Raw genomic sequence first — 115343 nt, 5'->3', positions numbered from 1 at the left:
TTCGACCCCGGCCACCGGTACTTAAAGTATAGACAAGTTCTCGAACCTGTCTATGCGGGTGTAGTTTAATGGTAAAACCTCAGCCTTCCAAGCTGATGTCGTGGGTTCGATTCCCATCACCCGCTCCATACATAAATATTACGCAGTGTCTCGTTTATTGAAAACGATACATTGCGTTTTTTGTTTATCCTTTTCATACAATAACGACCTCTTCATTATGTATGAAGAGGCCTTCCACATCTAAGTTATTTTGTTAGGAGTCTGTCCCGATAATGACAACCCTACCAGTGCCTCCATGCACCTGTGTGAACATCTTTAGGATGGCATCCAGCATTTCTTTGCATTCCTCTTCATTCATGGAGGGCTTGAAATATATGATATGCACGGCTGAAGTGGTGGATTCCGAGATGGCGGTTCTTTTGCTGTCTACAAAGGGACTGCCGAAGGAGCCACTGGTGTCTTTGGTATGTATCATATTTTTAAGGTTGATTTCCCTGCCGTTCAGTCCTTCGTAGCTGCTTTCTTCCTTTCCGATTGTGAAATAAATATCCCCGTCAATTTTTGTGGAATCATAGATACCCAGTGGAATTTCATATTTAAGGGAGAAGAAATTATTTAAATCTACAGCAGAGTTAAATGGATCCAGGAATTGTCCTTTTTTAATGCGGCGATATAGTGCTTCCACTGAAGGGCGATACCTTGATGGGTCCGTGCCGGTTTGTTTAAAGACCGAACGCCATTCCGTTATTCCTGGGATATCATTCATTTCCTTTTCGTCAAGATCTATGTTCAGTGATTCCTGGAAAAGGCGGATTCTACCTTTCAGCATTTGAGGGGAGTTGCCTATTGTGATATCTTCATAGAATATGATACCGAATTTTGCGTTCGGGATAAGATTTTTGACTGTAGAATCAAGGGTTATGTTCATGTTTTCATCCCTTCCAATGATTTCAATATGGTAAGTGTACCATATTTCGTTTAGGATATAGAAATGATGAAAAATTGAAAGGCTATTTGCCGGTATATAAAGGAGGTGTTTACTTTGAATATAGCGAACCATAAACTGAAGGAAGAAATCATTGCATTCAGTAAAGAGATTGGTATCGACAAAATCGGATTTGCAAGTGCCGGGGTATTCACTGGGTTAAAAGAGAGGTTACGGGTACAGCAGGAAAACGGGTATCAGTCGGGCTTTGAAGAGTCCGATATTGAGCTAAGGACAAATCCTGATTTGCTGCTCCCAAGAGCTAAGTCCATCATCGCCATCGCTTTGGCCTATCCTTCTAAGCTGAAGGATGCACCAAGAAGCACAAGGGAGGACCGTAGAGGGATTTTCTGCCGTGCCTCTTGGGGAGTCGATTATCACCATATCCTTAGGGATAAGCTTCGGCAGCTTGAGGCCTTTATAAAAGAAAGACAACCGGATGCATTGATGAAGTCCATGGTAGATACAGGTGAACTTAGTGATCGTGCTGTAGCGGAGCGTGCAGGGATTGGCTGGAGTGGAAAGAACTGCGCAATTATTACTCCTGAGTTTGGATCTTATGTATATCTTGGGGAAATGATTACGAACATTGCATTCGAGCCTGATCAGCCTTTGGAGGATAATTGCGGTACATGCAACAAATGTGTGGAAGTATGTCCCACAGGTGCGCTTGTTCAAGGTGGACAGCTTGATTCGAATAAATGCATTGCCTTTTTGACACAGACGAAAGGATTCCTCGCAGAAGAGTATCGGACGAAAATCGGTAATCGTTTGTACGGCTGTGATACCTGCCAGACGGTATGTCCTGAGAACAAGGGAGTGGATTTTCATTTGCATCCTGAAATGGAGCCGGATCCAGAAATCGTAAAGCCCAAGCTGAAGCCGCTTCTTACGATTTCAAATAGGGAATTTAAAGATAGGTTTGGAATGATTTCTGGATCATGGAGGGGGAAGAAGCCCATTCAGCGCAATGCCATTTTGGCGATTGCCCATTACAAGGACAAGACGGCCATCCCAGATCTGTTGGAATTGATGAAGAATGATTCAAGGCCTGTCATTCGTGGAACTTCAGCGTGGGCACTAGGTAAGATTGGCGAGATGTCCACATTGGAAGCTTTGGAGAATTTTAAAGAGATAGAGCAGGATGAGGATGTCCTTTTGGAAATCGATAGGGGTATTTCAATGCTGCTAGGCGAGAGTTGAGGCTCTCGTCTTTTTTATGTTTTTAACTTTTTCTAATGTTTATCATCTCTCCTTCATATTATGAATATATGGATAATATAATGGAGGGTTGTACATGAAGGAGAAACTGAAGCTACATATTCAGAGCAGGATAGATCAGTATGTAAATAAGAGCAGGCAATCAGGTAGGGCGCTTATTAATGAAGATACGATTTCACGTAAGCAGGAGATGCATCGAAGGAGAGGAGCTGAAATCGTGAAGTGCGTTGCAACGGGGAGAATCCTCTCCATGCACAAGGATGAAGATGAGGAGACAGCTGTATATGAGGTGCATGTGAGGTACCTTATAAAGCTAAATGGAGAGCTTTACATGGAGGAAGAAGCGGATCACCGTTACGCAGTGTGGTATGGGGACGATATTGTACAGGATGTACCCCTGCATGAAGAAGGGAATAATACGGAAGAAGTTCCCCACGCTCCGTTGGTGGAGGATGAGTGGGATAGGAATGTGAGATTTACTTATAATAGGTTGGAAGCGGTCCGCTACGCTGAGCAATGGTGGAACACATTTAATCCGAAGTACAAGAAATTTGACGTGGATTGTACAAATTACATTTCTCAATGCTTGCATGAAGGCGGAGCCCCAATGGTTGGGTATCCGAAAAAAAGCGGGGCATGGTGGATGAGGAACAAAGACTGGAGCTACACGTGGACTGTCGCAAATGCACTTCGCTGGTACCTCCCTGTTGCCAAATCAGGAATGAAGTCCAGGGAAGTGGCACGTGCCGATCTGTTAATGCCGGGGGATGTTATCTGTTATGATTTTCAAGGTGATGGGCGTTTTGACCATATTACGATTGTAGTGGCCAAGGATCCTAATAATGAGCCACTGGTAAATGCACACACTTATAATAGTAGAATGAGGTATTGGAAGTATGAGGATTCGACCGCTTATACGCCAAATATAAAATATAAGTTTTTTCATATCCTCGACAGGAATTAAAGGTTGATTCTCGTCCAATAAAAAGGTATTGTTGTATAGGAAATATTTGAGGCATTAATTGAGGTGACGATTGTGGGATTACATGTAGTATTGTATCAACCAGAGATTCCGGCCAATACAGGAAATATTGCACGTACTTGTGCAGCGACCAACACTACTTTGCACCTGATTCGACCTTTGGGCTTTTCAACAGATGATAAAATGCTGAAAAGAGCCGGGCTGGATTATTGGGAATTTGTAAACGTGTTGTATTACGATTCATTGGATGAGTTGTTTGAAAAGAACAAGGAAGCGGAATTTTTCTATATTACGAAGTTTGGAAGAAAACCGCATAGCTCATTTGATTACAGCAGTCAGGAAAAGGACTACTTCTTTGTATTCGGAAAAGAGACGACCGGTTTGCCAAAGGACTTGATCCAGAGCAATTTGGAGCAGTGCCTGCGATTACCGATGACGACAAATGTGCGTTCGTTGAACCTCTCGAACACAGCTGCGATATTAATATATGAAGCTTTGCGTCAGCAGGGCTATCCGGAACTTTTGATTGAGTTTCCGGATATGTAAATAGAAAAGGCCCCACATGTGTGGAGGCCTTTTTTTATGTGCTCAAATTACTTTTTACGAGTACCTGGTTTTCCTTCATAGCCAGCAGTGAAAATTGCCGTTAGGAATGCAAGGCATACACCAAGAATCAAGAAACCGCTTGTTCCCATGGTTAATTCCTCCTTATGTAAGGTAGTTTCAAGTATACATACTATCTATATTATATCCCAAAGGACAAGTTATGTGAATGGAATGTGTGGATAATTTATGACAGGCTTATTTTGTCGGGGCTGAGCAAGCCGGCTCCGCTTTTCTTATTGTCTAGCTCCGGGCGCTTGCGGCTATCAAACTTCACCCACCTCCCTACGATAAGTCAACATCGGATCGCTGGCGCTCTCCGTGTTTCCTATATCTCAGTCGGTGTGCTCCAGTTTGTACGCCGCAGGTCGAGCGCCCTCCGCTTTTCTTAGCATGTTTCAAACAGGATGAGCATAGAGTATATTAATCACGCTATCACGCTCTTGAAGATGTTATAAAGGGGAGGTCCTTATGGATATTTTAAGAAAAATTGAAAAGTATCGGGAAGAAGAACAGCGACTGAAGTGGGAAGGAACCTTCGGAGAGTACTTGGAGATTATCAAAAGAGAACCATGGGTAGCGCAGTCCGCTCATTCAAGGGTTTACAATATGATCAAAGATGCTGGTGTGGAAGAGGTAAATGGCCAGCGGAAGTATAATTTCTTCAGCAGTGCTTTGTTTGGCTTGGAGGAAGCATTGGAGCGCTTGGTAGAGGAGTATTTCCATCCTGCAGCAAAGCGGTTGGATGTCCGGAAGAGGATTCTTCTTCTGATGGGACCTGTAAGTGGGGGGAAATCGACGCTTGTCACCATTTTAAAAAGAGGGCTGGAGCAGTATTCCCATACAGATCGTGGAGCAATCTTTGCGATTAAGGGGTGCCCGATGCATGAAGATCCCCTGCACTTGATTCCGCATCATCTCAGGGATGACTTTTATCAGGAGTATGGTATCCGAATTGAGGGCAATCTGTCGCCATTGAATATGATGAGGCTTGAGAAGGAATATGGAGGACGCATTGAGGATGTATTGGTAGAGCGGATTTTCCTGTCGGAGAATCAGCGTGTGGGTATTGGTACCTTCAGTCCATCCGATCCCAAGTCACAGGATATTGCAGATCTGACTGGTAGTATCGACTTTTCGACCATCGCCGAGTTTGGTTCTGAATCCGATCCACGTGCCTACCGTTTTGACGGGGAGCTCAATAAGGCTAACCGTGGGATGATGGAATTCCAGGAGATGCTCAAGTGCGATGAGAAGTTTCTATGGCACTTATTGTCCTTGACCCAGGAAGGTAATTTCAAGGCAGGACGATTTGCGCTCATCAGTGCGGATGAATTGATTGTTGCCCATACGAATGAAACAGAGTATCGTTCGTTCATTTCCAATAAGAAAAATGAGGCATTGCATTCTCGTATTATCGTCATGCCTGTTCCATATAATTTGAGGCTTTCTGAAGAAGAAAGAATTTATGAGAAGATGATCAATGAGAGCGATGTTGCGAATGTTCATATTGCCCCTCATACTTTAAGGGTGGCAGCGATGTTTACGATTCTGACGCGCTTGAAGGAAGCCAAACGCGGTGATATCGATTTGGTGAAGAAGATGCGCCTGTATGATGGGGAATCGGTGGAGGGCTTCAATTCGGTCGATATCCAGGAGCTGAAAAAGGAGTATGCGGATGAAGGAATGAGCGGGATCGATCCTCGTTATGTCATCAACCGCATTTCGTCCACGATTATTCGTAAAGAAGTGCCATCCATCAATGCGCTTGATGTGCTGCGTTCCTTGAAGGAAGGATTGGATCAGCATGCATCCATCTCAAATGAGGATCGTGAACGGTTCCTGAACTTCATTTCGGTTGCCAGAAAAGAATATGATAATATCGCGAAAAAGGAAGTACAAAAAGCGTTTGTGTATTCCTATGAAGAGTCTGCCAAGACCTTGATGGATAATTACCTTGATAATGTTGAGGCGTATTGCAATAAAGCGAAGCTGCGCGATCCTTTAACAGGGGAGGAAATGAGCGCGGACGAAAAGCTGATGCGTTCCATCGAGGAGCAGATCGGCATTTCCGAGAATGCGAAGAAGGCATTCCGTGAAGAGATCCTGATCCGCATCTCGGCTTATGCGAGAAAAGGGAAGCGATTCGACTATAATTCCCATGAGCGTTTGAGAGAAGCGATCCAGAAGAAGCTATTTGCGGATCTGAAGGATGTAGTGAAGATCACGACTTCATCTAAAACACCGGATGAGACGCAACTGAAGAAGATCAATGAGGTAGTGGCACGACTGGTGGATGAGCATGGCTATAATTCCACGTCTGCCAATGACCTGCTGCGCTATGTTGGAAGTTTGTTGAATAGATAAGCAGATTTGAGCTTAGGCCTTCATCGCTTTGATGAAGGCCTTTTTGCCTGAAGATGGCCGTAGAAACGTCCATCATCCGGTTTATGAAGACCTTTTTGTGTGGAAAGGATAGGGGAAACGTCCATCATCCGGCTTATGAAGACCTTTTTGCATGGAGGCGACGGTATAAACGTCCATCATCTAGCTTATGAAGGCCTTTTTGCATGGAAAGGACGGGGAAAACGTCCATCATCAAGCTTATGAAGACCTTTTTGTATGGAAAGGACGGGGAAAACGTCCATCATCTAGCTTATGAAAGCCTTTTTATATGGAAAGGGTGACCAAAACGTCCATCATCAAGCTTATGAAGACCTTTTTTCCTGAAGATGGCAACAGAAACGTCCATCATCCGCCTTATGATATACTTTTTACTTGAAGAAGGCCAACCCTCCAAAAGCTCTTCTCAATCTCACGGGCGACCTTTTCCCTTATCACCATCCGACCAACTCCAGCAAACCTCCTCCTTCTCCCACCATAGGTAAGAAGACATATTCATCCACATGATGGTTTCATATCCTCGCAATATGGGAAAATTAAGAATAAGAGGTGATAACAATGAGTAAAGAAAAATCTACTGAAATTGAGAATACAATGGCACCAAACGAAAAGGAAATGGAAAAGCTGGCAAAGGAAATGGAGCAGCTTAAGGAGAATAAAACCAATCAGGAACGAGATCCCAAACAATATGAAGCAAATGAAGAGAATGAAAAGGAGTAAAACCTTCCGGAAGCCCGGAAGGTTTTTTATTTTTCTATATCAGTATAAAACGAGCTGACCCTTGCATAAATCTATTAATACTAAGAAAGCAATGACGCTTGTCTGAATTTGACGTTTTATGAGCCTAATTATCTAAAAAATCTGTCAATTATTTCGAATGCTTGCATAGGATAGAGTAACCAACCTTTCTTTCGATAGAAGGTTGGTCTCTTTAAAATTTCACCAAGATATAGTATGTGACTTATGACAAAAATGTTCCGGTAAGTTGAAAAGTTTTTTTACCCAAATAAAAGGAGGGATATCGAATGACGATGTCAGATGAGACGAATTTTGTAGTATCCAAAGAGGATTGGTCCCTCCATCGAAAAGGCCACGACGACCAAAAGCGCCATCAGGAAAAGGTCCAGGAGGCTATCAAGAATAATTTGCCTGATCTTATTACAGAAGAGAATATTGTAATGTCAAATGGCAAAGAGGTCGTTAAGATTCCTATCAGGTCTCTAGATGAATACAGAATTCGTTATAATTATGACAAAAACAAGCATGTTGGCCAAGGCGATGGAGAAAGTCAGGTAGGGGATGTGGTTGCCAGGGACGGGTCGGGTCAGCAAAAGGGTCCAGGAAAAGGGCAGGGAGCAGGAGATCAGGCTGGTGAGGACTATTATGAGGCGGAAGTATCCCTGATGGATCTCGAAGCTGCATTATTCAACCAGTTGGAGCTTCCTAACCTGCAGCAAAAGGAACGAGATGAAAATATAATTGAGCACTATGAATTCAATGATATAAGACGAACAGGGTTAATGGGAAATATCGATAAGAAGCGTACGATGATGTCTGCATACAAACGGAACGCCATGACAGGGACAGCGAGCTTCCACCCTATTTTTCAGGAGGACCTGAAATTCAAGACCTGGAATGAAGTGGTGAAACCGGATTCGAAGGCAGTGGTGCTGATGATGATGGATACGAGCGGATCGATGGGGATGTGGGAAAAGTACATGGCCAGAAGTTTCTTTTTCTGGATGACCCGCTTCCTTCGCACGAAGTATGAAACAGTGGAAATTGAATTCATTGCCCATCATACGGAAGCGAAGGTCGTAAGTGAAGAGGACTTCTTCTCCAAGGGGGAGAGCGGTGGTACCATCTGCTCATCCGCGTATCGCAAAGCATTGGAACTGATCGATACAAAATACAATCCAACGCGTTTCAATATTTATCCTTTCCACTTTTCAGATGGAGATAACCTGACCTCTGATAATCAACGCTGTGTGAAGCTGGTAGGGGAGCTGATGAAGGTATCCAATATGTTTGGCTATGGAGAGGTAAATCAGTATAATAGGCACTCGACTCTCATGTCCGCCTATAAAAATGTCAATGATGAAAAGTTCCGACACTATATCCTGAAGCAGAAGCCTGACGTTTTTCATGCGATGAAGGAGTTCTTTAAGAAAGAACAGGAAAAGAAATATGCTTAAAGAAAAACCAGCCAATTGAGCTGGTTTTTCTTTTGTTTGCCAGAAGGAGATAATGATGAGAAAGTCGAAGTACATAGAAGTAATAATAATTACGTCTATTAATGTCGAGACTTGGCCTGTAGGAGAGTTGGTATGTTTGAAAATATCGGGCATGTTTTGTATCATGTCTTAATCATTTTATTTCCTATTCTTTTTTATCATCAATTTTTAAGCAAAGGCATAACGGATTTCACGAAAAGGATCAATTATGAATTTCTCATGGTATTGCTGATTATGCTCATCTTTACGATGTCATTTCCGATTGAAGTGAGCAATGGAGACAGCTACGACCAGAAAATCATTCCTATCATTCTTGCATTTATTTACGGAGGATGGATTCTGGGCATTACTTTGATGTTGGCGATGCTTGGATACCTGTTCATTCTGGAAGAACCGGGTTTTCTGATCATGGTAGTGAACTATGCTATTCTCGCCGTGTTATTATCCATCTTTTCCATGTGGTTTCAAGGAATGAAGAAAACGTATAAGATTATGGTCGTTTCCATTCTATTCCTCTTCGTTACACTGACAAGGACGGTACGTTTGATCCTGTTGAATGAACATGGGGAGATCTTCGTTACAATCCTTGTTTCGATGGTTACTTTGGTGACTTTGATAACAGTTATGCTGATCATTGAAAACTTGAATATGCAGATGAATCTGCAACGAGAACTGCAACGGTCAGAAAAATTGAAGGTCGTCAGTGAACTTGCAGCCTCCGTTGCGCATGAAGTGAGAAATCCTATGACCTCGACCCGCGGTTTCCTTCAACTGATGAGCACGGATGAAAATTTGAATGAATCCCAAAAGAAATATATTGAAATATCGATAGGGGAACTCGATCGGGCTCAAGCCATCATCCAGGACTATCTATCTCTTGCAAAACCGAACAAGATGGAATTCAATGTGATGGATCTGACAAAGGAGATTGAAAATGTGGTGCAGCTGATGTCCACATATACGAATATTCAGAACATCACTTTTTTGCACTCTATAGAAGATGAATTATACATAAAAGCCAATAAGGATGAAGTGAAACAAGTTCTGATCAACATCATCAAGAATGGGATAGAAGCCATAGGAGAGGGTGGAACAATAAAGGTTCATGCTTTCCGGAAAAATGATGATGCAGTGATAGAAGTATCAGATGATGGGATCGGGATGAGTCCCTCGCAGTTAAGCAGGATTGGCACCCCTTTCTATTCGACGAAAGATATGGGTACGGGAATCGGTTTGACCATTTCCTTTCAGATTATTCAACTGCTTAAAGGAAGGATAGATGTTTCGAGTGAGTATGGCAAAGGAACGACTTTCTGGATAAGGATACCGTTAGCGGACTGAAGGATTCAAATTCAATAATATACTTAAATTACGGGAAAGGATTATCAGCAAATGCTAAGCATTCGTTTTTTGGACTGGAGGAAAAATCGTCAACGTAAACTTTATGATAAATTACATGAAATGAGAGCCTTTGAATTGATTTTCTCAACTAAGTTAGCTGAATTAGGTGTTCAATTAGGCCAGTTTGAAAGTATTGTTGTATATTGTTTTGCAGATTCCAATAAAGAACTTACTTTTGATGAGAGCCATGCCGCGGGAGAGATTAAAATATTGGTTGCCTATGATTTTATGAACTTCTTGGAATTAGATTCAGATCAAGTAAGATTTGATGCATTTTCTGATTTGGTCAAAGCTTATATTGTGCCTGCATTAGGGGTATACTCAAAGTTTTCTGCTGCAGAGATATTATCTTGTGTTGAAGAAGCACTTTCTGAAATTGTAAGACGAAATTATGAAATTGTGTTTTTAGTTGACAAAACTCCAAGGAAAAGTCCAAATCGAAAAAAAATGGCTATTTTGAGAGGGATACATCGTTCGGAAGGATTTCAGCTAAGATGCGAGATATATAATGATAAAGGGCTGAAAATTATTGACCAATTACTTGTTGAAGAAGTAGGGAATGAAATTGTTTATGCAAGATTTCTGGGTAATCTTAAATGGGTTAATGATAATTTAATTGTTGTTAGTTCAAAGACAAGTAGTTGGAAAGAGGAGATTGAAGTTAGATAAAAACGCTTGGATTAATGACCCAGCGTTTTTTTTTCGACTATTGCTTGCAATATTAGCTTTTTGCCACTATTATATAATTAAATAAGTAATTACTTAAATGCTTAAAAGGAGGATCCTGTGTGTCAATCAATGAATTGTTCAAAGCCTTGTCTGATGAAAACCGGAGAAAGATTCTGGATTTGCTACGTGATGGGGATCTTACTGTTGGGGAAATTGCTGATCACTTTGAGATGAGCAAGCCGGGAATTTCACAGCATCTATCGGTATTGAAAAATGCAAATCTGGTTTATGCAGAAAAAAAAGGACAGTATGTGTATTATTCTTTAAATTCCAGTGTGTTTCAGGATGTTATGAAGTGGATAATTCAGTTTAACCAAAGATAAGGGGATGACCAAACACATGATAAAAAAGAGTTTGATTGTAATGCTTTTACTTATTGCTTTTGGAGCAAGTTTCTATTTTATAGGTTCGGATATGCAGGTGGTGGATGAAAGATACGGAAAGGAGGAGGTAATTGTGTGGGTGCTTCCTTTAACACTGGTTCTCATGAATGGTAACTTGCTGTTGTTTTCGAGACAAAAGGCACTGCAAAACTACTATGCAAGATATAAAGACGGACTTGAAAGTATATTCCTTTCCTTTACATTTCTGTTTTTCCTGTTTCATATCGCGCTTCTTTATACCGTTTCGGGAAACAGCTTCAACCTGTTGACGCTGGTGCCCCTGATTGTCGGTTTTTCCTTGGTTGCTACTGCCAATACCCTTCCTAGATTTAAGCTTCCAGAACAATCTTCCCGGAATGAGAAAGTCCATTCCATCAATCAGGCATGGAATAAGATCATCCGCCCTGCTTCCTATCCTATGATCATCGGAGGGATTTTGATGGTTGCAAGCATTCTATTGCCAGAAGCCATGACATTGCCAGTCTTTTTCATTTTACTTGCACTGACTCTCATCAGTATCCTCATTGTCTCTTATAAAAAAGTACAGTCCATATAGAAGAAACAAAGAAAGATCCTCCACTTCGAGAAGCGGAGGATCTTTTTATGAAACGATTATTTTAGTCTAACATCCTTGAAGAATGGAGTACCACTGAAGTTTACGAATAAACCAGAAGCCACACCATTTGTTCCGTAGATGAAGTCCGGGTGCTGCAAGTAAACCATTGGAGCTTCTTCTACAAGGATTTCAGAGATTTCTTTGTATGCTTCGTCACGCTTAGCTTGGTCTGTTTCAGAACGTCCAAGGTCAAGAAGTTCATCAACTCTTTCGTTCTTGTAGAATGAACGGTTACCAGGCGCACCGAAAGCGGAAGAATGGAACAATGCATATAGACCGTAGTCTGCGTCAGCTGTTACAGTAGTCCATCCAAGGATGAATAGCTCGTGCTCACCTGCAGCAGTCTTCTCAAGGAATGCACCCCACTCGATTGTTTCGATGTTTACAGTGATTCCGATATCAGCTAATTGATCTTGTACTAGAAGTGCAATGTCAGCACGCTCTTTGTTTCCTTCGTTAACGAATAGAGTAGTTTCAAATCCGTCAGCAAATCCAGCTTCTGCCATTAATTTCTTTGCAGCTTCTACGTCATATTCTAAAGGCTTCAAGTCTTGGTAGTTTCCTACAACTGTTGGTGCAAGTGGTCCAACGGCAGCTACACCTTGGCCATCAAGGATTCCGTCAACAACGTCGGATTTGTTGATTGCCATGGAGATTGCTTGACGTACTTTCAGGTTGTCGTAAGGAGCTTTTTGCATGTTGAATCCTAAGTAGTCCATACGAGTACTCTTTTCGGAAGTGATTGTAACATCAGCCATTCCTTTAGCACGCTCAACATCAGATGCACCAACTTGTGCTACATGAGCATCACCAGTTTCAAGCATTGCCATACGAGTAGCTTGCTCAGGTACAACTACGAATTTCAAAGTATCTACAGCAGCTTTCTTTTCTCCCCAATAGTCAGCGTTCTTTTCAAAGATCATTTCAGACCCGGTAGCCCAGGAAACGAATTTGAAAGGACCAGTTCCAACTGGGTTTTCAGAAACTTTTTTACCGCCGCTGTTTTCTTCTTCAATTGCAGAAGGAGCGATGATGGAACCAGCATTATGTGCCAAGTGAGCTGGTAGTGGAGCGAATGGTTTTTCTGTCTTGAATTGAACAGTGTAGTCATCCACTACTACTACTTCTTTGATCATGTTCAAAACTACAGCACGTGGAGAAGCGAATTCAGGATCGATGATGCGTTCGATCGTCATTTTAACGGCATCTGCATTGAAGTCAGTGCCATCATGGAATTTAACGCCTTCTTTTAATTTGAATTCCCAAGTAGTGTCATCCACCGCTTCGAAAGACTCGGCAAGTGCAGGTACTACGCTGCCGTCAGCATCATATTCCGTTAGACGGTCAAATAATTGAGTAGTTGCGTTTGTTGTCGCAGTGTCATTCATTCCGTGAGGATCAAGTGTCGGCGCATCTTGAGAGATGACAAATACTAACTCTCCGCCTTCTTTACCGGCATCTTCACCAGGAGTATCCCCATCTGTTTTGTTGCTGCTGTTTCCGCCGCTACATGCCGATAGAACAAGCATGAGTGACAGAAGAAGCATAAGAAATACATTCTTTTTTGACTTCATGTACCTTTTCCCCCTTGATATTATGTTTTGTACACAGCTAATCGATGGATAAGCCACGATTGAATTTTATAATAATCTAAAAATTAAAAATTCACAAGAGTCTAATTTGTTGAAATTTTAATATTTTTGTAATAATAATTTCGATATTCGAATTGAATTATTACAGTTATGTAAAATACGAGATATTTAGATAGTAGAAATATTAATTTTAGTTCACAAATCAAAATAATTATTGTGCAGTTTGCTCGATTGAAAACTATTGTAATATTGCGACTTTATAGCTATCATAGATTCTAGTTATTAAAATTATTAGAATAGTTTTAATGTTACAAACCTATGAAGGGGAGAAGAGGATATGGATCAACCACAACTTCAATCATCACCACCGGGAGTTCCTGTGAGTGGCCAGAGTACGAAAGCTGTGCGCTGGAAAGCTCTCTATAAGAAGCTTGCCAAAAATAAGGCCGCGATGGCCGGGGCATTTATCGTTTTGTTTTTTGTATTGATGGCAATACTGGCCCCTCTTTTGGCCACACATGACCCAAATGAAATGGTCGTCACCGACAAACTGCAAAGTCCATCGTCTGAACATTGGCTAGGTACGGATGATGTTGGAAGGGATATTTTCAGCCGCTTGCTTTTCGGGGCCAGGGTCTCCTTGACCGTCGGGTTTCTATCAACTCTATTGGGTGCTGTTGCCGGGGTTATTTTAGGAATCATTGCCGGCTATTATGGAAGATGGATAGATTCCTTGATTATGAGAATCTGTGACGTTCTACTAGCATTTCCGGGTATTCTTTTGGCGCTTGCGATTGTAAGTGTCCTTGGGGCAAGCACGATCAATGTTATCTATGCTGTTGCATTCTTCGCTGTCCCGACATTCGCACGGATTGTAAGGGGATCAACCCTGAGCATCAAGAAGCTTGAGTTCATTGATGCAATCAGAGCGATGGGATCGAGTGATTTCCGAATCATCTTTAAGCATATTTTACCTAACATCCTCTCGCCGATTATTGTTCAGGCCACGCTGTACATTGCATCTGCAATCATTACTGCCAGTGCCCTGTCGTTTTTGGGATTAGGTACGAAACCGCCTACAGCAGAGTGGGGAGCCATGTTAAGTGCAGGCCGTCATTATATTTCGCAAGCCCCGCACATCACATTGTTTCCTGGTATCGCCATTTTACTGGTGGTTATCGGGTTCAACTTGTTTGGCGATGGTTTGCGTGATGCGTTAGATCCGAAAACGAAAAATAATTAGTGAGAAGGTGAATCAGCATGTTTATCTATATCATTCGTAGACTTTTTCAAACGATACCAGTAATGATCGGTGTAACCTTGGCGGTATTCCTCATGATGCATCTCATACCAGGTGATCCTGCACAAATCATGTCAGGTGAGCAGGCAAGCCCGGAACAGGTAGAAGCGATGCGTGATAAGTTAGGCCTGAATGATCCATATCATGAGCAGTACTTCCGATATGTTGTGAATGCAGTTCAAGGTGATTTAGGAAACTCCATTCGGACAAACCGTTCTGTAACAAGCGAGATTTTCGATATGAGATTTTGGATTACGTTGGAGCTTGCATTGTGGGGGACAATATTGGCGGTCATCCTCGGACTTATCGCTGGTATCATTTCCGCGACGAGAAAATATTCCTTTGCGGACACTTCCATTATGATTGTCGCTTTATTCGGACTTTCCATGCCAAACTTCTGGCTCGGGATCATGTTAATCTATTTCTTCTCTGTGAATCTGGGAATCCTGCCGGTTGCAGGATGGGGCAGCAGCTGGAAGCAAATGGTGTTGCCGGTCATTACACTTGGAACTGGTGGTGCGGCGATCATTGCCCGTATGACCCGCTCGAGCATGCTCGAGGTAATCAATCAGGATTACATCCGTACAGCCTATGCGAAAGGTGTAAGTGATAGATTGGTCATCTATAAGCATGCGCTTCGTAATGCCTTGATCCCGGTTGTAACTGTAGTAGGTTTGCAGTTTGGTGGATTGCTTGGAGGAGCGGTCATCACAGAAACTGTTTTTGCGGTAAATGGATTAGGGCGTCTGATCATCGAATCCATCAGCAGACGCGATTTCCCTATGGTGCAGGGAACCATACTTGTATGTGCAGTGCTATTCGTGGCAGTAAACTTTTTGGTGGATATCACATACCGTTTAATTAACAAACGTATTGACTTGAACTAAGGACGGTGAAAAAAGATGGCGTTAGCAAAGAAGGATAAGATATTAGAAGTGAAAGACCTGCGTACTTCCTTTTTTACGGACGATGGGGAAGTGAAGGCGGTTGATGGTGTAGATTTTTCCATTGAAAAAGGGAAGACGCTCGGAATTGTCGGGGAATCAGGTTCAGGTAAAAGTATCACCTCCCTATCCATTTTGCGTTTATTACAGGAGCCTGCCGGTAGAGTGGTGGGTGGCGAAATCAATTTCAAAGGTGAAAACCTATTAAATAAGACGAAAAAAGAAATGATGCAGATCCGTGGGAATAATGTGTCGATGATCTTCCAGGAGCCGATGACGTCCCTGAATCCAACGTTGACCTGCGGGGAGCAGATTGCGGAATCCATTCGCATACATCAAAAGCTCGGACGAAAAGAAGCGTGGATGAAGGCTGTCGATATGCTGCGTCTCGTTGGTATTCCGTCTCCGGAAAAGCGTGCAAAACAGTATCCGTTTGAATTATCTGGGGGGATGCGTCAGCGCGTCATGATTGCGATTGCCCTTGCCTGTAACCCCGAACTATTGATTGCAGACGAGCCGACAACTGCCCTCGATGTGACGATACAGGCACAGATTCTTGATTTAATGAAGAAGCTGCAGGGCGAGCTTGGAACTTCCCTTATGCTTATCACACATGATTTGGGTGTTGTTGCGGAAATGTGTGACAAGGTGGCTGTCATGTATTGTGGCAAAGTGGTGGAATATGCGGATGTACAGACAATTTTCACAAGCCCGAAACACCCTTATACAGTAGGGCTTCTAAATTCCGTGCCAAAGCATGATGAGGATGTGGAAGGGGATCTTTCGGTGATTCAGGGTTCTGTACCTAGCCCGTTCGACTTGCCAAAGGGCTGTCGTTTTGCCCCGCGCTGCCCGCATGCAAAAGCGATCTGTCTCACTGAATTGCCGGATCTTCAAGCCGCCGAGGACGGAGATCAGGTGAGATGCTGGATCTATACGGATAAATGGGAGAACCAAGAGGAGGTTGCCGCTGGCCATGAGTAATCAGACATTATTAGAAGTGAAAAATCTGAAACAGTATTTTCCCATCAAAGGCGGCATCTTCGGCCGTACGGTCAACCATGTAAAAGCCGTCGATGATATCAGCTTTACGGTGAAGGAAGGGGAAACGGTCAGTATAGTCGGGGAATCCGGGTGTGGAAAATCCACAACAGGACGTGCCATTCTTCGCCTTGACACTCCTTATGCAGGAGAAGTCAATTTCCAGGGGGAAGATCTACTAGCGTTGAATAAGTCCCAAATGCGAAAGAAGAGGAAGGATCTGCAGATCATCTTCCAAGATCCTTATGCATCTCTGAATCCCCGTCAAACGGTGAGTCAAATATTGGAGGAAGCGTTGGAAATCCAGAATGTAGTCCCGAAAAGGGATCGTCGCAAAAAGATTATCGAGTTGCTTGAGACGGTCGGCATCGGGGCGCATCAGGTGGATCGCCATCCCCATGAATTCAGTGGAGGGCAGCGTCAGCGTGTGGGAATTGCCCGTGCGTTATCGGTCAATCCAAAATTGATCATTTGTGACGAAGCAGTCTCTGCACTCGATGTTTCCATTCAGGCGCAGGTATTGAACCTGTTGAAGGAGCTTCAGAGGGAATTCAAGCTTACCTATCTTTTCATCTCACACGACCTTGGGGTGGTCCGTCATATCTCGGACCGTATCATCGTCATGTACCTAGGTAAAATTGTAGAGATCGCCGATAAGAAATCTCTTTTTGAAAATCCACAGCATCCATATACGAAGGCATTGCTATCTGCGATACCAAGTACAAACCTGGCGCAGAAGAGAGAACGGATCATCCTGAAAGGGGATGTCCCTTCCCCGATTGATCCACCAACAGGATGCCGTTTCCACACGCGTTGTCCTTATGCATATGATCGATGCAGAACCGAAGAGCCTATCCTCCATTCGGTTACAGGAAGGGAGCAGCAGTCTGCTTGCCATCTTGTGGAGGGAGGAGCGGTAGATTTTTCTCAACTGAAGACGAACTATTAACTGACTGAATTAAAAAAAGGAGCGGACCAGGTTGGTTGGTCCGCTCGAACTGGCGCATCTGAATTTATGGATGCGCTTATTTTATTTTATCCACTAATATGCACCGATATTTTCTTTTGCGTCAGAGCGCATCCTTACAATAGCAAATACTGTACTGTAAATAAAAGCAACCAGGAACATCGATGCAACCATGTCGAGCACAACATGCTGCTTGATGAATATCGTGGAAAGAATAATAAGGCTCCCCATAATGTGGATGAAGTATTTATTTAATTTGTGCATTTTTTTAATGTGGAAGCTTGCCAGCATAATGGCGTAAGTCGTCAGTACATGGATGCTTGGGAAACAGTTAACCGGGCGGTCATGGGCATAGATGTACTTCACCAGCATGACAAATGCACCACTTCCTTCGACTGTCGGCCTTGGAACAGTTGTCTGAAAGAAGAAATAAATGATAAAGCATATCAATTCTCCTATAACGATGGTGATAAGCGTGCGTACATATACATCTGTATCTTTGAAGCAAAAGTATACAAGATAACCGAATATAAACACATACCAAAAAATATACGGCACGACAAATGCTACGATGAAAGGGATATCGTGGTCGATCGGTAATGGGATTTGTTCAGCTTTTCTTGGACTCTCATTTAATATCGTATAGAACAAGCCTAATATCGGCATGACTAGCAGTAATAATAAATATGGCAATTTCCTTTTTACACTCATATGCTTCACTCTCCGCAATGTATGGGGACAATCTGACAATCTTCTATAAGACATACCCCAATATGAATTAAATATTCTACTTAAATAGAACACTCACAATGTATAAGACGATACTACCATAAAAATGGTTCCACTTGAGCCTAAAAAAATTCCAAAAAATACAGGTCCAACCAAATGGTAGTATACAAACCAAATCATGACAATAAAAAAAGCATACGAAGATTCGTATGCAGCAGGTAATTCTCCCGCTCAAAACGGGAGGATTCTTTGATGAGAAGATCGGTTCGATCATATGTCTCCCGAATTAGACGCCCATCTTTCTTCTTGTATTGCTTGGCTTCTTAGTTTGTTGACTTTTCATTTTTTGCTGGGATTTAGGCCCGTTCAGGTTTCCTTTTCCGCCAGCAGCCTGGTTTTTCTTTTGCTCAAGTTGCTTCTTGATAGCATCCTGCAGGCTGATTTTCTTTTTTGGTTCTGTTGTTTGGTTCTGTTGATTTGATTCAGTCATAAATACTGCCTCCTAAGCAGATGTGATAGTACATACAGTATATACTATTTTCATCAGGAAAGATAACAGGTGGATAAGAATTTTTCTTGGAAATTATTTTTATCAGAAAATAAAGAATATATTTAATTCAGGAATAATTATTGAATCTATTTTAGTATAATGATAAAGTTATAGTGGTATTATATAACACATAGTCTTTATAGGCATATTGTGCTATAAAACGGTTTGTGAAAGTTTTTAACAAGTATAAAAGTATTTAATAGGCAAACTTCAAAGCTTTTCTATTAAATATTTTTATCAGTCTTAACGCTTGGTATCGTTGCCAAGATCGTTATACTTACAAACATCTTGAGGTGAACAGCATGATGAATACTATTTTAGATTGGACAAATGATTTTCTTTGGTCCTACGTACTGATTGCATTATTAGTCGGTTTAGGGGTTTTATATACCTTTAAATCAAGGTTTGTACAGTTTAATCAGATTGGTGAAATGTTCAGGCTTCTGAAAGAAAGTCCTTCCACTGAAGAAGCAAAGAAAAAAGTCTCATCTTTTGGTGCATTCTGTATCAGTGCAGCAACAAGGATCGGGACGGGGAACCTCGCAGGTGTTGCCATCGCGATTTCACTTGGGGGCCCTGGTGCCGTCTTCTGGATGTGGGTTGTGGCTTTGTTTGGGGCAAGCTTAAGTTTTATAGAGAGTACACTTGCACAAGTCTACAAAGTGAAAGATGCAAATGGGTATAAGGGCGGTCCGGCATATTACATGCAAAAAGCTCTAGGCGCGAGATGGATGGGAGTTTTATTTGCGATCCTCATCACGTTCTGTTTCGGGCTTGCTTTTACATCCGTTCAGGCAAATACCATCACAGTCGCTTTTCATGAAGCATTCGGTACAAATCGACTTGTACTGGGGTTAGTGCTGACAGCGATTGTAGCTGTAATCATTTTTGGCGGTGTAAAGAGGATCGCCAAGGTTTCGCAGGTGGTTGTGCCGATTATGGCTGTCTCCTATCTTTTATTGGCTGGTTATGTAATTGCCATTAACATCTCAGAGATCCCTGGCTTGATTGGCGTGATCGTATCAAGTGCATTCGGCTTAAATGAGGCTGTGGCAGGTGGAATAGGTGCTGCAATCATGAATGGTGTCAAACGTGGATTATTCTCCAATGAAGCGGGAATGGGTAGTGCACCTGTGGCGGCTGCTACTGCCGAGGTCAGTCACCCTGCTAAACAAGGGTTCATCCAGACGCTTGGCGTTTTCGTCGATACCATTCTTATCTGTAGTGCAACAGCTTTCATCATCCTGCTTGCCGGAATTCCGACAGGGGAAGAGATGGAAGGGATCCAACTGACACAAATTGCATTGGCAGAGCATGTAGGCCCATGGGCAAGCATCTTTATCGCCATTGCGATCCTTTTGTTCTGTTTCAGTTCAATAATCGGGAATTATTATTACGGTGAATCGAATATCGAGTTCATCAAGGAAAGTAAAACGGCGATCTTTATTTTCCGCCTGGCTGTACTTGGGATGACTGTTTTCGGATCTGTCGCGAGCCTAAGCATGGTGTGGGACATTGCCGATCTGTTCATGGCATTGATGGCCATCACAAACCTGATTGCCCTTTTCTTCCTTGGGAAAATTGCAATAGCTGTCCTGAAGGATTATTTGAAGCAAAGAAAAGAAGGAAAAGATCCGGTTTTCTATGCGAGTAATATTGAAGGATTAAAGAATGTCGAGTGCTGGCAGGATGAAAGTGAACGAGATAGTAAAGTAAAGTTAAGAAAAGAGGCATAATTAGATGGGGCTATCAGTGGAAACTGATGGCTCCATTTTTTTATATTGGTGTAGTGCAACTGGTTCTAATAAAATTTATACTAAGATTAAAAGAAAAAATGTTAAACGGAGCGATTCGGATGATCTATCAGATAAAACGGCCAGACAAGAGACTTCAACCCTGGGTGGAATGCTATTGGCATGTTCAATTACATACAGGGAAGGAAGGGAAGCGGGAAACGATTCTGCCAAACGGGAAAGTCGAGATGATTTTTGCGCTTGAGGGAGATTACAGGGTAGGTAACCGCAGGACCTACAGGATGAAGCATGCATGGCTTTCCGGGTTGCAGGAGGAGCCTTTGCATATTGAATATAATGGTGCTTCCAACCTTATCGGCATTCGATTTCACCCTAGCGGCCTTTTTCCATTTCTGCATATCCCTATCAGTGAAACGGTTAATGAGGTAGAGCCTCTCGAGATGATATGGGGGAGTTTTGCTGCAGAAATTTTTGAAAATCTTAGTGAGACCGGAACAATAGGGGATATTTTCTGTAAATTGGATAATTACCTACAGCGTAAAATAAACGGTGAAAAGGAGAATCAGCATTCATTGATAAAAAAACTCATCAATGAAATCAGCATCATGCCAACCCTTTCATTTTCATTGTTAGCAGAGGAGATGGGGTATTCAGAACGTCATCTAAACCGGATTTTCAAGGATATGACGGGTATATCCCCAAAGCTATTGGCTCAGATATTTCGGTTCGAGAAGGCAAGTATGGAGCTTTTCAAAAGTCCTGCTGGCAGCGTTGGATCTGCGGCCATGGATTTGGGCTATTACGACCAGTCGCATTTTATCAGGGAATTCAAGAGGTTCTCCGGAATGACGCCAGGAGAGTATAAAAAGAAAGCAATTGCATCAAATAATTTCTTATAGGTTTGTCCGATTTTTACAATACTGTATCCACTGCAAGTTATATAATATTAGTGTCATGAAAATATTGGAAGGGGGATTCGATATGGGATTTCAGGAAGCATTTGAAAATTTAAACTTCATTGCAATACTCGTGGCAGCCTTATCCGCTTTTTTTATCGGTGGCATCTGGTATTCGCTGTTGTTTGGAAAGCTGTGGATGAAGCTGCATGGCTTCACTGATGAACAACTAAAGAAAACGGCTGGCAAAGTTTTTGGCGGGTCATTTGTGTTAGCACTCATTATTTCATTCTTTTTAGCTATGTTTATTGGTCCGGATAGCAGTGGAGCATTCGGACTGATTGCCGGTTTTATGGCGGGTGCCTTTTTTGTGGCTGCAGCTTTAGGGATTACCTATCTGTTTGAGCGCCGTCCGCTTGTGCTGTTTTTACTCGATGGAGGTTACCACATTGTGACGTTTTCAGTGATGGGCTTCATACTTGGGGTTTGGTCCTAATGGGATGTTAAAAAGAGGGGAATGGGATTTATATGACTAATGAACAGCTTTTATTTAAACAAATGGGTTTTGTCCGAAGTCGTACTTTGAAGATGCTGGATGCCACTACCGATGAGCTGGCAGATCAAATGCCATCAGGCTTCCGCAATAGCATCCGATGGAATGCAGGACACATATTTCTGACCCAGGATACACTGATGTATTCTTTCGGGGGCGGGGACCATCAAGTTCCCGAACACTATTTCTCATTATTTGAGATGCACACAAGTCCACTTGATTGGAAATTGGATCCCCCAAGCCTCACCGAATTGGAAGAAAGGCTCTCTACCCAGGCTGATCGGATTAGAAGGGATTTTTCCGGAAAGCTTGATGAGAAAATAATCAGGCCATTCCAGATAGGGGATTACCGTCTGGAGACTTTGGCTGAAGTGCTGGCTTTTGCTAATTGGCATGAAGGCTTGCATCAGGGTGTCATCAATGGTTTGAAACGGGCATGTGGCGTAGAAAATCTTTGGGAAAAGTAAAAAACATTCATACAGTAAAAGCAGCATTCCGAATATGGGATGCTGCTTTTTCCTTACTCAACTTCTTGCTTCAAGCCATGTTTGTGCCCATTTTTCCGTTTCTCTTAATACAGGCTCCAGGGCATGCCCTTTTTCGGACAGGGAATACTCTATCCGGACAGGGGTCTCCGGGAATACTTCTCGTTTCACAATTCCTCGCCCTTCTAGATCCTTTAACCGTTCAGAAAGAACTCTCCCGCTTATTCCTTTTATGCCGGCTTCCAAGGTGCAGAAGCGTTGAGGTCCTGATAATAGTCTGTATATGATTAAACCGGTCCAGCGTTGACTTAAAAGACTTATTGCTTGTTCGAATCTAGGGCAAATTTGCGATTGGTCCATCTTTATCACTCCTATAAGGGTTAGTATATCATAAATGTAAAAAAAATAAGCAGATATTGTTTAGTAAAATAGTTACTTGACATTAATAGGTTATAAAAATATAATAAGTTACATAAAGTAAGTGACTTGTTGAACTGTGATTTTATATAGATTAATCATTCAGGGAGGAAAATGATATGACAGGTTTTCATGAGGCACCAAATACTTTTGTCGGGGAAGTAGTTATTACCGTGGCAGACATAGATCGTTCATTGGCATTCTATCAAGAATTCATTGGATTCAAAGTGCTCAAAAAGTCGGAGAAAAAGGCAACTTTAACGGCAGATGGCATGACGGCTCTTTTATCGATTGAGCAGCCTGAAGATGTTTCACCTAAAGGGCGACGCACAACAGGACTTTACCATTTTGCAATTTTGTTGCCTGATAGACGGAATCTGGGAAGTTTCATCCAGCATTTGATTCAAAATAAACACTCCATCCAAGGCGCATCCGACCATCTGGTCAGTGAAGCATTGTACATGGCAGACCCGGACGGAAATGGGATAGAAGTATATACAGACCGGCCATCATCATCATGGAATTGGCAGGGACAGGAAGTCGAGATGACTTCCGAAGCGCTGGATATCCAAAGCATCCTTTCTGAATCGGAAGGTACCGAGTGGAATGGACTTCCAAGCGGAACAAGGATGGGGCATATCCATTTGCATGTTGCAGAACTCGCGGAAAGTGCAAACTTTTATACAAAAGGACTTGGATTTGATATCGTGAACCGCTATGGCGGCCAGGCGCTGTTCCTTTCAAGCGGGAAGTATCACCACCATATCGGCTTAAATACTTGGAATGGGGTGGGAGCCCCGAAGCCAGAAAACAATAGCGTAGGGCTCAAGCATTTTACTCTTGTGATCCCAAGTGAAGAGATGTTCGAGAAGATTATTTCGCAGTTAAAAGATGTCAGTGCGGAAATCTTAAAAAATGATGAGGGAATTTTTACAATAGATCCTTCCGGTAACAGAATAAAGCTTTTGGTCGGCTAGATTATAACAGATTCCTGAGGGAGTCTGTTTTTTATATGAATAAAGGGCACGGAAATATCAAAAGATAGGCACAAACTATTTTCTACAGGTTAGGAGAAGGACATGAAAGAACATAATATTCAGCTGACTACTCCAGAAATTGCTGCATTATGGACTTCTTACATACAGCATAGTGCGACAATGTGTTTTTATAAGCACTTCTTGCAACAACTTGAGGATTCTGAAATTGCCGAAATTGTAAAAAGTGCCTTGTATTTGGAGGAAGTTTATAACAGGGAAATAGAAAATATTTTTCTGAATGAAGGATTTCCTATCCCTGATGGATTCACCGATAAGGATATTAACTTATCCGCACCTCCCTTATATACGGATCTATTCGCGCTGAGTTATGTATATCGTGTCGGACAGATGGTGTTGCCATTCTATTCGACTACCCTCACCAAAGTTGCCCGGAAGGATATTGTCGAGTTCTACGACACATGCCTCAAAAACTCCACCAAGCAATATAAAAAGTCCTTGAATTTGATGCTAAGCAAAGGGATCTATGATCGGCCACCAAAAATCCCTTATCCAAAAGAAGTGGAGTATATGAAAGTGGAGCCGAAACTCTTCTCTTCTTTGTTGGGGGATAAGAGACCGTTGAATGTGATGGAGCTGGGGGAAATTTTCTACGCGATTGAAAGGAACTACATTGGCTTGGTCATGTTGATGGGACTCATACAAGTCACGAAGGATAAAGAGATTAAAGACTATTTGATTAAAGGGAAAAAGTTGGCCGAAAAACAGGTCGAGATATTTAATAAGGTGTTAAAGAAAGATGAACATATCGGTAATATACCTGTAAGCATGGAAGTGACAGATTCCATGATCTCTCCTTTTTCGGATAGGCTCGTATTATTCCTGATTACAGCTACGACCTCAGCTGGCATCCAATTGCTGTCCTATGCATTATCTACCTCTATCAGAAGGGATTTGTCGATGCATTATGCGCTTTTGATTGCGGAGATAGCCAAGTACGGAGGAGAGGGACTCGACCTGATGATCAAGAGGGGATGGATGGAGCAGATGCCCCAATCCCTTGATCGGAGTAATCTATACCAATAGTCATAAGTCTCAACCAATTATCTTGTTTAATTGATTGAGTGTCCATGCTATAATGAGGAACCAAAGTAATTATTATGGAACGGATGCGAAACAAGCCTCCGCTTAGCGAAAATATGGAGGTGTAAGAGAATGAATAAACGATGGACAATCAGCAAGATCAATGAATTTGTCGAGAAAAATTCCGAAAGTAAGTTACTGACGACGGAATATCACGGGTTCTCACAAAAATTACTATTTAAATGTTCCTGCGGCAGCAATTTTGAGAAGACTTTCACGAAATTCAAAAATAATCATCAACGTAAATGTGACGTATGCCAACCGCCGAAAGAAGCAAGATGACTATAGAGTGATATACAGAATGCCGATTTCTTTTAACAAGAAATCGGCATTTTTTTACCATGAAAAAGGATTTACGATTTCTACCTAGTATACATAGATAAAGCAAAATATTGATGAGGTGTAAAATATGATTCTACAGGAATTGATGATTGAGCTTGAAGCTCTTGGGTCGGAACAGACGAAAAATATCTATTATAATCACGGGGCTCAGGGTGAAGTGTTTGGAGTGAAAGTGGGAGATCTGAAAAAGCTTGTGAAGTATGTCAAAAAGAATCAGGCATTAGCTTTGGAACTCTTTGAAACTGGTAATCATGATGCCATGTATTTGGCTGGCTTAGCTGTAAACCCAAAAGAGATGACAAAGGAGCAGCTGCAGGTTTGGGTGGAAAAGGCATCCTGGTATATGCAGTCTGAATATACAGTGGCAAGTGTTACGGCAGAAAGTCCATACGCAATGGAGCTGGCAAGGGAATGGATACATTCGAGTGATGAACAGATAGCTACAGCCGGATGGAGTGTATATGCCAATTATCTATCGATAACGGATGACAGCTTACTTGATAAAGAGGAACTTCGCAGGTTGCTTCATCATGTCAAAGAAACGATCCATGAAGAAAAGAACAGGGTAAGATATGTAATGAACGGTTTTGTCATATCTGTCGGATGTTATGTGAAGGAACTTCATGAGGAGGCAATGGAGGTGGCCGGGCATATCGGAAAAGTGTATGTGGATGTTGGGCAGACAGCGTGTAAAGTGCCCTTGGCAACAGAGTATATCCAAAAGGTCGAGACAAGGGGAAAGTTGGGTGTGAAAAGGAAAACGTGTATTTGTTGATAACAAAACGGGTGGCTAATTGCCACCCGTTCATTTTTTAATGCTTTGTCACATAATGATTCATGTCATGCTGTACTTCCCTATTAATATACCGAGAAATACCAAAATGTTATTTGTTTATTAAAGATCGCACTCCGTAAAAAATCAAAACAATGGAGAATACCAGGATTGAAATGACGCCGATAACTGCAGCGATTGGATCCAATGCTGCTAAAGTACCTGTAAGCGGAACCCTGATCAGTGCAAAACCAGCTAGAATACAAGCCAGGAATAAAATCGTTCTATCCATGAAAACACCCTCCTTTCCCTGATATTATATGCAGGAGAAAAAAAAGGGTAGCGGATACATGGTGGGTGTTTGACTCAATTGCTTAGAATAAACGAGCAAGGACCATGGATATACCAGTGGTCCTTGTTTTCCTTCTGTCAATTTATCTCAAGCGGACGGAGGCTTGCCTCAATCTCCTTTCTCTTTGGTTCGAGAAAAGGTGGCAATGCCAGTCTTTCTCCCATGGTCTCGAGAGGTTCATCTGCAGTGAAGCCAGGAGTGTCTGTTGATAATTCGAACAGGATGCCGTTTGGTTCTCTGAAATAGAGGGCCTTGAAATAGTAGCGCTCCACTTCCCCGGAGTTCGGCAAACGGATTTCACGTATGCGTTGTACCCATAGGTTGAACTCTTCCTGGTTAGGTATCCGGAAGGCTACGTGGTGGACGCCGCCCCGGCCAAGCTTCTCTTGTGGGAGGTCGGGGCGGGTTTCAATATGAACTTCTGCTCCAGGCCCGCCCTCACCGGTTGCATATACCTCCACATCAGGAAAATCCCCTTTCAGAGAAGGATAGGAACCTGCGTATCTGAAGCCCATGATATTTTTCAGGATACTGGTAGTTGGGGGGGCGGACTTTACAGTTAAGGTTACAGGACCTAATCCGATGATGGCATGCTCCTTCGGAATATCGGACTTTTCCCATGGGACGCCAGCTGCAACACCGTTCTCTCCGTTATCGGCAACCAGTATCAGTTTGGTTCCTTCATGGTCTTCAAAATGGAGCGTATCCCGCCCCGCTCTTTTTTCTATTTCTCCATGCTTCACTTGGAGTGTCTGGAACCTTTCCTTCCAGAATCGAAGGGATTCCGTAGTGGCCACCCTTAGCGAAGTGGAGGAGATGCTTGACACTCCTTCGTATGTGCGTCCCAGGTTTGGAATATCAAAAAAGGTGATTTCCGTGCCGGGATTCCCTTTTGCATCTCCGTAAAATAAATGGTATGAGGATGTATTATCCTGATTGACAGTCTTTTTTACCAATCGCATACCTAATATATCAGTGAAAAATTGATAGTTTTTTTCAGCTTTTCCTGTAAGGATAGAGACATGGTGGAGTCCTAAAAGATTCATCTTCATTCTCCTTCATCATTTTATCTTGAATTCGAGATAATTATAACATATGAATGATGTGGTTGGAAATATCTTAGAAACAAGGATGAATTATCAGGAAAATTAAAAAAATTTAAAATAAATTTCGCATATTTATTGCTAAAAGTGGTATTTGTAAATATATTTATAGTATCAATATGTAGGAGAGTGATGGAAACTTGGACAGTATACCCTATGACTCGATAATTATATTAGGGGCATTGTTATTATTATCAGGATATTTTTCAGCTTCAGAAACAGCAATTACGAGCGTCAACAAAGTGAGGCTTCGTAATCAGGCTGAAAGCAACAATGCGAAAGCAAAACGCTCATTGAAGATGGCGGATAATTTTGACCAGAGCATTTCAACCATCTTGATCGGGAACAATATCGTGAACATTGCACTTGCTGCGATTGCTACGAATATTGCCACCCAGGTCTATGGTAGTGAAGGAAGTACCCTGCTCATATCCACCACGGTAATCACCATCCTGGTCCTGATATTCGGTGAGATCTTGCCTAAATCTTTAGCGAAGCAATTTGCGGAAAAGTATCTACTATTAATATCAGCTTCTTTAATGACAGTCATGAAACTCTTTTTCCCGATCACATGGTTGTTTGTCCAACTGAAGGTAGGTGTCAACAGGCTTATCGGGGCTGGTAAGGATGAACCTACTGTTACAGAGGAAGATGTAAAGGCAATGGTGGAAATCGGTGAAGAAGAAGGGATTTTTCTCACTCAGGAACGAGAATTGCTGCATAACGCCATTGCGTTCGATGATATCATCGTAAAGGATATCCTGACGCCAAGACCGGACGTAGTAGCAATTTCCATTGAGACATCCATTGAAGAGATCAAGGAAATATTCATACATGAAAAGTATTCCCGTTTACCTCTATATGATGGATCGATCGACAATATCATCGGTGTCATCTCACACCGGGATTTCTTTGCCCAATATGTCCAAAATCCTAATTTTACCTTGATGGATATCAGTCGTGCCCCTTTCTTCGTGATTGGTTCTGCGAAAATATCCAACCTCTTAAAAGAGCTGCAAAGCTCACAAAACCATCTGGCCATTGTACTGGATGAGTATGGAGGAACGGCAGGTATCATTTCGATTGAAGATATCATTGAAGAAATTGTCGGGGAAATTTGGGATGAGCATGATGAGAACGAAGATTATATCGAAGTCATCGATGAACGGATGTTCCGTATGGACGGCCGACTTCCGGTTGAGGAGTTTTCCGAACTGCTGCAATTGGAAGTGGAAGAGTCTTCTGCAAATACTTTAAGCGGCTGGATTTCCGACACCCTCGGCTACTTGCCCAAGAAGGGTGAAAAAGTGGAGTGCGAAAGCTTTACCATCCACATAGAGGAAGTAAAAAAACACCGCATCCAAAAGGTAGTCGTGGAACGGAACCTCGAAATCGTCTTTTCGGCATAAAAATGCTCACCGCCCTAAGCGGTGTGTTTTTTTATGGGGACAGGTTCAGTGTAGCGTTGTACAGACCTTATCCATTCTTATATAATACGATTCATACAGTATAGGAGTGAAGATGATGAACATGAAAAAACAAATAGGATTTATCGGATGCGGAAAAATGGCACAGGCTATCATTGGCGGACTGCTGAAGTCTAAACTTTATGAGCCGGACCAGATAGTTGCCAGTGCGAGAACGGAAAAAACAGTGACGCAGGTTTCACAGAGGTTTCAAATCAAGGCAGGCTTACATAATGGAGAAGTGGCAAAGCATGCTGACATCCTGATACTGGCGGTGAAGCCTGATTTGCATGGTGCTGTAATTGAGGAAATCAAGGGGGCTGTAAAAGAAGATGCGGTGATCATTACCATTGCTGCCGGGATTACATTGAACTTTTTGGAGGGAGCCTTCCAAAAAAGAATCAAGGCGGTACGTGTGATGCCGAATACCCCATCACTGGTAGGTGAAGGCATGAGCGCTATTTGTGCAAACGAGCAGGTTTTAAGGGAAGAACTGCAGGAGGTAATCAGGCTATTTGAAAGCTTTGGTCAGGCGGAAGTAGTGACAGAACAGCTGATGGATGCGATACCTGCTGTCAGCGGATCTTCGCCTGCTTATGTCTATATGTTCATCGAAGCATTGGCCGATGGAGCGGTGCAGCAAGGAATCCCGCGCGAACAGGCCTACAAGCTGGCAGCCCAGGCTGTACTTGGAGCCGCCAAAATGGTATTGGAGACAGGCAAGCATCCAGGCGAGCTGAAGGATAATGTCTGTACACCGGGCGGGGCAACCATTGAAGCCGTAACTACTTTGGAAAAACAGGGCTTCCGTGCCGCAGTCGTATCTGCCATGGAGGCATGCACAAAAAAGTCCAAGGCGCTCGCGGGCGAAAGGTAGGACAAATCAAAAAGCACTTTTCCGATTGATAAGGGAAAAGTGCTTTTAATTTGCTCTGCCTAATCAAAAATTCCCACAAATTCTCCGTATCCTTCTTCTGTTAAATCTTCTTTTGCGATAAATCGAAGTGCAGCCGAGTTCATGCAGTAGCGGAGGCCTGTCGGTTCAGGACCATCATCAAAGACATGACCGAGGTGTGAATTCCCAAGTTTGCTGCGGACCTCTGTACGGACGGTGAACAGGGCGCGGTCCTCAAGCTCCACTATATTTTCCTCGACCAAAGGCTTAGTAAAGCTAGGCCAGCCGGTACCGGAATCGTATTTGTCCAAGGAGCTGAATAGGGCTTCGCCGGAAACGATATCCACATAGATGCCTTCCCCTTCGAAATCCCAATATTCATTGTTGAATGGCTCCTCGGTTCCTTCCTCCTGTGTGACAAAATACTGCTCCTCGGTCAGAACGGATTTCAGTTCCTCCTTGGAAAGATGAAGCAGGGAGTTGTCTACAGCCTTTACAACAGGTGTAATGAAACGTTCGTCTCCCCAAGCTTTTTCAAGAAAGTCGTCTCGACCGGAATTGTTGCGATAGTAATCATAACGGACCGGATTTTTCAGATAGTAGTCCTGATGATAATCTTCTGCGATATAAAAGTTCTCAGCCTCAAGGATTTCCGTCACAATAGGCTTTTCAAACCGCCCGGATGTTGTCAGTTCTTCCTTTGATTTCTCAGCTTCCGTCATTTGTTCGGCATTGTGGACAAAAATGGCTGATCGATAGGGAGAGCCTCTATCGACAAATTGCCCTTCTGCATCGGTGGGATCGACCTGTCTCCAAAATACATCCAGAAGGGTGGAATACTCGATGATATTGGGGTTATAGGTGACGACCACCGCCTCCACATGGCCTGTCGTACCAGTAGTCACTTCATTATAGGAGGGATTTTCGACTTGCCCTCCAGTATAGCCGGAAACCACCTCATAAACTCCGGGTAGTTTCTCAAAAGGAGGTTCCATGCACCAAAAGCATCCACCTGCAAATGTGGCATAGGCGATATTTGCATCTTCCCTATATTCAAAAGGGACACTGCCAAGCGACTTTTCTGTTACGGAAGCGAAAATCTTGGGTATAAAAAAATAGGCTGCCAATCCAATAGCCATCAGAAAAATGATTCCCCAAAATTTTTTCATCACAGACTCCCTTCAAGACACCTTTTTTGTTTCATTATACCCGATAGGGCAGATCATCTGCCAACATTGATAGGCTCGTTGAAATCTTCAATATTTTCCAAGTTTTGATTTAACAAGGATTCTATATTAAGATTGTAGTAGTGTTGATTGAAAATCATGCTTCAACAATGGAGGAACTTCTATGAATATATTTTTAACGGGTGCTACTGGATTTCTTGGGGGCAGGCTTATCCGCAACCTATTGGAAGAAGGTCACACTGTTCATATACTGGCACGAAATATAGAAAAAGCCAATGCTTTGAAGGGGAATCTTCCTCTATCCTTACAGGGGAGGGTCCATATCCTTCAAGGTGATATTGTTCTGCCGAATTTTGGAATATCAAAGGCTGTGCTAGATTCCCTGTCAAATAACGTTGACATCTTCTATCATCTGGCGGCCCTTGTGAAATTCGACCATGACCTGCATGATACGTTAATGCAAATGAATTACACGGGAACGAAAGAGGCGCTAAAGGTTGCAGAAAAACTGGGTGCAACGAAATTCATCCACGTGAGTACAGCTTATACGGTCGGGAAATCAAATGAAGGTGCAGAGGAATTATATGAAACGACCCAAAGGTTCAATAATCCCTATGAAGAGAGTAAGGTCCTTGCAGAGCATGAGGTATTTCGTTACCGAGACAAAATGGATGTTTCCATCTTCAGGCCGGCCATCATTGTGGGCGATTCCAAAACAGGTGAAGCGGATTCCGCCTTTACACTTTATGGGTTCATGAGGGGTCTTGAACTATTCAAGCGCCGTCTGGATCGTAAAGACAGTAATGAGAAGGTGCATCTTGTCGGTTCTAAAGATGGCACATCCAATTTGGTGCCAGTCGATTATGTAGCTGATATTTTAACCATCGCGGCTACAAAGGCCGAAAAAAATACAATCTATAACATTACGAATCCATCACCACCGAAAAACAGGGAAATATTGAATACCATCAAAAATCATCTTCAATTCGATAACCTCGGCATCTATGAAAAAGGGACAAGTTTTTCGCTATCTCCTGTTGAAGAACAACTCAACGGAATGCTGCAAGTGTTTGATCCGTATCTGGATCGCAGCATTGCCTTTAGCGATCGCAATACCCAGAAATTGATCGCCGATAGCCCGATTGCTCATCTGAATATGACTGATGAGATCCTGAATATTATTGTAAGGGCCTACTTTGAACCGGATTTGGAAAAGGTTGAGCTCTAAACAAGAAGAAGCTGGCAAATAGTGCCAGCTTCTTTTTTAGGCCGAGGGATGCCATTTGGAGGCTTTAGTCCCTCATGTGACAATCATGGTATCTTATCTGGCTTCCTCGGACTGTTCATCTTCCTTCAAAATTTGGGTGAGTTTTTTTCTGTTCAAGGAAATGGCGCGCTCGGAAAGCGCCCTTTTCAATGAAAGCGGGTAATCTTCTGCAAGCTCATTCCGGACAAATGAAAGATGACGTTGTAATTTCTCCTGTGATAAAGTGGTGCGCACCTTCATTCCTTCATTGGCAATCTTTTCACCTCTGACGTCGCTCATTTGATTTCTTTCCTGCTGATCCACGAAATACTCCTCCTAAGGTAGAGTTGGTCTATTCTATATTATTCCCAGCAAACTATAACCAATACAGCTCCCCAAAAGAAAAAATCCCCCTCCATGAATCCTCATGCCCACCTCTATACGCAACACATCCCTGTGAATTATCACTTCAATTGTATTACAATAGAATTAAATTATTGTAAGGGGCCAGACCCCGGAAGGTGAATGAAGGTTTATGGCGAATGTGCTGGCGGTTTTTGTTGGGGGAGCGGTAGGTGCTTCTTTGCGGTATTGGATTAATGTTGGGGTGCTGGGGTTTGGGTTTCCGCTGGGGACGGTGGTGGAGAATTTGCTTGGCAGTTTTTTGCTGGGTGTTCTTAGTGGGGTTTTCCTGGTGGTGCAGGGAAGGGAATGGGTGAAGGTTGGCCTTGGGGTAGGATTGTGTGGTGGATTTACCACGATGTCCACGTTTGGTGGCGACGCCGTTCATTTGTGGATGGATGGACTGATGCTTGAGGCTGCATCCTATGTCACTATTTCCGTTATCTTTGGGATAGCATTGGCGTTCCTTGGAATCCAATTGGGTACCAAGGCTTGCGCTCACTATCTTAAGTCCGGAAAGGTTGGGGCGGAATGATGCATGAAGGCATGCAACAGCTGTTGGTTGCCCTGGGTGGTGGCACCGGTGCTGTTGCCAGGTATTTAACTGGAAAAATCATCATGAGGCTTTACCCATCCCCGAGAATTCCTGTCTCCATGCTTACAGTCAATATAGCCGGTTCAATTGGATTGGGGCTGTTGATGGGCCACCTCCACGAAGAACCTGAACTCTATGGGAACCTGCCATTTCTTTTAGTGGGTATCGGCTTTTTGGGGGCATTCACTACTTTTTCCACATTCAGTATGGAGGCAGTGCAACTGCTGAGAGAAGGATCTGTAAAGAAAGCGGCACTATACATCCTTTTGAGTGTACTAGGTGCAATGATTGGTTTTATTCTTGGTTTTGGCTTAATGTCCTTGTTACATATTTAAGATTCATTGAAGTATCCAACATACAAAAAAGTCCTCAAATCCATGAATGCCGTGGATAAGGACTTTTTTCAACTTATTAAGGAGAAACAGCTTTATGGCTTAGCCGGCTCTTTTTCTTGATATAAGCAGGAAGTGTCAACTGAATCACGTTTTTTCGGAGAATACCGCGTTTCACTCTAATATCTCCATTATGAGTGAATAGCACGGAAAAAGCGTCGTTAACTTGGTCGTTATGTATATGTTCAGATGGATACTGATAATTTTCAAGAAACTGAAGGGTGGCTGCATTCATACCTCGTCCCACATCAACCAATTCAAAAATGACATCGTTTCCTCTCCGGAAGTTTTTCACAGCAATCTTTCCCCCATTGACCGGCATTGCATCAAGGCATATTTTGAGGATACTTGTGAAAGATTCGGACAGAAGCTCCATGTTTCCCCGAAGACGGAGATTAGGCAATGGCCCGCTATCAATCTCGATGTGATTATTTGTAGCATAGGTATGCAACCGGACCATTACATGTTCTATGAGTTCTTTTGATGAAAAGGATTTTGCAGGGATTGTCTCTGATGATGTTGCCAGTTTGATGTAGGAATTGATGATGGACTCTGCACGATCCAATTCCGAGAGGATGATAGGAACATATTCTTTGTTCATTTGGTTGTGCTCCGCTCCGAGCAATTGAGTGAAGCCCTTTATCACTGTCAAAGGTTTATGCACCTCTTTTGATACATCCGGAGCAATGCTTGTTACATGCTGCAGCCTTCTCATGCGCTTCAACTGTTTTCTAAGATTACCAAGGTCGAGACTATACTCGATGAAGTAAATAAGGAGAAGCATTGAAAAACTTAGAATCAGCCAACTATATAGGAGGGTCGAATAATCTTCCATAACCGGTGACTCTCCTGCAATTGCCTGATAAAGAATGAAAGCAAAGGAGACTGGCAGTGTGGCAGTCATGAAAAAAACTGATAGCAGAATTTTTTTATTTTTAGGATAACCCTTCCATTTTTGTTGTAAAAAAACGGGTAAAAGCATGATGAATGGTACCGTGAGAAAAACGGAAAGGAAGCTGGTCGATCCAGATGAAAACAATGGATAGACAAATAAAATGAGAATCGTCAGGATCCCAGAAAGATAACCGCCGTATAGAATGGATATGGTGGCAGGGATGATTGCAAGATTAAAGGCATGGCCGTTCTGAAATACGATAGGAAAACTCATGCAGATGAGAACGGAAAAGACGCAGTACAAAAAAAACGTGCATTGCCTTTTTAATTCCGATATGTTAGGTTGGTATTTATTTTCTACGTGGTAATATAGAAATAAAGGTAGAAACAAAAAGAATAATTGTAGTAGAATATCTTTCAGTAGATTCATTGCGAGTCCCCTTAACCAGATGCGATAAGTACTATTATTCATTAACAAAGTACCATAAATAGAAAGAAAATTCTATATGTTTGACGAATTTTGTAAGAAAGTGGGCGAGTATCGTATGAATAATCCTGAAAGAATATTAGAGGCATATAAAGAGTTATGGAGTAACCGAACATTGTCACAGCCTGCAAAAAACGAGTCCGAGCAGCTTGCAGAAGCGATTCGTATAGAGCTGAAGGATGAGTTGACCCACCCCCGAACCAGAGTATCCCGTGACGCAAAATACTTTCTTGCGATCAAGCGAATATGCAATTCCTCCCTCGAGGAATCAGAAAAGCTTGCCTTGATCGAACAGTTCAATCATGTCATGGAACAGCTCCTGGAAGAAGACAAAAGAAAAAGCTGACTTGTAAGCCAGTCAGCTTCCTTACAGTCCAAAGATGGAACGGAACATTCCCCGCCGTTTGTTTTTAATCGGTTGGTCGAATATCAGGGGAGGCTCATATTTTTTTACATTTGGAGTCTGCAGCGTATGGATGTACTCCTCCAATTCCCCTATCCTTTTCGTGAGTTCTTCAATTTCCTTTCGTTGTTGGAGCAGCTGATAGGATACCACCTCATCCGCTTTTTGGTCCAACAATCTTTCTACTCTATTTATTCTGTCATATAAAAGGTCCATTTTCTGCTCCTTTGGCTCAAAAGGCGGGTTGATAGTGGAAGGTTCTGTACTTTGAAGGGGAGTTTCATAGTCATCAAGGGTACCGGCAACTTCAGAATTGGCTTTTAAGGTTTCCAATAAAGATATGGCTTTTTGGTCATATACATAATGTCCATAATCATTTTTGCTGCAAGGGATTTTATATTTCTGTACCCATTTGCGTATGGTTCTTGGGGCCATGCCTAACTCTTTAGCAACTTCATGTGTTTTTAATTCCATGTAATATCCCTCCCTTACAGAACATTATTAAACATTCAACGAAGAAATCCTTTAAGATAGACAAAACTAGTTACTGTTCGTCAAATAAAGTGAAAATATAACAAGACTGATTAATATGTGGGATGGTGGGGAAATATTCCCATTTAAAATATGCCTAGAAAACTATAAATAATGGTTACTAAATGGAATTAAGCCTTTTATAATAAAGAAGAGACAATACTTAGTTACATAGACTCACTCTTAGTAGTCTGAAAATTAAGAAAAATAGACACTATGGAGGAATGATCCATATGATGAAGATCGATCAACAATCTGCAAAGACAACTAAAATGGATATCGGTAGCAAGCTGAAGTTTTTTCGCATTCAGCGCAATTTAAAGCAAGAGGATCTGGCAAGGGGGATCATCTCGGTTTCCTATCTCTCAAAAATAGAAAACAATCTGACCTCACCTAGTGAAGAAGTATTACAGTTATTATGCGAGAGGCTAGGAGTCAGCCTGATCGAGCATCAGGACGAGACCATCCTTGGCGAGCTCATGTCCTGGTATAAATTGATGATCACAAGCAACAGCGACGAAATAAAGCTGCGCTACGAACAGCTTTCCCTGAAGATCCAGTCTGTCAATACGAAAACATATATGTATTTCATCTTGTTTGAACTCAGATATTACCTTTATCTGCGGGACCTCGAACAGGCCAAGCTGCTTATCGATAAGCTGGTGCAGTTCCATGATATCTTTGATTTGCAGATGCATTATTATTTTAAAAAATTCCATGCGATTTTCAGCTACCGGCTGAACAATTACTCCGAAGCACTTGAGCACCTGAAAGAGGCCGAGAAGCTATTGCAGCGAAGTACAGTTTTTGAAAGTGCGGAGGAGGCAGATCTTTATTACCTTTTCGGTCTCACCTATAGCCAGACGACAAAAGTGCCCTTGAGCATCACGCATACATCGAAGGCACTGCATATCTTCCAGGCCATCTATGATTTGAAACGGAGTGCGGAATGTCAGGTGCTTCTGGGAATCTGTTATCGCAGGATCGGGGAATACGACAGATCCGAGGAAAGCTACCTTTTGGCACAGAAGCTTTCAGAATCATTGAATAACACGTATCTACAGGCACTGATCTATCATAATCTAGGGAAATTGTACTCCATCCGGAAACATCACCCGCAGGCAATCGAAGAATTTGAGAAGAGTTATTATCTGAAAGAGGGTAGGAACCTGGAAAGTAAGCTTGATTCCATCTATTGCCTGCTGATAGAGTACGATCACCTTGGGGATATCGAACAGTGCAAAAAATGGCTTCAACTTGGTAAATCCCTGATTGGGGATCCACAGGAACATATCGAGCATCATTATTATTTCACCATTTTCGAATATATTTTAGAAGGCAATTATGATGACCTAGACACATTTTTCTTGGAAGTGGCGCTCCCTTATTTCCAGCAGCATGACTTCAAGGAGCCAATTATAAAATATGCAGAAAAACTAGCCGTCTACTTTGAAAAGTGCTACAAATACAAAAAAGCGAGTTACTTCTATTCATTGTGTTACCAGGAACTAAAGAAGCAAACATTTTTATACTAAGGAGAGGGTAAGATGAAAAAATCAATACTATTATGCTTGTTGCTTGGTTTCATTTTCTCTGGTGGTCATGATGTTTTTGTTTCACAATCTGCCGAGCCGGTGGTAGAGATGGCTGGCCCGCCGGATATGGTTTCCCCTTTAAAGGATGAGCATCCGGACCCGCTTCCAAACGGTTGATTCCACAAGCACACGTAAGTCCCCCAAGGGATCATGCGTGTGCTTTTTGTTTTGTCTTCTAACTTTTGGCAGTGCTTTTCCATTGGGAAAGTCAAAGAGAAAAAAGGATAAGATACCGCGATTTATATTTGAATTTTCCCAATATAAAGTATTCCTTTTGTGTGCTAAATTAAGGGGGAGTAATGAATCGAGAGGAGTGGAGTTTAGGATGAGAAAGAAAAACAAGGTGTTTTTATCAGTTTTATCTGCAGCAGCGATTCTTTCGACAGTTGCGTTAAGCAATCCATCTGCAGGTGGTGCAAGGAATTTTGATCTGGATTTCAAGGGGATTCAAACGACCAGCGAGGCTAAGGGTTTCTCCAAGCAGGGGCAGACAGGTGCTGCAGCGTTCCTTGTGGAATCTGAAAATGTGAAGCTTCCAAAGGGATTGCAAAAGAAGCTTGAAACAGTCCCGGCAAATAACAAACTTCACATTGTTCAATTCAATGGGCCAATCTTAGAAGAAACAAAAATGCAACTGGAGAAAACAGGAGCAAAGATCCTCGACTACATACCTGATTATGCATATATCGTCGAGTATGAGGGCGACGTGAAATCAGCAACCAGCTCCATTGAGCACGTGGAATCCGTTGAGCCTTACTTACCAATATACAGAATAGATCCCCAGCTTTTCACCAAAGGTGCTTCAGAACTTGTAAAAGCGGTCGCACTTGATACAAAGCAGAAGAATAGAGAAGTGCAATTAAGAGGAATAGATGAAATCGCGCAATACGCGGCAAACAATGACGTGCTCTACATTACGGCAAAGCCTGAATATAAATTGATGAATGATGTGGCACGAGGTATAGTCAAAGCGGATGTGGCACAGAGCAGCTACGGTCTGTATGGACAAGGACAGATTGTGGCGGTTGCCGATACAGGCCTTGATACAGGACGCAATGACAGCTCGATGCATGAAGCCTTCCGTGGGAAAATCACGGCATTATATGCCCTCGGTCGCACAAGCAATGCAAATGATACAAACGGACATGGTACCCATGTTGCGGGATCGGTGCTAGGTAACGGTTCCGCCAATAAGGGGATGGCGCCACAGGCGAATCTTGTCTTCCAATCTATCATGGATAGCGGTGGAGGACTCGGTGGACTGCCTTCCAATCTGCAAACCTTATTCAGCCAGGCATACAGTGCAGGTGCCAGAATTCACACGAACTCCTGGGGAGCTGCGGTTAATGGAGCTTACACGACAGATTCCAGAAATGTGGATGACTATGTACGAAAAAATGATATGACAATCCTTTTCGCTGCCGGAAATGAAGGGCCGAACGGTGGAACGATCAGTGCACCAGGTACAGCAAAAAATGCGATAACAGTAGGTGCTACGGAAAACCTCCGACCAAGCTTCGGTTCCTATGCGGATAACATCAACCATGTTGCCCAGTTCTCTTCACGCGGACCTACGAAGGATGGACGAATCAAGCCGGACGTCATGGCCCCTGGTACATTCATCTTATCAGCACGATCTTCCCTTGCACCGGATTCCTCCTTCTGGGCGAACCATGACAGCAAGTATGCCTATATGGGTGGAACCTCCATGGCTACACCGATCGTAGCAGGAAACGTGGCCCAGCTTCGTGAGCATTTTGTGAAAAATAGAGGCATCACTCCAAAGCCTTCTCTATTAAAAGCGGCATTGATCGCCGGAGCAGCTGATATCGGCCTTGGCTACCCGAACGGCAACCAAGGTTGGGGCAGGGTGACATTGGATAAATCCTTGAACGTTGCTTATGTGAATGAATCCAGTTCTCTTTCAACGAGCCAAAAAGCGACTTACTCGTTTACGGCTACTGCGGGCAAGCCGTTGAAAATCTCCCTGGTGTGGTCTGATGCACCTGCCAGCACCACTGCTTCTGTAACGCTTGTCAACGATTTGGATCTTGTCATTACAGCGCCAAATGGCACACAATATGTAGGAAATGATTTTACTTCGCCATACAATAATAACTGGGATGGGCGCAATAACGTAGAAAACGTGTTTATTAACGCGCCACAGAGCGGGACATATACGGTTGAGGTACAGGCATATAATGTGCCGGTCGGACCACAGACTTTCTCACTGGCAATTGTGAATTGATAGAATAATAGAAATTGAACCGCTGGCCTTTTGCCAGTGGTTTTTTGGTTGTCTTTTTTACAAACTTAATGAAAAGTGCAGGATTTCGTTTGAAATCAAGATAAAAGGGTAGAGGGACTGTATAGTTATAAGTAATGTTTGGATAATATTTACTGGAAGTAATGAAAATTAAAGGAGAGGTTAATACAATGGGTAAAGATGTAAAACTGGCAATTTTCTACTACAGTTCTACCGGCACTAATTACAAATTAGCGAAAGCAGCGGAAGAAGCTGCCAAGGAAACGGGTGCTGAAGTAAAGCTTGTGAAGGTTCCTGAGCTGGCACCCGAAGAAGCGATAAATGGAAATCCGGCATGGAAGGCGCATTTGGAGGAGACAAAGGATGTGCCGACTGCGAGCCTCGATGATCTTGAATGGGCAGATGCATATATTTTCAGTGTTCCGACACGATATGGAACTGTGCCTTCACAGATGAAGCAATTCCTCGATACGACAGGAGGGCTCTGGTCGAAAGGGAAGCTGGCCAATAAAGTTGTCAGTGCGATGACTTCGGCAAGCAATCCCCACGGTGGCCAGGAACAGACGATCCTGAATCTCTATACCACCATGTTCCATTGGGGAGCGATTGTAGCGGCACCCGGCTATACGGATGAATCGATTTTCGCTGCTGGAGGAAATCCTTACGGTACAAGTGTGACGGCAGATCAGGAAGGTAACTGGAAGGAAGATGTGACAGCAGCAGTAAAGCATCAGGCGAAACGGACCATTCAAGTGGCAAGCGCCGTGAAAAAGGGAATGCAATAACAAAAACAAAACACTCATCACCCGGTGGATGAAAAGCCGGGTGATGGGTGTCATTTATTTCTCGCTTGATAGTGTTTCAGCAGATAAGAACGCCTTACTACAAGATATGAGATAAGGACAGTTATACAGAACATCATGACAATCAGATTGAAAAGCATCCCGCCGAGGTAAAGGAGTCCATCCACCTGTATGGTCAGGTAGTACCATATACTGGTGGTCACAAACCAGGCAATGACCACGAAGGAGAGGCTGATCATAGTGTGAAAGAGGAAAGCACCCTTCCTTAGTACCATTTGTGAGACATAGAGGTAACTGATCATCGCAGAAGAGATAATTACCAACACATTCAAGATCATCATGTAGTCATACATCTCCATCGAAAACTCCTTTTTTCTATTTATATCCTGGGACAAAAGGAAGTGTGAATCCGAGCAGAAAATTTGCAACATACCAAAAATCGGTCATAATGAATTTATCAATGTATAGGAGGATGATTCCTTTGTTAAATGGTTTAACTTCAACAACTACTTTACATAATGGGGTGGAAATGCCCTGGTTTGGATTAGGAGTATTCAAGGTGGAAGAGGGGCAGGAAGTGGAAAGCTCCGTGAAAATGGCGATTCAAGCCGGCTACCGCAGCATCGATACAGCAGCCATCTATAAAAATGAAGATGGTGTGGGCAAGGCGATTAAAGAAGCTGGTGTGCCACGTGAAGAGCTATTCATTACCACGAAGGTATGGAATGCCGATCAAGGGTATGAATCCACACTTGCTGCATTTGACGCAAGCATGGAGAAGCTTGGCTTGGAGTATCTGGATCTATATCTTGTTCACTGGCCGGTTAAAGGCAAGTACGTGGACACTTGGAAGGCTTTGGAGAAGTTATATGCTGATGGAAAGGTTAGGGCAATAGGGGTAAGCAACTTCCATATTCACCACCTTCAGGATATCCTTGATGTGGCAGAAGTGAAGCCGATGGTGAACCAGGTGGAATATCATCCTAAATTATCCCAAGTTGAATTGCTTAACTTCTGTAAGGAGAATGGCATACAGATGGAAGCCTGGTCTCCACTCATGCAGGGTGAACTGCTGCAAAACGAAGTGCTGATGGAGCTTGCAGAAAAATACAACAAGTCGGTTGCACAAATCATCCTTCGCTGGGACCTGCAGAATGGGGTCGTTACCATCCCTAAGTCTGTAAAAGAGCACCGCATCAAGGAAAATGCGGATATCTTCGACTTTGAAATCACGGATGAGGATATGCAGAAGATCCACGCTTTAAATGAAAACAAGCGTGTCGGGCCAGATCCGGATAATTTTGATTTTTAATGCATAAAAAGGATGACCCCTCGAGGTCATCCTTTTTATTATTCCACTTCGAGCTCTTCCAACTGATGCTCGTGAAGTTCGTCTTTCTCTACATGGATCTGTACATTATGTTTGCCTTTTTGTTTGAAGGTGGTTTTCGCTTCATACACACCTTCGCTGACTTCAGCTGCATCGATGAATTCATGCTTTTCGGAATCAGCATGCCAAACTTCAAATCGGACAGTAGCCCCCTTTAAGGCTGCATTATCTTTTTTCAGCTCCGTGGACAAAGTGGCTTCCCGGTTTACTTTTACAGCTTCTTGATTATTCAATGTCATCATTAACGTTGCTGCATGTTCATGGTCCTGGCTTTCATGGTCTGAATGAGCTTCTCCGTCATGGCTGCCTTCGTGATCGGAATGCTCGGAACCATGGTCATGACCTGATTCATCGCCCTCTTTTGTCGCAGGATCAGGATTTCCAACGGTCATCTCGACACGCGGCATCACATGCATGTCTCTAGCTGTTGTGTGGGCCACCACAAAGTATAAGCCTTCTTCTTCAAAAGTCTTAGTAAAGGAGTATATGCCCGAACCGTCATTTTTCCCTTCGATCATTTCGTGGTCCTTTTCCTGTCCCTGCTTCCAGACTTCAAAGGTAACTTCGCTTGCGTCCTCGACTTTTTCCTTGCCTTGTGTGACGAGCGCCTCGATCTTCACTTCTTCATCCGGCTCAATCTTTTCAGGAAGAAGTATTTCCACCTGCACCATCTCCGGGAGCTTTTCATCTGTTTCTTTTGTGCTGTCTGAATTGTTATTTCCGCAAGCGGCTAACAGAAGAACCGCAAAGATGCTTATGAATAATGATAATTTTTTCATGGTTTACTCTCCTTTTTCTATATGCCTTCATTATATCTCGATAAATAAAGATCAGATTCGAAAAAAAGATCAATCTTGTGAATTTTTAAGGTACTATAGTGTTAATTGCCAAACGAAAGATTATTTATACATAGGAGAGTGGGAGTGGAATGATCAAGCACCTTAAGACAAAAGAAGAATTGTTGCAGGGGTATGAAGTGTTGAAGGAATTACGAACACATCTAACAGAAGAAACCTTCTTTGCGATGTATGAAAAGATGAAACGGGAGGGGTATGAAATCCATGCATGTTATGATAGCGAGGAGGTAATGGCTGTCACCGGCATCATCCCTTTAACGAACTATTATGACGGCTATCATATTTATGTGTATGATCTTGTGACAGCAAGTCATGCAAGGTCCAATGGTTACGGGGAAAAGCTGTTGTCACATATCGAAATGCTTGCAAAAGAAAAAGGTTGCCAGAATGTTACGCTTTCTTCCGGAATACAACGCAAGGATGCTCATCGGTTTTATGAAGAAAAAATGCAATATGATAAAACAAGCTTTGTATTTAAAAAAGAGCTGTAGCATCGTTATGCTACAGCTTTTGCCATTCACCTGCAAGGCTGCTTGGGGCAAAGTCGGTCGGGATCGGCGCCTCAACTGTGACGGACCCGTTTTCAAACGGATGCGGGACCGTTAACTTCCAGGCATGCAAGCTGTGGCGTGAATGCTTGTTTTTGGCGCCATATAAGATGTCCCCGTATAGCGGGTGGCCGAGGCTGCTCATATGGACGCGTATCTGGTGTGTCCTGCCGGTATCGAGTGTGAGTTGCACGAGTGACAGTTTTTCCTTCTCGAACTTTTTTAGGACTTTATAATGGGTGACCGCTTTTTGGCCGCTTGGTGAAATCCTCCGCCGGGAAGCATGGTGTCGGTCTTTGCCGATAGCTTTATCAATGGTTCCGGACGAATTGGACATAAGTCCCTCCACAAGGGCAAGATAGGTTCTTTTTATTTTTCGTTCCGCAAGCTCCCTATCTAAAATGGATCCGCATAAGCTATGCTTTGCAAAAAGGATGGCGCCGCTTGTATCCTTGTCAAGGCGATGGATATGCCGTACTTTTGCCTTGATCCCGTTCTCTAAGAAATAATGGGCCACCCCATTGGAAAGCGATTTGTGGCCGGTTTCGGAAGATGGGTGCGTCTCTATATCCGCTGCCTTATCTACAATCAACATATGCTCGTCCTCATACAGAACGGAAATGTCCATGATGCTTGGATCAGGACTTACTGCTTCGGAAATGACAGGAAGAATGATCATATCCCCGGTCTGCACGGTATGTGTCCAATTGGGGATTGCCCCATTTACCAGCACCTTTTTCGACATTCGCAGTTCATGAAGCAGCCCCTTTGGCACCCCAACTATATCCTTTAGATAGTCTTGTAGGGTGGGGGCATTTTCCATACGGACATTTAACTGTATTTTCATAGGTAAAACTCCTTTAATGAGATAGAAGGTATGTCCTTCTTTTTGTCGTTTCGAGTCTAGTGATTCCATTAACTACCTACGCAATAAAACAAGTATTTATGTTACTCTTTTGTTATAGAGATTATAGAGAAGTTACAAAGGTGGGTTTTAATTCGTGAAAGTAGTTTATGCATCTACCCCAGAGCAGGAGGACCATATCGGGGAACTGGTCCAGCACCTCTTAACGAACATTCTTCCTTATTATTTCACAGACAGAGAAATAGAAAACCTTGAGAGTCAGTTATCCCTCCATACTGGTGCCGTACATGATACATTTACCGATTATAATGGAACACTGAAAGAAGCATTTCATATCATTTCCTGTCTCCAGGCAATCATTGCGGTCATTGAGACAATCCAGGATGAGGGCATCAAACTGAAGCATCGCGAAATATATAAGAGGAATGTCAATATGTTAAGGGATTTTGGATTTTCCTTTCCATTTGCCATTGAACAGTTTACACAACAGCCAAAAAATCCCACGATGCTCAGCAAGTTCATCCGGGCATCCAATCAATTCCTAGTGTAACAAAAAAGAAACTACTGGCGCATCATTCGCCCGTAGTTTCTTTTACTTTCTCAAGCCAATCTGAGAATACTGACTCATCCTGGTGATAGTTTTCAAGTCGGCTGACTTCCTTGCCATCTTCAAAGTGGACCAGTGTAGGGGTGGAGTGGATGTCATAGTCATCCCAGCCTTGCTCAAATTCAAGCAGGTTGTACATTTCGAGGTCAATCCCCATATCTTCCGCCATCGGAACGACCACCGGACTTGTCTTCTTGCATGCAGGGCAATCCGATTTATAGAAATAGATGGTGGCAGATTCTTCATTATCCAGCTTTTCCTCCAGTTCTTCAGGAAGAATGATATTCTGATACAATGGATCATCCAATTGTTCTTGAGTAGCTGGATATATCTTTGATTTTCCAAATGGGTTGCCTTCAGACTTTTGTTTCTGTTGGATATTCGTAATGGCAGCTAATGCGATGAAAATTGCTACAATGACAGATACGATAATGATAATTTTCTTCAAGATTATTTTCCTTCCTTTACATTCAATTTTCTAACGATGAATAGGATGATGGTGATAAGTGTAAATCCGATAAGTGCCAAAAATGGGATTGTGATGAAGCCCAACCAGTTGATATACTGCCCTGTACATGGAACTACGCCACAAGACACCGAGTTTTCCCCGATGAAGTCGACTTTTTGTACAAGATAGTGGTAGAAGGAGATCGCTACGCCAATAATGGAAAGTGGCAGGACATATGTAGCGATTCCAGCATCTTTTTTTACCACAGCTATTCCCAGGATAATGACAAGCGGATACATCAGAATACGCTGATACCAGCAAAGCTCGCAAGGTATGTACAATAGAATCTCGGAAAAATATAAGCTTCCCAAAGCAGCAACTAAAGCAACAACAGAAGCCGTCAATAAAAGGTTTTCGATTTTTTTGGAGTGATCCACTTTTTTCCCGCCTCATTTATCTTGGTTTCATAAATCTTGGATTCTTTCTTGTTTAAAATTATATTACTTGTCCATCCGCATTGCAAAGCTAATCCAACATTTCACCTGTGAACATTTCATGACAGGATTGAAGTTAGCATTAGACTATACCCGAACAATAGACGACGATACCTTATTGGTTGTGACAAATTTCTCAGGAAATATTAACCTCTTCACCTTGGAGTTCCAACATTTTTCGAGGTTAGTCTCGTGTAATGATGCTTATTGTTTCAAATCTCGTGCCCATTATGTAAAACTGAAAGGGTATGTGTTTTGTATGAATGAAATTGGGGAATAAGTAATATTGGGTAATTCTCCTTTTTTTACAGAAAAAGCCCGGTTTAAAATCCATTTATTTAGCACAATTATGAGGAGATGGTGTTTTTGTCTAAAATCGACTTGTCTAAATTTGAGAAAAAAATGATTATTAGAAATATAGAAATGAAAGACATAGATGATATAGTTGCACTGCAACATTTATGCTTTCCCGGAATGGAGCCATGGAAAAGAGAACAGCTGGAAAGTCATTTGATCATGTTTCCGGAAGGGCAGCTATGTGCGGAATATGATGGGGAAATCATCGGTTCCTGCTCAAGCCTGCTTATCAACTTTGATGAATATGATGATCGACATACATGGGATGATATCACCGACGAAGGCTACATAACGAATCATAATCCTGATGGTTACAATCTTTACGGAATAGAAGTGATGGTGCATCCAGGCTTCAGGAGGATGAAGGTCGGTCATCGCCTTTATGAAGCGCGGAAGGATCTGGCGAGAAGGCTGAACCTGAAGAGTATCATTATCGGAGGGAGAATCCCGAATTATCATAAGCATGCAGACGAAATGTCACCACGCGAATACGTCCGCCAGGTGATGCGCCATAAAATCTATGATCCGGTGCTATCGTTCCAGCTAATGAATGAATTTACATTGATGAGGATCAATCCAGGCTATCTCCCGGATGATCTCGCTTCAAATAAGTACGCAACCCTTATGGAATGGAACAATGTGGAGTATATCCCGCAAACAAAGCGTCACTTTAAAACATCCTTCCCTGTCCGCGTATGTGTGGTCCAATATATGATGAAGCCCATCAGTTCATTTGAAGAGTTTGCGACCCAGGTGGAATATTATACAGATGTGGCCTCTGATGCAGGAGCGGATTTTGCTGTGTTTCCGGAAATATTCACCACTCAGCTGATGAGCTTTCTGAATGAAAGATCACCAAGTAAAGCCGTACAGCGTCTGACGGAATATACCGAAGACTATATCCAGCTTTTCACCGATTTGGCTGTAAAGTACAACGTCAATATCATCGGAGGTTCCCACTTCGTCGAAGAGGATGATAAAGTGTTCAATATTGCCTATCTTTTCCGTCGTGATGGAACGATCGAGAAGCAGTATAAGATCCATATCACCCCAAATGAGCGAAAATGGTGGGGGATCAGCCGCGGAGATACGGTGAAGGTATTTGATACGGATTGCGGAAAGATCGCGATTCAGATATGCTATGACATAGAATTTCCGGAGCTTGCCCGCATAGCGACTGAAAAAGGCGCAAATATCATCTTCTGTCCTTTCAATACAGAGGACAGGCAGGGATATCTCAGGGTACGATATTGTGCACAGGCACGTGCGGTCGAAAATCAGATCTATACGGTCATTGCAGGTACATGCGGAAACCTTCCCCAAGTGGAAAACATGGACATCCAATATTCCCAGTCCGCCATATTTGCCCCATCTGACTTTGAATTTGCCCGTGACGGGGTCGTCGGCGAGTGCAACCCGAATATCGAAATGGTGATCATCGGGGATGTGGATCTCGAAATCCTTCGTCGCCAGCGTCAGTCCGGAACAGTGCGTCAGCTGAAGGACAGAAGACGGGATGTATATGAAATTAAATATAAGAAATAAATAAAAGGGGGCGACTTCGCGAAATGAAGTCGCCCCCTTTTATTTATTTTGCCGTGCGTCTGCGGTATTGAAATTGCTGCCATTGGAAACGGATAAAGCATCCGACGCAGAATCCTAATAGTGCAATGCCTGATGCTGCTGCCACCATGATGGAGAAAATATAGCCCATGGTGGCCATTCCTGAATAAAAGCCGATCAGTGACAATGCAAGACAACCCACAGCGATTGTCTGATTGAATTGCAGTTGGGCTTTTTCCTCCTGGAGGTATGAAGATCTGGGCTTTGAAAGAAGCTTTCCAGCCAGTTTCAAGACCGGGTTAGCCCCTGTTAGCAAGCCGAGTGTGCCAGCCAAAAAAGGCAGTAGCATTATAAAATAAAATCCAGTGATTAAAGAAATCACGACAGAAAGTAAAATGAACCATTGATTAAATGTGACGAGCGGTTTAGGTATAGTTGAGTTTGCATTTTCCATAACTTATTAATCCCACCTGTATAATCGGAATACAATTAGTGTACTCCATTACCTGTAATTCGTGCAAGGGAATAGAATTGGAAAATATTAAGTGAGCCGAAATAAATCTCTGTCATTTTTCAGTGGATTTGTTAAGATAGAAAAAAACTACAACATTGAAATAGTAGCAGATTGAGAGGATTTTTCATGATTTTTCTAGACGTACTTTTACCAGTTTTCCTTATATTTGCAATTGGGTTCATTGGTCAAAAAACACTCGGGTTCGATACGAAAGCCTTATCGAAAATGGCATTATATTTATTGTCCCCTGTACTTGTGTTCCGAACTTTCTATACGAATGAGTTTACGAGTGAGCATCTCTATATTGTGCTGTACACCATCCTGCTGTGCTTTTCCCTGATTGTATTTGTTTACCTGTTATCCTGGATTAAACAGTACTCAAGAGCGGAGATATGCGGCCTGATTCTGTCAGCAAGTTTCATGAATAACGGAAATTATGGAACACCTCTAGCACTATTGCTGTTCGGAGTCGTGGGGTTTGAGTACGCGGTTGTCCTGATGGTAGCCCAGCAGATGCTGATGGCGACTGTCGGTGTGTATTACGCTGCTAAAGGTAGCCCGGAAAACGATGGCTTCCGCTCCGCCGCAAGGGCTGTCGTGAAGATGCCCATCATGTATGGGGCCTTGATCGGCCTTGCTTTTCAATACCTTTCCATTCCGGTATCCATGCCCATCATGGAGGCGGTAAATCTTGTGGCCGATGCGACGATTCCTGTAATCATGGTCATCCTTGGAATGCAGCTTGCCAAGATTTCCATTAAAGCGGCCAAAAAAGAGAAGCTGTTTTATGCGGTGGGAATCAAGCTGATTGTTTCACCTTTAATTGCATTTCTAATTACCCTTGTCCTGCCTGTTGATGAGTTGATCAAGCAGCTGATGATCGTGATGGCTGCTATGCCGGCAGCCGCAAATACTACGATGTATGCGGTGGAGTTCAATACAGAGCCCGAGTTTGTTTCAAGTGCAACCCTCGTAAGTACCGTATTGACCCTTGTTACGCTTCCGGTGTTATTTTGGGTGGTATTGTAGGGGGGAATCTACCAAAATCAACGAACATACCGTATAAAGAAGGATTTTAATCCACCTCGGGAGAAATTCTACAAAAGGAGAACGGAAAGGAGCGGAAAATACATGGAATCATACATTCTATCCCTGGATCAGGGAACCACAAGCTCGCGTGCCATGCTTTTCAATAAAAAAGGGGAAGCTGTCTATACGGCACAGAAGGAATTTAAACAGTATTTCCCCAAATCTGGCTGGGTGGAGCATAATGCCAACGAAATCTGGAGCTCCATCCTTGCAGTGATTGCCTCGTGCATTTCAGAGTCCGGAATCAAGCCGGAGCAGGTGGCAGGTATCGGCATTACGAATCAGCGTGAAACAACCGTTGTTTGGGAAAAGGAAACGGGAGAGCCGATCCATCATGCCATCGTGTGGCAATCGAGACAGACCTCTTTGATTTGCGAGGAGCTGAAGGAGCAGGGCCATGCAGATCTTTTCCGTGATAAAACAGGCCTTTTAATAGATGCCTATTTTTCCGGAACAAAAGTGAAGTGGCTGCTGGATAATGTGGAGGGTGCGAGAGAGAAAGCGGAAAACGGAGAGCTGCTTTTTGGAACGATCGACACTTGGCTGATCTGGAAACTGTCCGGTGGCAAGGCACATGTAACAGACTATAGCAATGCATCAAGGACATTGATGTACAATATCCATGAACTAGAGTGGGATGATGAGCTCCTTGAAATCCTTGGGGTTCCTAAGTCCATGCTACCTGAGGTGAAGGGATCCTCTGAAATCTATGGTAACACAGTTGATTTCCATTTCTTCGGCCAGGAGATCCCGATTGCCGGGGCAGCAGGCGACCAGCAGGCTGCATTGTTCGGTCAAGCCTGCTATGAGAAGGGAATGGCAAAAAATACATACGGTACCGGCTGCTTTATGTTGATGAATACCGGAGAGAAAGCGATCAAGTCGGAAAACGGCCTATTGACCACCATTGCCTGGGGCGTAAATGGAAAGGTCACATATGCCCTGGAAGGGAGTATCTTTGTAGCAGGATCGGCGATTCAATGGCTCAGGGACGGTCTACGCATGTTCAAGGATGCTGCAAAAAGTGAGGAATATGCGACAAGAGTTGAATCAAGTGATGGAGTCTATGTGGTTCCGGCCTTTGTTGGACTTGGGACTCCTTACTGGGACAGTGATGTGAGAGGTGCGGTGTTCGGGTTGACCCGTGGCACTTCCAAAGAGCATTTTGTCCGGGCCACACTGGAATCACTTGCCTATCAGACGAAGGACGTCCTTATGGCGATGGAGCAGGATTCTAAAATCTCGCTGAAGGCGCTCCGTGTGGACGGTGGCGCTGTTAAAAACAATTTCCTCCTGCAATTTCAAAGTGATATGCTCAGAGTGGATGTGGAGCGGACCACCATCAATGAAACGACCGCTCTTGGTGCAGCCTATCTGGCAGGCCTTGCTGTAGGATTTTGGAAAAGTGAGGATGAAATCGCTTCACAATGGCAAGTGGAAAGAAGCTTTGAGCCAAAGATGTCAGAAGAGCAGCAAAAGGAACTATATGACGGGTGGAAAAAAGCGATCCGGGCAACTATGGCTTTCAAGTAAAAAGAAAAATATGGTATAATCATAGTAAGTCAATAATCGGTCATAATCGGGGAAGAGATCACAGAACATAATCAGAGCAAGGGCTTTGTCTATGTTTGCTGTGGTCTTTTTTTGTGTAGTAGTAAGTAGAAGAAAAAACACTTGGAGGCTTTTATCTTATGAAAAAAACATCCTTCTCCAGCACGAATCGTATGATGATCTTGGAAAACATGAAGGAAGCTACATATGACATCCTTATTGTGGGTGGCGGAATAACAGGTTGCGGCATTGCGCTGGATGCAGCATCCCGCGGGATGAAGGTGGCCCTTGTGGAGATGCAGGACTTTGCAGGAGGGACGTCGAGCCGTTCCACCAAACTGGTTCATGGGGGCCTGCGATATTTAAAGCAGCTTGAAGTGAAGATGGTAGCGGAAGTGGGGAAAGAGCGTGCGGTTGTATATGAGAATGGGCCGCATGTCACAACACCGGAATGGATGCTTTTGCCGATCTATAAGGGAGGGACATTCGGCAAGACCTCCACATCCCTCGGCCTTCGTGTTTATGACTTTTTGGCAGGAGTCAAAAAGTCAGAGCGGAGGAAGATGCTCACACCATCTGAAACGTTAGTAAAAGAGCCTTTGTTGAAAAGAGAAGGGTTAAAAGGCGGTGGCCTATATGTCGAGTATCGGACAGACGATGCAAGGTTGACGATCGAGGTGCTGAAGGAAGCTGTAAAACATGGAGCGGATGCAGTGAACTATGCCAAGGTGGAAAAGCTTCTTTATGAACAGGGCAGGATATCAGGGGCAATGGTGGTCGATCAGGCTAGCAGAAAAAGCTATATGATCCGTGCGAAAAAAGTAGTCAATGCTGCCGGCCCGTGGGTGGACTCGCTTCGTGATATGGATGGCTCCAAAAAAGAGAAGCATCTTCAATTGACAAAAGGGATCCATCTCGTATTTGACCAGGGTAAATTCCCATTAAAACAGGCGATCTATTTTGACACAGAGGATAAAAGGATGATTTTTGCCATCCCCAGGGACGGGAAAACCTATGTGGGCACAACAGATACTGTCTACAAGGAAGATATGCTCCACCCAAGGATGGTGAGAGAGGATAAGGACTATGTGCTCGCGGCAATAAAATTCATGTTCCCGGCCCTGAACATCAAGGAAGAAGACATAGAATCCAGCTGGACAGGAGTGCGGCCCCTCATTTTTGAAAAGGGAAAATCCGCTTCGGAAATCTCCCGAAAGGATGAGGTGTGGCTTTCTGATTCCGGATTGATAACGATCGCAGGCGGCAAGCTGACCGGATACCGAAAAATGGCGGAAACGGTAGTGGACCTTATTGGGAAAATGCTTCTCAAGGATTTTCAGGTGAAGTTCGGTGCCTGCAAAACGAAAGGGCTGCCCATTTCAGGCGGGGATATCGGCGGGTCCAAGAATCTGCCGGCGTTTGTGGCGAAAAAGACTGAAGAGGGGCAGAGGATTGGGTTTCCAAAAGAGATTGCCTCATCACTCGTGAGTAGATATGGATCGAATATTGATAAGCTATACAGGATCGCTGAAAATGTGCAAGCAAAGGGGACTAAACTCGCATTGCCAATGGACATCCATGTGCAGCTCCTTTATGCCATCCGTGAAGAGATGGCCGTGACACCCCTGGATTTTTTCATCAGGCGTACTGGTGCACTTTTTTTCCAAATCAACTGGGTGCAAAAATGGAAGGGAAAGGTATTGGATGTAATGGCAAGGGAGCTTTTTTGGACGAAAGAAATGAAGGAAATGCATCGAATACAATTGGAAAAGCATATCAAGGATGCGGTCACTGTAATGGAAGATGATGGATGAAAAGCAATTAACCGCTTTGAGGAATTGCCGATGCGATTCCTTTCCTTTTCTAGTATAATAATAATGGAAGCGTTCGCGGTGCACAATTTGTCGCAAACTGACGTATTATATTTGCAGGATGTCGTACCGGCTTAAGAGAAGTCTACAGTATCCTGATAATTGCAAGGAGGAAGAGAAACATGAACTGGATGGATAAATACGAACTTTGGGAAAGTAACTCGAACCTTGACGAGGAAATGGTCAAGCTTTTAGAAGAAATGAAAAATGATGAAAAAGCGAAAGAAGATAGCTTTTATAAAGAGTTGGAGTTTGGAACAGGAGGCATGCGCGGGGAAATCGGCGCAGGCACGAATCGAATGAATGTATACACGGTTCGAAAAGCATCCGAGGGACTGGCGCGATACATAGAATCATTTGGGGAAAAAGCAAAAAAAGGCGGGGTTGCGATCGCTTATGATTGCCGTCATAAATCACCTGAATTTGCGATGGAGGCTGCTAAAACCTTGGCAAGCCACGGTATACAGACATATGTGTTCGAAAGCTTGCGTCCGACTCCGGTACTGTCCTTTGCGGTCCGTAAGTTGAATGCATTTTCCGGAATTGTGGTGACAGCGAGCCACAATCCGCCTGAATACAATGGCTATAAAGTCTATGGTCCGGATGGTGGTCAGCTGCCTCTACTGGAAGCGGATCAAGTGATCTCCAAAGTGCAGGAAGTGGAAAATGAGCTGGAGATCAAGGTGGAATCCGAAGAGATCCTAAAAGAAAAAGGGCTTATCAAAATCATCGGCGAAGAAATTGACCGTGAGTATCAGGACATGCTGAAAACCATCTCTGTACATCCGGAGCTAGGTAAGGAGATGGGTGATAAAGTGAAGGTGGTTTTCACACCGCTTCACGGTACAGCTAACCTCCCGGTGCGTGAAGGCTTGGAAGCTCTTGGATATACCAATGTAAAAATTGTAGCGGAACAGGAATTGCCTGATCCCAATTTTTCTACTGTAGCATCTCCAAATCCGGAAGAGCATGCGGCGTTTGAGCTTGCCATCCGTGATGGTAAAGAAATGGATGCGGATATTCTCATTGCAACAGATCCCGATGCCGACCGCCTTGGTGTAGCAGTTAAGGATGAATCAGGTGAATATGTGATTCTGACAGGAAATCAAACGGGAGCATTGTTCCTTCATTATCTCTTAGCGGAAAAGAAAGCGACAGGAACGCTTCCGGATAATGGTGTGATGCTGAAAACCATTGTTACATCAGAATTTGGACGTACGATTGCAGACAGTTATCAAGTTGCAACTGTCGACACACTGACAGGCTTCAAATTCATTGGGGAAAAAATGAAAGAGTATGAAGCAACAGGTCAATACACTTTCCTTTTCGGATATGAGGAGAGCTATGGATCCTTGATCGGGGATTTTGCCCGCGATAAGGATGCAGTACAGGCTGCTGTCATGGCTGTAGAAATCTGTGCTTTCTATAAAAAACAGGGCAAGACGATGTATCAGGGCCTGATGGAGCTTTATGAAAAGTATGGCTATTATCTTGAAGGCATGAAGTCACTGACTTTGAAAGGTAAAGAAGGTGCAGAACAGATTGCAAGCCTTCTTACTGCATTCAGAGACGCAGCACCTTCCGAGGTCAATGGATATAAGGTAGAGGTCGTCGAGGATTATGCAGTACAGGAAAGAACGGTTACCGCTTCCGGGAAGCAGGAAAAAATCGAATTGCCAAAGTCCAATGTGCTGAAGTATTTCCTGGAGGATGGTTCATGGGTTTGTGTACGTCCATCTGGTACCGAGCCGAAAGTGAAATTCTATTTTGGTATCCAGTCTGAAACAATGGAGCAAAGTAAAGAGAAGCTCGAAGAAATTTCAAAAGCCTTCATGGTGAAGGTGGAGGATCTCTTGGCAGAGCTGAATTCAGCAGGAAACAGATAAGAACATTGAAAGAGGGGTCGAACCTGTTTTAGGGGTCTGGCCCCTCTTTATTTTGAATCTTCTGGGACTAAAGTTGTAGAAGAGTGTGGACTTTTTTCCAAGGTGAAAAGGGGAAAGGCTTGTTACAATAGAAAGATACTGAGTGGAAGTTTATAGGTTCAAGGGGGAGAGGCTTTGTGAGCGAGGCTCAGAGGATACAGGAATTACGCGCGCTGAAGATTATTGCAGAGTCTTTGAATCAAGCCAATGATCTGCAATCGATGTTAAGTGGCGTTTTGGAAGAACTATTGAGGGTCACTGGCCTTCAGACAGGCTGGATATACTTGATTGACGAAAAAGGCTCCTATACATTAACGGCCGCCTTCAATCTTCCAGAAGCACTGATCAAGGACAATAAAAAACCGATGTGCCAAGGAGGATGCTGGTGCTTGGATCAGTATAAAGATGGACGGCTGAAGCGTGCATCGAATATCATAGAATGCAAAAGACTTGAGGATGCAGTTAAATATGATACGGGAGATACAGGAGATATAACTCATCATGCAACAGTCCCATTAAGAGCAGGTGAAGAGAAATTCGGCCTGTTAAATGTGGCATCCCCGAAAAAGACCCATTTTTCTGATTCAGAGCTTGCGCTACTTGAATCTGTGGCTTTTCAGATAGGCACTGCGCTGAAGCGGATTAGACTTGCAGAAAATGAACAGCATCTGCTGGTGCTCGCTGAACGTAACAGGTTGGCCAGGGATCTTCATGATTCCGTCAACCAGCTTTTGTTTTCATTGATGCTTACCGCACGAGGGACGAAAGAACTTACAGACAATCCGCAAATAAAAGAAATGCTGACCTATATGCAGGAGCTGTCACAGGAGGCATTAAGTGAAATGAGGGCACTTATTTGGCAGCTGCGGCCAGAGGGGCTTGAAAATGGACTCGTGAGTGCCCTGATGAATTACGGCAAGGTGCTTGGGATGGAAATCGACTGTGAAGTGAAAGGTGTCATAGATCTGCCTACACATATTGAAGAATGCCTTTGGCGGATTGGACAGGAGGCATTCAATAATTGTAAAAAGCATGCAGGTATCCGTGAGGCGATGCTTCGGATTGTCGTAGAAAAAAAACAGGTCATATTTGAAATCGAGGATAGGGGTGCAGGGTTCTCCGTTCATGAAAGCAAAGAGATACCTTCATTGGGATTAAGAAGCATGAAGGAACGCTCAGAAGCTTTAGGCGGATGCTTATCAGTTTGGAGCGAACTTGGCCAAGGAACGAAAGTAAGAATTGAGATGCCGGTGAAAAGGGAGGAAAATCGATGATACGCGTCCTGATTGCAGATGACCATCACGTTGTACGACGTGGGTTATTGTTCTTTTTGAAAACACAAAAGGATATTGAAATAGTTGGCGAGGCCAAAAATGGGGAGGAGGCTGTGACGCTTGCTTCCTCATTGAAGCCTGATGTAATATTGATGGACCTCGTCATGCCAGAAGTGGATGGGATTGAAGCCACAAGAAGGATCATGGATATGGGCTTGGCATGCAAAGTGTTGATCCTGACAAGTTTCTCAGACCAGGACCATTTGATTCCCGCCATCCGTGCCGGAGCGGCAGGGTATCAGCTGAAGGATGTGGAGCCGGATCAGTTGATCGCGAGCATCCATGCGGTTCACCGTGGCGAAAGTCAGCTGCACCCTAAAGTGACCTCTCACGTGATGTCCCATCTGACAAAAGGCGGGGGAAACAATCGATCCCTGCATGAAGAATTGACAAAACGGGAGCTCGAGGTGCTTGGTGAGATATCAAAAGGGAAGAGCAATAAGGAAATCGCCTCCTCCCTTTTCATTACTGAAAAAACGGTCAAGACCCATGTGTCCAATATCCTGGCAAAATTGGAGCTTGCAGACAGAACACAGGCAGCCCTGTACGCGGTGAAGCATGGAATAGGGTAAAATCCTACAACTTTAGTCGTAGATTTTGGTGCAAAAGCTCCTTCCATATTTGTAGGTAAACTTAGCCATATTTTCCGATTTCGATAATCGGGTATACAGATATACTAAGAGTATCAACAAGTTGAAGGGAGAATTTTAAATGAACATCGTCATCATCAACGGAAGTCCGCGGAAAAGCGGCAGAACAGGAATTGCCGCAAGATATATTCAACGTACCTTTAATACCGATCTGATTGATCTCAGTGAAGGGGATATCCCTTTATATAATGGGGAAGCGTATCAGGCAGAACTTGAGAATGTGGTTGCACTCCGGAAAAAGGTGAAGGAGGCAGATGCCGTACTATTGCTTTCACCGGAATACCATAGTTCCATGAGTGGAGCCTTGAAGAACGCGATGGACTTTCTCGGAAGCGAGCAGTTCCACCAGAAGCCGGTTGGACTATTGGCGGTTGCCGGGGGCGGAAAGGGCGGCATCAATGCACTGAACAGTATGCGTACAGTCGGGCGCGGAGTGTATGCCAATGTGATTCCAAAGCAACTTGTGCTTGATCCTCATTGCTTTGACTACGAAAATGATGCTGTCAATGAAGAAAGCGCCAAGCTAGTGGAAGCACTTTATAATGAATTGGTGATGTACGCAGAAATGCGAAAGTATTTGTTAGCGAAGGAAGAGGCCTGAGTGGGTCTCTTTTTTTTATTTAAAGGAAGCGTGAGAATAAAACCGAGTTGTGTAAGAATAAACCCCAGAAGCGTGAGGATAGAGTCAAGAAACGTGAGAATCTTCTCGAGTAACGTGAGGATCAAGAGCAGTTACGTTAAGATACCTCACTTAAGAATGGTTCCAGGTGCCAATACCCAACAAAAATTCTCGTGAAGACAACCAGCAAGCCCCAGCCACAACCAAAAAGCAGCAAATCAGGGTCGAATAAACCCCATTTTGCTGCTTACAATAAAAAATCAAACTCCCTACACCATATACCCATGGCTGACTTCTGCATGTTCATCATGATCTGCTGCGCTTCTGTCTACAGCGTGATCGATATAGCGCAACAATTGGTACAGGTGCTTTTCAATTTCCCGATAATCCTTCGAGAAATTGTAGGAGTGCAAAAAGTTTTCAATGTTTTTCGATAAAAAATCGTCCTTCGTTCTTACCATTAAGATGAGCAGATTATCCCACTCCGAACGGTGCGTATAATACAATGCTCGATCATAGTCGACTGAGTTCATTTCCCTTCCTCCTCTTGGTAAGGAGTGATATTATTTTGCGTCTTTTTGACCCGGAATCCTCATTGTAAATGTTGGTCTTATCTCCATAGGAATACTAAAGGAAAAGTACGGATGAAAATTTTATGGGAACAAGTAATGAATCTGTGTCGTTTGAGGAAGAATAAACACGAATAATAACTTTGGAGGTTATTTTATATGAAAAAATGGGTATTAGGTTTGTTAAGTGTTTTATTAGTGCTATCTACAGCAATCAGCGTGGTACAAGCAGAAAATACCGATTATGAAAAATGGGGTAAAATCGCAATCCAGCTGGCCAAGGAGAATTATCCGGAAGCGGAAATTTCCGATTACCAGTATCAGGGACGTGAAGAGATCTCTGACACGGAAGCGAAGGATACCTTTCATTTCACTGCCAAACAGGATAACAAAAGCATCGATATCTATGTAGCGCTTACATTCAACCCTAAAACAAAGCAGCTTAAATCAGTAAATATCGAAGAGAAAAAACAGTAACCGAAAAAGGTTGACATAGTCGGTTTTTCCCTTGTAGAGTAGTAGTTGTGAAAACACTCGAACCTTCGTTAGGTGAGGCTCCTGTGTGGAGATACGCTGCTGCCCAGAAACGTCCAAAGACGCCAATGGGTCAACAGGAACCATCGATATAAGGTGGTTTTTAATGCAGCTGGATCATTCCTATGCCACACAGTGCTAAAGCTCTACGAATGAGGGAATCTATAAGGGTAACTATGCCTTTATGCGCCTTCATTCTGTGATGAAAGGTGCTTTTTTAATGGGGAAAATATTGAAAAGGAGCTGGTAGCGAAAATGGATAGTAGTCCGAGTCCGAGGACAAACACAAAGGCAGTACAGGATACATATATATTTTTGCTTACCGCTCCTTTGGTGGAAAAATAGAGTGAATCCTTGTACTTCCTAGCAGGCAGAGGAGGTAGCGCGCATGGTGCATAACATGACAGAGGATCAAATCATATTAAATATCATTACCTTTCTAAAAGACGGGAAGCGTAAGGCTTTCCAGGATATAATCGAAGAATTACAACCGTATGATACAGGCATCATTTATCAGCAGCTTCCTGAAAAACACCGTGTCCGCTTTTTGACGTATCTGACAATCGACCAGCTGACTGCCCTCATACAGGAGTTGAATCAGGAGCAACAGCTTGAGGTGCTTCAGAAGATTGGGGTAGATAAATCGGCAAAAGTCATGGATCGCATGGACAATGATGATCTCGCTTCCTTGTTTGATGAGATGGATCCTGATATCCAAGAAGCGTTCTTATCAAAAATGAACAAGGCTGAATCCACGGCAGTCCAGGACCTGATGAAATACGAATCGGAAACTGCCGGCCGACTGATGACCAATCGATATGTTTGGATTCCGCAGGAGTATACCGTCCGCGAAGTAGTTGATAAGCTTAAATCCTTTGCGGAATTGGCAGAAACGATCAACTATCTATACGTCATTGATGAAGCGAAACGGCTGGTAGGAGTTGTATCCTATCGTGACCTTATCTTGGCGGATGCACATGAAAAAATCATGGACATCATGTTCTCCCGTGTCATATCCGTCCATGTCGATACGGATCAGGAGGAAGTGGCCCATGTCATTGAACGGTATGACTTTTTAGCCGTACCGGTCGTGGATGATGAAAAGACCTTGATAGGGATTATCACAGTCGATGATGTCATTGACGTCGTAATCCAGGAAGCGAACGAAGATATCGAAAAGCTTTCCGCATCAGGTAAAGACATCGATTTCGATACACCGGCGCTTGTAGCGTCTGCAAGAAGATTACCGTGGCTGATCTTATTATTATTTATTGGACTTATATCAGGTAGTATCATCAGTGGATTCGAAGGTACATTGGATGACGTCGTTGCGTTGGCATTCTTTATGCCGATGATCGCCGGGATGACAGGTAATACCGGCACGCAGTCACTGGCTGTGATTGTACGTGGACTCATTTCCCGTGATTTGGATAAAAAAGTGGTCACCAAGGTTGTTTTCCGTGAGTTGGGTGTGGGGATAACAATCGGTGTTACATGTGCGATCCTTATTTCAATCATTGCCTATGTATGGCAAGGGGACTTGATTCTGGGGATGGTCGTCGGTGCTTCCCTTTTTATAACCTTAATCATCGGGACCATGGCCGGAACCATCATTCCGCTCATCCTTTACAAATTGAAAATAGACCCTGCCATCGCATCAGGGCCGCTGATTACAACGGTCAATGACATTTTGTCGCTGTTGATCTATTTTGGGATTGCGACAGCGTTTTTGTCATATATTACGTGAAATATTAAAGGGTTGCCGCGAAGTGGTTTTCTTTCACTTCGCGGCAACCCTTTTTTCAATTATGAAAGTAACCTTTGAAGAACCAATAGGATGAAGGGCTTTTTACGTCTTGTACCTAGTCTAAAAGCTCATCATAGGCGTGATGAAGAGCTTTTTGTCATGAACAGAGGCTAGAAAAGCTCATCATAGGCGTCATGAAGGGCTTTTTGCCATGGACAGAAGTCAGAAAAGCTCTTCATATCCCCATTCAACAAAGCTTTCACCCATTCGACTCCACCACGTCATGCTTAAAAATCCGGAAAAACATGAAGATGTTCATCGTCAACGTATAGCATGCAAGCACCACTAAGCCAAGTACGGTATAATCTGTCATATTAATGATCAGGCTCGCCATTGTACAAATGTAAAGAATGCCGAGCAGACGCTGAATGGTGACGTTTTTCACATAGGAGGTAGCTTTAGCACCCAACTGGGAACCGAAAATGGCTCCGGCAATCAGGAGGAACCCGGTGTCATAATGAATCGGTATATTGACGGCATAAGTAAGAAATCCTGCAGAAACAATGAAAATCACGCTAGTCAGGCTGGTGGCGACTGCATTCCTCGAAGGAAACCCCAGGAAGCTGATCAATAGCGGTACAATGATGAATCCGCCCCCGACACCAAGTGCAGTGGAGAGGAATCCTCCAATCAATCCAATGATCATCAATGGGTAAATCGAATTGGATAGATGCTTTCCTTTGCTTCCCCGGGTAGTTTGCTTAAGCATCTTGAATGCGAAGTAGCTGAGCAATATCAAATACATCGCAGGAATAACCGTCTCGTCAAGTCCGGTCGAATCCAGCCACTCCACAAAAGGATAAGCAAGCTGTGTAGCCAAAATTCCGCTTGTCCCGATGATCAGGGCCTGCTTCCATAAAATATTTTTCATTTTAAAATGAGCGACAACACCCGAGATGGATGTGCCGATCGTATACAAAAGGCTTGTAGAAATGGCTTCAATTGGACTGAACCCCATCAACATGAGTACGGGTGTCAGGACGAAGCCTCCCCCAATGCCGAAAAAGCCCGAAAGCATACTGATGGAAAACCCCATAATAATAAATAATGCAAATTCCAAAAAGAACACTCCCCCAAAAAATCACAGTAAGAAAAGTATAACATTCTCATCCCTATTCTTTCCCGGAATCAGAAAAGAAGTTCATAAAAAAGCAATCCCTTTTCATCATATCAGAACCTTGTTCATACATTGTGATAAGAGGAAAAGGGAGGTTCTGAGATGAGAGCAGATGACGAAAAAGCGTTATTTCGGGCAATCGATGAGATTACCGAGATTGCAAAGGGCTTTGGCCTGGACTTTTACCCGATGCGTTATGAGATTTGCCCAGCCGATATCATCTATACTTTTGGAGCATATGGAATGCCGACTCGTTTTTCCCATTGGAGCTTCGGTAAACAGTTTCACAAAATGAAGCTGCATTATGACCTGGGGCTCAGTAAGATCTATGAGCTTGTAATCAACTCCAATCCTTGTTACGCCTTTTTGTTGGATACAAATTCACTCATTCAAAATAAGCTGATTGTGGCGCATGTGCTTGCCCACTGCGATTTTTTCAAAAATAACTGCCGTTTCCAGAATACGAACCGGGATATGGTCGAGAGCATGGCGGCAACGGCAGAGAGGATCAAGCAGTACGAACATGATCATGGGAAGGAAGAGGTTGAAAATTTCCTAAACGCCGTCCTTGCCATCCAGGAGCATATCGATCCGTCATTAATCAGATCCAAGCTCTCCTGGAGCATCGAGGATATGGAGGAGGAAGAGGAAGAGAAGAAAAAAACGAGCGCTTACGATGATTTGTGGAATCTTGATTCGCGCAACAAGCCAAAGGCAGTCCCGAAAAAGAGGAAAAAGAAATTCCCGCCACAGCCTGAAAAGGATATCCTGCTCTTCATTGAGCATTACAGCAGCGAGCTTGAGGACTGGCAACGCGATATCCTGACGATGATGCGGGAGGAAATGCTCTACTTCTGGCCACAGATGGAAACAAAAATCATGAACGAAGGCTGGGCTTCCTACTGGCACCAAAGAATCCTCCGCGAAATGGATCTCACAAGCGGTGAAGCCCTTGAATATGCCAAGTTGAATGCAGGCGTCGTGCAGCCATCCCGCACAAGCATCAATCCATACTACCTGGGGATAAAAATCTTTGAAGACATAGAAGAACGCTACAACAATCCGACAGAAGAGATGAAGCGCGACGGCATCAAGCCTGGCTCCGGACGTGAAAGAATGTTCGAGGTACGGGAAGTGGAATCAGATATTTCGTTCCTTCGCAACTACCTGAACAAGGACCTAGTCATGCGGGAGGATATGTACCTTTTCCAAAAACAGGGAAAGGACTATAAGATTGTCGATAAGGCATGGGAAAAGGTGCGGGACCAGCTGGTGAACATGAGGGTGAATGGAGGCTTCCCGTATATCACCGTCAATGACGGTGATTACCTCCGTGCAGGGGAGCTCTACCTCAAGCATTGGTTTGAAGGGATTGAACTGGATCTCAAATATCTAGAGAAAGTAATGCCGTACATCCATCAGATCTGGGGCAGACCGGTGCATATGGAGTCGGTGATCGAGACGAAGAATGTATTGTTTACTTATGATGGGAAGAGTGTGCATCGGAAGTATATTTGAGCAAAGGGGGACGGGGAACTGTCCCCCTTCTTATATATTGGAGTTCTTAAAGTGGTTCCCACAAAGGTATATCTTTTTCCTTTTCTCACCTCCATCTCCCCAAATTTTCTATCCAAGCTTTTTCTGATCCTTACCCCACGCCTCATGTTTATCAAATCAGAAGAATTTGTATTCCTCCATAATTTCTGCAAACTTTTTGGGTATATTAGTTTTACTACTCTTAAAGGAGGAAACAAGGATGAAATGGAAAAAAATATTAATGGTAGGGACTCTTGCAGCATTGCTAGTCTTAACAGCCTGTTCAAATAACGGAAATGATACAGCTTCAAACAAGAATGATGAGAAACACTCGGAAGGTGATCACTCTGGTATGGATCATTCCGGAATGGATATGTCCGGTTCTGGTGAGGTGCCAAAAGGACTTGAAGAAGCAGAAAATCCAGCCTTTCCTGTAGGCACTAAAGCGATTATTACAGAAGCCCATATGCCTGGCATGGAGGGAGCGGAGGCTACGATTGTTGGAGCATATGAAACAACGGTATATACCATTTCCTATGACCCAACAGATGGTGGAGAAAGAGTCGAAGATCATAAATGGATCATCCACGAAGAAATAGCGGATAGACAGGGAGAACCCTATGAAGCAGGTGCTGAAGTAAAAGTAGAAGCTGAACATATGGAAGGTATGGAGGGTGCCACTGCAGTTATTGATTCAGCTGAACAAACCACCGTCTATATGGTAGACTTCACTTTGAAAGACAGTGGAAAAGAAGTCACCAATCATAAGTGGGTAACTGAAGAAGAACTATCATCAACAGAATAAGCAATAAAGAAAAGCTCGCATTGGTAGCGAGCTTTTTTGATGAAACAGGTATAGATTTATGAAAAATATTAATGACCATGTCCGTGACCATCATTTCTAATTTCACTATCACTTTCATGCTGGGCTTCCCCATCAACGTACCAGTTAAGAGTCAATGCTAGAGGAGAAACTAGTAGAAATAACATTGCAATTACTAAAGCAGCTTGTTTTGTGCTCAATGGAATATTATTTTTAAAAATAAAACTTATAGCTGACAATACAATGCCACTTGGGATTAATATCACAGCATATCCACCTAAATCACTAAAATGCTGAATACCACCGCTTACCATACCTACTCCCAAAGAAAGTAGAAGTGAAAAAAATAAAAGCTTGATAGCTTGGGAAAGATTCATTTTCTTCTTTTCTACATAAAACTCATTTACAAAAGATGCAGAAATAAATAGGATTGAACCTAAGATTAAAATGATAGAATAACGAGCGGGTTCGATTGGCATATGGACTATCCCGCCCGAGATGAGGCCAACTCCCAAAAAGTACATGATATAAATGACATAAGGAAACCAAATAAGATTCCATGTTCTTGATATTTGTTCCACTGATATATCCCCCTAGTGTGTTGTATATAACGCTCTATTTAACTAATTGAATGGATTACCGCTGATTCCTTCCCCTATTCATTCGTGACGCTTCCTTCTGCTGCTAACAGCTTCCAGTTTGCTCCATTATCCTGCGACAGATAAATGTCATTATTCAGGGACACGGCTATGATCTCAGACCTATTATCTGGATTTGTGGCAATAAACATGATGGGATTTTTACTGGAGACCCCATCCGGCAGAGACAACTCCTCAGTAGCTTCATTACTCAAATTGTATTCTACTAGTTTGCTTTCGCTGTTTTCCAAGATAAAGTACATCAGGCTGTCCTCCTGGTACTCCACTGTTGTCACAGGACTTGAACTAGTCAGCAATTTGAACTCATTACCAAAGTCAGAAGAAATAAATAATCCTTTATTGGTAGAGATGGCAACATTTTCGGAAACAGTAGGATGTGCCGCAATGTTTCCTATTGAGTTTGCAGAGATTCCTTTCATGGAACCTGTCTCCCATGTTTGCCCTTCGTCAACCGAATAATGGAGACCGATTTTCAGGGAGTTTTCATGCTCATTAAAAACATATAGCGTATGACTTTTATAGCCTGCCGCAAGATAGTGGAAATCAATTTCCCCGTAAAAAGCAATCTTTTCCATGGAAGCACCCCGGTCTTTGCTTTTTATGAGCCCTAAAGGGTTTTCTAAGTCGGAGCCGAGCTCAGGATGACCGCTCGAATAGAAATGCTCATCTGTCGTCTGGAATCCCATGTAATCATGATTATTTCTACTTGTCTTGTACCATTTACCTTCAGAAAAGCGTACAAGGCCATGATGGGTTGCTAGAAATAGTTCTTTCTTATCCCCCAAGTAACCAATACCGTGAATATGATTGATGGGTTCTTCCCTTGCTACTACAAAGTAGTCACCATTCTCACCTTTACTTGAACATCCGATAACCAGAAGGCCGATAATTGTTAACAGAATAATAAGCTTCATCTTTTTCATTGCTGAACCTCCATTGAGCTGCTTAGCTTGACTCGAATTTATCATTCCATCTATACCCGACGCCCCAAATTGTTTTCAGATGCCTGTCCACATTAAAACCTGCCTGTCGTAGTTTTTCTCTGAGATTTCGAATATGGGAGTCTATGGTGCGGTTTTCGGTCTCTGCCTTCAACTGCCAAAGCGAAGAAAGAAGATGGTCCCGTGAGAAAACCTTATCCGGATAAGTTAAAAATAACTCAAGTAAGGCAAATTCTTTTGGTGTAACTGTTATTGGATTTCCGTTATAGGAAAGTTTGTAAGAAACAAAATCAAGGGATAAACCATTGAATAGCAAGGGCTTTTCCTTTGATTCCTCCTTTGATGAACGGCGGAGGACAGCTTCAATGCGCGCTATAAGCACATCTTCATTAAATGGTTTGGAAATGTAATCGTCCGCACCATTTTTCAAGCCTTTTATCATGTCACTGTCATCGTTTCGAGCAGTCAGCATGATGATGGGGATTTCACTGATTTCCCTGATAGCCCCCAAAGCTTCCCAACCGTCCATTGCTGGCATCATGATATCAAGAATAATGAGATCCACCTCATGCTCTTTCAGAAACCGGATACCTTCCGAAGCACTAGTCTTTTTGATGCAGGAAAACCCGTGAGGCGTCAAATAGAGTGCCAAGAGGTCGAGCATTCTTTGCTCGTCATCGACCAATAAAATTCGTTTCACCAATAGATACCTCCTTTAATAGAATGGATACACTTGTACCGACACCGATCTCACTGCAAATCTTCAGCTCCCCGCCATGGGCATCCACAATTTCCTTTACGATGGATAACCCAAGACCAACTCCACCTGTAAGGCGAGAGCGGGATTTTTCCACTCGATATAATCGATCAAAAATATACGGGATTTGATCATCCGGTATTCCTTTCCCTTGGTCGGAGATGGTGAGTTTGCAGTTATTGTCCTTTTTGCTGAGTTCAATGGTTGTAGTGCCTCCATCTGAATACTTGAGAGCATTATCCAATACATTCAGCACTACTTGTTCCAATCGCAATGGATCTATATTCGCATAGCATTCCTGTTTGCGATATAACTTAAGTTCTATGCCGGAATTGGAGAATACGGGATAAGCCTTATCGAAGATAGTCTGTAAAAAATCCCCTAATTGGATATCTTCCTTAGTGATAGAAAAAGAATTTTGGTCCATTTTGGCCAATTCGAATAGATCCTCGAGAAGAGTTGAAACCCTGATCGATTCTTCATGGATGATTTTCAGATATTCAATCCTTTGACTGTCCGTCAATTGAGGCTTCTGACCAATGTCGGCATAACCTCTGATATAGGTGAGTGGAGTCCGGAGTTCATGGGATATGCTTGCCAGGAATTCCTTTCGCTCCTGTTGCAGATAGTTTAGATTGCCTGCCAATGTTTGAATGGAATTTGCCAATTCACCTATCTCATCCCTGGATTTCACAGGCAGGGTTACAGTGAAGTCTCCTTCATTGATTCTCTTTGTCGCTTCCTTCATGGATACTAACGGTTTGGTTAGTAGCTTCACTAATATAAGGTTTGTAATCACCAGAAAAAATAAAATAATGATAACAGCAATCCCGAAATGGTGGTTTAAATTGGTAATCAAACCTTTCATTTGGTTGGTGCTTTTTAGCATATAGACGGTTCCACTTTCCCCACTATTCGAACTGAATGGGGAGGCAGTGGCTATATAGGATTGTGACTCCCAATCTGCTTCAATGATCAGATCATCATTCGTAATTGGAAAAATAATGGAGTTAATTTCGTCGTTGATAGCAATGGAAGATTCGATAACATTTCCACTTTGGTCTGTTATCACCACTTCGGTATCGGTTTTCGATTCCATTAACACGATATGTTGAAGTGTATTGTCGGTAAACGATTCTTCAAGAACGTCCCGATGGCTATCGCCCCTTGCCATTAATGACTTTCTTTCATTATCGATTAGGGACTGTACGACATGCTGATGTAGAAAAAGCATGGAACCAGTTTCAATTATCAATATACAGAAGAAAAACCAAAGCCCTAGCTTGGTTGAGAACTTCAAGGACATCACCTACTTTGTTATAGTTTTAGAATATCCGGAAATTATCGAGAAAGTTTGCAGATTAACAGAAAGTAAAAAAATTGTCATTACTCACTAGATTGGATGTATGTATTATAGGTGCAGTGGGTGGAAAAACAAAATAAAACTATTGGATGCTTTAGTTAATGAAATTAAGCTTTGGAGGACTTGTTCAATAGCTACAAAAAGAGCCAAGCGAGTGCTTGGCTCTATAGAAGTTCTGCTATTTTCTATATAAAGAAGAAGCATAGAATTCGTCATCCGTCATCACATAGTTGTGAACTTGTTCTAGTACGGAGTTTAACTCCGGTGTAAGAGAGGCCTGCGAGTACGCGCAAACAGAAATCAGATTTTCTTTTGTTACAAAATCATCAGCTTCGGATTCATATTCTTTGAGCAAGGTTGCATCGGGATTATCAGAAGCCCACTCTACATGTGCCCAAGTGCGAAAAGTGGGGTTTAAATTCTTTAAGATGGTAATATCCTTTTGGAAGTGATCAAGAATAGTTTGCGTATTAAAATCTCCGCCTGCAAAGTAGTAATCAAAATTGTTCACTAATCTGACGGTTGAAATCTGTTCTTTACTAAATGATTTTTCCATTTCCCTTTTTAATTTAGGAATGTTTTTCATGCTCTCGACAATTAAGATATGCTGATTGTTTTTCAGACCGCTACTAATGAAAGCAATCAAATTATTAAGATAAACTTGTTGATCCCGATATCGGTAAAAAACATGCCCATCAGTGATTGCCTCGATTTTGAAGTTCTTTTTAGTTGTAATTAATCTCACCTCTACGATTTTTATAAAAATATATTTATCATAATCTATTAATCGCCTTATACGAAAAATTGTCTAAGAACATTATAGCACTTTGTGGGACTGCGTAATATGTCGTTTACTATGAAAAAGAAGGGAATTCGAAATGATTTGTGGAAATATGTAAAATAATGAAATTTTATGTAATGAATTCATTAAATACATAGGATTTTTAGAAAGGGGAAAAAGGATGTATTGTTCAAAATGTGGAGCAAAACATGATATTAATTCAAGGTTTTGCCCTAGTTGCGGAGCACCAATAAATAATCCAACGTCAGCGGATTTCAATCAGAATGATCTGCGACATGATGTAACTTCAGATAAGAGCGCCAAGACGGAGGCGCTAAGAGCCTATATTGGAAAAAATGCCGACTATTATATCAACAAGTGGCAGATCGAAACGGGGGAAGTGAAGAAGGATAGCTGGAATTGGGCGGCATTCTTTTTGGGGTTTTTCTGGTTGGGATACAGAAAGATGTACTCTGTACTGTTTGCGCTAGTGGCAGTATTCCTGGTAACGGATGTCATTTTATATGCATTAGATATAGATGGTTCCCTGATAAACAGTGGAATTGGGATGGGAACTTCCGTTTTCCTTGGACTAATGGGTAACTATTTATACTACTTGCAAGCAGAGAAATCGATTGTGAAAAACTCTCACCAGGACATATATCTTAAGGATAAAATAGCTACAGACGGGGGAAGGAGCATTCTTGGTGTTTTCTTGGCAATTTTCATGATTATAGTTTACATTGTCATATCTGCATTTATATTAGATCCGGTTTTTGCAACTCCGGAAGTGGAAGTGATTGAGTTCGGGTATAGTGAAATGGATGGGGAAATCGACGATCCATCTTCAGAGTTTCAGCCATATGATGAAATTTTCTTTTCCTTCTATTTTTCAAGTCTAGAAGGCGGTCCTTATAAAGTGGTGATTGAAAAGCTGGAGGGCACGGAATCCCTTTATGATCAATGGGAAGATGAAGTCCCACCCGACTGGCCGGGTGTAGTGGCGAGCATGTATGCGCCTGAGGAAGAAGGGGACTATATAATGAAAATCATCCAGGATAATGAAGTGGTGGCAAAAGGGGAATTTAGTGTTGAATAGCTGATATTTCAAGTTGTTGAACCAAGGGAGAAGGGACTAGATATCTAGTTTCTTTTTTTTTGCTCGTTTTTAACGGTTTTTGCTCGTTGCTGAAATATTATGAATGATTTTGATTGATTTTTGAAAGGGCTTGCATTAAAATGAAGGAAATTACTTAAGTCCTATAGTAAGGGTGATATTCATGTTAACTCCAGAGAGGCATCAGAAAATAATAGATTTGGTACTGCAGAATGAGATTGTAAAATTACAGGAATTAGTTGATATAACAGGGGCTTCTGAATCGACCATCCGCCGGGATCTAAGCCAGCTGGAAGAAGAAAATAAATTGAAGCGTGTGCATGGCGGGGCAGCAAAACTTCATCAAAAAGGCGAGGAACCGAGCATTCTGGAAAAATCCTCGAAGAACATGGATGCCAAAATAAAAATTTCCAGGGCGGCAGCGCAGCTTGTAAAGGATGGGGATTGCATTTTTCTGGATGCAGGGACCACCACATACCAGATGATACCGTTCCTTGAGGGCAAAAGGATTACTGTTGTGACAAACGGCTTTGCACATATCCAAGCACTGATGGATAAGGGGATTCCTACTTACATCGTTGGAGGTTTCATGAAAAATAAGACCGGGGCCATCATTGGAAGGAAAGCTACAGAAAGCTTGGAGGCCTACAATTTTGACAAAGCATTCATTGGGGCAAACGGCGTGCATTTAAATAGTGGCTATACGACACCTGATCCGGAAGAGGCTGCAGTGAAGAGTCTTGCGATGAAACTTTCACAAGAGGCATACGTGCTCGCAGATGAGACCAAAATCAATGAGGTGACCTTTGCGAAAGTCGGAGCGCTACATGAAGCGACCATTATTACCAATACGGTGGATACTGAATTGTTAGATGACTTTAAAGCGAAAACTTCTATTATGGTGGTGGAAAGCAAATGATATATACCATAACGTTAAATCCCTCCATTGATTACGTGATGGAGGTTGCGGATTTCAAGGAAGGATCAGTAAACAGGGCTGATCGAACCATGTATTACCCAGGAGGGAAAGGCATCAATGTCTCCCGGGTGCTGAAGAGGTTGGGGGCAGATACAATGGCCCTCGGGTTTACAGCAGGGTTCACTGGAAACTTCATTAAAGAGAGATTGATAGAAGAGCAGGTGGCAGTAAAACTGATTGAGGTGGAAGGAACCTCGCGCATCAACGTGAAATTGAAGGCGGGAGAGGAAACCGAAATAAATGGATCCGGCCCTATAGTAGATGAGCGTGAAGCATCAAGGTTGATCAGCCAACTGGATGTTCTGCAACCTACTGATTTTGTCGTGATTGCTGGAAGTCTACCTGGTACGGTGCCATCGACAATCTATCAAGCCATTATAGAAAAGTGCAAGAGGCATCATGCAAATGTTGTCATAGATACCGGTGGCTCTTTACTGAAGGAATTGTTGGCTTATAGGCCTTTTCTTATAAAGCCGAATCATCACGAACTCGGGGATCTTTTCGGCGTTTCGATCCGGACGAAGGAAGAAGTCGTGGATTATGCCAGAAGAATCCATGAACAAGGCGTGCAGAATATCATTGTTTCGATGGCAGGGGAAGGTGCTATTCTTTATTCGGAAGCTGGGGTTTATTTAGCCAAAGCTCCAAAAGGAGATGTGAAAAATTCGGTTGGCGCCGGGGATTCCCTTGTAGCCGGATTCCTGGCAGGGTACGAAAAATATGCCAATATTCAGGAAGCACTCCGATATGGGATCGCATCTGGAAGCGCAACGGCATTTTCAAATGACCTTTGCCAGAAGCAGGAAGTAGACCGACTTTTAAATCAAGTAGAGATAGAAAAAATATAGGAGGGGGAGTCCATAATGAAAATCACCGATTTATTGACAGAAGACACCATTTCCCTGCGACTGAAGGGAAGCTCCAAGGACAGCGTCATCAGTGAGTTGGTGGACACGCTTGAGGGGGCAGGGAAGCTGGCGGATAAAAAGGGCTATGAAGAAGCAATCCTTGCACGTGAGGCACAAAGCACAACAGGCATCGGGGAAGGGATAGCCATTCCTCATGCGAAGACAAAAGCGGTTAAAACTCCCGCAATTGCATTTGGTGTTTCGGATGCAGGAGTCGACTATGAGTCCCTAGACGGTCAACCAAGTCATCTTTTCTTTATGATTGCTGCGAGTGAAGGGGCAAACAATGCCCATTTGGAAACACTATCACGTCTTTCTTCCATGCTGATGGACACCGATTTTCGGGCGGGGCTTTTAAGTGCGTCATCAAAAGAAGAGGTTATCAGTTTAATAGATAATAAAGAAAAAGAATTGTTTCAAGAGGAAGAAGTGGTTGAAACAGGTGAAACAAAAGGATTGATTCTCGCTGTTACTGCATGTCCGACGGGAATTGCCCATACGTATATGGCGGCTGATGCCTTGAAACAGAAGGCGAAAGAACTCGGATTGACCGTGAAGGTGGAAACAAACGGATCAAGCGGTGTGAAAAATGCACTGACAAAAGAGGATATCGACTCTGCAGCAGGAATCATCGTAGCTGCGGATAAGCATGTCGACATGGATCGTTTCCATGGCAAGAAGATCATCCAGGTGCCTGTTGCACAAGCGATACGAAAGCCGGAAGAGCTGCTGACAAAAGCCGGCAGAGGGGAAGGGACCACCTATACTGGATCAGGAAAAGCAGAATCAGGTCATGATGAGAAGAAAGGACGTTCAGGGTTTTATAAACATCTGATGAACGGGGTTTCAAACATGCTCCCATTTGTTGTGGGTGGAGGTATTTTGATTGCGATCTCCTTCATGTTCGGGATTGAAGCGGCGAACCCGGATGATCCGAGCTATCATTGGTTTGCAGAGGCACTTTCCACAATCGGTGGAGGTAATGCATTTGGTTTGATGATTCCGGTATTGGCAGGGTTTATTGCGATGAGTATCGCTGACAGGCCAGGTCTAGCTGCCGGAATGGTAGGGGGACTGATGGCTTCGACCGGTGGAGCAGGATTCCTCGGTGGTATCATCGCAGGATTCCTGGCAGGTTACATTATCCTTGGTTTGAAAAAAGCATTGAAGGTCCTTCCATCTTCTCTAGAAGGAATCAAGCCGGTGCTGTTATATCCTTTATTCGGGATTTTCTTTACCGGCATGATCATGCTTCAGGTGGTTGCCCCATTGAAGGCTTTTAATGAAGGACTGACATCATGGTTAGGAGGATTGGGCTCAGGAAATCTAATTTTCCTGGGATTGCTTTTGGGAGCGATGATGGCCATAGATATGGGAGGACCTATCAATAAAGCGGCCTTCACATTCGGCATTGCGATGATTGATGCAGGTAACTATGCACCGCATGCTGCAATCATGGCAGCGGGAATGGTGCCGCCACTTGGATTGGCGATTTCCACAACTCTATTTAAAAATAAATTCAACAAACAGGAACGTGAAACGGGAAAAACTTGTTATGTAATGGGAGCAACCTTCATTACAGAAGGAGCAATACCATTTGCTGCAGCTGACCCGATGAGGGTAATCCCTTCCGTTGTGGTCGGTTCGGCAATAGCAGGTGCTTTGACAATGCTATTCGGTATCGGTTTGCCAGCCCCTCATGGCGGAATCTTTGTCATCCCAATCATTACGGGAAGTATTCTACTGTACATCCTGGCGATATTGATTGGTGCATTTGTAACGGCTATGATGGTGGGCTTATTGAAAAAGAAAGCAACCGTCTAACAAATAATTGACCGTCCCGTAAAATAGGGGACGGTCTTTTTCCATGAATAATTTTACTCTAAACCGATGGAGTCGCTTTCTACGACACCGTCCTTTACTTTCAGTACAGTATGTTCCTCGTTTTTTGTGATGACGAAGAAACCGTTCAGGAAATCTGTGGATGATTCCTTGTAAAATACCCCATTGCGTGCATCCGGAAGGTTTGAATCAAAGACAAGCTCGTAATCATTCGATTTTTTTACAAGTTGTGCTTTAATGCCCCGATCATATTCCACACCCTGCACAACTGCTTCTCGTCCGACTTCCACAACATGAATGTCTATGCCCTCTACAATTTGGAATATCTCATTAATGAGGGAACTCTTCAGCATCATTTCAAACTTGGATTGTACAGGCTGCCCTAAAATAATCTGAGTAATGTTCTTATTATTAGAAACATCTGCGACTATGGATGAAACCTTCTTCCCGCCGGTTGACTCTACTAGCATTGTTGCCTGATATTTTAATGCGATGGTTTGAAATAGCTGTTGGGTACGAATATGATTCAGGTCCAGTTCATCGTTTTCTACAGAGCATACATAGAGGACGTAACAGTCCCCACCAAATGCGTCAGCAATGATTTTTCCTCTTTGAACCAATTTTTCAACGTTATTGGGATTGCTCACACAAACCAAAATGTTCTCCTTCATCTTTTCACCTCTCCAATTAAATATCTTATGTTTCTACTATTATACTAAAAATGGCAGAAAATGTTGAACGGTCAAAAAACTTAAAGGAATGATTGTACCTTTCTTTCATAGAATGATAAGAGAAAACATGTTGAAAGGAATGAAAGAATTGAACAATTACTATTATCCATATTATACAAGAGCGCCTCAGGATGAGACCTTGATCACCAATATTGCAAAAGCCATCAATGGGGAATACAGTGCGGTCCAGTGCTATGAACAGCTGGCAAAAATGGCACCTACAGCAGAGGTCCGGGAGAAGATTTCGGAAATCAGAAAAGATGAAATCAAGCATCTGAACACGTTCTCTCAAATCTATCAATCTTTGACAGGCAAACAGCCTACGCCTGAAATGAGCGAGGAATGTCCGGATAATTTCAAGGACGGATTACTTGCTTCTTTCAAAGATGAACAAGAAACAGTGGATTTTTATTTGGATATTGCTGACTCCACACAGAACCCTTATATAAGAAGGGTGTTTAAGAGGGCCGCTGCCGATGAACAGAATCATGCCGTCTGGTTTTTGTACTATATGATGGAAAATAGATGAAAAAAGGGACATTAAAAAGCCCAGGGCAAAAAATTTGCCCTGAGCTTTTTACTTATAACAGTGTCATCCAAGTCCCGCCTATCGCCCCTGTCACCACGATGATCCATGGTGGAAGCTTCCAATATACGAGCATACTGAACAGAACCGCGGCGAAGGCAAAATCAATGGGTTCAAGGATGGAGCTCGTCCAGATAGGGAAGTAGAAGGCGGATATCAGAATACCTACAACTGCAGCATTGACCCCCATCAGGGCTGCCTTGACCTTCACATTGCGGCGCAAGGAGTCCCAGAAAGGCAACGTTCCTAAAATAAGTAGGAATGCTGGAAGGAAAATGGCGAAGGTTGCTAAAAGTCCCCCTTTCCAGCCATCGATGACCGCTCCGATATATGCTGCAAATGTAAATAATGGACCTGGTACTGCCTGCGCGGCACCGTATCCGGCAAGGAATGCCTCTTCGCTGATCCAGCCTGTAGGAACAAATTCTCTTTCCAATAACGGAAGGACCACATGGCCACCACCGAATACAAGTGACCCTGAACGGTAAAAGCTGTCAAACATGGCGATCCAATTTAAAGAGGTAGCCTCTCTTAAAATAGGAAGCAACACCAACAGCCCGAAAAATAAAGCTAAACATACAACAGCGAAACTTTTGGATATCGGGAATTTAATTCGATCGGTATCGCTCTCTGCGTGCTGTTTGAATAATAGGAATCCGATGAAAGCTGAAATCAGGATGACTGCAACTTGTGAATAGGCCGTTTGCCACAATAGGGTACCGACGAGTGCAAAAAGTGCAATGGCTTTTCGCTGGAGATCTGGTGTCAGGTTCTTTGCCATCCCCATGATCGCATGTGCAACGACTGCAACTGCGACGATCTTCAAGCCGTGAATCCATCCGGCACTGGCAATATCCATGGTATTCAGTACGAGTGCGAAAATGATCAGTGCCAATACAGAAGGCAGGGTGAAGCCGATAAAGGAAACGATGCCGCCGAGTACCCCGGCCCTCATCACGCCGATCCCTATGCCGACCTGACTGCTTGCAGGTCCGGGCAGAAACTGACAGAGCGCCACCAGGTCAGCATAGCTTTTCTCATCCATCCATTTTCTGCGGCGGACATATTCAGTATGAAAATACCCTAAATGTGCAACCGGACCGCCAAAAGAGGTCAGTCCCAATCTTGTGGATACTATAAGAATTTCTAACAACGATTTCAATTTATTCATGTTTCATCACCTTCTTTAATTTCTTTGAATAGTTCATATGCTTTGTTTCTTGCTTCATGAAGAATGAGATTTCCTTTTTCGGTGGTGGTGTAATACTTTCTGATTTTCCCTTCCACCTTTTGCTCATCTTTTACTAACAGACCATCCGACTCCATCGTGTGAAGGATCGGATAAAGTGTCCCGGCGCTGATGTTATAGCCGTGTTCCCTTAGCTCCTCCAGCATCCACAATCCGAAGATGGGATGTTCTTTTGCATGATGGAGTATGTGAATCTGAATAAATCCAAGGAACAGTTTGCGCAGCACTTTCTCTTCCAAGTTTTCGCCTCCCATATCATGTTGGATCCCGATATCGAAATTCGATATTGAAAATCGATAATTTGATGTTAACATATGATAAATGCTTTCCCAACCCTTGTTAATAAAATTTACAAAAGCTTAACATTTTATCAAAATCGGGTAACTATTTGACCTGGTAAACGATTTAAGCTATGATGAAGGTAACATAAACGAATGAATTCATCCCAAAGGGGAGTAGCTATACAATAAAGTCGTCATTACGGGATTTTTAGTCCTCGGCTTTGTTGGCAACGTCAAGTTGTTTGCGAGACCTTTGTCAGTACTAGCATTCTGGCAAAGGTCTTTTCTATTCCAAGAGGCTTTCTACCAGAAAAGTGGTAGAAGGCCTCTTTTCTTTGGGAGAAATTCTTTTAGAGAGTTGTGATGAATGTTAAAGCATGGCTTAGCTGTTGATTGGAGCAATAGGCGAAGACTCCTGCGGGAGGAAGCGTTTAGTGGAGACCCCACAGGCGAAGCCGAGGAGGCTCCACAAACGCCCCGCGGAAAGCGAAGCCTAGTGCGGAAATCAACAGCGGTGTTTAAAAGGGCCTGGAGAAAAGAAAACAAAGGGGGGGAAAACAATGATTAAAAAATTAGTGAAGGCACTGATCCTGAAAAAAGGTGCCAAGATCGCCAAACAGAAAGTGTTGCCTGTTGTCATGAAAGAAGTAAAGAAAAGAATCAAGAAATAATATAATAGGAGTGAGTGAGCATGAAAAAATCACTAATGATTATTGCAATTATCTCATCGGTACTTCTAAGCGGCTGTTCTCTATTGGAAGAGGTCAATAATTCGCTTGAATATGCGAATAAAGCAACCGAACATATCAATACATGGCAGGACTTCGGCCAGGAGGCGCCGCAGATGATTCAGGAAGCTGCCACAAATCCTGAGACTAAGCAAGAGTTGGAAGCGGAATTAAATGCCTTACTCGAAGAAATTGATGAATTCAACGAGACAGAGGCGCCAGCTATTGCTGCAGATCTGCACCAGCAAATAGTAGAAAAGAATGAAGCATTAAAGGAAATCATCAATGATGCGATGGCAAACGGGGAATTGGCTTTAGAGGAGCTTCAGAACTCTGAGCTGATCACGACAATCAATGAAATTACAAAGCTGATGAACTTGGTGGAGGACCTGGGGAACTAACCTTCTTCCTCCAAAAAGCTTCATAAGAGAGTGAGAGGTTTAGAATGAGACATAACACCGAGCTCCTGCAATCGTATGATGCACTCGCAAAAAGTGTCGTGTTTGTTCCAGATAACCAAGGCGTTTCCTTGGTGAATTATAATAAAATGGAGTTAACTCCCATAGGTCATGGGAGAAGCGCATATGTATTTAAAATCAGGAAATCAAATAAGGTTCTTAAAGTTTTCTACCCGCCATTTGAAGACATAGCAGCGAAGGAAGCGGAAATTTATCAAATGCTAAAAGGGGTTACCTTTTATCCGACTCTTTATGATTTTGGAGAAAATTATCTTGTCATAGATCATATTGAGGGTTTGACACTTTTCGAATGTCTTGTTCATGGGAGGAAAATGAATGAGAGCCATGTGGAGCAGATAGACGAAGCTCTCGGGATGGCAAGGGAAAGAGGTTTAAACCCCTCGGATATCCACCTGCACAATATCATCATCACTCCTACAGACGAGGTGAAGCTGATAGATGTGGCAAGATTTAGACAGGAAAAATTCTGTACACAATGGGAAGATATCAAAGCAGTATTTTTCAAGTATTATATTAAAAAGTATTTCCCAAAAAAGTGGCCGGCGCGAGTACTGTATTTTATTGCAGCTTTATACAAGAAGAACCTGCTGACTAGGTTCTATTAGAAAAGAAGCATTTCTCCACGCGAGGTGCTTCTTTTTTGTTTTTGGCTTTATTAAAGAAAATATTTTAATGAAAAGGTCTTCAACCAGGTTTATGAAGACCTTAATTTCTTCACCAGTGCTGTAATTAAGTTCTCATTTGGCTTATGAAGACCTTAATTTCTTCACCAGTGCTGTAATTAAGTTCTCATTTGGCTTATGAGGACCTTAATTTCTTCACCAGGGCGGTAGTTTAGGTCTTCATCCGGTTTATGAAGACCTTTTATCCCGATCTGGAAATCAATAACGGTGTATAAGAGAGCCCTGTTTTTAAAAATTTCCAACGTAAGTGCGATAAAATGGAAATGGATTCGTCTAACTAATTAGAAACTGCAACATACGGGGGAAGAGGATGTCAGACAAACAGGTCATTTCCAAATGGTTTTATGAATACAGCGATGATATTTATCAATTTTTGCATTTTCGGTTAAATGCCAAGCAACATGACATAGAAGATCTAGTACAGGAAGTCTTTATTCGGGCGTTAAAAGGGCTGTCCCATTTTAAGGGGAATTCAAGCCCGAAAACCTGGCTTTTTTCCATTGCAAGAAATGTAGCGATTGATGAAGGACGGAAGCGGACAAGGGACAGATGGAAGTGGTTCCTTTCCTTTGACGACAGTCACGAGGAGCCCTACCACAAAGAGCAGACTCCAGAAGAAATCCTTACTGACAAGGAAGGACAGAGGGACTTGATTGCCGCTATTAGATCTCTTAAGGAATCTTATAAGGATGTATTGATCATGAGGAGCATAAAGGAGTTATCGATACAGGAAACAGCAGAGGTGCTTGGTTGGAGTGAAAATAAGGTGCGATCGACGCACCATCGTGCCAAGGCTGCCTTGCAGAAGAAGCTAGGAGGAGATCACCTTGAATAGAAGAGAAGATCAATTGGATCAAAAACTCAGAGGAGTCTCGAAACCAACTATGTCCGTTGATAGAAAAGAAGAAATCCACGATAGACTGATGAGTTATGAAATCCGTGAAGAAAAAGGAAGCTGGTTGAAGAATATGAAGGGAATAACTGCAGTCACTGTAAGTGCGATAGCTGTCATGATTTTTACATTCATGATTTTTACAGGCGAAGAAGGTGGCGCGCCAAGATCATCTCATCCCGACGAGGGCTATATTACCGAACTAAGTAAAATAAACTTGCATGATGAATTTTCATCCTCGATCAACTATGTAGGCGACAATGGTGCAGTCACTAAAATGGCGTATTTACTGCCAGGTAATGATGCAGAAAGGACATTCGAGCTTCAGACTAAGGAAGAGCCCTATGAAATCATGATTTTTTATTCATTGGATGAAGAACATAAGGCTTTTTCAGAGGGAAATCTGCCAGAAACCTTACTGTATAATGCTACAGCCTATTTCAGTTTTTTTCACAACTTAGGAATCCTGACTATTCATTATGAGGTTGACGGAGTGAGAGGGGAAGAAGGGACTTTTACTATTACACGACAACAAATGGAAAACCTTTATGGTCAAGACCTTACAAGTTTTAAGGAAGAAGAGGCAGTATGGGATAGGGAAGTATTAGAAAAAGTGATGAGGGATGAAGGGAAGATTGCTGATTTTTATAAAAATATAAATGCTTCGATGATCTCAGAAGACTCTCTTCAGAAAGCGGTAGAAACCTACTACAAAAGAAAAGGATCTGAGGAAGAAGTATCTGTCATGCTAGAATATCAGTCCTTATCCAGTATGGTCTATTGGAGAAAGTATGAAGAGGATGTGCAATATATTTTAGCCAAATATGAGGGAAGTGAAGGAAACTTTGTTTATAAGGAAGAACATATAGATGGCATGAGTGGAGGTTACCCTATATGGGCACAAGCAGCAAAAATTGATGATATTCCGGTTATTTGGGGCACTATTCCATTTGACCGATTAGAAGTTCATCAGGTTGTGTTGGATTACGGAAGCGGAGTGCGGGATATGGTGCAAGTAACCAACCAGAGCTTTCTTATTGATGTGGCTAACCTGGAGCACTATGATCCGGAAATTGAATTGTATGAGCAGGTTAAAGAGGTTTACGGAGTGGATGAAAACGGGGAGAGAGTGACCCCTGAGATAAATTGATGGTTTTAGCTTACAAGCGGTTTGGAGATTTCATCCAAACCGCTTTGATTTTATTTATGTTAAATATCACTTTTTATGGTTCACTCCTTAAATTCCATTCGTCTTTCCATAAGATGTTGACTAATGGGGAGAGTATAATAGAATAAGAGAGTATGTAAACGTGAAGAAGGGGGGGATAATAGTGAAAATATGGAATATACTTCTAGTGATTTTATTGTTGGCAGGTTTTCAAGTAGCTCCGATGGAGGAACAAATGGACTCTGCAGACGGGCATTTCTTATCTTCCTATAAGATCGATAAGAATGTACAGGTCACGAAAAATCTGACGAGAACATCTGTTCAAGGTAAACTTACAAACAAAGATAAATTCAAGGATATGCATGCGCTACCATCATTTCTAGCATTTCAAAAGCAACCACTAGTCATTCAAGACTTCAAAGAGTCTGAATTTTTCCGGGATGCCTCTTTCAATCTACTCCCATCCATGTATCAATCAAATTACCTCATATGAATTCCCCTAAGGTATAACCTCTGATATATACCTTTCTTTCCTATGCCTTTATAAAATTTATCATTTGAAAATAGAATAGGTGATGACCATAAACATGAAAGTTCCATTACTGACGGGTATGGTGCTCTTTTTTGGTTTGTTATTTTTTCATTTCTCAGAAACAGGTCAGGAGATGATTCCATCTGTTTCTGATGAAGTCCTTGTACCGTTTGAAGACGCAGCAGAGATATTTATATTCAAGTCACAGAAAAAAGATGTGTATTCAAACTGTGTGTCATTACTTTTTGGACAGTATTGGAATTGTTCGGATCATGTAAAGTCTTACTTGGATTCTTACATTCCAAAAGTCAAATTAAAAGAGAGGCTATCCCATATTCACCATAAAGTTCTCGTATTTTCCCCTAACCTGCTTCTGTTTAAATTAGTACAGAATTAGGGGGGAAACGATGAAACGTCAACGTTATATTGGCCTGTTTATTATTTTTACGATTTTAACCGGTCTGCTTGCCGGTTTCACCTATTTGCACACATTGCCGAAAATAAAACTCGGTTTGGATCTGCAGGGTGGATTTGAAGTTTTATATAAAGTTGAATCATTGAGTACTGATGAAAGCGTAGATGAAGATATTCTGACAAGTACGATAAGTGCGCTGAATAATAGAATTAATGCCATAGGTGTTTCAGAGCCTAATATCCAGGCAGAAGGGTCTGATAGGATCAGGGTCCAGCTTGCAGGTGTAGAAGATCAGACACAAGCGAGAGAACTCCTATCGACTGAAGCAAATCTCACTTTTCGTGATGTCGATGATAGAGTGATGCTTGATGGAAGTGATATTAAATCCTCGAAGTTAAGCTTTGATGAGAGGAATCAGCCTATCGTCAGCTTGACCTTGAATGATGAAGAAAAATTCTATGAGGTTACCAAAGAGCTCTCAAGTAGAGCGTATCCTGACAATCTTCTGGTAATCTGGCTTGATCATCAGGAAGGACAGACCTTTGAAGGGGAAATGCAGAAATCGGAAAAGAATCGTGGTTTCCTTTCGGCTCCACAGGTCCATACACCATTGTCAGGAGAAAATGTAGTAATAGAAGGAGACTTTACTATCGAGGAAGCGAAGGTGCTGGCCGAGTTGATTAAAGCTGGTGCGCTTCCTGTGAAGTTGACAGAGCTATATTCCCAGTCCATAGGTGCCCAATTTGGGTTAAATGCGTTGGAAACGACATCTATTGCGGGAGTAATAGGAATTACTCTCATCTTCTTCTTTATGATCGCTTACTACCGCTTGCCGGGTTTTGTTGCCGTAATCACATTATCCATCTATATTTCCCTGATATTAACGGTATTTGATTGGATGAATGCAGTGCTTACACTGCCGGGAATTGCTGCATTAATTTTAGGGGTAGGGATGGCAGTCGATGCCAATATCATAACGTATGAGCGGATTAAGGACGAACTCCGTCACGGAAATTCGTTAGCTGAAAGTTTTGAAGCAGGAAGCAAAAGGGCTTTTATCACGATTTTAGATGCCAATCTTACTACGATTTTGGCAGCAGGAGTATTATTTTATTTTGGGACCAGTGCTGTCAAAGGGTTTGCGACGATGCTGATGGTCAGTATTTTGGTAAGCTTTCTGACTGCGGTTCTGGGCTCCCGGCTGTTACTAGGTACTCTTGTGAAAAGCAGGATGTTTGATGGGAAACTGTCCTGGTTCGGTACTGCCCACAGCACAAGAGAAAAAAGCGTGGCAAGATTTAAATTTAATTTTGTGGAAAACAGGAAGAAATTTTTTGCAATCACGTTATCGGCCTTGATTATCGGGGTGTTTGCAAGCTCAATATTGGGTTGGAATTTGGGAATTGATTTTACTAGTGGGACAAGAATTGAAGTTACTTCAAATACTGCAATCAATCTTGAGAAATTGGAAGAGGAATTTTCTGAGTTGGGATATGAACCGACCATCACAATAGCCGGGAAAAATAATAATATGGGGGTTGCCACCTTGAAAGGTGACCTCTCCGCAAAACAGATCGGTGAATGGAAGGAGTACTTCCAAGAGAAGTATGGTCATGACCCAAATATAAATGTCGTCTCGCCATTAGTTGGGCAAGAGCTGGCGAAAAATGCACTATTGGCGGTGGCAATTGCTGCAATCGGCATTGTGCTGTATTTGACGATGCGCTATGAGTTTGCTTTTGCAATTACAGCAGTTATTGCTTTACTGCATGATGTACTATTTATGTTCCTCTCTTTCAGTGTCCTGCAAGTTGAGATAAATCTCTATTTCATTGCGGCCGTATTGACGATTATCGGATATTCAATTAATGACACAATTGTTACGTTTGACCGCATAAACGAACATTTGAAGAGGCAAGAAATCATTGAAAACAAGGCAACATTAAAGGAAATAGTGAATAGAAGTTTGCTGGAAACTTTCACAAGATCGATTAATACTGTTTTGACCGTATTGTTCACAGTGGTCTGCCTTTATTTATTCGGAAGTGAAGCTATTTCCGGTTTTTCCCTTGCACTGCTTATCGGGCTGATACTTGGGACATATTCCTCTTTATTTATAGCATCTCAGCTTTGGTATGAGTTAAAAGTGAGAAGGTTGAAAAAAGGGCCGATCATGATAAAGGATGATAAGGAAGAATACGGGGATGAACCTGTAGTGTAATAGGAAATGAAAAGTGCTCCTCCCGGTGTTCTTTTAATGGGGGGAGTAGGAGTTTTCCTCATAAAACTCAGAAAAAGACGCAAAATAAAAAACTGGAATAAAACTGTCCTATAGCTAAATTGATTGGAAGTTTTGAAAGGAGGATGAACATGCTTACTTCATCTTTTAATATTGATTACTTCATTTTACTGAGTGCGATGCTTTTGATTGTCGGGGTAGTCACCACCAAATTTTCCACTCGCTTGGGGGTCCCTGCACTTATCCTCTTTATCCTTGTAGGAATGATCACCGGCAGTGATGGCCTTGGAATCATTTCTTTTGATAACGCCAAAATGGCTCAACTGATTGGTGTATTCGCACTCATCATCATCTTGTTCGAAGGTGGTCTACAAACAAAGTGGGCTACCGTAAAAGCGGTAACGAAACCATCGCTTTCCCTTGCCACAATAGGGGTGATCCTTACAACCGGAGCAGTTGCAGTAGCTGCAAAGCTGATCCTGGATGTTACATGGCTGGAAGGGTTTCTATTTGGAGCCATTGTAGGATCTACAGATGCAGCGGCGGTGTTTGCGGTATTGAAAGGCCAGAATATCAAGGCAAGGCTGGGTGCAACGTTAGAAGCGGAATCAGGTTCCAATGATCCGATGGCCATGTTCCTGACCATTTCAGTAATTGAACTGATATTGGTCGATGAGGCTTCCTATCTTCCCCTGATCGGGACTTTCTTTTGGCAAATGGGGATCGGGCTTGTAATCGGTCTTGCGCTGGGTAAATTAGCTGTTTTCGCCATTAATCGCATCAACTTGGATTCGAGTGGTCTATATCCGGTGTTCGCACTTGCGTTTGCATTATTGACATATAGTGCGACGGCTTTGGTGGGGGCAAGCGGGCTACTTGCTGTGTATATTGCAGCGCTGTTGGTAGGGAACTCCGATCTTACGTACCGTCAATCCATATTCAGATTTAATGAAGGTTTTGCATGGATGGCACAAATCATGATGTTTACGATTCTTGGACTTCTAGTATTCCCAACGCAATTATTCACTTTTGATATTATTTGGAAAGGTTTATTGCTATCGATCTTCCTGATCCTGATAGCTCGACCTATAGCAGTGTTTGCATCTACGATAAATATGGGATACTCGTTAAAGGAGAAGGTGTTCCTTTCCTGGGCAGGACTCAGGGGGGCAGTGCCCATCGTGTTGGCAACATTCCCGATGATTGCCGGCATCGAGAACAGCCAGCTTTTCTTTAATGTAGTCTTTTTCGTCGTGTTGACCTCCTGCTTGATTCAAGGCTCAACGATTTCCATTTTAGCTGAAAAACTTGGCTTGACAGGTCCGAAAAAGTCAGAGGCCCCACATACGCTCGAACTGGTATCCATCGGAAAAGCCAATGCGGAAATCATCGAATTCGAGGTAAGCAAAACGACACCCATTGTAGGTAAAACATTAAATGATATTCAGTTCCCAGAGGATGTCCTGATCAATGCTATCATACGTTCCAGTGATCTGGTCACCCCTCAGGGCAACACGATTATCGAGGATGGGGATATCCTTTATATTCTTGTTGCGAAAAAGAGTAAAAGGGAGCTTAAAGATATGCTGAATAACGGGAGTGTAGCCGGAATGACATTATAGCTCAAATGGGAGGTGAGAGAAGGTCATTTGACATCTCCCCCGCATTTTTATATTATTAACTTAATAGTTTAAGAGTGAAACTATTACTCTGTTATAGAGTTTATAATACTCCAAAGGGGAGTAGCTAACAGTTATGTCGTCAATCCGTGATGCCCCATGCATCGCCGGCCTAACTGGCAACATCCATGTTGTTTGCGAGACCTTTGCCTATTTTGGTAAAGGTTATATAGATGGAAAACCTTTACTATTAGCTTGGTAAAGGTTTTTTTTATGTAAAACAGGAGGGAAATGCCATATAAAATGTAAAAAGTAATTTATTCATGGAAAGTAAAAATTAAAATTTCACGGAGGTGAATCCCTCAAAATAGAGGGAACCAATTGGACAGTATAACGATTATAAACTTGCTTTTAGTAGCTTTGTTAATTGCACTAACGGCATTCTTCGTAGGATCTGAGTTTGCAGTAGTAAAAGTTCGTATGTCTCGAATCGATCAATTGATAGCAGAAGGAAACAAAAAAGCAGTAAGGGCAAAAAAATTGATCCATGATCTGGATTATTATTTATCTGCCTGTCAATTAGGTATTACCGTAACAGCATTGGGTCTGGGTATGTTAGGTAAGCCGACGGTAGAAGCACTTATTTATCCTTTCCTTGAAAGTCTCGGAGTATCACCTTCTATGATCAGTGTAATATCATATGCAGTCGCCTATTCACTGGTGACATTTTTACACGTAGTAGTAGGGGAACTTGCTCCAAAGACATTGGCTATTCAATATGCGGAGAGAATGACTTTGCTATTTGCTTCACCACTTTATTGGTTTGGTAAGCTGATGTATCCGTTCATTTGGACTTTGAATGGTTCAGCACGTATACTTCTAAGGATTTTTGGTGTACAGCCTGCAAGCCACGAACAAGCTCACTCTGAAGAAGAATTGAAAATCATCATGGCGCAAAGCTTTGAAAGCGGAGAGATTAATCAGACAGAACTTTCCTATATGGAAAATATTTTTACATTTGATGAAAGAGTTGCAAAGGACATTATGGTCCCTCGGGTTCAGATTATCACTTTATCCCAAACGTTAAACCGTGAAGAAATCATCTCAATCCTGGATGAGCACCAATATACTCGCTATCCTGTCACAGATGACGGTGACAAGGATAGTATCATCGGATTTGTAAACGTTAAAGAAATGCTTACAAGCATTGCAGCAGGTCGCGAAGGCCAGCTAAAAGATTTCCTTCATGAACTGCCGCTGATTCACGAGTACACCTCTTTGCAGGATGCACTATTAAAGATGCAAGAGGAGCAGGTTCATATCGCTCTTGTCATTGATGAGTATGGCGGAACAGCCGGTATCCTGACGATGGAAGATATTCTTGAAGAAATCGTAGGGGAAATCCGAGATGAGTTCGATGCTGATGAGGTGCCTGAAATCGATCAGCACGGAGAAGGCCTGTATCACATCAACGGACGTGTGCTGTTAACTGAAATCGAAAACGAGTTCGATATCGTATTTGAAGAGAGCGACGATATTGATACGATCGGCGGTTGGATTCAGGTGCAATTGCAGAATGCCGAAGATGAGAACATTGACACCTTCGAGCATGATAACAACACCTGGACAATTCTTGAGATGGAAAACCATCAGGTAAAGCAGGTAGCCTTACAGCTTGGAGCTTTATCTGAAAATAGATGATGATAAGGTCAGAGTCCCGTTTTCATTGAAAACGGGGCTTTTTTTGTTGGGCGTTGATCGGCGGTGGTGGTCGCGGCGGGAGCGGGGACGGGGGTGAAATTTGTCGGAATGTGCGGTTTATCGATATCCAGCTTGTTTTCGTTGATATAATGAAATTTCCATTGATATAAAATTTTTTTCGTTGATATCGCCAACCGATTCATTGATATATTGAAATTTTCATCGATATCCCTTTGGTTGCCCACAGTGAAATGACTCAAATTGAGAAGCAAATGTTAAAATGGGTAAAAAATCACATCTTTTCTGAAAAAAATACCAAAAACACCTTTTATATTGATGGAATTGCTTTTACAATAAAGTATATACTAACCATTAAAACGATGGAGGTGAATGAAATGGAAAATAAGCCGAATCACTATGATGGCAGTGCTCCAGCTGTAAACGGGAATGAGGATTCCTTAACTGGAAATGAAACGTTGATCGTGACGGATGAAATGAGAAAAAATATCGGAGCTAATCCGTTTGTACTACATAATGAGGAATAGTTGATCGGGATTTGTCTTTTAGGCAAGTCTTTTTTTTTTTGGTGAAACAAATTACTTGCACCAAAAAGATATATTTAATATTATTATCTCGAATTAAAAATAAACACATTCGAGATAGTTGGTACTTATTGTATTTTGAGGCAAACTAAACTATCTTAATTTCTTACAAGAAGGGATAGATTTTAAATGGCTAAAGTTTTATATATCACTGCACATCCGCATGATGATACCCAATCCTACAGTATGGCTGTAGCAAAAGCGTTCATTGATACGTATAAGGAGGTAAACGCGAATGATGAAGTAATCCATCTTGATCTATATCGTGAGAATATACCTCATATCGATGTTGACGTGTTCAGTGGATGGGGAAAACTCCAATCCGGTAAAGGATTTGAAGAGTTGTCCGGGGAAGAAAAGGCAAAAGTCAGCCGTCTAAATGAATTGTCGGAGCAATTCATTGCAGCTGACAAGTATGTTTTTGTTACGCCTTTATGGAACTTCTCATTTCCACCTGTCATGAAGGCTTACCTTGATTCTGTAGCAGTGGCAGGGAAAACCTTTAAATATACAGCCGAGGGTCCGGTTGGCCTTCTGACAGATAAAAAGGCACTTCACATCCAGGCACGTGGCGGTATCTATTCAGAGGGTCCTGCTGCAGGGATGGAGATGGGGCATCGTTATCTGACTGTCCTCATGCAATTCTTCGGCGTACCGTCATTTGAAGGTCTATTTGTCGAAGGGCATGCAGCTATGCCGGATAAAGCCCAGGAAATCAAAGAAAATGCGATTGCACGTGCAAAGGATCTAGCTCATACGTTCTAATACAAAAAAGAAAGGGGCCAAGCATCTGTTGGCTCCTTTCTTATATTAATGTGGTTCAGTCTGAAGTTTGGTCTTCTTTGTGACTTTTACCTGTTTTAACACATTATCCTCCATTACGACCACTTCAAAATGAAGGTGATGATATTCCATCGTTTGCCCCACCTCCGGGATATGTCCGACTTCTTTAAGGAAAAATCCTGCAATCGTATCCTCGTCTTCTGGAACTTTGGTTTTGAATACTTCGTTAAAGCGTCTGATGGAAATTTTTCCGTGGCAGATTATCTGGTTTTCAGTTAACTCATCAATGAGAATATCACTGTCTTCATCTGTTTCATCTTCAATCTCAAGTCCGATCATTGCCTCGATGATATCCTCGTGACTAATGATACCCGTTGTTCCACCATATTCGTCAATGACTATGGCCAAGTGCTTCTTTTCCTTCAGCATCATTTTAAAGACTTTTTCAATATTCGTGGATTCTGCCACGAATAGGGGACTTTTGTCCATAAAATCCCTGATAGTCAAATCTGGTTCGATGGACCAATTGAGCAGCAATTTTGCATGAAAGACACCTACGATATTATCCATATTCTCTTTATAAACTGGATATCTGGTATAGCTGCTATCCATGACAAAATTCCGCGCTTCTTCAAATGTGACTTCGCAAGGCAGCCCATGGATTTCTATTCGTGGTGTTTTAAGTGCATCCCGGACATCCTTTGTATGGAAATCGATGGCGCCTTTGATTATTTGCGATTCTTCCTGATAGAAGGTTCCTTCAGTCAATCCGATATCCACCATGGTCTTGAGCTCTTCTTTTGAAAGTGTAGCCTCTTTGATCATTCCCCTTGAAAGCATCCTGATGACTGAATTTGTAAAAAGGGAGAGGAGGAATATTAATGGTTTAAGCACAATCAGCAATAGAGAAATGACAGGTGAAACTATGTAGGCAACACGATTGGCAAAGGTTGCTGCAATGGACTTTGGCAACACCTCTGCGAAGATGATGATGACCACTGTCAAAACGGCAGTCGCAACCCCGACATTGTAATCGTATTGAATCGCTATCAAGGTGACTAGCGTCGGGAGCATGATGTTGGCTATGTTGTTACCGATAAGGATGGCGGTAATGAATTCATCAGGCTTTGAAATCAGCTTCAACAGCTTTTTGGATCGTGGATCATTGTTTTCCGCCTGTGTATGTACCTTCATCTTATTTACAGCGGTCAGGGCCGTTTCACTGCCTGACAGAAAAAACGACATGAAGAGAAAAAATAGTAATGCAATAATCAAATTTGTTGCCTCCTAAGAAATAATAATAGTAATTTCCCCATTCTTTATCAAAGAATACTTTATTTTGGCTAAAAATACATATTTGAAAAGATAGTAAAATGATTGACTACAAAGGGATACTCGAATATGATTTATTCGATAAGAAAACAATACGGACTGTAGATATGCACTATATTATTAGATAATAATATATGAAGAGTCAATATCCTAATTATTTGCTGAAAATGGAGTAGAAGAATGTGGATTATAAAGATAAACAACAATTAGATGTCACGCTCATTTTTTTGATGATCATGATGGTACTTGCAAGCTTGATTGCACTCGATAGCATTGAACCGACCTTGCCGAAGGCTTTGCAAGGCATCAATTTCATGGAAAAGCAACTTGTCTGGTTTTTGGTGGGGACAATCGGGATCGGCCTATCCCTGCTTATCCACTTTGATTACCTTCGAAATCTTGCCTGGATCACGTACGGTATCGGTATATTCTTTTTAATTGGATTGGAACTGAATTTTCCAGGTACCCTTGAAATAAAGGGTGCAAGAAGCTGGTACAGCATCCCGGGCCTTGGTAATATCCAGCCCTCTGAATTAATGAAGATAGCACTTATTCTTGTATTGAGCAAAATTATTGCAGACCATCGTACAAAATACGAAAACCCTGAAGTGAGAGATAGTTTCTATCTTCTCTTCAAGATGGCTGCGGCTTCACTGGTGCCGGTCCTTCTTTTGATGAGGCAGCCTGACATGGGTACGACCATGGTGTACCTCTCCATTATTGCCGCTTTGGTGTTGGTGTCTGGTATACGGTGGAGCATCATTGTAGGGCTCATTTCCATCGGAGTGGGCTTTGCCGCAATATTTATCTATATTTTCATCCAATTTCCTGAATTTTTCCATAAGTATTTCATACCTGAGTATCAATTGGACCGATTCTACGGCTGGTTGAATCCTTATGAATATCAGGATGAACAGGGGTTCCAATTGGTCCGATCCCTGCTCGCTATCGGGTCTGGGGAGTATACTGGCGCAGGGTACGGCTCGATGAATGTCTATCTGCCTGAAGCGCATACCGATTTCATTTTTGCGGCCATAGCCAATCAGTTCGGGTTCATGGGGACAACCATAGTGTTATCGTTATTTTTCCTTCTATTATATAAGATTACATTCATCGCTTTGCAATGCCATGATACTTATGGCAGCTATTTATGTACGGGTATCATAGGGATGATTACATTCCAGGTTTTCCAGAATATCGGCATGACTGTGGGGCTCTTGCCAATTACAGGTATCCCGCTTCCTTTCTTCAGTTATGGAGGAAGTTCACTCTTAACCTATATGATTGCCATAGGTATTGTATTGAATGTCCAACTGAGAACAAGGAAATATGTGTTCGCATAATTTTTTTTGTGAAACCAACCACTAATGATATAATGGTCTAATGTGTAAATACTTCTTTTTGGAGGCATTATGTTAACATTTGAACAAAAACTTACTATTATCGAATCCTTTCCTGAACTGGAACGTAAGGACGTATCGCTGAAACGGGTCAATTTTCAATTCGAGGAGAGCTTAAGTGATAAGAAAAATGTCGTGTATCACTTGCATCCAAACGGCAATGGCTTCGTATATGCAAAAGGTATCAAGGGATATCGGACAGACGAAAAGGGCATGGTAAATATCCGTGAATTTTCGGAGGAAGAGCTGAAAGAGGTTATCGCAAAAGCCATTGAAGCCTTAAGTACGGAAACCACGTCTGATGCCTCTAAAGAAGCCGAGGCTTTTGAAGATGAGAAGTGGGCGAATGACGAAGATCAGACGCTCATGCTGGTGCTTGAGGATGATATGTGGAATGTCTATGCAGGTCCAAACTTGGACGGGACATTTCCTTCCTATAATGAAGCAAAGCAATATCTGATCGAGGAAGGATTCAGAAAGAGATTCTATTGATTTCTTTGATATCATGATACAAAAAAATGCTCCTGGCCAAGGGAGCATTTTTTATTTTGCATTAACCTGTCAACAGGTCTTCATTAGGATAACGTATTTTTGCTGCTGTCGGTTTTGCAAGGGAATATGCAAGCGTCAGTGGCCCAAGCTTACCAAGCAGCATGATGAAGATGATGACCGCTTTTCCAATTATGGTAAGGTCTGCTGTAATACCCATGGAAAGTCCGACCGTACCAAAAGCGGAAACCACTTCAAATAATAATTGGAGAAAGTCCATTTTTTCGGTGATGGTTAAAATGAACATGGATAAAAATACGAACAGCACACTGATAATCGTGATTGCAAGCGACTTGAATACATATTTTTGATGGATGGATCTTTTAAATAGAACAATTTCTTGTTTGCCTTTAATAAAAGTGATGACTGCCAGAATGATAATGATAAAGGTTGTGAGCTTGATCCCGCCACCGGTTGATGTGCTTCCTGCGCCAATGAACATCAGCAGTATCATGAACAGGATGGATGAACTCTCCATCGCTCCTATGTCGATTGAATTAAATCCCGCAGTTCTTGTCGTAACAGCCTGGAAATAGGAGGCCCAGAGTTTCTCCATAAACGTCAAATCAGCCAGTGTGCCAGGGTTGAAATATTCAAGTGAGAAAATGACCAGCATGGCCAGCAGGTTGATCCCAAGTGTTCCGAACAGCATGATCTTTGTGTGTAAGGAGAGTTTCCTAAACTCCTTTGTGTACCATAAATCCGTAAGAACCGTGAAACCGATTCCTCCAATGATAAATAGGAAGGAGATGACGATGTTGATTACAGGATCTCCAACGTATTGAGATAAGCCGTCTGCCCATAATGCAAATCCAGCATTGTTAAAAGCGGAAATGGAGTGGAATATACTCAAATATATCCCTTGTCCCCATCCATATTCAGGTACCCATCGGTAAGACAATAAGAGTGCAGCTATTCCTTCAATCAGCAAGGAGAAAATGACAATCCTGCGGACAAGGAGGATGATCCCCCCGACTGATGTCTGATTCAATGCTTGCTGCAGAAGCAATCTTTCCTGGAAGCCGATTTTTTTGCCTAGCATCATGAAAATGAGGACGGCAAATGTCATGATGCCGATTCCTCCCAATTGAATGAGGGCCATGATGATGACCTGCCCAAATACAGTGTAAACACTAGCTGTGTCCACCACCACCAACCCTGTCACTGTCATGGCTGACATGGCAGTAAACAAGGCGTCGATGAATGAAATGGATTCGGTGGTGGAAGCCGGGAGCATAAGCAACAGGCTTCCGATAAATACAAAAACGATGAAAACAAGGATGAGAAGTTGAGGCGGACTAAGTTTAATACTCAGTTTATGCATCCTTTACACCCCAGTCTCCTCAAAACGGTGAATATCTTCATTTCTTCCCAAAATGATCATCAGATCTCCTTCCCGGATCACTTCATCAGCAGCCGGTGAAAGAATGATGTCTCCGTCCCGTTGTATGCCTATCAAAGTACAGCCATACTTGGCTCGTATATCCAGTTCCATCAAATTCCTATTGGCCACCTTTTTGGTTGCATATAATTCTGCGATACTATGGTTATCGGAAAGTTCGATGTAGTCGATGATTTTATCCGATACGACGTGGTGTGCAATCCTCTTTGCCATATCACGTTCTGGCTGGATGATGCGATCGACTCCAATTTTTTCTAGAACTTTCTGGTGATATTTATTGTTCGCTTTTACCCACACTTTTTTTAATCCCATCTCTTTTAACAGGAGGCTGCAGAGGATGCTGGATTCTATATCGTCCCCCATTGACACGATGGCGTGATCAAAATTCCGGATGCCAAGAGAATTCAGTGTGGCCTCATCTATTGCATTGGCTTGTACAGCATGGGTCGCATAAGGACTGATTTTATTGATGTTTTCCTCGTCTTTGTCGATGGCAAGCACCTCGACACCAAGAGTGGAAAACTCCTCTACTATGCTGCCTCCGAATCGTCCCAATCCAATCACGACAAACTGCTTTTTCATGTTAGTTCCTTCTCCCTTTGAACATAAAAAGACCATTCCTTGACAACACAAAGAATGGTCCGAATGTTCATAAATTAGACCCTTCTCTCAATAAGCTTACGAGGTTAGCTGTCGGGTTAGAGGATGAGAGTCCTCTTCGCATTTACGTGATTCACCCCAAGATAATGAAAAAGTCCATTATCAGTATGGTTCCCCCGCTCTTAAAAGATTAAGCAATAGGTTTATATGTTTCTGTATGATGTATTATAATTTACTCCCCTTTTTCCTGTTCGTCAATACGTTTTTTTGTAAATTTTTTATGAAGAATGAATCAGGCAATTGGAGTCATTTATGGATTGGGTAAATAAAAAAGCCTCACCACCATAATAAGTGGAAGGCTTAGAATGGGACTTATTCCTTTGAACTGCGGATCTTTCGTTGATAGAAGATAAAGATGGGGAGGGGGATGACGATCCAGCCGAAGCTTTTAATCAGGGTGTTCCAGGCTCTTTCCTTATTGCGTTCTTTGTCCTGTTTCACGACCATATCGTACTCTTTCAGCAATTCGTCTTCGTCTATTTCAGGGATGGAGATCGGTTTGCCGTTTTCATCATATTTGGTTTTGTTGGCAATTTTCATTTCCTTGTATTCCATATAGCTTTGATAATAGCTTGGCGGAGAAACGATATCCGCGATTGCCATGAAGGCGGCGACACTTCCTCCGATGGTCATCATTAAGGTCATGAACAGAATCAAATAGTAATATACCACTCTAATCATGTTTGCACCTCGACTTTTTTCTGAAGTAGTTTTTTTTGCGTAGCTTCCTGCCATGAAAAGGCAGACACCCAATAAAACAAGCATCAAAAATGGGATGAATAAAGCTGCTATACTCATGATGATTATAGAGCCCCCTTTTCTTACTACTAGGATATTGTCACTATTGGAGTAATAGACGCTCTCTAAAGTTAGAAACTTGCAAAAATTAATGCGGTAAGCATAAACTTTAAATAAGAAGATAGATTGTTCGGCTATTAAGGAAGGAAGTGGGGATGATGTGGACGTTATTTTTCATTCAGCTTGGGGTAGCACTCATATTTTTAGTGTTGGGATGGCTTATTCTTTTTAAAAAGGCGTATGGCCTTATTTCCAATTTTCACTCAAGGCCGGATGAGGAGAAAAAGCAGTTGATCCAAAATGGCTATCCAAAAAATACAGGCAAAATGCTGATGATGACAGGACTGGGTATGTTGATCCTGCCCCCTTTATTATTCACTGGTTTTGCCTATGCCCTGGAAGTACAGATTGTATTCATGCTTGTCATACTGCTCGGAGGCTTCATCTACCTGTCAAAATACGAAGTGGCAGCAAAGAGGAAGAAAAGCTATATCATCAGTTCATCCATATTTATCATTACAATCGGATTTGTTGGTGTCCTTACTTACATAGGTTATCAAGATTTTCAGTTGGTGCAAAAGGCTGATACATTTGAAGTGACTGGTGTATACGGCGATGAATGGCGCTATGAGGATGTAAAAAGGGTAGAACTTTTAAAAGAAATGCCAAAGGTGGAGGTGCGGAAAAACGGTTTTGGAATGCCGACGATGTCAAAAGGGCATTTTATAGTAAAGGGATACGGCAGCAGTCTTTTGTATATCCATAAAGGAAAAGCTCCCTATTTATATGTGGAAGTGGGAGACGATCAGCTATTCATTAATGCTGAATCTAAAACCGATACTCAAAAATGGTTCGAACAGCTTGTTCAAAAGACTGAGCTTAACAACTAATACAAAGTAAAGGAATCGAATGTCATGACATATGTGCTTCTTGTTGTAGGTTTTGCACTTTTAATTAAGGGAGCGGATTTCTTTGTAGAGGGTGCATCCAAAATTGCATCCCTTCTGCGAGTATCTCCGCTCTTGATCGGACTGACCATCGTTGCATTCGGGACAAGCTCTCCGGAGGCTACGGTCAGTATTCTCGCGGCACTCGATGGCAGTGCGGAAGTATCACTTGGAAATGTTATCGGAAGTAATATATTCAACATCACACTTGTTGTGGGCATAACGGCATTGATTAACCCATTAAAGGTGGAGAGCGCCACTATCCGAAAGGAAATTCCATTCACCCTGTTGGGAAGTATGGTATTACTCGTTGTCATCAGTGACATTGCCTTGCAGGGATTCAGTTCGAACCTGATAACCAGAAGTGATGGCTTCATTTTTCTATTGATATTCACGGTGTTCATGTATTATATTTTCGAGGTTGCCAGGAATAATCGGGAGCAATTGGATACAGAAGAGATAACAGAAAAAAGCTCATGGGGGAAAAATGCAATCAAGACATTGCTTGGCCTTGCCGCCATCATCTTCGGTGGGGAGATGGTAGTCCGAAACAGTACCGAAATTGCGATATCCCTTGGTATGAGCGAAACATTAGTCGGACTGACCATTGTTGCAGTCGGTACATCTCTTCCTGAACTTGTCACATCCATTACGGCTGCCATAAAAAAACAGAGTGAGATTGCACTGGGAAATATAGTAGGAAGCAATATATTCAATATCCTTTTTGTACTTGGTACGTCATCTGTCATTACTCCATTGCCGGTAAATGACAAGATCTTTATGGATATTTTTATTATGCTATTTTTGAACGTTGTCCTTCTTATATTTTCACGAACAAGATATTGTATCGGAAAAATTGAAGGGAGTATCCTTGCCATCTCATATGTGTTATATTTAATTTTTATCATTATACGAAACTGAGGTCCGTTCATTATGGAAGAAATTATGTTGTTGTTAAAATATTTACTTTTAGGTATTTTTCAAGGGATTACAGAACCGATTCCCATTTCATCAAGTGGTCATGTGATGATACTTCAGGAACTGCTAGGAATGAGAATGGAAGGATTGACCTTTGAGATCGTCGTCAACTTTGCGTCCCTTCTGGCTATTTTAATCATCTATCGCGAATCCATCGCCCAGCTATTCTTTGGGGCTACAAGATATATCATGAAAAGGAATGAATCGGATAAGGCTGATTTCCGTTTCTCCCTTTACCTTATCATTGCTACGATTCCTGCTGGACTTATTGGCGTTCTTTTTGGTGATTGGATCGGTGAAATGCTTGATGAGAACATCAAAATCATCGGATTGACACTTCTTGTGACAGGGGTTGCCTTGTTCCTGATCCGAAATCTGCGTGGCAGAAAGAATGACGCTGAGCTTACCCTTAAAGATGCCATCATCATCGGTTTGGCCCAAGCAGTTGCCCTGATTCCCGGAATCAGTAGGTCAGGGGCTACCATCGTAGCGGCAATGGGGCTTGGCATGAAGCAGGAAACGGCATTGAAGTTCTCATTTTTACTTTTCATTCCAGTCAGTGTAGGAAGTATCATGTTGGCTGTATCCGATCTCATTAAAACACCAAACCTCGGTGAACTTGCCCTGCCTTATACGCTGGCATTCCTGGGTTCTTTGGTTGCTTCTTATTTCTCCTTGAAATGGTTCATGAACATCATGGCGAAAGGGAATCTTATTTACTTTTCGATCTACTGTTTTATCGTGGGAACTCTAGTAATACTATTTTTATAGAATGTTGGAAGAAGCCTTATATTTCGGGGGCTTCTTTTTTCATGTGTTATTGGCGGTTATCTATGTTTTTTAATTATCTAAAATTATTTATCTCGAATATGAGCAAATTCATTTAATGTTACATATACATGAGTTAAAATAGAGTTAAGTAACATTAGGAGGTGTATTTTTAGAATGGAGTATGTGGAGGCCTTAAAGGATAAACACTATATACATGCGATGAAAGAGTATCTTCATAAGCATTCATTAAGGGATAACCTATTTTTTGTAATGGGTATAAATATGGGACTTCGTGTAAGCGAACTGCTTCAGCTTAAGGTTCAGGATGTAGTGGAAGGAGAGGAAAGCATCAAGGAGTTTTACTCAGCCAACGATGATTATTCTCCTTCCATCTATATCAATAATCAAGTAAGGAATGCGTTGACATCCTATATAAAGACAGTGGATGCGGAGCCGGATGATTATCTTTTTAAATCCAAAAAATGTGCCTCACCCATAACCCGGCAGCAAGCCTATAGGATCATCAACCATGCAGCGAAGGAAGTCGGTGTCCCAGGAAAAGTCGGGACTCATACACTTCGCAAAACGTTTGGCTATCACGCTTATCATAGCGGTGTTGCCATCTCCATCCTTCAAAAGCATTTCCACCATTCATCACCTTCTGAAACACTTCGATACCTGGGAATCAAAAAAGAAGCAAACACATCGGTGAAGATTGATGTGAATCTATAAAATTAAGGGGGGAGTCGATGATTTCTGGAGCATTCAATGTGGACTATTTTATTTTATTGATTGCAATGTTATTGATTGCTGGCGTGCTGACTACAAAATTCTCTGCCAGGATGGGTGTTCCTGCACTTGTTCTCTTCATTATTGTTGGTATGGTTGCAGGTAGTGACGGTCTTGGGTTCATCTATTTTGATAATGCAAAGTACGCCCAGCTGATCGGTGTTTTTGCACTTGTCATCATCCTGTTCGAGGGTGGTCTGCAAACCAAGTGGAAGACAGTGAAGCCTGTCATCATCCCATCATTATCTTTGGCAACCTTGGGTGTGATTCTTACAACAACCATTGTCGCATTAGCTGCAAAGCTGATATTGGATGTGTCAATGCTTGAGGCATTCCTGTTTGGAGCAATCGTCGGATCCACAGATGCGGCAGCTGTTTTTGCAGTGTTGAAGGGTCAGAATATCAAGGAGCGCATGGGAGCGACCCTTGAGGCGGAGTCAGGTACAAATGATCCGATGGCTGTCTTCCTGACCTTGGCATTCATCGAACTGATTCTTGCACCCGAGCCAAGCTATCTAGGATTTATCGGCAACTTTTTCTGGCAAATGGGATTCGGACTGCTACTTGGTTTACTTTTAGGTAAGTTTGCATCCTATAGCATCAACAAGATAAATCTCGATTCAAGTGGACTCTATCCGGTTTTTGCGATGGCTTTTGCGCTGCTCACTTATAGCGCGGCAGCATTGATGGGGGCGAGTGGCCTCCTTGCAGTTTATGTGGCTGCCCTTATCATCGGAAATAGCGAACTGACTTATCGCCACTCCATCTTCCGTTTCAACGAAGGATTTGCATGGATGATGCAGATACTCATGTTTATCATCCTGGGATTATTGGTTTTCCCAGGACAGCTGTTTCAATTTGATATTATTCTAAAAGGTCTGCTGATCTCTTTTGTCCTCATTCTTGTGGCAAGACCCGTGGCGGTATTCCTATCCACCATCGGCATGGATTTTGATACAAAGGAAAAGGTATTCCTCTCATGGGCTGGTTTGAGGGGGGCTGTACCGATTGTCCTTGCAACGTTCCCGATGCTTGCAGGGATCCCGAACAGCCAGCTGTTTTTCAATGTAGTATTTTTCGTTGTATTGACATCCACACTTGTTCAGGGATCCACCATTACGATGCTTGCGGCAAAGCTGAAGCTGATGGGACCCAAAAAGGTTTCGCCACCACATTCCTTGGAGCTCGTTTCCATCGGAAAGGCAAACGCAGAGATCATCGAGGTGGAAGTGGAGGACAATGCGAAGATCATCGGTCAGTCTTTGGCGGATATCAAGTTCCCCGAAAACACGCTGATCAATGCAATCATCCGGTCTGGCATACTTGTGACCCCGTCGGGAGATACGGTCATCCGCGAAAAGGACTTTCTCTATATATTGACTTCTAGAAAAAGCAAAAAGAAGCTAGAGGAGTTCTTGAAGGAAAAGAAAGTGGATAGTGAAGATGATGATGGATCTGAGCAATTAAAAATGAAAATGTAGGGCTGAATAGCCAGGTTTTCTCTGTGGTGGAGAGGACCTGGTTTTTTTTTATTGGGTAGCGTGGGAGTGACGGTTATATGGAGCTGTTTTGGGACCGCGATGAAGGGGAGAAGGGAGAATGGTGGTCTCAAACAGTGGGTATGATACCACGATAACGGGGAGATGGAGGAACGGTGGTCTCAAAAAGCGGTTTTGAAACCACGATAACGGGGAGATGGAGGAATGACGGATTCAAAAAGCGGTTTTGAAACCACGATAAGGGGGAGATGGAGGAATGGTGGTCTCAAAAAGCGGTTTTGAAACCACGATAAGGGGAAGATGGAGGAATGGTGGTCTCAAAAAGCGGTCTTGAAACCACGATAAGGGGAAGATGGAGGAATGACGGATTCAAAAAGCGGTTTTGAAACCACGATAAGGGGAAGATGGAGGAATGGTGGTCTCAAAAAGCGGTTTTGAAACCACGATAACGGAGAGGTAAAGGAATGATGGTCTCATTTTTGTGAAAACATTCCAACACAAGAAGACCAGTTCATCAGCACTGGTCTTTTCCTTTATTATACTAGATTAATATGAAGAGATGTGTATCAGGCAGCTAGATGCTCTCTCAATCTAGTTTTGATTCTCCATATTACCATAACTGTTCCCATAGACTGGTCCGTAACCGCCGCCGAACCCAGGACCACCGCCAGCAAACCCTTGGCCGCCGCCGAACCCAGGACCACCGCCAGCAAACCCTTTGCCGCCGCCGAACCCAGGACCACCGCCAGCAAACCCTTGGCCGCCGCCGAACCCAGGACCACCGCCAGCAAACCCAGGACCGCCGCCAGCAAACCCCGGACCACCGCCGCCAAATCCAGGGCCACCTACACCAAACCCTGGGCCAACCCCGTAACCAGGGATGCCGCCATATGCAGGGGGATATCCTGCGTATCCTCCACCGAAAGGTCCGCCAAATTGATTGAAAAGTGCACTTCCGACGAGCCCACCCACTAATCCGCCAAGCAGGGGATATCCAATTCCCCCGAATCCTCCGAATCCGCCAGGGCCTCCGAATCCGCCAGGGCCACTGAACCAACCGCCTTTTGAACGGAATGCCATAGGCGGGGGACTACTCCAACGCTGTGTAATCATTATTATCCTCCTCGCTATAGGTCTACTAGGTATAATATGTACAAATGTCCAATCGGTGCCCGGACAATGACAGCGCCGAGAACATCCGAGCAAAAAGACAGCTACTCAAAAAGAGAAGCTGTCTTTTAACATAAAAAGTCAAGAAGCGATATGCTGTTGTTTTACTATAACCGCTTTCTCGGCTTTCACTGTACTCGAAGCATGCTGATATGCGCAATACACCAAAAACACAGAGACAAGCATATAGCCTATCGCAAACTCAGGTGAGGCATTGAATGCAAGCTTTGGTGCATGCATGAAGCCAACGAAAGAAAGTAGCGCACCTACAAGCGAAAAGACGGCAGCCTTCCTGAATTGCTGATCGATTACATAAACCGTGATGGAGCCTAATACAATAGCCGTAAACATCGCTCCTTGACCGAGTGGGACGATTCCTTCAGAGATCCCAGCCACCACTTCGCCGGCAGCATTGTTGAAGCGTGTCATCACGTAGTTTGCAAAGTAAGGAAGCATGGCAATTGCCACGGCAGGGAAGTATTTCTTGTCATTCGATTGGAAGGCGGTTGCCACCATGGATATTCCGACAAAAACAAGAATCGGAGCGACTGCTGCCAGCGGGATGATGGCAGCCATTGCGGCGATGACCCCTGTTACCGCTGCTACTCCAAAGACGATGGCATTCAGGATGCTGTAGCCGCGGCCTGCTCCCATCCACTTCGAACCGACAGTCGCAATATAAACGGTGGTAGGGAATAATCCGCCGAATACAGCACCAAGCATGGTTCCGACGCCATCCACAGCCTGGCATTCACGAACATCATAAGAATCTCCTGCAGCTGCCATGGCATCGACATTATTCATTGTTTCTATCGCATTATATAAAGTGATTGGCAGAATGATGGCTAAAAGGCCGATTAGAGTTCCAAACAGGTATGTCATTCCATCAAATGCTGCAAGTGTCGGCAATAAAGGATAGAACCCGATATTTGCAAGCCCTTCGCTGATTTTTTCAGGTGATTGATAGCCTAGTGTAAAAGCAAGAGTGGTACCTATGATTACTGCGAATAGTGAAGATGGGATGTTGAACGGCATCGACATTTTGCCTACAACACCGACGATGATAATGACAAGTGCAACAAGACCCACTACAGGGATGGAGAATGTGTTGAACAACATTTCACCTGCGATAAAGGTCAAGGCCACACCGGCAAGCGCTCCAAGCATCGCTGCTCTAGGAAGCTGATTGCGTACCCAGTTACCTGTAAAGCTTACCAGGGTTTCCACAAGGCCACTCAGGAAAGCGGCTCCCACTGCAATTTTCCATGCCAGTTCAGGATCGCCTGTAAGCGTTTTGGCGGGTACAAGAACACCAAATAAAAAGACGAACATGACGGGAGTGCTTATCCCATATGAGAGGGCTGTCACATCGGTGCGGCCTTCTTTTTGTGCAAGGCGGTTTGCCATATAGGCATAATAGAGGTTTCCGACCATCACCGCTACCGCTGCACCAGGAATGACTTTTCCGAATACAATGCTGGCAGGAAAGCCCAAGCCCAGCATGGTTACAGCGATGATGACGAAATTTGCAAGGTTGTTCTGAAAGAGTGCAAAAAATGCATCTGTGTCTTCTTTTTTATACCAAGGGTAGTTTACGGTTTTTGTGGACATGCACAATACCTCCAATTTTGAATTTGTTTAACTGTGGATAGCGTCCTTCTGAAGAAAAGTGACTGTTTCATTGTCCAGCCTTTCGATTCTTGCCAATGATTCTACGCGGTAGCCTGCTGATTCAAGCTTTTCTCTACCAGGCTGAAAGGACTTTTCTATGACAATCCCGATTCCTGCTATTGTCGCTCCTGCCTGTTTGGCTACATCAATCAAGCCAAGTGCGGCCTGACCGTTTGCCAGGAAATCATCAATGATCAAGACGGTGTCATCCTTATGCAGAAATTCCTTGGCAACAGTAATTTCACTCGTTTCCTGTTTGGTGAAGGAATAGACGCTGCTAGTATAGAGATTATCCTGAAGTGTGAGGGACTTCTTTTTTCTTGCAAAAATCAATGGTGCATGGAGCTCATGGGCGGCGAAAAAACTTGGTGCGATCCCTGATGACTCGATAGTAATAACCTTCGTGATGCCACAATCTTTGAATCTATGGGCAAATTCCTTTCCAATCTCGATCATCAAGCCTGTATCTATCTGATGGTTTAAAAATGAGTTAACCTTCAGCACTCCACCCGGAAGAACTGTGCCTTTTTCTAAAATTGCGTTTTCTAATGCTAGCATTACTTTGCCTCCTAAAGGAAAAATAAAAAACCCGAAAGCTGGTTGGCACTGTACTACAAGTGACCACCACGACTTTCGGGTTCGACAGGAAAGAAACAATACAAGGGTACGGCAGCAGGGAGTGTCCTGTTGCCAGCTTGTATTCATTGTCAGGGTATCACTCATAGTCAAGCCATTTACGGTAGCTTGGTAGAGACTTGTAGGCCATATTCCTACTATTATACGAGTTTTAGAGTATGAAATTGTTTGGATTATGTAGCGATTATATCGGAAAAACTTTAAAAAGGAAACCCCTATTATAGAAAAAGACGAATAAAAATATCGTTTTGGGAATTTTAATTCGTATTATTGGGATAAAAGGGAAAAACCCCGGTGAAATGGTCCACCAGGGCTGCTGCTTACTTTTCAATGGCATCTTTCAATTTTTTCATTTCCATCATTAGATCTTGCTTTTCCAACTTATATTCCTTCGCGATATCGCGGAAGGATTGACCATCTTCCTTTTTCTTCAGGACTTCCTTGAGCTCAACTCCTGCAAGTTTTGAGACAATGGAAGCTTTTACAAGGGTATGCAGCTTTGCTCCTTCTTCAAGATAGCCATTCAACTCAGCTTCCTCTTTCCCGAGGTAAGTCGCTAAGTAGGGCATCACCTTTTCTTTATTCTTTTCGAGATAGAGATGGTGTTTTTTCCAGTCATGATGATGCTTGATTTTTGTGGGATCCACACCAAAATGGGTGGCGGTTTGTTGCCATGACTTGCTGTTTTGATGGAAGGCAAGAATTTCTTGGGCCTCGACTTTTGCCTCTTTGGAGAGCTTCATCGCGACAAAGATATCATGCTTGGAATAGCCAAGCTTGATCAGTTCTTCCACCTTTTCTTTTTCTCCGGCATCCCATTCCATTTTATGTTTATGATGCTCCATGTCAGCCGGGTGATTTGTGTGATCCTCAGCGTGAGCCAATGAATATGTTCCGACAGTGGTCAATAACAAGCAAGCAGTCAAACAGAATCCAAATCTTTTCAATAGAATCCCTCCTTAACATTTTCCTTCTTAATTTGTCCAAATTATATTAATAAATGCAATTATTTCCTTATTAGCACTATGCATTTCCAAATCGAGGAAAACGAACGGCGTAAATGGCGGTTTAAACTGCAAATCGAGTCGACACTTTCCCAATAGCTACCGAATAAAACTTGTTCTATGATAGAAGATGAGTCTATAGAACTAAATAAAGTGATTCATTTCTAGAAAAATGAATCTTGCAGAGGGGGGGATTGTATGAAAAAAGTTGCAGTGGTCGTTTTGTTTGTTGGCATCATCGCTCTTACAACTGTTGTCGTACATCATTATGACATCTACTCCATACATCACTCCGAAGCTGACATTCAAACTTATCTAAATGACTGGTATAAAGAGGATCAACCATTATTGCTCGAGCTGCACGCTCTCGGGAAATCCTCGACTGTCATTGCAACTTATTTACATAATAAAGAAAAAATAGGTGCAATTATTTTTGAAAAAGGGATGAACCGGAAATTAAAGCCGGTCCGAGTCTTGGAAAATCACGACTTTTATTCAGAGCTTGTTGAAACGAATAAAGGCACCTATGCACTTTTTCTTGGAGAAAATCGGGATTTGGCCATTAAGACGATTGTTACAGATATTGTGGGTGAAGATGGTGAAAACGAAATTACAATACCTCCTCAAAGCTACTTCACAAAAATAGAAATAGCGGAATCCGCGATAAAGAGCGGGGCTGCCCCCATATATTTTTACAAAACCTTGCAGGGGGCATTGGGTGCCACATCGGAACATGGCGGGATGGAGTTATTGTTCATGGATAAAGTGAATCAAACCTATATGCTTCATTCACTTGAGAATAATAGTTTGAATACTGTTTTGGGAAGCTTTGAACATACTGAAGCAGGCTATCGAATTTCTTCCGATAAAAAGAAGGATACGTATTCAATGAAGGGTGAAAAGACTTTTTGCTTTGAAGAAAAACAGGTGAAAAGTGCCGATGGCGAGCTGAACTATATCCACGGGCTGATACCGGATAAGAAGGAAGTGGAAAAAGTGGTATTGGAGGTGGAACTTGAGGATGAGATGATTTTCCAGGCCGCAAGTGAAGTGAAAAATCAGCAATTTCTCTTGCACGTTGAAATACCCGAACACTTCATAAAAGAAGGAAAAGTGGTGCGGAAATTTCATTTATATGATAGAGAGGGTAAATTTCTTGGCACGGAAATGAAATTATAAGCGCAAGTCGATGGTGAGCTGGAAAAAACCAGCTTCTTTTTTTGGAACTTTCCCCGGCTGTTTTACGTATATTCGATGTAAAGGTATAAATGGGAGGGATATTTATGATGACAGACAATATGGGGATGCCTAGTGGATTTTTTGCAGGGGATTTTCTTTTTCAGCTATTTCCAATCTTTTTTATTATCGTTCTCGGTATCATACTATTTTCTTTTTTTCGGGGAATCAAAGAGTGGAACAGCAATAATCAGCAGCCAAAACTGAGTGTAGCAGCCATTCTCGTAGCCAAGCGGACAAGGGTAAGGAGACATGGGGGTGCTCATCACAACGACCATCACCATCATTCCCACACATCCACTGACTATTTTTGCACATTCGAGGTGGAAAGCGGAGACAGGATGGAATTCATGATGAAGGAAGGGGCCTTTGGCTTATTGGCAGAGGGAGACAAGGGAAAGTTGACTTTTCAAGGTACAAGATTTCTTGATTTTGAGAGAAGAGCATAAGAAAAACCATCATCTCCATGTGAAAGACCGCCCGATTATATAATAAACGGTGCGGTCTAGCTTTTTGCTGGCTCTTCACTTGTATAAATATGTTTGTAAACGGAAATGTTTTGCAAAATACTGATAACCATCAAGGCGAACATTACCCAAAAGTAACCGATGTCATGAATGACAAATGCGATGACCGAGGCAACCAGCATTAAAAAGCTTGCCATGATGCTGATAACAAAGATAATTTTACTTAACCTCAACAGTCCATCCCCCCGTCCATGAATGAAATATAATAATTGGAAAAATGTATGTAACGGTTTATAGCCATAAATAATATATAATTGCACGTTATCTATTATACACGATATTGATATGTCTCTTCATTACATTTTTGTAAAAACTAACATTAACAATGGCTAACCTTTAAACGTAAAGAAAAGGTTGAAAGTTCTAATAAACAAGGAGAAAAATTAAGATTCATTGATTTTCACAAGTTCGTGAATGTCCTTCAAATATTCAGCCTCTGTTTCGTGACGAATCCACCCAACCTGGGGTGCAAAAGTGGAAGTGCCTTTTCTGATGATATTCCCTTTTTGATCCTTTTCTTCAAAATCAATGACAATGGTTTGGTTGAAGGTTTTTGACGGTGTTTCCAAGGTCGAGTCAATGGACCGCATGTGATAGGAAATGGAGACACCCAAGTCTTCCAGGTTTTCAGTCCACTTTTTTCCGACCTCAAGGGGATATGCGATGATTTTAGTTTTTTGGAACTTTTTAATATCCTTGGCTGTCCATTCTTTCGGAAAATCCTCAGAAAGAACCATATATCCATAAATGCCATCCTTCAGTTCTTCATAAAAATTATTGGTTTCTGAAATATCAGTAGAATCAAGTTTTTGGACCGTCTTGACCTGTACAATCTTGCTGTCAGGCACTTGGCTGTACAATACGCGGTATTCAGTATGCTCTTTATCCTCCACATAACGCAAAAAAGTATAGTCCCCCGATACCGGCAGAAGTGGAGCCTTTTCTGCTTGTCCTTTATCTGCGGAAGGGTCTATATTCTTTGTGCTGCATCCAGCAAGTAAGGTTACACTAACACTAAGAACTAATAGGAGTAGGTGCCATTTTCTCATATATTGCTCCTCCAAAATAGATAGATAAGGCTAGTGTAACCAATTTTCTGTATTAAATTATCATTTCACCCCTAATTGTTCCAAAAATGGAATGGGATCTTCTTTAAAATAATAGAACACCGGATTCTTTTTTTCTTCGTTAAAAAGCAGCATGTAGGGACGTTCACCTTCAGGAAAAATGAAGATGACTTCCTTTATGGGATCTTGAACCAGATTATTATCAATTTTGACGACCGGATCAAATGGCACCTTTACCATGATACCTGATCTTGGTGTCGCATTTATTTTAGGAAAAAGGGATTCGACACTCCGCACGAGCCTGATCGCTTCATTCTTCTTATTATCATCAAGAGGTATGGACTTTACCACCTTGCTTTGTGCTACGTCAAATACTTCTATGAAAACAACTGTTTGAGCAAAAGTCTGTTGGCAAAAGATCAGGCACACGCTAAAAAGAAGGGGAAAAAGTTTTTTCATCATTATTCACCTCTTTTTTAGTATGCACGGTCCCAATCCTTTTATCAGTCTTCGTGCCCCAAAAATCGGTAGCCAATATATAAAATGATCAAACAGATCAAGGTGATTGCAAGAAGATCATACCCGATGCAAAAGGTTTGAATACAAAAAGAATTCATCTTTATTCCCCCAATATTCCTACTGCATTTTCACTTCTGATAAATTGTATGGATACTTTTTCACTATAAGCACTAAAACAAAAAGTAAACGCTTACAAAATTACTGAAACAAAAGGCCGAGCCGCCAAGGCAGAGAAATCAATCTGCCTTGGTGGTCGACCATTTTTATTCCCCTTTTTCCTTTTCCTCTTGTATCAGCTCTTCAAGAAGTGCTACCGCTTCTTCTTTATCATAAGTGAACATAATCATATCGTCAGTCAAATAACCTGTGTATTCGAAAATGGCATAGGCAGGAGCCTGCTCAAAGTTGTAACGGGAGTATTTTTCATTGGCTTCATCAAGCCCTACGATCACTTCGCCGTTTCTTAATATCAGATCGATATCTTCTATTTCGGACAGGGATGCATCCTCTTGCTGTTCTACCACTTCCACATAGGAATATCGCTGCTTGATTTCGGGAGGCTGGCCACATGCTGTAAGAAAAAGGAGGAACACAGAGAGAAGAAACAGCTTCTTCATCATCAGTCACCTCATTCATTTTGACAATCATAATATACGATTCGACAATTAATTCTAAAATCCTTTATCATTTCCAAAAATCTTTTGATGTTAGATAAGCTTGTTTCATTTTTATGTGATTATTAAGGACTTGCTTTCATACATATAAAGGACAACATACCAAAAAAGAGGCGTGATAAATGGAGCATTTTTTTCTATCGGTATTTGAAGTTTTTACTGGATTGGGAGTACTAGGCATCGCCCTTGGATTGATGATCGAAATCATCCCCAGTGAAATTGTACTTGGGTACGGTGGATACTTGATTTCCAAGGGGGAGGTAGGGTTTATGGGAGCAACAGTGGCAGGTGTAGTGGGGGGGACGCTGGCCCAACTCTTTCTGTACTGGGCTGGCAGCATTGGCGGAAGGCCGTTTCTCGAAAAGTATGGAAAGTTTGTTTTTATCCATCCGAAGCATCTGGATATATCAGAAAGATGGTTTCAGGAATATGGCCCCATCGTCATTTTCACGGCCCGTTTCATTCCTGTCGTAAGGCACGCCATATCCATCCCTGCCGGCATAGCAAAAATGAGGTTTGTGCCTTTTTTATTTTATACGGTAGCTGCCGTGATTCCCTGGACCATCCTATTTTTATTTCTGGGATTCCAGCTTGGGGAAAATTGGCGGGATATCAAACAGGTAGCACAGCCTTTGGTCATTCCGATCATGATACTGATCATCCTAGGTGCCATCACCTATTTTGTGTTTGATCGTAAGAGAGGATAGAGGAGGGAGCATATTTGTCAAAAATAGAGGCATTCATTCTTGGCATCATTCAAGGATTGACCGAGTTCCTGCCAATATCGAGTACGGGGCATCTGTATGTAGGCAGGAATCTTTTTGGGCTGCAGGAAGCAGGGCTTTTGCTCGATACGATGCTTCACTTTGGTACATTGATCGCGGTGTTGTACTTTTACAGGGAAGAGTTTGCAAAGATAATCCGGAATCCCTTTCATAAACTTTCCTTTCTTCTGATTGTCGGTACCATCCCGGCGGTCATCATCGGCTTGGCCTTCAAGGATTATTTTGAGGAGATTTCCAAAACTGGTGTGACAATCGGATGGGAATTCCTGATTACAGGAGCGTTTCTGTGGTTTGCGGACAGCATCAAACAGGGGGCGAAGAAGATGGAGGACATCTCTTGGAAGGATGCCCTTTTCATCGGTACTTTTCAGGCTGCAGCCATCTTTCCGGCCATATCACGATCGGGGTTGACGATTGTGGCAGGATTATTTAGGAAATTGGATCGGGAAACTGCTGCATACTTTTCCTTTCTGATATCCACACCAGCCATTGCCGGGGCTGTATTCCTGCAGACGGTCGAGGTTGCGCAAGTGGGAAAAGAGGACATTTCCTTGATGGCACTTATGATAGGGATCCTTTCCTCCTGCCTTTTTGGCTATTTTGCAGTGAAGTGGATGATCAATTATCTCAAAAAGCACTCCTTGCGCATGTTTGCTGTATACGTCTGGATATTGGGGATTGCCATCATCACCCTGCAGCATTTTAAATTATTCTAGAGGTTGACAGGCACATTTCTGATAGTAAGATGGAGTTATGGTTGTAATTACCAATTGTAATGAAGATGTCTTAATTTTGGAGTGAGCATATGGATCAGGATTCAAAGATATATGAATTGGAAGTGAAGCTCGCGGCCTTGGAAAAAGAAGTATCTCTTTTGAAGGCGAAGGTGAAGGATATTGAGGGAAGTCCAGTGGAGACTGGTTTCAGAAAAGTGCCCACCAAGCAAACTTCTCCTATCCCAATTACGGATAACAAGGCCAGGCACGAAACGGTTACCGATAGGAAGCCGATACCCGAGCCTTTTAAAACAGAACCGACGGATTGGGAAAAGGTGCTTCTGCAAACCTGGCTTCCACGATTATTCATTTTCGTCTTTATTGTCGGGATTGTATGGGGATTCAAGGCAGCATCCGATTATGGCTGGTTGAATGATGGAGTCAAAATAAGCCTTGGGTATCTTACTGCAGCAGGATTGTTGTTTATCGGTTTCAAGCAGATGCATCATAAAAGGGAAGTATTGGGGCAGGTCCTGCTTGGCGGCGGCATATCCGTGCTGATCCTTGCAACCTTTTCCATGCACAGTCTTTACGGCATGATCGGTCCGATATTGGCCTTTACCCTGCAGGTTGTATGGATCATTGTCGGCGTCTGGTTAACCATGCGCTTTTCCTCTCAGGGCTTGGCGATCATCAGTGTGGTTGGTGGCTTTCTTGTACCGTTTTTGATTGAAAGCAGCGATCCTTCCATCTACATTTTTGTCGGCTACGAAACCTTGCTGTTCCTTGTTTTTCTTTTTCTGGCCATACGGCTTCGATTTCTTTATCTGTATGTGTCATCCTTTTTGTTATTGAATGGGGCTTTACTTTTTTATTACGCATTTTCCCCGGAAGTGGAAGGAAGCTATCTGCTGTCGACTGCTGTTATTATTCAGCATGCAGTCCTCCTGTATTTCTTCCTGACAACGGATCACTTCATGAAGGTGCAGGCAGGCACGGTATTCAGTAGTGTATTTATTACGTACACATGGGTATATGGGATATTCCAGGACCTTTCCATTACCCTTTATCTCCTTTTCGGAATTGCCACTTATGCAGTATTAAGTTTCCTATGGAAGCAGCAGAAGCATAAAGTTGATCAGCTTGCGATCAACGGGTTATTGTTTTTATTCTTCTTTCTGTTCCATTTCTTTTCGGAAGAATATTTGGGGGCGTTGCTATTGCTCCAGGGTATCGGGGCATTTTATGCAGCCTTCAAATACAAGAGCTTGGCAAGCAAGGTGCTGTCCGTGTTCATTTTTCTGATCGGGACGATGATGGTCTTGGTGGATCCGATCAAGGATCCTTTATCCTTTGAGACATTCCAGTGGCTGATTCTATTGGTGACATTTGTCATTGGGATCATGGTTGTATGGCAGTTCAATCAGGCTGTGCGGAATAAAGCGTTGACAATCGGCGGTCTTTTATTCACCTTCTTCTCATTGGTGTTCGTCACTCAGCTGACGATGGCGGTGACAAGTGATCTGCCTTATGAAAACAGGACACTATGGCTGAGCTTTGCCTGGATGACCCAAGCGGTTGTAGTTATTGGAGTGGGTATATGGAAAAGGTTCAATCTTGCAAAATATATCGGAGTGGGACTATTGGTCTTGACGCTCGTAAAGCTCATTCTCTTGGATCTGCCATTCATTTCGATTCAATTCAAGGCGATACTTTTCATTGCTTTGGGGCTGATTGGATTGATAGCTTCAAGGGTGTTCTATAAGAAGAAATAAGGTGGGGGAGCCTGCAGCTGGCGAGGATGAGCCAGTTGTGGGCTTTTCTATGTTAATCAATTATCCCCCAAAAACGACATTTTACGAAAAATTCTGTTAAAATAAATATATACATATAAAAACTCATACATATTGCAACGCATCAAGGGGGAAGGTCGATGTTCAAGGATATAGGATCACGAAATAAGCCATTTGTGTTACTGCAGCTGCTTTTGTTTTTTACTGGACTGATTTTCGGTGGTATTGGTGTCTACACCGACAGCACACTGTATCTCGGCTGGATGTTCTGTCTGGTGAGTCTTGCCTTTCTCTTGAGGGGTCTTGAAGTCTGGCTCTCCCACAAAAAGCAGTATGTAGGCTACATGGTGTTGGGGGTAGTATATTTTAGTGTGTCGGTATTTTTCTATCCAGTATGGTAAACAAGAAGGCCGGCAGCTGATTAAGCTTTCGGCCTTTCTCGATTCTATAGCTCATCAAATCCGTTATCCACAACATTCACTTTTGTATACTGCCGTGATTTCTGTTCGAAGAAGTCCGATTTGCCAAGGTCGACCTCTTCGTAAGCCATGATCCATTTCAGAGGATTGGTCCGGTATCCTTCAAAGGGGCGATCAAATCCGAGCTGATTGGACCTTACATTGGCATAAAATTTAATATAGGCCTCGACTTCCTCGATATCAATTCCTTGTATCTTGTCTCCAAGAATTTGCCGTGCCCAATCGATTTCAAGCTCAGCAGCATGAACGAATGTGTCCGCGACAAAGCGTGCAAGCTCAAGGTTATTGTATTCGGGATACTCCGCGAGTACCTCTTTGAAGATTTTCACGAAAAGGTCCACATGTATCTGTTCATCGCGGTTGATGTAATTGATCATGGTACTCGATGCGACCATTTTCTGTTGTCTTGCCAGATGATAGAAAAATGCAAAACCAGAATAAAAAAACAAACCTTCCAAAATGACATCATAGACGATGGAATGCAGAAAACTCTTCACATCAGGCTTTTCTGCAAATGCAGCATAGCCATCTGTGATAAAGTCATTTCTTTTCCGGAGCGTCGGTTCAGTTCGCCAGTATTCAAAGACCTCTTCCTGTTTTGTCCGGGAAACCAAACTCGACAGCACATAGGAATAGGAATGGTTATGAATGACCTCCTGCTGGGCGAGCATGATCATCAGTGCATTCAAACTGGAATCGGTTAAATAGTCCGCCACTTTTCCTGCGTAATCCGTTTGGATGCTATCCAGCAAGGCAAGAAGGCCGATGATTTTCAGGAAAGAATCCTTTTCGTCAGGTGAAAGATCGGGAAACTGTTTGATATCCTGTGACATATTTATCTCAAAAGGGGACCAGAAGTTTGCGAGCATTTTTTTATACTTCGGATACGCCCAAGAAAAGGCGACATCGTCCCAGTTGAGTACATTCGAGCTTTTACCGTTGATTATTTTCGTCGATCGGTTCGGAGCGGTAGCATCCATCAGTGATCGTGAAGTAAGTAGACCGTTCATCGTTGTTTCCCTCCTATATCATCAGCTTGCGCAAGAATCGCATTCTTCTATTTCCTTTGAGGTGGACCTGACATAGTACGTTGTCTTCAATCCCTGCTTCCATGCATCAAGGTGCAGATCAAGAAGGGCTTTTGCTTTGATCCCATTTGTCACATACAGATTAAAGGAGATCGCCTGATCTATATGCTTCTGTCTGGCGGCATTCTGGGCAATGCTCCAGTGCTGGTCGATATGATAGGCCGATTTGTAGAACCAGGTGGTGCTTGCATTCAGATCAGGTGCAGTCACCGGGATCTTATAATCTTTTTTTTCCTCTGAATACACTTTCAGGAAAATGGGATCGATGCTTGCTGTGCTGCCTGCGATGATGGAGGTGGTCGCATTTGGTGCCACTGCCATGAGGTAACCATTTCGGATCCCGCTTAAGGCTATTTGCCCCTGTAAGGCACCCCAATCAAAAAGTTCATCTGTTTGGTACCCTCTTTTATTGAAATACTCACCCCTATGCCAATCGGAACCTTCGAATGCCGGGTATGCGCCTTTTTCCTTTGCTAAGGCTGCACTTGCCTGGATGGTATAAAAGGCGATTTCCTTATAGAGTGAGTCTGCGAACTGTACCGCCTCTTCACTTTCCCATTTGATCCCATTCAATGCCAGAAGATGATGCCAGCCGAACGTTCCCAATCCGATTGCGCGGTATTTCTCATTGGTCAGCTTCGCCTGAAGGACCGGGATGTTGTTAAGGTCGATGACATTGTCGAGCATCCGGACCTGAATGGATATCAATCTTTTTAACACTTTTGCCGGTATCGCACGCGCAAGGTTGATGGAGGAGAGGTTGCAAACGACAAAGTCTCCTGGTGTCTTCACCGTCACAATCGTCTCGTCTTTTACAAATTGCTGGTTCGTGATGGTGGCACTTTGATTCTGGGTGATCTCTGTACATAGATTGGTGCAATAGATCATCCCAAGATGTTGGTTGGAATTCATACGGTTGACCTCATCGCGGTAGAACATAAACGGACTTCCTGTTTCAAGCTGGCCGCGCATAATGCCCTTCATCACATCGATGGCAGGAACTTTTTCATGATGAAGGGATGGATGGTGCACACACTCCCAATATTTCTCACGGAAGCTCCCTGCGCCTTTGTGTTCATCAAAAAAATCCTCCAGGGAATAGCCCATTACGCTTCTCACTTCATGAGGGTCGAAAAGGTACCAGTCTCCACGGCTTTCCACCTGCTCCATAAATACATCAGGAAGGCAGACACCTGTGAATAGATCATGGGTACGCATCCGCTCATCCCCGTTATTGAGCTTGCTGTCAAGAAAGGAGAAAATATCCTTATGCCAGACGTCAAGATAAACAGAGATGGCACCCTTCCGCTGTCCGAGTTGATCGACACTCACGGCGGTATTGTTCAATTGCTTCATCCAGGGAATGACCCCGCTTGATACACCCTTGAATCCGCGAATATCACTTCCTCGACTTCTGATTTTTCCTAAATAAACGCCGATTCCGCCACCTGACTTTGATAGATTGGCAATGTCGGTGTTGCTGTCATAAATTCCTTGTAAACTGTCATCCACAGTATCGATGAAACAGCTCGATAGCTGGCCATAGCTTTTCCCTGCATTGGAGAAGGTTGGTGTCGCAACCGTCATATAAAGGTTGCTGAGTGCCCAGTATGCCTCTTTTACAAGTTCCAGCCGATTGTTTTCCTCCTTTGCCATTAGGGTCATGGCAATGATCATGAACCTTTCCTGTGGAAGCTCCCACAGAGCCTTGTTGTAGCCTCTGGACAAATAGCGGTCTGCCAGCGTCTTGAGGCCGATGTATGTAAAAAGTTTGTCATTTTCCGGTTCGAGGCACTTTTCCAACTCTTTTATTTCCTCGGTGCTATATGATTCCAGAAGGGAGCGATGAAAAATGCCAACATCCACCAAGGAGTGTAAAAGGTAATGAAAATCAGCATAGGGGATATCTGTGCCCCGCGTCTCACATGCTTCTTCGTATAATTGTTTCAGGAGGATCCGTTCGGCCACGAAGGTCCAATCAGGCTCACTTTCTGAGATATAGCCGATTGCATCCAAGGTTAGATGCTTATAGATTTCCGTGCTTTGACTATCAATCAGTTTATCTGCTTTGGTAAGGAAAGATTCCGTTTCCAGTTGAGGGAATTCATCTAATATAGCATGGATCCATGCTTTCTGATCCAACGTCTGCTTCGAATCATTGAAAGTTGAATTAATCATAGGGCATTCACTCCGTTTCACATTTGTAAATAAAAAAGATCCACCCAGGATTGAGTGGATCAAACGATAATAGAATACGGGATATCAAATACCCCGCAACAAATTATAAATGGGTATTGTGATTCATGCGCGTGCTTCTAGCACCGTTTCATCATCTCAACTCCCGAAGACTAAGAAACTTGATCGAAAAGGCAGGTCTCCTGACTCGTGCTTCTTCCTACATTGACCCTTCCCATATAAGAGCCGTTAAGCCTACTTATACAGTGGTGATTCAATTCGTCTGCACTTACAGTTGCGGGGACAGTTCCGGATTTTCACCGGATTCCCTATTAAGTCTTGTTAAAGACACCTTTTCATTAGATACTATATGTAGTTTTATTTTCGGATAAAAGAACTATATTTTGTGTTTTATGATAAATCTATCATAATCCATCTTTAAAGATATTACAATCAAAAAATAAAAAAGAGCTGCGACAAGCGCGGCTCCTATTTATTTAATTGTTGAAAATCCTGCAGGATCTGATCGATGGACCCTGTGATCTGGATATCTGTCAAACTCACTCCGGTTGAAATGAATTGCAGGCTGAGTTCCGGTCGCAATCCAGTAATGATCGGTATAATACCGATCAATTTCAGTGAACGGATCAGCAGGTCCAATGTATGGACGACTGTCTCATCCAGATTATATACGCCTGAAAAGTCGACTATCAACTTATTGATGGACAAATTCTTGCTTTTCTGCAAAGTCTCTTCAATCAGAATGCTCGCTCTAAGTTCATCGATCTCCCCAACCAAAGGAAGAACCGCAAGTCCTTCGAAAAGTGGCACGATCGGGATGGAGAGTCTGATGAAGCTTGTCCTGGTGTCCTGTATCTTCTGCTCGGTTGCAACAGAGAATGCATGGCTGAAGCCGTAGAC

The 115343-nt window shown here is 42.7% G+C and carries 118 protein-coding genes, 2 tRNA genes and 4 riboswitches (2 of these 124 only partly in view); of the genes, 78 read left to right on the top strand and 42 right to left on the bottom strand.

Annotated features, from left to right (window positions below; all coding sequences use genetic code 11):
* Together JOC95_RS13665 and JOC95_RS13660 are read left to right on the top strand one after the other, a co-directional pair.
* Positions 1–20 (top strand) — tRNA-Leu (locus tag JOC95_RS13665) (it extends 61 nt beyond the left edge of the window).
* A gap of 34 nt (positions 21–54) precedes the next feature.
* Positions 55–128: transfer RNA gene (locus tag JOC95_RS13660), tRNA-Gly, on the top strand.
* A 125-nt stretch (positions 129–253) separates the two neighbouring features.
* Here JOC95_RS13660 and JOC95_RS13655 read toward each other — a convergent pair.
* Positions 254–928 carry a B3/B4 domain-containing protein gene (locus JOC95_RS13655; protein ID WP_204417257.1) on the bottom strand — a complete coding sequence of 225 codons (675 nt, stop codon included), beginning with the start codon at positions 926–928 and terminating at the stop codon, positions 254–256.
* Between the two features lie 120 nt (positions 929–1048).
* Here JOC95_RS13655 and queG point away from each other — a divergent pair, with 120 nt between their 5' ends.
* From queG to JOC95_RS13605, 10 genes are all read left to right on the top strand, one after another.
* Entirely contained in the window at positions 1049–2188 is a 1140-nt protein-coding gene (gene queG / locus JOC95_RS13650) for a tRNA epoxyqueuosine(34) reductase QueG (RefSeq protein WP_204417336.1), read from the top strand.
* Positions 2189–2282: 94 nt separating this feature from the next.
* Positions 2283–3170 (top strand): amidase domain-containing protein, encoded by an 888-nt coding sequence (locus tag JOC95_RS13645; protein WP_204417255.1) that lies wholly within the window; start codon positions 2283–2285, stop codon positions 3168–3170.
* A 63-nt stretch (positions 3171–3233) separates the two neighbouring features.
* Entirely contained in the window at positions 3234–3734 is a 501-nt protein-coding gene (gene trmL / locus JOC95_RS13640) for a tRNA (uridine(34)/cytosine(34)/5-carboxymethylaminomethyluridine(34)-2'-O)-methyltransferase TrmL (RefSeq protein ID WP_204417246.1), read from the top strand.
* A gap of 528 nt (positions 3735–4262) precedes the next feature.
* On the top strand, positions 4263–6158 hold the full coding sequence (locus JOC95_RS13635) for a PrkA family serine protein kinase (RefSeq protein WP_204417237.1): 1896 nt from the start codon (positions 4263–4265) through the stop codon (positions 6156–6158).
* A gap of 594 nt (positions 6159–6752) precedes the next feature.
* On the top strand, positions 6753–6914 hold the full coding sequence (locus JOC95_RS13630) for a hypothetical protein (RefSeq protein ID WP_204417235.1): 162 nt from the start codon (positions 6753–6755) through the stop codon (positions 6912–6914).
* Between the two features lie 305 nt (positions 6915–7219).
* The gene (gene yhbH / locus JOC95_RS13625; protein WP_204417233.1) at positions 7220–8389 is read left to right on the top strand and encodes a sporulation protein YhbH; all 1170 of its coding nucleotides are present in this window, start codon (positions 7220–7222) and stop codon (positions 8387–8389) included.
* 132 nt (positions 8390–8521) lie between these two features.
* Entirely contained in the window at positions 8522–9769 is a 1248-nt protein-coding gene (locus tag JOC95_RS13620) for an ATP-binding protein (RefSeq protein WP_204417223.1), read from the top strand.
* A gap of 51 nt (positions 9770–9820) precedes the next feature.
* Positions 9821–10498, top strand: coding sequence for a hypothetical protein (locus JOC95_RS13615; protein WP_204417221.1), 678 nt, complete (start codon positions 9821–9823; stop codon positions 10496–10498).
* A 119-nt stretch (positions 10499–10617) separates the two neighbouring features.
* A complete protein-coding gene (locus JOC95_RS13610) occupies positions 10618–10881 on the top strand; it encodes an autorepressor SdpR family transcription factor (RefSeq protein ID WP_338083099.1) in 264 nt (87 codons plus the stop codon).
* A 16-nt stretch (positions 10882–10897) separates the two neighbouring features.
* On the top strand, positions 10898–11497 hold the full coding sequence (locus tag JOC95_RS13605; RefSeq protein WP_204417219.1) for an SdpI family protein: 600 nt from the start codon (positions 10898–10900) through the stop codon (positions 11495–11497).
* Positions 11498–11553: 56 nt separating this feature from the next.
* Here the strand turns inward: JOC95_RS13605 and JOC95_RS13600 are convergent, their stop codons facing one another.
* Positions 11554–13131 carry a glutathione ABC transporter substrate-binding protein gene (locus JOC95_RS13600; RefSeq protein WP_204417217.1) on the bottom strand — a complete coding sequence of 526 codons (1578 nt, stop codon included), beginning with the start codon at positions 13129–13131 and terminating at the stop codon, positions 11554–11556.
* Positions 13132–13486: 355 nt separating this feature from the next.
* Between JOC95_RS13600 and JOC95_RS13595 the strand changes: the two genes are divergently transcribed.
* From JOC95_RS13595 to JOC95_RS13580, 4 genes are read left to right on the top strand one after another with little or no spacing between them, the layout of a single operon-like run.
* Positions 13487–14392 carry an ABC transporter permease gene (locus JOC95_RS13595; RefSeq protein WP_204417215.1) on the top strand — a complete coding sequence of 302 codons (906 nt, stop codon included), beginning with the start codon at positions 13487–13489 and terminating at the stop codon, positions 14390–14392.
* Between the two features lie 17 nt (positions 14393–14409).
* A complete protein-coding gene (locus JOC95_RS13590; RefSeq protein WP_204417213.1) occupies positions 14410–15336 on the top strand; it encodes an ABC transporter permease in 927 nt (308 codons plus the stop codon).
* 15 nt (positions 15337–15351) lie between these two features.
* A complete protein-coding gene (locus JOC95_RS13585) occupies positions 15352–16377 on the top strand; it encodes an ABC transporter ATP-binding protein (RefSeq protein ID WP_204417211.1) in 1026 nt (341 codons plus the stop codon).
* A complete protein-coding gene (locus tag JOC95_RS13580; protein WP_204417209.1) occupies positions 16370–17383 on the top strand; it encodes an ABC transporter ATP-binding protein in 1014 nt (337 codons plus the stop codon). Before JOC95_RS13585 ends, JOC95_RS13580 begins: the two co-directional genes overlap by 8 nt.
* A 93-nt stretch (positions 17384–17476) precedes the next feature.
* On the opposite strand, the gene JOC95_RS13575 is transcribed toward JOC95_RS13580, so the two are convergent.
* Both JOC95_RS13575 and JOC95_RS13570 read right to left on the bottom strand, forming a co-directional pair.
* Positions 17477–18112 (bottom strand): phosphatase PAP2 family protein, encoded by a 636-nt coding sequence (locus JOC95_RS13575; protein WP_204417207.1) that lies wholly within the window; start codon positions 18110–18112, stop codon positions 17477–17479.
* Positions 18113–18416: 304 nt separating this feature from the next.
* Positions 18417–18620 (bottom strand): hypothetical protein, encoded by a 204-nt coding sequence (locus tag JOC95_RS13570; protein WP_204417205.1) that lies wholly within the window; start codon positions 18618–18620, stop codon positions 18417–18419.
* Between the two features lie 362 nt (positions 18621–18982).
* On the opposite strand from JOC95_RS13570, the gene JOC95_RS13565 reads away from it, so the two are divergent.
* From JOC95_RS13565 to JOC95_RS13550, 4 genes are all read left to right on the top strand, one after another.
* Complete coding sequence (locus JOC95_RS13565; protein WP_204417203.1) at positions 18983–20416, top strand: alanine/glycine:cation symporter family protein; 1434 nt, start codon at positions 18983–18985, stop codon at positions 20414–20416.
* A gap of 119 nt (positions 20417–20535) precedes the next feature.
* Positions 20536–21333: a helix-turn-helix domain-containing protein gene (locus JOC95_RS13560; protein ID WP_204417201.1), complete on the top strand. Its 798-nt coding sequence runs from the start codon at positions 20536–20538 to the stop codon at positions 21331–21333.
* A gap of 82 nt (positions 21334–21415) precedes the next feature.
* The gene (locus JOC95_RS13555; RefSeq protein ID WP_204417199.1) at positions 21416–21826 is read left to right on the top strand and encodes a DUF1761 domain-containing protein; all 411 of its coding nucleotides are present in this window, start codon (positions 21416–21418) and stop codon (positions 21824–21826) included.
* Positions 21827–21858: 32 nt separating this feature from the next.
* Positions 21859–22350: a DinB family protein gene (locus tag JOC95_RS13550; protein ID WP_204417197.1), complete on the top strand. Its 492-nt coding sequence runs from the start codon at positions 21859–21861 to the stop codon at positions 22348–22350.
* Between the two features lie 57 nt (positions 22351–22407).
* Here JOC95_RS13550 and JOC95_RS13545 read toward each other — a convergent pair whose 3' ends face one another.
* Positions 22408–22728: a winged helix-turn-helix transcriptional regulator gene (locus JOC95_RS13545; RefSeq protein ID WP_204417195.1), complete on the bottom strand. Its 321-nt coding sequence runs from the start codon at positions 22726–22728 to the stop codon at positions 22408–22410.
* A gap of 176 nt (positions 22729–22904) precedes the next feature.
* Between JOC95_RS13545 and JOC95_RS13540 the strand changes: the two genes are divergently transcribed.
* From JOC95_RS13540 to JOC95_RS13525, 4 genes are all read left to right on the top strand, one after another.
* A complete protein-coding gene (locus tag JOC95_RS13540) occupies positions 22905–23762 on the top strand; it encodes a VOC family protein (RefSeq protein ID WP_204417193.1) in 858 nt (285 codons plus the stop codon).
* Between the two features lie 102 nt (positions 23763–23864).
* A complete protein-coding gene (locus JOC95_RS13535) occupies positions 23865–24866 on the top strand; it encodes a DUF3231 family protein (RefSeq protein ID WP_204417191.1) in 1002 nt (333 codons plus the stop codon).
* A 129-nt stretch (positions 24867–24995) separates the two neighbouring features.
* Entirely contained in the window at positions 24996–25205 is a 210-nt protein-coding gene (locus JOC95_RS13530; protein ID WP_204417189.1) for a hypothetical protein, read from the top strand.
* A gap of 127 nt (positions 25206–25332) precedes the next feature.
* Positions 25333–26040, top strand: coding sequence for a DNA alkylation repair protein (locus JOC95_RS13525; RefSeq protein WP_204417187.1), 708 nt, complete (start codon positions 25333–25335; stop codon positions 26038–26040).
* A 109-nt stretch (positions 26041–26149) separates the two neighbouring features.
* Here the strand turns inward: JOC95_RS13525 and JOC95_RS13520 are convergent, their stop codons facing one another.
* Both JOC95_RS13520 and JOC95_RS13515 read right to left on the bottom strand, forming a co-directional pair.
* Positions 26150–26329 (bottom strand): hypothetical protein, encoded by a 180-nt coding sequence (locus JOC95_RS13520; protein WP_204417185.1) that lies wholly within the window; start codon positions 26327–26329, stop codon positions 26150–26152.
* A 137-nt stretch (positions 26330–26466) separates the two neighbouring features.
* Complete coding sequence (locus tag JOC95_RS13515; protein WP_204417183.1) at positions 26467–27435, bottom strand: ring-cleaving dioxygenase; 969 nt, start codon at positions 27433–27435, stop codon at positions 26467–26469.
* Between the two features lie 197 nt (positions 27436–27632).
* Between JOC95_RS13515 and JOC95_RS13510 the strand changes: the two genes are divergently transcribed.
* Together JOC95_RS13510 and proC are read left to right on the top strand one after the other, a co-directional pair.
* On the top strand, positions 27633–28901 hold the full coding sequence (locus JOC95_RS13510) for a hemolysin family protein (RefSeq protein ID WP_204417181.1): 1269 nt from the start codon (positions 27633–27635) through the stop codon (positions 28899–28901).
* 121 nt (positions 28902–29022) lie between these two features.
* Positions 29023–29835, top strand: a complete 813-nt coding sequence (gene proC / locus JOC95_RS13505; protein WP_204417334.1) for a pyrroline-5-carboxylate reductase — start codon at positions 29023–29025, stop codon at positions 29833–29835.
* A 59-nt stretch (positions 29836–29894) separates the two neighbouring features.
* On the opposite strand, the gene msrB is transcribed toward proC, so the two are convergent.
* A complete protein-coding gene (gene msrB / locus JOC95_RS13500; protein ID WP_239582918.1) occupies positions 29895–30848 on the bottom strand; it encodes a peptide-methionine (R)-S-oxide reductase MsrB in 954 nt (317 codons plus the stop codon).
* Positions 30849–31203: 355 nt separating this feature from the next.
* Here msrB and JOC95_RS13495 point away from each other — a divergent pair, with 355 nt between their 5' ends.
* A complete protein-coding gene (locus tag JOC95_RS13495; RefSeq protein WP_204417179.1) occupies positions 31204–32268 on the top strand; it encodes an SDR family oxidoreductase in 1065 nt (354 codons plus the stop codon).
* A gap of 93 nt (positions 32269–32361) precedes the next feature.
* Here JOC95_RS13495 and JOC95_RS13490 read toward each other — a convergent pair whose 3' ends face one another.
* Positions 32362–32610, bottom strand: a complete 249-nt coding sequence (locus tag JOC95_RS13490; protein ID WP_204417177.1) for a hypothetical protein — start codon at positions 32608–32610, stop codon at positions 32362–32364.
* Between the two features lie 211 nt (positions 32611–32821).
* Here JOC95_RS13490 and JOC95_RS13485 point away from each other — a divergent pair, with 211 nt between their 5' ends.
* Complete coding sequence (locus JOC95_RS13485) at positions 32822–33223, top strand: fluoride efflux transporter FluC (protein ID WP_204417175.1); 402 nt, start codon at positions 32822–32824, stop codon at positions 33221–33223.
* Positions 33220–33618, top strand: a complete 399-nt coding sequence (gene crcB / locus JOC95_RS13480; protein ID WP_239582891.1) for a fluoride efflux transporter CrcB — start codon at positions 33220–33222, stop codon at positions 33616–33618. The genes JOC95_RS13485 and crcB overlap by 4 nt, the downstream gene beginning before the upstream one ends.
* Before the next feature lie 76 nt (positions 33619–33694).
* Here the strand turns inward: crcB and JOC95_RS13475 are convergent, their stop codons facing one another.
* Positions 33695–34999 carry an ATP-binding protein gene (locus JOC95_RS13475; protein ID WP_204417173.1) on the bottom strand — a complete coding sequence of 435 codons (1305 nt, stop codon included), beginning with the start codon at positions 34997–34999 and terminating at the stop codon, positions 33695–33697.
* 115 nt (positions 35000–35114) lie between these two features.
* Here JOC95_RS13475 and JOC95_RS13470 point away from each other — a divergent pair, with 115 nt between their 5' ends.
* Positions 35115–35402 (top strand): hypothetical protein, encoded by a 288-nt coding sequence (locus tag JOC95_RS13470; protein WP_204417171.1) that lies wholly within the window; start codon positions 35115–35117, stop codon positions 35400–35402.
* A 21-nt stretch (positions 35403–35423) separates the two neighbouring features.
* On the opposite strand, the gene JOC95_RS13465 is transcribed toward JOC95_RS13470, so the two are convergent.
* On the bottom strand, positions 35424–35933 hold the full coding sequence (locus JOC95_RS13465) for a MerR family transcriptional regulator (protein WP_204417169.1): 510 nt from the start codon (positions 35931–35933) through the stop codon (positions 35424–35426).
* Positions 35934–36223: 290 nt separating this feature from the next.
* Here JOC95_RS13465 and JOC95_RS13460 point away from each other — a divergent pair, with 290 nt between their 5' ends.
* From JOC95_RS13460 to wrbA, 4 genes are all read left to right on the top strand, one after another.
* Positions 36224–37525, top strand: coding sequence for a helix-turn-helix domain-containing protein (locus JOC95_RS13460; RefSeq protein WP_204417167.1), 1302 nt, complete (start codon positions 36224–36226; stop codon positions 37523–37525).
* A 12-nt stretch (positions 37526–37537) separates the two neighbouring features.
* Positions 37538–37702, top strand: coding sequence for a hypothetical protein (locus tag JOC95_RS13455; RefSeq protein ID WP_204417165.1), 165 nt, complete (start codon positions 37538–37540; stop codon positions 37700–37702).
* A 208-nt stretch (positions 37703–37910) separates the two neighbouring features.
* Entirely contained in the window at positions 37911–39833 is a 1923-nt protein-coding gene (locus JOC95_RS13450; RefSeq protein ID WP_204417163.1) for a S8 family serine peptidase, read from the top strand.
* Between the two features lie 188 nt (positions 39834–40021).
* Positions 40022–40636, top strand: coding sequence for an NAD(P)H:quinone oxidoreductase (gene wrbA / locus JOC95_RS13445; protein WP_204417161.1), 615 nt, complete (start codon positions 40022–40024; stop codon positions 40634–40636).
* A 50-nt stretch (positions 40637–40686) separates the two neighbouring features.
* Here wrbA and JOC95_RS13440 read toward each other — a convergent pair whose 3' ends face one another.
* Entirely contained in the window at positions 40687–41013 is a 327-nt protein-coding gene (locus tag JOC95_RS13440; RefSeq protein WP_204417159.1) for a hypothetical protein, read from the bottom strand.
* A 170-nt stretch (positions 41014–41183) separates the two neighbouring features.
* Between JOC95_RS13440 and JOC95_RS13435 the strand changes: the two genes are divergently transcribed.
* Positions 41184–41966, top strand: coding sequence for an aldo/keto reductase (locus JOC95_RS13435; RefSeq protein WP_239582917.1), 783 nt, complete (start codon positions 41184–41186; stop codon positions 41964–41966).
* Positions 41967–42004: 38 nt separating this feature from the next.
* Here the strand turns inward: JOC95_RS13435 and JOC95_RS13430 are convergent, their stop codons facing one another.
* Positions 42005–42823, bottom strand: a complete 819-nt coding sequence (locus tag JOC95_RS13430) for a FixH family protein (RefSeq protein ID WP_204417155.1) — start codon at positions 42821–42823, stop codon at positions 42005–42007.
* Positions 42824–42972: 149 nt separating this feature from the next.
* Here JOC95_RS13430 and JOC95_RS13425 point away from each other — a divergent pair, with 149 nt between their 5' ends.
* On the top strand, positions 42973–43392 hold the full coding sequence (locus JOC95_RS13425) for a GNAT family N-acetyltransferase (protein ID WP_204417152.1): 420 nt from the start codon (positions 42973–42975) through the stop codon (positions 43390–43392).
* 10 nt (positions 43393–43402) lie between these two features.
* Here JOC95_RS13425 and JOC95_RS13420 read toward each other — a convergent pair whose 3' ends face one another.
* Positions 43403–44296, bottom strand: a complete 894-nt coding sequence (locus tag JOC95_RS13420; RefSeq protein ID WP_204417150.1) for an RluA family pseudouridine synthase — start codon at positions 44294–44296, stop codon at positions 43403–43405.
* Between the two features lie 154 nt (positions 44297–44450).
* Here JOC95_RS13420 and JOC95_RS13415 point away from each other — a divergent pair, with 154 nt between their 5' ends.
* Complete coding sequence (locus JOC95_RS13415) at positions 44451–44864, top strand: DUF5365 family protein (RefSeq protein WP_204417148.1); 414 nt, start codon at positions 44451–44453, stop codon at positions 44862–44864.
* Positions 44865–44886: 22 nt separating this feature from the next.
* Here JOC95_RS13415 and JOC95_RS13410 read toward each other — a convergent pair whose 3' ends face one another.
* Positions 44887–45369: a thioredoxin family protein gene (locus JOC95_RS13410; protein WP_204417146.1), complete on the bottom strand. Its 483-nt coding sequence runs from the start codon at positions 45367–45369 to the stop codon at positions 44887–44889.
* A gap of 2 nt (positions 45370–45371) precedes the next feature.
* Complete coding sequence (locus JOC95_RS13405; RefSeq protein WP_204417144.1) at positions 45372–45806, bottom strand: disulfide oxidoreductase; 435 nt, start codon at positions 45804–45806, stop codon at positions 45372–45374.
* Between the two features lie 459 nt (positions 45807–46265).
* Between JOC95_RS13405 and JOC95_RS13400 the strand changes: the two genes are divergently transcribed.
* Positions 46266–47765: a bifunctional GNAT family N-acetyltransferase/carbon-nitrogen hydrolase family protein gene (locus JOC95_RS13400; RefSeq protein ID WP_239582914.1), complete on the top strand. Its 1500-nt coding sequence runs from the start codon at positions 46266–46268 to the stop codon at positions 47763–47765.
* Positions 47766–47808: 43 nt separating this feature from the next.
* Here the strand turns inward: JOC95_RS13400 and JOC95_RS13395 are convergent, their stop codons facing one another.
* A complete protein-coding gene (locus JOC95_RS13395) occupies positions 47809–48237 on the bottom strand; it encodes a DUF4395 domain-containing protein (RefSeq protein ID WP_204417133.1) in 429 nt (142 codons plus the stop codon).
* Between the two features lie 186 nt (positions 48238–48423).
* Between JOC95_RS13395 and JOC95_RS13390 the strand changes: the two genes are divergently transcribed.
* From JOC95_RS13390 to JOC95_RS13360, 7 genes are all read left to right on the top strand, one after another.
* Positions 48424–49326: an AEC family transporter gene (locus tag JOC95_RS13390; RefSeq protein WP_204417131.1), complete on the top strand. Its 903-nt coding sequence runs from the start codon at positions 48424–48426 to the stop codon at positions 49324–49326.
* Between the two features lie 102 nt (positions 49327–49428).
* Positions 49429–50919: a glycerol kinase GlpK gene (gene glpK, locus JOC95_RS13385; protein WP_204417129.1), complete on the top strand. Its 1491-nt coding sequence runs from the start codon at positions 49429–49431 to the stop codon at positions 50917–50919.
* A 158-nt stretch (positions 50920–51077) separates the two neighbouring features.
* On the top strand, positions 51078–52751 hold the full coding sequence (locus JOC95_RS13380) for a glycerol-3-phosphate dehydrogenase/oxidase (RefSeq protein WP_204417121.1): 1674 nt from the start codon (positions 51078–51080) through the stop codon (positions 52749–52751).
* 179 nt (positions 52752–52930) lie between these two features.
* Complete coding sequence (locus tag JOC95_RS13375; RefSeq protein WP_204417119.1) at positions 52931–54694, top strand: phospho-sugar mutase; 1764 nt, start codon at positions 52931–52933, stop codon at positions 54692–54694.
* 176 nt (positions 54695–54870) lie between these two features.
* Entirely contained in the window at positions 54871–56007 is a 1137-nt protein-coding gene (locus JOC95_RS13370; protein WP_338083097.1) for a GAF domain-containing sensor histidine kinase, read from the top strand.
* On the top strand, positions 56004–56639 hold the full coding sequence (locus tag JOC95_RS13365; RefSeq protein WP_204417117.1) for a response regulator: 636 nt from the start codon (positions 56004–56006) through the stop codon (positions 56637–56639). The genes JOC95_RS13370 and JOC95_RS13365 overlap by 4 nt, the downstream gene beginning before the upstream one ends.
* 139 nt (positions 56640–56778) lie before the next feature.
* Positions 56779–57318, top strand: coding sequence for an NADPH-dependent FMN reductase (locus tag JOC95_RS13360; protein WP_204417115.1), 540 nt, complete (start codon positions 56779–56781; stop codon positions 57316–57318).
* Between the two features lie 287 nt (positions 57319–57605).
* On the opposite strand, the gene JOC95_RS13355 is transcribed toward JOC95_RS13360, so the two are convergent.
* A complete protein-coding gene (locus tag JOC95_RS13355; protein ID WP_204417113.1) occupies positions 57606–57869 on the bottom strand; it encodes a YhdB family protein in 264 nt (87 codons plus the stop codon).
* A 195-nt stretch (positions 57870–58064) separates the two neighbouring features.
* On the opposite strand from JOC95_RS13355, the gene JOC95_RS13350 reads away from it, so the two are divergent.
* Both JOC95_RS13350 and mgtE read left to right on the top strand, forming a co-directional pair.
* Positions 58065–58382 carry a DUF3889 domain-containing protein gene (locus JOC95_RS13350; protein ID WP_204417111.1) on the top strand — a complete coding sequence of 106 codons (318 nt, stop codon included), beginning with the start codon at positions 58065–58067 and terminating at the stop codon, positions 58380–58382.
* A gap of 57 nt (positions 58383–58439) precedes the next feature.
* Positions 58440–58603, top strand: a riboswitch (M-box (ykoK) riboswitch).
* Between the two features lie 224 nt (positions 58604–58827).
* Positions 58828–60186 (top strand): magnesium transporter, encoded by a 1359-nt coding sequence (gene mgtE, locus JOC95_RS13345; protein ID WP_204417109.1) that lies wholly within the window; start codon positions 58828–58830, stop codon positions 60184–60186.
* Positions 60187–60445: 259 nt separating this feature from the next.
* Here the strand turns inward: mgtE and JOC95_RS13340 are convergent, their stop codons facing one another.
* On the bottom strand, positions 60446–61306 hold the full coding sequence (locus JOC95_RS13340; RefSeq protein ID WP_204417100.1) for a sulfite exporter TauE/SafE family protein: 861 nt from the start codon (positions 61304–61306) through the stop codon (positions 60446–60448).
* A 159-nt stretch (positions 61307–61465) separates the two neighbouring features.
* Here JOC95_RS13340 and JOC95_RS13335 point away from each other — a divergent pair, with 159 nt between their 5' ends.
* Positions 61466–62881 (top strand): SpoVR family protein, encoded by a 1416-nt coding sequence (locus JOC95_RS13335; protein WP_204417098.1) that lies wholly within the window; start codon positions 61466–61468, stop codon positions 62879–62881.
* 238 nt (positions 62882–63119) lie between these two features.
* Positions 63120–63704 carry a YdhK family protein gene (locus tag JOC95_RS13330; protein WP_204417096.1) on the top strand — a complete coding sequence of 195 codons (585 nt, stop codon included), beginning with the start codon at positions 63120–63122 and terminating at the stop codon, positions 63702–63704.
* Between the two features lie 68 nt (positions 63705–63772).
* Here JOC95_RS13330 and JOC95_RS13325 read toward each other — a convergent pair whose 3' ends face one another.
* The 5 genes from JOC95_RS13325 to JOC95_RS13305 form a co-directional block, all read right to left on the bottom strand.
* Complete coding sequence (locus JOC95_RS13325; RefSeq protein ID WP_204417094.1) at positions 63773–64303, bottom strand: hypothetical protein; 531 nt, start codon at positions 64301–64303, stop codon at positions 63773–63775.
* Positions 64304–64377: 74 nt separating this feature from the next.
* Complete coding sequence (locus JOC95_RS13320; protein ID WP_204417092.1) at positions 64378–65304, bottom strand: F510_1955 family glycosylhydrolase; 927 nt, start codon at positions 65302–65304, stop codon at positions 64378–64380.
* 22 nt (positions 65305–65326) lie between these two features.
* On the bottom strand, positions 65327–66022 hold the full coding sequence (locus JOC95_RS13315) for a response regulator (protein WP_204417090.1): 696 nt from the start codon (positions 66020–66022) through the stop codon (positions 65327–65329).
* Positions 65997–67379, bottom strand: a complete 1383-nt coding sequence (locus tag JOC95_RS13310) for a sensor histidine kinase (RefSeq protein ID WP_239582890.1) — start codon at positions 67377–67379, stop codon at positions 65997–65999. The genes JOC95_RS13315 and JOC95_RS13310 overlap by 26 nt, the downstream gene beginning before the upstream one ends.
* A 241-nt stretch (positions 67380–67620) precedes the next feature.
* Positions 67621–68187 (bottom strand): MEDS domain-containing protein, encoded by a 567-nt coding sequence (locus tag JOC95_RS13305; RefSeq protein WP_338083096.1) that lies wholly within the window; start codon positions 68185–68187, stop codon positions 67621–67623.
* A 217-nt stretch (positions 68188–68404) separates the two neighbouring features.
* Here JOC95_RS13305 and JOC95_RS13300 point away from each other — a divergent pair, with 217 nt between their 5' ends.
* From JOC95_RS13300 to JOC95_RS13285, 4 genes are all read left to right on the top strand, one after another.
* Positions 68405–69322 (top strand): DUF2628 domain-containing protein, encoded by a 918-nt coding sequence (locus tag JOC95_RS13300; protein ID WP_204417318.1) that lies wholly within the window; start codon positions 68405–68407, stop codon positions 69320–69322.
* A gap of 181 nt (positions 69323–69503) precedes the next feature.
* The gene (locus tag JOC95_RS13295; RefSeq protein WP_204417086.1) at positions 69504–70259 is read left to right on the top strand and encodes a DeoR/GlpR family DNA-binding transcription regulator; all 756 of its coding nucleotides are present in this window, start codon (positions 69504–69506) and stop codon (positions 70257–70259) included.
* Entirely contained in the window at positions 70256–71167 is a 912-nt protein-coding gene (gene pfkB / locus JOC95_RS13290) for a 1-phosphofructokinase (RefSeq protein ID WP_204417084.1), read from the top strand. Before JOC95_RS13295 ends, pfkB begins: the two co-directional genes overlap by 4 nt.
* A 15-nt stretch (positions 71168–71182) precedes the next feature.
* On the top strand, positions 71183–73051 hold the full coding sequence (locus tag JOC95_RS13285; RefSeq protein ID WP_204417082.1) for a PTS fructose transporter subunit IIABC: 1869 nt from the start codon (positions 71183–71185) through the stop codon (positions 73049–73051).
* A 53-nt stretch (positions 73052–73104) separates the two neighbouring features.
* On the opposite strand, the gene JOC95_RS13280 is transcribed toward JOC95_RS13285, so the two are convergent.
* Positions 73105–73740 carry an adenine nucleotide alpha hydrolase family protein gene (locus tag JOC95_RS13280; protein ID WP_204417074.1) on the bottom strand — a complete coding sequence of 212 codons (636 nt, stop codon included), beginning with the start codon at positions 73738–73740 and terminating at the stop codon, positions 73105–73107.
* A gap of 148 nt (positions 73741–73888) precedes the next feature.
* Here JOC95_RS13280 and JOC95_RS13275 point away from each other — a divergent pair, with 148 nt between their 5' ends.
* On the top strand, positions 73889–74329 hold the full coding sequence (locus JOC95_RS13275) for a ferritin-like domain-containing protein (protein WP_419096243.1): 441 nt from the start codon (positions 73889–73891) through the stop codon (positions 74327–74329).
* 52 nt (positions 74330–74381) lie between these two features.
* Here the strand turns inward: JOC95_RS13275 and JOC95_RS13270 are convergent, their stop codons facing one another.
* Together JOC95_RS13270 and JOC95_RS13265 are read right to left on the bottom strand one after the other, a co-directional pair.
* Positions 74382–75557 carry a chromate transporter gene (locus JOC95_RS13270; RefSeq protein WP_204417066.1) on the bottom strand — a complete coding sequence of 392 codons (1176 nt, stop codon included), beginning with the start codon at positions 75555–75557 and terminating at the stop codon, positions 74382–74384.
* On the bottom strand, positions 75554–75874 hold the full coding sequence (locus tag JOC95_RS13265) for a PadR family transcriptional regulator (protein WP_204417064.1): 321 nt from the start codon (positions 75872–75874) through the stop codon (positions 75554–75556). The genes JOC95_RS13270 and JOC95_RS13265 overlap by 4 nt, the downstream gene beginning before the upstream one ends.
* 733 nt (positions 75875–76607) lie before the next feature.
* On the opposite strand from JOC95_RS13265, the gene JOC95_RS13260 reads away from it, so the two are divergent.
* The 11 genes from JOC95_RS13260 (at position 76608) to JOC95_RS13210 (ending at position 87739) form a co-directional block, all read left to right on the top strand.
* Positions 76608–77045, top strand: a complete 438-nt coding sequence (locus JOC95_RS13260; protein ID WP_204417062.1) for a DUF6376 family protein — start codon at positions 76608–76610, stop codon at positions 77043–77045.
* Between the two features lie 44 nt (positions 77046–77089).
* On the top strand, positions 77090–77728 hold the full coding sequence (locus JOC95_RS13255; protein WP_239582888.1) for a protein kinase family protein: 639 nt from the start codon (positions 77090–77092) through the stop codon (positions 77726–77728).
* 388 nt (positions 77729–78116) lie between these two features.
* Positions 78117–78641 carry an RNA polymerase sigma factor gene (locus tag JOC95_RS13250; protein WP_204417054.1) on the top strand — a complete coding sequence of 175 codons (525 nt, stop codon included), beginning with the start codon at positions 78117–78119 and terminating at the stop codon, positions 78639–78641.
* Positions 78634–79848, top strand: a complete 1215-nt coding sequence (locus tag JOC95_RS13245) for a DUF4825 domain-containing protein (RefSeq protein ID WP_204417052.1) — start codon at positions 78634–78636, stop codon at positions 79846–79848. Before JOC95_RS13250 ends, JOC95_RS13245 begins: the two co-directional genes overlap by 8 nt.
* A gap of 181 nt (positions 79849–80029) precedes the next feature.
* Positions 80030–80359, top strand: a complete 330-nt coding sequence (locus JOC95_RS13240; protein WP_204417050.1) for a hypothetical protein — start codon at positions 80030–80032, stop codon at positions 80357–80359.
* A 94-nt stretch (positions 80360–80453) separates the two neighbouring features.
* On the top strand, positions 80454–80795 hold the full coding sequence (locus JOC95_RS13235) for a hypothetical protein (protein WP_204417048.1): 342 nt from the start codon (positions 80454–80456) through the stop codon (positions 80793–80795).
* Between the two features lie 10 nt (positions 80796–80805).
* On the top strand, positions 80806–83034 hold the full coding sequence (secD, locus tag JOC95_RS13230; RefSeq protein WP_204417046.1) for a protein translocase subunit SecD: 2229 nt from the start codon (positions 80806–80808) through the stop codon (positions 83032–83034).
* 149 nt (positions 83035–83183) lie between these two features.
* Positions 83184–84674: a potassium/proton antiporter gene (locus JOC95_RS13225; protein ID WP_204417044.1), complete on the top strand. Its 1491-nt coding sequence runs from the start codon at positions 83184–83186 to the stop codon at positions 84672–84674.
* A 378-nt stretch (positions 84675–85052) separates the two neighbouring features.
* Positions 85053–86372, top strand: coding sequence for a hemolysin family protein (locus JOC95_RS13220; protein ID WP_204417042.1), 1320 nt, complete (start codon positions 85053–85055; stop codon positions 86370–86372).
* Between the two features lie 395 nt (positions 86373–86767).
* Entirely contained in the window at positions 86768–86917 is a 150-nt protein-coding gene (locus tag JOC95_RS13215) for a hypothetical protein (RefSeq protein ID WP_204417040.1), read from the top strand.
* Positions 86918–87103: 186 nt separating this feature from the next.
* A complete protein-coding gene (locus JOC95_RS13210; RefSeq protein ID WP_204417038.1) occupies positions 87104–87739 on the top strand; it encodes an FMN-dependent NADH-azoreductase in 636 nt (211 codons plus the stop codon).
* A gap of 45 nt (positions 87740–87784) precedes the next feature.
* On the opposite strand, the gene JOC95_RS13205 is transcribed toward JOC95_RS13210, so the two are convergent.
* A complete protein-coding gene (locus JOC95_RS13205; RefSeq protein ID WP_204417036.1) occupies positions 87785–89032 on the bottom strand; it encodes a hemolysin family protein in 1248 nt (415 codons plus the stop codon).
* A 287-nt stretch (positions 89033–89319) separates the two neighbouring features.
* Here JOC95_RS13205 and JOC95_RS13200 point away from each other — a divergent pair, with 287 nt between their 5' ends.
* Entirely contained in the window at positions 89320–90432 is a 1113-nt protein-coding gene (locus JOC95_RS13200) for an FtsW/RodA/SpoVE family cell cycle protein (protein ID WP_204417312.1), read from the top strand.
* Positions 90433–90501: 69 nt separating this feature from the next.
* Positions 90502–90981, top strand: coding sequence for a hypothetical protein (locus tag JOC95_RS13195; protein ID WP_204417026.1), 480 nt, complete (start codon positions 90502–90504; stop codon positions 90979–90981).
* A 61-nt stretch (positions 90982–91042) separates the two neighbouring features.
* On the opposite strand, the gene JOC95_RS13190 is transcribed toward JOC95_RS13195, so the two are convergent.
* The 3 genes from JOC95_RS13190 to JOC95_RS13180 form a co-directional block, all read right to left on the bottom strand.
* The gene (locus JOC95_RS13190) at positions 91043–92362 is read right to left on the bottom strand and encodes a TrkH family potassium uptake protein (RefSeq protein ID WP_204417024.1); all 1320 of its coding nucleotides are present in this window, start codon (positions 92360–92362) and stop codon (positions 91043–91045) included.
* Between the two features lie 3 nt (positions 92363–92365).
* Complete coding sequence (locus tag JOC95_RS13185; RefSeq protein WP_204417022.1) at positions 92366–93022, bottom strand: potassium channel family protein; 657 nt, start codon at positions 93020–93022, stop codon at positions 92366–92368.
* Between the two features lie 79 nt (positions 93023–93101).
* A riboswitch (cyclic di-AMP (ydaO/yuaA leader) is annotated at positions 93102–93247 on the bottom strand.
* Between the two features lie 165 nt (positions 93248–93412).
* Positions 93413–93898 carry a hypothetical protein gene (locus JOC95_RS13180; protein WP_239582887.1) on the bottom strand — a complete coding sequence of 162 codons (486 nt, stop codon included), beginning with the start codon at positions 93896–93898 and terminating at the stop codon, positions 93413–93415.
* Positions 93899–94053: 155 nt separating this feature from the next.
* Between JOC95_RS13180 and JOC95_RS13175 the strand changes: the two genes are divergently transcribed.
* The 5 genes from JOC95_RS13175 to JOC95_RS13155 all read left to right on the top strand — a co-directional run bounded on the left by JOC95_RS13175 (position 94054) and on the right by JOC95_RS13155 (position 98864).
* On the top strand, positions 94054–94788 hold the full coding sequence (locus JOC95_RS13175; RefSeq protein WP_239582886.1) for a DUF3784 domain-containing protein: 735 nt from the start codon (positions 94054–94056) through the stop codon (positions 94786–94788).
* 24 nt (positions 94789–94812) lie between these two features.
* The gene (locus JOC95_RS13170; protein ID WP_204417020.1) at positions 94813–95766 is read left to right on the top strand and encodes a calcium/sodium antiporter; all 954 of its coding nucleotides are present in this window, start codon (positions 94813–94815) and stop codon (positions 95764–95766) included.
* A gap of 12 nt (positions 95767–95778) precedes the next feature.
* Positions 95779–96594, top strand: coding sequence for an undecaprenyl-diphosphate phosphatase (locus tag JOC95_RS13165; RefSeq protein WP_204417012.1), 816 nt, complete (start codon positions 95779–95781; stop codon positions 96592–96594).
* Positions 96595–96768: 174 nt separating this feature from the next.
* Positions 96769–97326: a tyrosine-type recombinase/integrase gene (locus JOC95_RS13160; RefSeq protein ID WP_204417010.1), complete on the top strand. Its 558-nt coding sequence runs from the start codon at positions 96769–96771 to the stop codon at positions 97324–97326.
* 17 nt (positions 97327–97343) lie between these two features.
* Entirely contained in the window at positions 97344–98864 is a 1521-nt protein-coding gene (locus JOC95_RS13155; protein ID WP_204417008.1) for a potassium/proton antiporter, read from the top strand.
* Between the two features lie 609 nt (positions 98865–99473).
* Here JOC95_RS13155 and JOC95_RS13150 read toward each other — a convergent pair.
* From JOC95_RS13150 to JOC95_RS13135, 4 genes are all read right to left on the bottom strand, one after another.
* Positions 99474–99995, bottom strand: a complete 522-nt coding sequence (locus JOC95_RS13150; protein ID WP_204417006.1) for a hypothetical protein — start codon at positions 99993–99995, stop codon at positions 99474–99476.
* 138 nt (positions 99996–100133) lie between these two features.
* Positions 100134–101663, bottom strand: coding sequence for a SulP family inorganic anion transporter (locus JOC95_RS13145; protein WP_204417004.1), 1530 nt, complete (start codon positions 101661–101663; stop codon positions 100134–100136).
* Positions 101664–101690: 27 nt separating this feature from the next.
* A complete protein-coding gene (locus JOC95_RS13140; RefSeq protein ID WP_204417002.1) occupies positions 101691–102281 on the bottom strand; it encodes a xanthine phosphoribosyltransferase in 591 nt (196 codons plus the stop codon).
* Positions 102282–102425: 144 nt separating this feature from the next.
* Positions 102426–102527, bottom strand: a riboswitch (purine riboswitch).
* Positions 102528–102679: 152 nt separating this feature from the next.
* On the bottom strand, positions 102680–103306 hold the full coding sequence (locus JOC95_RS13135; protein WP_204417000.1) for a hypothetical protein: 627 nt from the start codon (positions 103304–103306) through the stop codon (positions 102680–102682).
* Between the two features lie 255 nt (positions 103307–103561).
* On the opposite strand from JOC95_RS13135, the gene JOC95_RS13130 reads away from it, so the two are divergent.
* Together JOC95_RS13130 and JOC95_RS13125 are read left to right on the top strand one after the other, a co-directional pair.
* Complete coding sequence (locus tag JOC95_RS13130; RefSeq protein WP_204416998.1) at positions 103562–104542, top strand: hypothetical protein; 981 nt, start codon at positions 103562–103564, stop codon at positions 104540–104542.
* Positions 104543–104646: 104 nt separating this feature from the next.
* Complete coding sequence (locus JOC95_RS13125) at positions 104647–105048, top strand: DUF2500 domain-containing protein (protein ID WP_239582885.1); 402 nt, start codon at positions 104647–104649, stop codon at positions 105046–105048.
* Positions 105049–105104: 56 nt separating this feature from the next.
* On the opposite strand, the gene JOC95_RS13120 is transcribed toward JOC95_RS13125, so the two are convergent.
* The 4 genes from JOC95_RS13120 to JOC95_RS13105 all read right to left on the bottom strand — a co-directional run bounded on the left by JOC95_RS13120 (position 105105) and on the right by JOC95_RS13105 (position 107332).
* On the bottom strand, positions 105105–105299 hold the full coding sequence (locus JOC95_RS13120; protein WP_204416996.1) for a hypothetical protein: 195 nt from the start codon (positions 105297–105299) through the stop codon (positions 105105–105107).
* A gap of 210 nt (positions 105300–105509) precedes the next feature.
* The gene (locus JOC95_RS13115) at positions 105510–106175 is read right to left on the bottom strand and encodes a hypothetical protein (protein WP_204416994.1); all 666 of its coding nucleotides are present in this window, start codon (positions 106173–106175) and stop codon (positions 105510–105512) included.
* A gap of 60 nt (positions 106176–106235) precedes the next feature.
* Positions 106236–106655: a hypothetical protein gene (locus tag JOC95_RS13110; RefSeq protein WP_204416992.1), complete on the bottom strand. Its 420-nt coding sequence runs from the start codon at positions 106653–106655 to the stop codon at positions 106236–106238.
* 320 nt (positions 106656–106975) lie between these two features.
* On the bottom strand, positions 106976–107332 hold the full coding sequence (locus JOC95_RS13105; protein ID WP_204416990.1) for a hypothetical protein: 357 nt from the start codon (positions 107330–107332) through the stop codon (positions 106976–106978).
* 176 nt (positions 107333–107508) lie between these two features.
* Here JOC95_RS13105 and uptA point away from each other — a divergent pair, with 176 nt between their 5' ends.
* The 4 genes from uptA (at position 107509) to JOC95_RS13085 (ending at position 111081) form a co-directional block, all read left to right on the top strand.
* Entirely contained in the window at positions 107509–108093 is a 585-nt protein-coding gene (gene uptA / locus JOC95_RS13100) for an undecaprenyl phosphate transporter UptA (protein ID WP_204416988.1), read from the top strand.
* Between the two features lie 14 nt (positions 108094–108107).
* Positions 108108–108887, top strand: coding sequence for an undecaprenyl-diphosphate phosphatase (locus JOC95_RS13095; protein ID WP_204416986.1), 780 nt, complete (start codon positions 108108–108110; stop codon positions 108885–108887).
* 89 nt (positions 108888–108976) lie between these two features.
* The gene (locus JOC95_RS13090; protein ID WP_204416984.1) at positions 108977–110662 is read left to right on the top strand and encodes a DUF2339 domain-containing protein; all 1686 of its coding nucleotides are present in this window, start codon (positions 108977–108979) and stop codon (positions 110660–110662) included.
* Positions 110663–110820: 158 nt separating this feature from the next.
* A complete protein-coding gene (locus tag JOC95_RS13085) occupies positions 110821–111081 on the top strand; it encodes a hypothetical protein (protein ID WP_204416982.1) in 261 nt (86 codons plus the stop codon).
* 44 nt (positions 111082–111125) lie between these two features.
* Here the strand turns inward: JOC95_RS13085 and JOC95_RS13080 are convergent, their stop codons facing one another.
* From JOC95_RS13080 to JOC95_RS13070, 3 genes are all read right to left on the bottom strand, one after another.
* Positions 111126–112169, bottom strand: a complete 1044-nt coding sequence (locus JOC95_RS13080) for a ribonucleotide-diphosphate reductase subunit beta (RefSeq protein WP_204416980.1) — start codon at positions 112167–112169, stop codon at positions 111126–111128.
* 21 nt (positions 112170–112190) lie between these two features.
* Positions 112191–114425 carry a ribonucleoside-diphosphate reductase subunit alpha gene (locus JOC95_RS13075; protein WP_204416978.1) on the bottom strand — a complete coding sequence of 745 codons (2235 nt, stop codon included), beginning with the start codon at positions 114423–114425 and terminating at the stop codon, positions 112191–112193.
* 173 nt (positions 114426–114598) lie between these two features.
* Positions 114599–114793: riboswitch (cobalamin riboswitch) on the bottom strand.
* 118 nt (positions 114794–114911) lie between these two features.
* Positions 114912–115343 carry the 3' portion of an STAS domain-containing protein gene (locus JOC95_RS13070; protein WP_204416976.1) on the bottom strand. 411 nt of this gene lie beyond the right edge of the window, so 432 of the gene's 843 nt are visible here — the last part of the coding sequence; its start codon lies beyond the right edge, outside the window; the stop codon is at positions 114912–114914.

Source organism: Sutcliffiella tianshenii, assembly GCF_016908565.1.
Lineage (GTDB): Bacteria > Bacillota > Bacilli > Bacillales > Bacillaceae_I > Sutcliffiella_A > Sutcliffiella_A tianshenii.
Note: the sequence above shows the minus strand (reverse complement) of the source record. Positions and strands in the feature narration are given on the sequence as shown.

Bases quoted from the DNA above. Each gene is read 5' to 3' on its own strand.
- JOC95_RS13395 (WP_204417133.1), bottom strand. From the start codon at position 48,237: ATGGAAAATGCAAACTCAACTATACCTAAACCGCTCGTCACATTTAAT.
- JOC95_RS13380 (WP_204417121.1), top strand. From the start codon at position 51,078: ATGAAAAAAACATCCTTCTCCAGCACGAATCGTATGATGATCTTGGAA.
- JOC95_RS13175 (WP_239582886.1), top strand. From the start codon at position 94,054: ATGATGTGGACGTTATTTTTCATTCAGCTTGGGGTAGCACTCATATTT.
- JOC95_RS13580 (WP_204417209.1), top strand. From the start codon at position 16,370: ATGAGTAATCAGACATTATTAGAAGTGAAAAATCTGAAACAGTATTTT.
- proC (WP_204417334.1), top strand. From the start codon at position 29,023: ATGAAAAAACAAATAGGATTTATCGGATGCGGAAAAATGGCACAGGCT.
- JOC95_RS13535 (WP_204417191.1), top strand. From the start codon at position 23,865: ATGAAAGAACATAATATTCAGCTGACTACTCCAGAAATTGCTGCATTA.
- JOC95_RS13300 (WP_204417318.1), top strand. From the start codon at position 68,405: ATGTATTGTTCAAAATGTGGAGCAAAACATGATATTAATTCAAGGTTT.
- JOC95_RS13430 (WP_204417155.1), bottom strand. From the start codon at position 42,823: ATGAAAAAATTATCATTATTCATAAGCATCTTTGCGGTTCTTCTGTTA.
- JOC95_RS13435 (WP_239582917.1), top strand. From the start codon at position 41,184: ATGCCCTGGTTTGGATTAGGAGTATTCAAGGTGGAAGAGGGGCAGGAA.
- mgtE (WP_204417109.1), top strand. From the start codon at position 58,828: ATGGTGCATAACATGACAGAGGATCAAATCATATTAAATATCATTACC.
- JOC95_RS13130 (WP_204416998.1), top strand. From the start codon at position 103,562: ATGAAAAAAGTTGCAGTGGTCGTTTTGTTTGTTGGCATCATCGCTCTT.
- JOC95_RS13125 (WP_239582885.1), top strand. From the start codon at position 104,647: ATGATGACAGACAATATGGGGATGCCTAGTGGATTTTTTGCAGGGGAT.
- JOC95_RS13615 (WP_204417221.1), top strand. From the start codon at position 9,821: ATGCTAAGCATTCGTTTTTTGGACTGGAGGAAAAATCGTCAACGTAAA.
- JOC95_RS13630 (WP_204417235.1), top strand. From the start codon at position 6,753: ATGAGTAAAGAAAAATCTACTGAAATTGAGAATACAATGGCACCAAAC.
- yhbH (WP_204417233.1), top strand. From the start codon at position 7,220: ATGACGATGTCAGATGAGACGAATTTTGTAGTATCCAAAGAGGATTGG.
- JOC95_RS13550 (WP_204417197.1), top strand. From the start codon at position 21,859: ATGACTAATGAACAGCTTTTATTTAAACAAATGGGTTTTGTCCGAAGT.
- JOC95_RS13545 (WP_204417195.1), bottom strand. From the start codon at position 22,728: ATGGACCAATCGCAAATTTGCCCTAGATTCGAACAAGCAATAAGTCTT.
- JOC95_RS13620 (WP_204417223.1), top strand. From the start codon at position 8,522: ATGTTTGAAAATATCGGGCATGTTTTGTATCATGTCTTAATCATTTTA.
- JOC95_RS13585 (WP_204417211.1), top strand. From the start codon at position 15,352: ATGGCGTTAGCAAAGAAGGATAAGATATTAGAAGTGAAAGACCTGCGT.
- JOC95_RS13475 (WP_204417173.1), bottom strand. From the start codon at position 34,999: ATGAATCTACTGAAAGATATTCTACTACAATTATTCTTTTTGTTTCTA.
- JOC95_RS13460 (WP_204417167.1), top strand. From the start codon at position 36,224: ATGATGAAGATCGATCAACAATCTGCAAAGACAACTAAAATGGATATC.
- JOC95_RS13335 (WP_204417098.1), top strand. From the start codon at position 61,466: ATGAGAGCAGATGACGAAAAAGCGTTATTTCGGGCAATCGATGAGATT.
- JOC95_RS13080 (WP_204416980.1), bottom strand. From the start codon at position 112,169: ATGAACGGTCTACTTACTTCACGATCACTGATGGATGCTACCGCTCCG.
- JOC95_RS13530 (WP_204417189.1), top strand. From the start codon at position 24,996: ATGAATAAACGATGGACAATCAGCAAGATCAATGAATTTGTCGAGAAA.
- JOC95_RS13375 (WP_204417119.1), top strand. From the start codon at position 52,931: ATGAACTGGATGGATAAATACGAACTTTGGGAAAGTAACTCGAACCTT.
- JOC95_RS13155 (WP_204417008.1), top strand. From the start codon at position 97,344: ATGATTTCTGGAGCATTCAATGTGGACTATTTTATTTTATTGATTGCA.
- JOC95_RS13575 (WP_204417207.1), bottom strand. From the start codon at position 18,112: ATGAGTGTAAAAAGGAAATTGCCATATTTATTATTACTGCTAGTCATG.
- JOC95_RS13110 (WP_204416992.1), bottom strand. From the start codon at position 106,655: ATGATGAAAAAACTTTTTCCCCTTCTTTTTAGCGTGTGCCTGATCTTT.
- JOC95_RS13605 (WP_204417219.1), top strand. From the start codon at position 10,898: ATGATAAAAAAGAGTTTGATTGTAATGCTTTTACTTATTGCTTTTGGA.
- JOC95_RS13455 (WP_204417165.1), top strand. From the start codon at position 37,538: ATGAAAAAATCAATACTATTATGCTTGTTGCTTGGTTTCATTTTCTCT.
- JOC95_RS13425 (WP_204417152.1), top strand. From the start codon at position 42,973: ATGATCAAGCACCTTAAGACAAAAGAAGAATTGTTGCAGGGGTATGAA.
- JOC95_RS13140 (WP_204417002.1), bottom strand. From the start codon at position 102,281: ATGCTAGCATTAGAAAACGCAATTTTAGAAAAAGGCACAGTTCTTCCG.
- JOC95_RS13570 (WP_204417205.1), bottom strand. From the start codon at position 18,620: ATGACTGAATCAAATCAACAGAACCAAACAACAGAACCAAAAAAGAAA.
- JOC95_RS13520 (WP_204417185.1), bottom strand. From the start codon at position 26,329: ATGGATAGAACGATTTTATTCCTGGCTTGTATTCTAGCTGGTTTTGCA.
- JOC95_RS13280 (WP_204417074.1), bottom strand. From the start codon at position 73,740: ATGAAGGAGAACATTTTGGTTTGTGTGAGCAATCCCAATAACGTTGAA.
- JOC95_RS13495 (WP_204417179.1), top strand. From the start codon at position 31,204: ATGAATATATTTTTAACGGGTGCTACTGGATTTCTTGGGGGCAGGCTT.
- JOC95_RS13655 (WP_204417257.1), bottom strand. From the start codon at position 928: ATGAACATAACCCTTGATTCTACAGTCAAAAATCTTATCCCGAACGCA.
- JOC95_RS13470 (WP_204417171.1), top strand. From the start codon at position 35,115: ATGAATAATCCTGAAAGAATATTAGAGGCATATAAAGAGTTATGGAGT.
- JOC95_RS13185 (WP_204417022.1), bottom strand. From the start codon at position 93,022: ATGAAAAAGCAGTTTGTCGTGATTGGATTGGGACGATTCGGAGGCAGC.
- uptA (WP_204416988.1), top strand. From the start codon at position 107,509: ATGGAGCATTTTTTTCTATCGGTATTTGAAGTTTTTACTGGATTGGGA.
- JOC95_RS13075 (WP_204416978.1), bottom strand. From the start codon at position 114,425: ATGATTAATTCAACTTTCAATGATTCGAAGCAGACGTTGGATCAGAAA.
- JOC95_RS13485 (WP_204417175.1), top strand. From the start codon at position 32,822: ATGGCGAATGTGCTGGCGGTTTTTGTTGGGGGAGCGGTAGGTGCTTCT.
- JOC95_RS13255 (WP_239582888.1), top strand. From the start codon at position 77,090: ATGAGACATAACACCGAGCTCCTGCAATCGTATGATGCACTCGCAAAA.
- JOC95_RS13260 (WP_204417062.1), top strand. From the start codon at position 76,608: ATGAAAAAATCACTAATGATTATTGCAATTATCTCATCGGTACTTCTA.
- JOC95_RS13225 (WP_204417044.1), top strand. From the start codon at position 83,184: ATGCTTACTTCATCTTTTAATATTGATTACTTCATTTTACTGAGTGCG.
- crcB (WP_239582891.1), top strand. From the start codon at position 33,220: ATGATGCATGAAGGCATGCAACAGCTGTTGGTTGCCCTGGGTGGTGGC.
- JOC95_RS13115 (WP_204416994.1), bottom strand. From the start codon at position 106,175: ATGAGAAAATGGCACCTACTCCTATTAGTTCTTAGTGTTAGTGTAACC.
- JOC95_RS13270 (WP_204417066.1), bottom strand. From the start codon at position 75,557: ATGAATAAATTGAAATCGTTGTTAGAAATTCTTATAGTATCCACAAGA.
- JOC95_RS13190 (WP_204417024.1), bottom strand. From the start codon at position 92,362: ATGCATAAACTGAGTATTAAACTTAGTCCGCCTCAACTTCTCATCCTT.
- JOC95_RS13600 (WP_204417217.1), bottom strand. From the start codon at position 13,131: ATGAAGTCAAAAAAGAATGTATTTCTTATGCTTCTTCTGTCACTCATG.
- JOC95_RS13565 (WP_204417203.1), top strand. From the start codon at position 18,983: ATGATGAATACTATTTTAGATTGGACAAATGATTTTCTTTGGTCCTAC.
- secD (WP_204417046.1), top strand. From the start codon at position 80,806: ATGAAACGTCAACGTTATATTGGCCTGTTTATTATTTTTACGATTTTA.
- JOC95_RS13210 (WP_204417038.1), top strand. From the start codon at position 87,104: ATGGCTAAAGTTTTATATATCACTGCACATCCGCATGATGATACCCAA.
- JOC95_RS13320 (WP_204417092.1), bottom strand. From the start codon at position 65,304: ATGAAAAAGATGAAGCTTATTATTCTGTTAACAATTATCGGCCTTCTG.
- JOC95_RS13645 (WP_204417255.1), top strand. From the start codon at position 2,283: ATGAAGGAGAAACTGAAGCTACATATTCAGAGCAGGATAGATCAGTAT.
- msrB (WP_239582918.1), bottom strand. From the start codon at position 30,848: ATGGAACCTCCTTTTGAGAAACTACCCGGAGTTTATGAGGTGGTTTCC.
- JOC95_RS13400 (WP_239582914.1), top strand. From the start codon at position 46,266: ATGATTATTAGAAATATAGAAATGAAAGACATAGATGATATAGTTGCA.
- JOC95_RS13215 (WP_204417040.1), top strand. From the start codon at position 86,768: ATGGAAAATAAGCCGAATCACTATGATGGCAGTGCTCCAGCTGTAAAC.
- JOC95_RS13200 (WP_204417312.1), top strand. From the start codon at position 89,320: ATGATCATGATGGTACTTGCAAGCTTGATTGCACTCGATAGCATTGAA.
- JOC95_RS13525 (WP_204417187.1), top strand. From the start codon at position 25,333: ATGATTCTACAGGAATTGATGATTGAGCTTGAAGCTCTTGGGTCGGAA.
- JOC95_RS13390 (WP_204417131.1), top strand. From the start codon at position 48,424: ATGATTTTTCTAGACGTACTTTTACCAGTTTTCCTTATATTTGCAATT.
- JOC95_RS13555 (WP_204417199.1), top strand. From the start codon at position 21,416: ATGGGATTTCAGGAAGCATTTGAAAATTTAAACTTCATTGCAATACTC.
- JOC95_RS13360 (WP_204417115.1), top strand. From the start codon at position 56,779: ATGAACATCGTCATCATCAACGGAAGTCCGCGGAAAAGCGGCAGAACA.
- JOC95_RS13560 (WP_204417201.1), top strand. From the start codon at position 20,536: ATGATCTATCAGATAAAACGGCCAGACAAGAGACTTCAACCCTGGGTG.
- JOC95_RS13465 (WP_204417169.1), bottom strand. From the start codon at position 35,933: ATGGAATTAAAAACACATGAAGTTGCTAAAGAGTTAGGCATGGCCCCA.
- JOC95_RS13595 (WP_204417215.1), top strand. From the start codon at position 13,487: ATGGATCAACCACAACTTCAATCATCACCACCGGGAGTTCCTGTGAGT.
- JOC95_RS13085 (WP_204416982.1), top strand. From the start codon at position 110,821: ATGTTCAAGGATATAGGATCACGAAATAAGCCATTTGTGTTACTGCAG.
- JOC95_RS13295 (WP_204417086.1), top strand. From the start codon at position 69,504: ATGTTAACTCCAGAGAGGCATCAGAAAATAATAGATTTGGTACTGCAG.
- JOC95_RS13145 (WP_204417004.1), bottom strand. From the start codon at position 101,663: ATGTCCACAAAAACCGTAAACTACCCTTGGTATAAAAAAGAAGACACA.
- JOC95_RS13180 (WP_239582887.1), bottom strand. From the start codon at position 93,898: ATGAGTATAGCAGCTTTATTCATCCCATTTTTGATGCTTGTTTTATTG.
- JOC95_RS13250 (WP_204417054.1), top strand. From the start codon at position 78,117: ATGTCAGACAAACAGGTCATTTCCAAATGGTTTTATGAATACAGCGAT.
- JOC95_RS13195 (WP_204417026.1), top strand. From the start codon at position 90,502: ATGTTAACATTTGAACAAAAACTTACTATTATCGAATCCTTTCCTGAA.
- JOC95_RS13150 (WP_204417006.1), bottom strand. From the start codon at position 99,995: ATGATTACACAGCGTTGGAGTAGTCCCCCGCCTATGGCATTCCGTTCA.
- JOC95_RS13540 (WP_204417193.1), top strand. From the start codon at position 22,905: ATGACAGGTTTTCATGAGGCACCAAATACTTTTGTCGGGGAAGTAGTT.
- JOC95_RS13365 (WP_204417117.1), top strand. From the start codon at position 56,004: ATGATACGCGTCCTGATTGCAGATGACCATCACGTTGTACGACGTGGG.
- glpK (WP_204417129.1), top strand. From the start codon at position 49,429: ATGGAATCATACATTCTATCCCTGGATCAGGGAACCACAAGCTCGCGT.
- JOC95_RS13160 (WP_204417010.1), top strand. From the start codon at position 96,769: ATGGAGTATGTGGAGGCCTTAAAGGATAAACACTATATACATGCGATG.
- JOC95_RS13235 (WP_204417048.1), top strand. From the start codon at position 80,454: ATGAAAGTTCCATTACTGACGGGTATGGTGCTCTTTTTTGGTTTGTTA.
- JOC95_RS13165 (WP_204417012.1), top strand. From the start codon at position 95,779: ATGGAAGAAATTATGTTGTTGTTAAAATATTTACTTTTAGGTATTTTT.
- JOC95_RS13450 (WP_204417163.1), top strand. From the start codon at position 37,911: ATGAGAAAGAAAAACAAGGTGTTTTTATCAGTTTTATCTGCAGCAGCG.
- JOC95_RS13635 (WP_204417237.1), top strand. From the start codon at position 4,263: ATGGATATTTTAAGAAAAATTGAAAAGTATCGGGAAGAAGAACAGCGA.
- JOC95_RS13590 (WP_204417213.1), top strand. From the start codon at position 14,410: ATGTTTATCTATATCATTCGTAGACTTTTTCAAACGATACCAGTAATG.
- pfkB (WP_204417084.1), top strand. From the start codon at position 70,256: ATGATATATACCATAACGTTAAATCCCTCCATTGATTACGTGATGGAG.
- JOC95_RS13285 (WP_204417082.1), top strand. From the start codon at position 71,183: ATGAAAATCACCGATTTATTGACAGAAGACACCATTTCCCTGCGACTG.
- JOC95_RS13515 (WP_204417183.1), bottom strand. From the start codon at position 27,435: ATGAATCTTTTAGGACTCCACCATGTCTCTATCCTTACAGGAAAAGCT.
- JOC95_RS13420 (WP_204417150.1), bottom strand. From the start codon at position 44,296: ATGAAAATACAGTTAAATGTCCGTATGGAAAATGCCCCCACCCTACAA.
- JOC95_RS13105 (WP_204416990.1), bottom strand. From the start codon at position 107,332: ATGATGAAGAAGCTGTTTCTTCTCTCTGTGTTCCTCCTTTTTCTTACA.
- JOC95_RS13170 (WP_204417020.1), top strand. From the start codon at position 94,813: ATGACATATGTGCTTCTTGTTGTAGGTTTTGCACTTTTAATTAAGGGA.
- JOC95_RS13090 (WP_204416984.1), top strand. From the start codon at position 108,977: ATGGATCAGGATTCAAAGATATATGAATTGGAAGTGAAGCTCGCGGCC.
- JOC95_RS13330 (WP_204417096.1), top strand. From the start codon at position 63,120: ATGAAATGGAAAAAAATATTAATGGTAGGGACTCTTGCAGCATTGCTA.
- JOC95_RS13440 (WP_204417159.1), bottom strand. From the start codon at position 41,013: ATGGAGATGTATGACTACATGATGATCTTGAATGTGTTGGTAATTATC.
- JOC95_RS13355 (WP_204417113.1), bottom strand. From the start codon at position 57,869: ATGAACTCAGTCGACTATGATCGAGCATTGTATTATACGCACCGTTCG.
- JOC95_RS13350 (WP_204417111.1), top strand. From the start codon at position 58,065: ATGAAAAAATGGGTATTAGGTTTGTTAAGTGTTTTATTAGTGCTATCT.
- wrbA (WP_204417161.1), top strand. From the start codon at position 40,022: ATGGGTAAAGATGTAAAACTGGCAATTTTCTACTACAGTTCTACCGGC.